The 110,208-nt window shown below is 64.3% G+C and carries 115 protein-coding genes, 1 tRNA gene and 1 pseudogene (2 of these 117 running past the window's edge); 61 read left to right on the forward strand and 56 right to left on the reverse strand.

Going from position 1 to position 110,208, the window contains the following annotated elements:
• On the reverse strand, nt 1-89 hold the 5' portion of the coding sequence (locus MAFF_RS18645) for an ABC transporter ATP-binding protein (RefSeq protein ID WP_010912500.1). It extends 838 nt beyond the left edge of the window; only the first 89 of its 927 coding nucleotides appear in the window; it begins with the start codon at nt 87-89; its stop codon lies beyond the left edge, outside the window.
• Between the two features lie 241 nt (nt 90-330).
• Here MAFF_RS18645 and MAFF_RS18650 point away from each other — a divergent pair, with 241 nt between their 5' ends.
• Both MAFF_RS18650 and MAFF_RS18655 read left to right on the forward strand, forming a co-directional pair.
• Entirely contained in the window at nt 331-1,692 is a 1,362-nt protein-coding gene (locus MAFF_RS18650) for a cytochrome ubiquinol oxidase subunit I (RefSeq protein WP_010912501.1), read from the forward strand.
• Nucleotides 1,693-1,702: 10 nt separating this feature from the next.
• Complete coding sequence (locus MAFF_RS18655) at nt 1,703-2,707, forward strand: cytochrome d ubiquinol oxidase subunit II (protein ID WP_010912502.1); 1,005 nt, start codon at nt 1,703-1,705, stop codon at nt 2,705-2,707.
• A gap of 30 nt (nt 2,708-2,737) precedes the next feature.
• Here MAFF_RS18655 and MAFF_RS18660 read toward each other — a convergent pair whose 3' ends face one another.
• The gene (locus tag MAFF_RS18660; protein ID WP_010912503.1) at nt 2,738-5,326 is read right to left on the reverse strand and encodes an ATP-binding protein; all 2,589 of its coding nucleotides are present in this window, start codon (nt 5,324-5,326) and stop codon (nt 2,738-2,740) included.
• 246 nt (nt 5,327-5,572) lie between these two features.
• Here MAFF_RS18660 and MAFF_RS18665 point away from each other — a divergent pair, with 246 nt between their 5' ends.
• Both MAFF_RS18665 and MAFF_RS18670 read left to right on the forward strand, forming a co-directional pair.
• On the forward strand, nt 5,573-5,845 hold the full coding sequence (locus tag MAFF_RS18665) for a DUF4242 domain-containing protein (protein ID WP_032932362.1): 273 nt from the start codon (nt 5,573-5,575) through the stop codon (nt 5,843-5,845).
• A 340-nt stretch (nt 5,846-6,185) separates the two neighbouring features.
• Nucleotides 6,186-6,689 (forward strand): hypothetical protein, encoded by a 504-nt coding sequence (locus MAFF_RS18670; protein WP_010912505.1) that lies wholly within the window; start codon nt 6,186-6,188, stop codon nt 6,687-6,689.
• A 236-nt stretch (nt 6,690-6,925) separates the two neighbouring features.
• On the opposite strand, the gene msrA is transcribed toward MAFF_RS18670, so the two are convergent.
• The 5 genes from msrA to MAFF_RS18695 form a co-directional block, all read right to left on the reverse strand.
• A complete protein-coding gene (gene msrA / locus MAFF_RS18675; protein WP_080511884.1) occupies nt 6,926-7,654 on the reverse strand; it encodes a peptide-methionine (S)-S-oxide reductase MsrA in 729 nt (242 codons plus the stop codon).
• Nucleotides 7,655-7,907: 253 nt separating this feature from the next.
• On the reverse strand, nt 7,908-8,249 hold the full coding sequence (locus MAFF_RS18680; protein WP_010912507.1) for a hypothetical protein: 342 nt from the start codon (nt 8,247-8,249) through the stop codon (nt 7,908-7,910).
• A gap of 86 nt (nt 8,250-8,335) precedes the next feature.
• Nucleotides 8,336-9,034, reverse strand: coding sequence for a DUF1223 domain-containing protein (locus MAFF_RS18685; RefSeq protein WP_032932366.1), 699 nt, complete (start codon nt 9,032-9,034; stop codon nt 8,336-8,338).
• A 163-nt stretch (nt 9,035-9,197) separates the two neighbouring features.
• A complete protein-coding gene (locus MAFF_RS18690; RefSeq protein ID WP_010912509.1) occupies nt 9,198-9,524 on the reverse strand; it encodes a hypothetical protein in 327 nt (108 codons plus the stop codon).
• A gap of 128 nt (nt 9,525-9,652) precedes the next feature.
• A complete protein-coding gene (locus MAFF_RS18695) occupies nt 9,653-10,732 on the reverse strand; it encodes a TadE/TadG family type IV pilus assembly protein (RefSeq protein WP_044548531.1) in 1,080 nt (359 codons plus the stop codon).
• 208 nt (nt 10,733-10,940) lie between these two features.
• Here MAFF_RS18695 and lepA point away from each other — a divergent pair, with 208 nt between their 5' ends.
• Complete coding sequence (gene lepA / locus MAFF_RS18700; protein WP_010912511.1) at nt 10,941-12,746, forward strand: translation elongation factor 4; 1,806 nt, start codon at nt 10,941-10,943, stop codon at nt 12,744-12,746.
• Nucleotides 12,747-12,947: 201 nt separating this feature from the next.
• On the opposite strand, the gene MAFF_RS18705 is transcribed toward lepA, so the two are convergent.
• Together MAFF_RS18705 and MAFF_RS39130 are read right to left on the reverse strand one after the other, a co-directional pair.
• Nucleotides 12,948-13,691 (reverse strand): hypothetical protein, encoded by a 744-nt coding sequence (locus MAFF_RS18705; RefSeq protein ID WP_044548533.1) that lies wholly within the window; start codon nt 13,689-13,691, stop codon nt 12,948-12,950.
• Nucleotides 13,688-14,215: a hypothetical protein gene (locus MAFF_RS39130; RefSeq protein WP_157866012.1), complete on the reverse strand. Its 528-nt coding sequence runs from the start codon at nt 14,213-14,215 to the stop codon at nt 13,688-13,690. Before MAFF_RS39130 ends, MAFF_RS18705 begins: the two co-directional genes overlap by 4 nt.
• A 175-nt stretch (nt 14,216-14,390) precedes the next feature.
• On the opposite strand from MAFF_RS39130, the gene MAFF_RS39775 reads away from it, so the two are divergent.
• Nucleotides 14,391-14,903 (forward strand): hypothetical protein, encoded by a 513-nt coding sequence (locus MAFF_RS39775; RefSeq protein ID WP_010912512.1) that lies wholly within the window; start codon nt 14,391-14,393, stop codon nt 14,901-14,903.
• Between the two features lie 177 nt (nt 14,904-15,080).
• Here the strand turns inward: MAFF_RS39775 and MAFF_RS18715 are convergent, their stop codons facing one another.
• The 3 genes from MAFF_RS18715 to MAFF_RS18725 all read right to left on the reverse strand — a co-directional run bounded on the left by MAFF_RS18715 (nt 15,081) and on the right by MAFF_RS18725 (nt 18,554).
• Complete coding sequence (locus MAFF_RS18715; protein ID WP_044548535.1) at nt 15,081-16,721, reverse strand: ABC transporter substrate-binding protein; 1,641 nt, start codon at nt 16,719-16,721, stop codon at nt 15,081-15,083.
• A 494-nt stretch (nt 16,722-17,215) separates the two neighbouring features.
• Nucleotides 17,216-17,719 carry a protein-export chaperone SecB gene (gene secB, locus MAFF_RS18720; RefSeq protein ID WP_010912514.1) on the reverse strand — a complete coding sequence of 168 codons (504 nt, stop codon included), beginning with the start codon at nt 17,717-17,719 and terminating at the stop codon, nt 17,216-17,218.
• A gap of 337 nt (nt 17,720-18,056) precedes the next feature.
• Nucleotides 18,057-18,554 carry an FxsA family protein gene (locus MAFF_RS18725; protein WP_010912515.1) on the reverse strand — a complete coding sequence of 166 codons (498 nt, stop codon included), beginning with the start codon at nt 18,552-18,554 and terminating at the stop codon, nt 18,057-18,059.
• A 205-nt stretch (nt 18,555-18,759) separates the two neighbouring features.
• Between MAFF_RS18725 and MAFF_RS18730 the strand changes: the two genes are divergently transcribed.
• The 4 genes from MAFF_RS18730 to MAFF_RS18745 all read left to right on the forward strand — a co-directional run bounded on the left by MAFF_RS18730 (nt 18,760) and on the right by MAFF_RS18745 (nt 21,603).
• On the forward strand, nt 18,760-19,467 hold the full coding sequence (locus MAFF_RS18730; protein ID WP_044548537.1) for a Tim44/TimA family putative adaptor protein: 708 nt from the start codon (nt 18,760-18,762) through the stop codon (nt 19,465-19,467).
• A gap of 126 nt (nt 19,468-19,593) precedes the next feature.
• A complete protein-coding gene (gene mltA / locus MAFF_RS18735; RefSeq protein ID WP_010912517.1) occupies nt 19,594-20,694 on the forward strand; it encodes a murein transglycosylase A in 1,101 nt (366 codons plus the stop codon).
• On the forward strand, nt 20,691-21,221 hold the full coding sequence (locus tag MAFF_RS18740) for a Smr/MutS family protein (protein ID WP_010912518.1): 531 nt from the start codon (nt 20,691-20,693) through the stop codon (nt 21,219-21,221). The genes mltA and MAFF_RS18740 overlap by 4 nt, the downstream gene beginning before the upstream one ends.
• A gap of 13 nt (nt 21,222-21,234) precedes the next feature.
• Nucleotides 21,235-21,603, forward strand: a complete 369-nt coding sequence (locus tag MAFF_RS18745; protein WP_010912519.1) for a helix-turn-helix domain-containing protein — start codon at nt 21,235-21,237, stop codon at nt 21,601-21,603.
• An 85-nt stretch (nt 21,604-21,688) separates the two neighbouring features.
• Here MAFF_RS18745 and MAFF_RS18750 read toward each other — a convergent pair whose 3' ends face one another.
• The 4 genes from MAFF_RS18750 to MAFF_RS18765 all read right to left on the reverse strand — a co-directional run bounded on the left by MAFF_RS18750 (nt 21,689) and on the right by MAFF_RS18765 (nt 25,012).
• Nucleotides 21,689-21,940, reverse strand: a complete 252-nt coding sequence (locus tag MAFF_RS18750; protein ID WP_010912520.1) for a hypothetical protein — start codon at nt 21,938-21,940, stop codon at nt 21,689-21,691.
• Between the two features lie 349 nt (nt 21,941-22,289).
• Nucleotides 22,290-22,904, reverse strand: coding sequence for a transglutaminase-like cysteine peptidase (locus MAFF_RS18755; RefSeq protein ID WP_010912521.1), 615 nt, complete (start codon nt 22,902-22,904; stop codon nt 22,290-22,292).
• Between the two features lie 159 nt (nt 22,905-23,063).
• The gene (locus MAFF_RS18760; RefSeq protein ID WP_010912523.1) at nt 23,064-24,341 is read right to left on the reverse strand and encodes a polyhydroxyalkanoate depolymerase; all 1,278 of its coding nucleotides are present in this window, start codon (nt 24,339-24,341) and stop codon (nt 23,064-23,066) included.
• A 302-nt stretch (nt 24,342-24,643) separates the two neighbouring features.
• Nucleotides 24,644-25,012, reverse strand: coding sequence for a septal ring lytic transglycosylase RlpA family protein (locus tag MAFF_RS18765; RefSeq protein WP_010912524.1), 369 nt, complete (start codon nt 25,010-25,012; stop codon nt 24,644-24,646).
• A 309-nt stretch (nt 25,013-25,321) separates the two neighbouring features.
• Between MAFF_RS18765 and MAFF_RS40055 the strand changes: the two genes are divergently transcribed.
• Nucleotides 25,322-25,498 (forward strand): hypothetical protein, encoded by a 177-nt coding sequence (locus MAFF_RS40055; protein WP_010912525.1) that lies wholly within the window; start codon nt 25,322-25,324, stop codon nt 25,496-25,498.
• 201 nt (nt 25,499-25,699) lie between these two features.
• Here the strand turns inward: MAFF_RS40055 and MAFF_RS18770 are convergent, their stop codons facing one another.
• The 5 genes from MAFF_RS18770 to MAFF_RS18790 form a co-directional block, all read right to left on the reverse strand.
• Nucleotides 25,700-26,497 (reverse strand): ATP-binding cassette domain-containing protein, encoded by a 798-nt coding sequence (locus MAFF_RS18770; RefSeq protein WP_010912526.1) that lies wholly within the window; start codon nt 26,495-26,497, stop codon nt 25,700-25,702.
• Nucleotides 26,498-26,504: 7 nt separating this feature from the next.
• Complete coding sequence (locus tag MAFF_RS18775; RefSeq protein ID WP_010912527.1) at nt 26,505-27,281, reverse strand: ABC transporter permease subunit; 777 nt, start codon at nt 27,279-27,281, stop codon at nt 26,505-26,507.
• Nucleotides 27,278-28,435, reverse strand: coding sequence for an FMNH2-dependent alkanesulfonate monooxygenase (gene ssuD / locus MAFF_RS18780; RefSeq protein WP_010912528.1), 1,158 nt, complete (start codon nt 28,433-28,435; stop codon nt 27,278-27,280). The genes MAFF_RS18775 and ssuD overlap by 4 nt, the downstream gene beginning before the upstream one ends.
• A 90-nt stretch (nt 28,436-28,525) precedes the next feature.
• Nucleotides 28,526-29,479 carry a sulfonate ABC transporter substrate-binding protein gene (locus tag MAFF_RS18785; protein WP_010912529.1) on the reverse strand — a complete coding sequence of 318 codons (954 nt, stop codon included), beginning with the start codon at nt 29,477-29,479 and terminating at the stop codon, nt 28,526-28,528.
• Between the two features lie 239 nt (nt 29,480-29,718).
• The gene (locus MAFF_RS18790) at nt 29,719-30,756 is read right to left on the reverse strand and encodes a phosphatidylglycerol lysyltransferase domain-containing protein (protein ID WP_010912530.1); all 1,038 of its coding nucleotides are present in this window, start codon (nt 30,754-30,756) and stop codon (nt 29,719-29,721) included.
• 442 nt (nt 30,757-31,198) lie between these two features.
• Here MAFF_RS18790 and MAFF_RS18795 point away from each other — a divergent pair, with 442 nt between their 5' ends.
• Complete coding sequence (locus MAFF_RS18795) at nt 31,199-32,368, forward strand: flavin-containing monooxygenase (protein WP_010912532.1); 1,170 nt, start codon at nt 31,199-31,201, stop codon at nt 32,366-32,368.
• 12 nt (nt 32,369-32,380) lie between these two features.
• Here the strand turns inward: MAFF_RS18795 and MAFF_RS18800 are convergent, their stop codons facing one another.
• Both MAFF_RS18800 and MAFF_RS18805 read right to left on the reverse strand, forming a co-directional pair.
• Complete coding sequence (locus MAFF_RS18800) at nt 32,381-32,605, reverse strand: hypothetical protein (RefSeq protein WP_010912533.1); 225 nt, start codon at nt 32,603-32,605, stop codon at nt 32,381-32,383.
• Between the two features lie 133 nt (nt 32,606-32,738).
• Nucleotides 32,739-34,742 (reverse strand): PhoX family protein, encoded by a 2,004-nt coding sequence (locus MAFF_RS18805; RefSeq protein WP_044548542.1) that lies wholly within the window; start codon nt 34,740-34,742, stop codon nt 32,739-32,741.
• 272 nt (nt 34,743-35,014) lie between these two features.
• Between MAFF_RS18805 and MAFF_RS18810 the strand changes: the two genes are divergently transcribed.
• Nucleotides 35,015-35,713: a hypothetical protein gene (locus MAFF_RS18810; RefSeq protein ID WP_044548544.1), complete on the forward strand. Its 699-nt coding sequence runs from the start codon at nt 35,015-35,017 to the stop codon at nt 35,711-35,713.
• A gap of 87 nt (nt 35,714-35,800) precedes the next feature.
• Here MAFF_RS18810 and MAFF_RS18815 read toward each other — a convergent pair whose 3' ends face one another.
• Together MAFF_RS18815 and MAFF_RS18820 are read right to left on the reverse strand one after the other, a co-directional pair.
• Nucleotides 35,801-36,463, reverse strand: coding sequence for a response regulator (locus MAFF_RS18815; RefSeq protein ID WP_010912536.1), 663 nt, complete (start codon nt 36,461-36,463; stop codon nt 35,801-35,803).
• Entirely contained in the window at nt 36,460-37,851 is a 1,392-nt protein-coding gene (locus MAFF_RS18820) for a sensor histidine kinase (protein WP_044548549.1), read from the reverse strand. Before MAFF_RS18820 ends, MAFF_RS18815 begins: the two co-directional genes overlap by 4 nt.
• Nucleotides 37,852-38,022: 171 nt before the next feature.
• Here MAFF_RS18820 and MAFF_RS18825 point away from each other — a divergent pair, with 171 nt between their 5' ends.
• The 4 genes from MAFF_RS18825 to MAFF_RS18845 all read left to right on the forward strand — a co-directional run bounded on the left by MAFF_RS18825 (nt 38,023) and on the right by MAFF_RS18845 (nt 41,489).
• The gene (locus MAFF_RS18825; RefSeq protein WP_010912538.1) at nt 38,023-38,361 is read left to right on the forward strand and encodes a hypothetical protein; all 339 of its coding nucleotides are present in this window, start codon (nt 38,023-38,025) and stop codon (nt 38,359-38,361) included.
• A gap of 28 nt (nt 38,362-38,389) precedes the next feature.
• Nucleotides 38,390-39,100: a phosphatase PAP2 family protein gene (locus tag MAFF_RS18830; protein ID WP_010912539.1), complete on the forward strand. Its 711-nt coding sequence runs from the start codon at nt 38,390-38,392 to the stop codon at nt 39,098-39,100.
• Nucleotides 39,101-39,395: 295 nt separating this feature from the next.
• Nucleotides 39,396-39,674, forward strand: a complete 279-nt coding sequence (locus MAFF_RS18840) for a helix-turn-helix domain-containing protein (protein ID WP_010912541.1) — start codon at nt 39,396-39,398, stop codon at nt 39,672-39,674.
• 66 nt (nt 39,675-39,740) lie between these two features.
• Nucleotides 39,741-41,489, forward strand: coding sequence for a SulP family inorganic anion transporter (locus tag MAFF_RS18845; protein WP_080511887.1), 1,749 nt, complete (start codon nt 39,741-39,743; stop codon nt 41,487-41,489).
• A 72-nt stretch (nt 41,490-41,561) separates the two neighbouring features.
• On the opposite strand, the gene MAFF_RS18850 is transcribed toward MAFF_RS18845, so the two are convergent.
• Complete coding sequence (locus tag MAFF_RS18850; protein ID WP_010912543.1) at nt 41,562-42,284, reverse strand: haloacid dehalogenase type II; 723 nt, start codon at nt 42,282-42,284, stop codon at nt 41,562-41,564.
• 83 nt (nt 42,285-42,367) lie between these two features.
• On the reverse strand, nt 42,368-43,294 hold the full coding sequence (locus MAFF_RS18855) for a DMT family transporter (RefSeq protein WP_010912544.1): 927 nt from the start codon (nt 43,292-43,294) through the stop codon (nt 42,368-42,370).
• 205 nt (nt 43,295-43,499) lie between these two features.
• On the opposite strand from MAFF_RS18855, the gene MAFF_RS18860 reads away from it, so the two are divergent.
• Nucleotides 43,500-44,390 (forward strand): LysR family transcriptional regulator, encoded by an 891-nt coding sequence (locus MAFF_RS18860; protein ID WP_010912545.1) that lies wholly within the window; start codon nt 43,500-43,502, stop codon nt 44,388-44,390.
• A 31-nt stretch (nt 44,391-44,421) separates the two neighbouring features.
• On the opposite strand, the gene MAFF_RS18865 is transcribed toward MAFF_RS18860, so the two are convergent.
• The 3 genes from MAFF_RS18865 to MAFF_RS18875 form a co-directional block, all read right to left on the reverse strand.
• Complete coding sequence (locus MAFF_RS18865) at nt 44,422-45,048, reverse strand: DNA-3-methyladenine glycosylase (protein ID WP_010912546.1); 627 nt, start codon at nt 45,046-45,048, stop codon at nt 44,422-44,424.
• Complete coding sequence (locus tag MAFF_RS18870; RefSeq protein WP_010912547.1) at nt 45,027-45,407, reverse strand: nuclear transport factor 2 family protein; 381 nt, start codon at nt 45,405-45,407, stop codon at nt 45,027-45,029. Before MAFF_RS18870 ends, MAFF_RS18865 begins: the two co-directional genes overlap by 22 nt.
• A gap of 104 nt (nt 45,408-45,511) precedes the next feature.
• Complete coding sequence (locus tag MAFF_RS18875) at nt 45,512-46,372, reverse strand: SMP-30/gluconolactonase/LRE family protein (protein ID WP_044548554.1); 861 nt, start codon at nt 46,370-46,372, stop codon at nt 45,512-45,514.
• A gap of 114 nt (nt 46,373-46,486) precedes the next feature.
• Between MAFF_RS18875 and MAFF_RS18880 the strand changes: the two genes are divergently transcribed.
• A complete protein-coding gene (locus MAFF_RS18880) occupies nt 46,487-47,281 on the forward strand; it encodes a helix-turn-helix domain-containing protein (RefSeq protein WP_032932396.1) in 795 nt (264 codons plus the stop codon).
• A gap of 249 nt (nt 47,282-47,530) precedes the next feature.
• On the forward strand, nt 47,531-48,907 hold the full coding sequence (locus MAFF_RS18885; RefSeq protein WP_010912550.1) for an adenylate/guanylate cyclase domain-containing protein: 1,377 nt from the start codon (nt 47,531-47,533) through the stop codon (nt 48,905-48,907).
• Between the two features lie 81 nt (nt 48,908-48,988).
• Here MAFF_RS18885 and MAFF_RS18890 read toward each other — a convergent pair whose 3' ends face one another.
• Genes MAFF_RS18890 through MAFF_RS18900 form a run of 3 tightly spaced genes read right to left on the reverse strand, consistent with a single transcriptional unit; the run spans nt 48,989 to nt 51,280 of the window.
• Nucleotides 48,989-49,813, reverse strand: a complete 825-nt coding sequence (locus tag MAFF_RS18890; RefSeq protein WP_010912551.1) for a YiiX/YebB-like N1pC/P60 family cysteine hydrolase — start codon at nt 49,811-49,813, stop codon at nt 48,989-48,991.
• Between the two features lie 55 nt (nt 49,814-49,868).
• A complete protein-coding gene (locus MAFF_RS18895; protein ID WP_010912552.1) occupies nt 49,869-50,810 on the reverse strand; it encodes a CHAD domain-containing protein in 942 nt (313 codons plus the stop codon).
• Nucleotides 50,807-51,280, reverse strand: coding sequence for a CYTH domain-containing protein (locus tag MAFF_RS18900; RefSeq protein ID WP_010912553.1), 474 nt, complete (start codon nt 51,278-51,280; stop codon nt 50,807-50,809). The genes MAFF_RS18895 and MAFF_RS18900 overlap by 4 nt, the downstream gene beginning before the upstream one ends.
• Before the next feature lie 90 nt (nt 51,281-51,370).
• On the opposite strand from MAFF_RS18900, the gene MAFF_RS18905 reads away from it, so the two are divergent.
• From MAFF_RS18905 to MAFF_RS18920, 4 genes are read left to right on the forward strand one after another with little or no spacing between them, the layout of a single operon-like run.
• Nucleotides 51,371-52,111 carry a CerR family C-terminal domain-containing protein gene (locus tag MAFF_RS18905; RefSeq protein WP_010912554.1) on the forward strand — a complete coding sequence of 247 codons (741 nt, stop codon included), beginning with the start codon at nt 51,371-51,373 and terminating at the stop codon, nt 52,109-52,111.
• Nucleotides 52,108-53,061 carry an HlyD family secretion protein gene (locus MAFF_RS18910; protein ID WP_010912555.1) on the forward strand — a complete coding sequence of 318 codons (954 nt, stop codon included), beginning with the start codon at nt 52,108-52,110 and terminating at the stop codon, nt 53,059-53,061. The genes MAFF_RS18905 and MAFF_RS18910 overlap by 4 nt, the downstream gene beginning before the upstream one ends.
• Nucleotides 53,058-53,978 (forward strand): ABC transporter ATP-binding protein, encoded by a 921-nt coding sequence (locus MAFF_RS18915; protein WP_010912556.1) that lies wholly within the window; start codon nt 53,058-53,060, stop codon nt 53,976-53,978. The genes MAFF_RS18910 and MAFF_RS18915 overlap by 4 nt, the downstream gene beginning before the upstream one ends.
• Nucleotides 53,975-55,111 (forward strand): ABC transporter permease, encoded by a 1,137-nt coding sequence (locus tag MAFF_RS18920; RefSeq protein WP_010912557.1) that lies wholly within the window; start codon nt 53,975-53,977, stop codon nt 55,109-55,111. Before MAFF_RS18915 ends, MAFF_RS18920 begins: the two co-directional genes overlap by 4 nt.
• A 93-nt stretch (nt 55,112-55,204) precedes the next feature.
• On the opposite strand, the gene MAFF_RS18925 is transcribed toward MAFF_RS18920, so the two are convergent.
• Together MAFF_RS18925 and MAFF_RS18930 are read right to left on the reverse strand one after the other, a co-directional pair.
• On the reverse strand, nt 55,205-56,188 hold the full coding sequence (locus MAFF_RS18925) for a threonine/serine dehydratase (protein ID WP_010912558.1): 984 nt from the start codon (nt 56,186-56,188) through the stop codon (nt 55,205-55,207).
• A gap of 302 nt (nt 56,189-56,490) precedes the next feature.
• On the reverse strand, nt 56,491-56,811 hold the full coding sequence (locus MAFF_RS18930; RefSeq protein WP_010912559.1) for a hypothetical protein: 321 nt from the start codon (nt 56,809-56,811) through the stop codon (nt 56,491-56,493).
• Nucleotides 56,812-56,986: 175 nt separating this feature from the next.
• Here MAFF_RS18930 and mbfA point away from each other — a divergent pair, with 175 nt between their 5' ends.
• Complete coding sequence (mbfA, locus tag MAFF_RS18935) at nt 56,987-57,970, forward strand: iron exporter MbfA (protein WP_010912560.1); 984 nt, start codon at nt 56,987-56,989, stop codon at nt 57,968-57,970.
• Between the two features lie 39 nt (nt 57,971-58,009).
• On the opposite strand, the gene MAFF_RS18940 is transcribed toward mbfA, so the two are convergent.
• Together MAFF_RS18940 and MAFF_RS18945 are read right to left on the reverse strand one after the other, a co-directional pair.
• Entirely contained in the window at nt 58,010-58,354 is a 345-nt protein-coding gene (locus tag MAFF_RS18940; protein ID WP_010912561.1) for an antibiotic biosynthesis monooxygenase family protein, read from the reverse strand.
• Entirely contained in the window at nt 58,351-58,683 is a 333-nt protein-coding gene (locus MAFF_RS18945) for an NIPSNAP family protein (protein ID WP_010912562.1), read from the reverse strand. Before MAFF_RS18945 ends, MAFF_RS18940 begins: the two co-directional genes overlap by 4 nt.
• 173 nt (nt 58,684-58,856) lie before the next feature.
• Between MAFF_RS18945 and MAFF_RS18950 the strand changes: the two genes are divergently transcribed.
• Nucleotides 58,857-59,531: an ArsR/SmtB family transcription factor gene (locus MAFF_RS18950; protein WP_010912563.1), complete on the forward strand. Its 675-nt coding sequence runs from the start codon at nt 58,857-58,859 to the stop codon at nt 59,529-59,531.
• A gap of 10 nt (nt 59,532-59,541) precedes the next feature.
• Here MAFF_RS18950 and ligD read toward each other — a convergent pair whose 3' ends face one another.
• The 3 genes from ligD to MAFF_RS18965 all read right to left on the reverse strand — a co-directional run bounded on the left by ligD (nt 59,542) and on the right by MAFF_RS18965 (nt 63,530).
• On the reverse strand, nt 59,542-62,031 hold the full coding sequence (gene ligD, locus MAFF_RS18955; protein WP_010912564.1) for a DNA ligase D: 2,490 nt from the start codon (nt 62,029-62,031) through the stop codon (nt 59,542-59,544).
• 11 nt (nt 62,032-62,042) lie between these two features.
• The gene (locus MAFF_RS18960; protein ID WP_010912565.1) at nt 62,043-62,909 is read right to left on the reverse strand and encodes a Ku protein; all 867 of its coding nucleotides are present in this window, start codon (nt 62,907-62,909) and stop codon (nt 62,043-62,045) included.
• 114 nt (nt 62,910-63,023) lie between these two features.
• Nucleotides 63,024-63,530 (reverse strand): ferritin-like domain-containing protein, encoded by a 507-nt coding sequence (locus tag MAFF_RS18965; RefSeq protein ID WP_010912566.1) that lies wholly within the window; start codon nt 63,528-63,530, stop codon nt 63,024-63,026.
• A 398-nt stretch (nt 63,531-63,928) separates the two neighbouring features.
• Here MAFF_RS18965 and MAFF_RS40060 point away from each other — a divergent pair, with 398 nt between their 5' ends.
• Nucleotides 63,929-64,069: a hypothetical protein gene (locus tag MAFF_RS40060; protein WP_080511888.1), complete on the forward strand. Its 141-nt coding sequence runs from the start codon at nt 63,929-63,931 to the stop codon at nt 64,067-64,069.
• A 350-nt stretch (nt 64,070-64,419) separates the two neighbouring features.
• Here the strand turns inward: MAFF_RS40060 and MAFF_RS18970 are convergent, their stop codons facing one another.
• Entirely contained in the window at nt 64,420-64,881 is a 462-nt protein-coding gene (locus tag MAFF_RS18970) for a RidA family protein (protein WP_010912567.1), read from the reverse strand.
• Nucleotides 64,882-65,103: 222 nt separating this feature from the next.
• On the opposite strand from MAFF_RS18970, the gene MAFF_RS18975 reads away from it, so the two are divergent.
• Both MAFF_RS18975 and MAFF_RS18980 read left to right on the forward strand, forming a co-directional pair.
• Complete coding sequence (locus MAFF_RS18975) at nt 65,104-65,472, forward strand: YciI family protein (protein WP_010912568.1); 369 nt, start codon at nt 65,104-65,106, stop codon at nt 65,470-65,472.
• Nucleotides 65,473-65,497: 25 nt separating this feature from the next.
• On the forward strand, nt 65,498-66,742 hold the full coding sequence (locus tag MAFF_RS18980; protein ID WP_010912569.1) for an RNA polymerase sigma factor: 1,245 nt from the start codon (nt 65,498-65,500) through the stop codon (nt 66,740-66,742).
• A 36-nt stretch (nt 66,743-66,778) separates the two neighbouring features.
• Here MAFF_RS18980 and MAFF_RS18985 read toward each other — a convergent pair whose 3' ends face one another.
• The 6 genes from MAFF_RS18985 to hrcA all read right to left on the reverse strand — a co-directional run bounded on the left by MAFF_RS18985 (nt 66,779) and on the right by hrcA (nt 72,484).
• The gene (locus MAFF_RS18985) at nt 66,779-67,405 is read right to left on the reverse strand and encodes a glutathione S-transferase family protein (RefSeq protein WP_010912570.1); all 627 of its coding nucleotides are present in this window, start codon (nt 67,403-67,405) and stop codon (nt 66,779-66,781) included.
• 412 nt (nt 67,406-67,817) lie between these two features.
• Complete coding sequence (cysK, locus tag MAFF_RS18990; protein ID WP_010912571.1) at nt 67,818-68,798, reverse strand: cysteine synthase A; 981 nt, start codon at nt 68,796-68,798, stop codon at nt 67,818-67,820.
• Nucleotides 68,799-68,978: 180 nt separating this feature from the next.
• Nucleotides 68,979-69,596, reverse strand: a complete 618-nt coding sequence (locus tag MAFF_RS18995) for a LysE family translocator (protein WP_010912572.1) — start codon at nt 69,594-69,596, stop codon at nt 68,979-68,981.
• Nucleotides 69,597-69,707: 111 nt separating this feature from the next.
• A complete protein-coding gene (locus MAFF_RS19000) occupies nt 69,708-71,075 on the reverse strand; it encodes a PQQ-dependent sugar dehydrogenase (RefSeq protein ID WP_080512083.1) in 1,368 nt (455 codons plus the stop codon).
• 88 nt (nt 71,076-71,163) lie between these two features.
• A complete protein-coding gene (locus tag MAFF_RS19005; protein ID WP_010912574.1) occupies nt 71,164-71,361 on the reverse strand; it encodes a hypothetical protein in 198 nt (65 codons plus the stop codon).
• 40 nt (nt 71,362-71,401) lie between these two features.
• Nucleotides 71,402-72,484 (reverse strand): heat-inducible transcriptional repressor HrcA, encoded by a 1,083-nt coding sequence (gene hrcA, locus MAFF_RS19010; RefSeq protein WP_010912575.1) that lies wholly within the window; start codon nt 72,482-72,484, stop codon nt 71,402-71,404.
• Between the two features lie 157 nt (nt 72,485-72,641).
• Between hrcA and rph the strand changes: the two genes are divergently transcribed.
• From rph to MAFF_RS19035, 5 genes are read left to right on the forward strand one after another with little or no spacing between them, the layout of a single operon-like run.
• Nucleotides 72,642-73,358, forward strand: a complete 717-nt coding sequence (gene rph, locus MAFF_RS19015; protein ID WP_010912576.1) for a ribonuclease PH — start codon at nt 72,642-72,644, stop codon at nt 73,356-73,358.
• A 15-nt stretch (nt 73,359-73,373) separates the two neighbouring features.
• Entirely contained in the window at nt 73,374-73,784 is a 411-nt protein-coding gene (locus MAFF_RS19020; RefSeq protein ID WP_010912577.1) for a VOC family protein, read from the forward strand.
• A complete protein-coding gene (gene rdgB / locus MAFF_RS19025) occupies nt 73,784-74,446 on the forward strand; it encodes an RdgB/HAM1 family non-canonical purine NTP pyrophosphatase (protein ID WP_010912578.1) in 663 nt (220 codons plus the stop codon). Before MAFF_RS19020 ends, rdgB begins: the two co-directional genes overlap by 1 nt.
• A complete protein-coding gene (gene hemW, locus MAFF_RS19030) occupies nt 74,443-75,621 on the forward strand; it encodes a radical SAM family heme chaperone HemW (RefSeq protein ID WP_010912579.1) in 1,179 nt (392 codons plus the stop codon). The genes rdgB and hemW overlap by 4 nt, the downstream gene beginning before the upstream one ends.
• 3 nt (nt 75,622-75,624) lie before the next feature.
• On the forward strand, nt 75,625-75,948 hold the full coding sequence (locus tag MAFF_RS19035) for a low molecular weight protein tyrosine phosphatase family protein (RefSeq protein ID WP_044548559.1): 324 nt from the start codon (nt 75,625-75,627) through the stop codon (nt 75,946-75,948).
• Nucleotides 75,949-75,987: 39 nt separating this feature from the next.
• Here the strand turns inward: MAFF_RS19035 and MAFF_RS19040 are convergent, their stop codons facing one another.
• Together MAFF_RS19040 and MAFF_RS19045 are read right to left on the reverse strand one after the other, a co-directional pair.
• The gene (locus tag MAFF_RS19040) at nt 75,988-76,176 is read right to left on the reverse strand and encodes a hypothetical protein (RefSeq protein WP_010912581.1); all 189 of its coding nucleotides are present in this window, start codon (nt 76,174-76,176) and stop codon (nt 75,988-75,990) included.
• 7 nt (nt 76,177-76,183) lie between these two features.
• The gene (locus MAFF_RS19045; protein ID WP_010912582.1) at nt 76,184-76,369 is read right to left on the reverse strand and encodes a hypothetical protein; all 186 of its coding nucleotides are present in this window, start codon (nt 76,367-76,369) and stop codon (nt 76,184-76,186) included.
• Nucleotides 76,370-76,538: 169 nt separating this feature from the next.
• Between MAFF_RS19045 and rsmI the strand changes: the two genes are divergently transcribed.
• Both rsmI and MAFF_RS19055 read left to right on the forward strand, forming a co-directional pair.
• The gene (gene rsmI / locus MAFF_RS19050) at nt 76,539-77,453 is read left to right on the forward strand and encodes a 16S rRNA (cytidine(1402)-2'-O)-methyltransferase (protein ID WP_044548561.1); all 915 of its coding nucleotides are present in this window, start codon (nt 76,539-76,541) and stop codon (nt 77,451-77,453) included.
• Nucleotides 77,446-77,823, forward strand: coding sequence for a YraN family protein (locus tag MAFF_RS19055; RefSeq protein WP_010912584.1), 378 nt, complete (start codon nt 77,446-77,448; stop codon nt 77,821-77,823). The genes rsmI and MAFF_RS19055 overlap by 8 nt, the downstream gene beginning before the upstream one ends.
• Nucleotides 77,824-77,905: 82 nt before the next feature.
• Here the strand turns inward: MAFF_RS19055 and MAFF_RS19060 are convergent, their stop codons facing one another.
• A complete protein-coding gene (locus tag MAFF_RS19060) occupies nt 77,906-78,712 on the reverse strand; it encodes an undecaprenyl-diphosphate phosphatase (protein WP_010912585.1) in 807 nt (268 codons plus the stop codon).
• A gap of 159 nt (nt 78,713-78,871) precedes the next feature.
• Between MAFF_RS19060 and MAFF_RS19065 the strand changes: the two genes are divergently transcribed.
• The 13 genes from MAFF_RS19065 (at nt 78,872) to MAFF_RS19125 (ending at nt 91,550) form a co-directional block, all read left to right on the forward strand.
• Entirely contained in the window at nt 78,872-79,564 is a 693-nt protein-coding gene (locus MAFF_RS19065; protein WP_010912586.1) for a glutathione S-transferase family protein, read from the forward strand.
• Nucleotides 79,545-80,699, forward strand: a complete 1,155-nt coding sequence (queG, locus tag MAFF_RS19070; RefSeq protein WP_010912587.1) for a tRNA epoxyqueuosine(34) reductase QueG — start codon at nt 79,545-79,547, stop codon at nt 80,697-80,699. Before MAFF_RS19065 ends, queG begins: the two co-directional genes overlap by 20 nt.
• Nucleotides 80,696-81,595, forward strand: coding sequence for an SDR family oxidoreductase (locus MAFF_RS19075; RefSeq protein WP_010912588.1), 900 nt, complete (start codon nt 80,696-80,698; stop codon nt 81,593-81,595). Before queG ends, MAFF_RS19075 begins: the two co-directional genes overlap by 4 nt.
• A 61-nt stretch (nt 81,596-81,656) precedes the next feature.
• A complete protein-coding gene (mepA, locus tag MAFF_RS19080; protein ID WP_010912589.1) occupies nt 81,657-82,844 on the forward strand; it encodes a penicillin-insensitive murein endopeptidase in 1,188 nt (395 codons plus the stop codon).
• A gap of 187 nt (nt 82,845-83,031) precedes the next feature.
• On the forward strand, nt 83,032-84,057 hold the full coding sequence (locus MAFF_RS19085) for a glucokinase (protein WP_010912590.1): 1,026 nt from the start codon (nt 83,032-83,034) through the stop codon (nt 84,055-84,057).
• Between the two features lie 134 nt (nt 84,058-84,191).
• Nucleotides 84,192-86,051, forward strand: coding sequence for an ABC transporter ATP-binding protein (locus MAFF_RS19090; protein ID WP_080511890.1), 1,860 nt, complete (start codon nt 84,192-84,194; stop codon nt 86,049-86,051).
• Entirely contained in the window at nt 86,048-86,869 is an 822-nt protein-coding gene (dapB, locus tag MAFF_RS19095) for a 4-hydroxy-tetrahydrodipicolinate reductase (RefSeq protein WP_010912592.1), read from the forward strand. The genes MAFF_RS19090 and dapB overlap by 4 nt, the downstream gene beginning before the upstream one ends.
• Nucleotides 86,870-86,911: 42 nt before the next feature.
• A complete protein-coding gene (locus MAFF_RS19100) occupies nt 86,912-87,532 on the forward strand; it encodes a 2,3-bisphosphoglycerate-dependent phosphoglycerate mutase (RefSeq protein WP_010912593.1) in 621 nt (206 codons plus the stop codon).
• 139 nt (nt 87,533-87,671) lie between these two features.
• Nucleotides 87,672-87,756: transfer RNA gene (locus MAFF_RS19105), tRNA-Leu, on the forward strand.
• 263 nt (nt 87,757-88,019) lie between these two features.
• Nucleotides 88,020-88,202 (forward strand): hypothetical protein, encoded by a 183-nt coding sequence (locus MAFF_RS19110; RefSeq protein ID WP_157866014.1) that lies wholly within the window; start codon nt 88,020-88,022, stop codon nt 88,200-88,202.
• Between the two features lie 458 nt (nt 88,203-88,660).
• Nucleotides 88,661-90,400, forward strand: a complete 1,740-nt coding sequence (locus MAFF_RS19115; protein WP_044548569.1) for an FAD-dependent oxidoreductase — start codon at nt 88,661-88,663, stop codon at nt 90,398-90,400.
• 14 nt (nt 90,401-90,414) lie between these two features.
• Nucleotides 90,415-90,723: a UBP-type zinc finger domain-containing protein gene (locus MAFF_RS19120; protein WP_032932427.1), complete on the forward strand. Its 309-nt coding sequence runs from the start codon at nt 90,415-90,417 to the stop codon at nt 90,721-90,723.
• Between the two features lie 287 nt (nt 90,724-91,010).
• On the forward strand, nt 91,011-91,550 hold the full coding sequence (locus MAFF_RS19125; RefSeq protein WP_010912596.1) for a cytochrome b: 540 nt from the start codon (nt 91,011-91,013) through the stop codon (nt 91,548-91,550).
• A 24-nt stretch (nt 91,551-91,574) separates the two neighbouring features.
• On the opposite strand, the gene MAFF_RS39150 is transcribed toward MAFF_RS19125, so the two are convergent.
• The 3 genes from MAFF_RS39150 to MAFF_RS19135 all read right to left on the reverse strand — a co-directional run bounded on the left by MAFF_RS39150 (nt 91,575) and on the right by MAFF_RS19135 (nt 94,151).
• Nucleotides 91,575-91,751 (reverse strand): hypothetical protein, encoded by a 177-nt coding sequence (locus tag MAFF_RS39150; RefSeq protein WP_010912597.1) that lies wholly within the window; start codon nt 91,749-91,751, stop codon nt 91,575-91,577.
• A 94-nt stretch (nt 91,752-91,845) separates the two neighbouring features.
• On the reverse strand, nt 91,846-92,025 hold the full coding sequence (locus MAFF_RS19130) for a hypothetical protein (protein ID WP_032933917.1): 180 nt from the start codon (nt 92,023-92,025) through the stop codon (nt 91,846-91,848).
• A 98-nt stretch (nt 92,026-92,123) separates the two neighbouring features.
• On the reverse strand, nt 92,124-94,151 hold the full coding sequence (locus MAFF_RS19135; protein ID WP_162034358.1) for a BTAD domain-containing putative transcriptional regulator: 2,028 nt from the start codon (nt 94,149-94,151) through the stop codon (nt 92,124-92,126).
• 202 nt (nt 94,152-94,353) lie between these two features.
• Here MAFF_RS19135 and MAFF_RS19140 point away from each other — a divergent pair, with 202 nt between their 5' ends.
• The 3 genes from MAFF_RS19140 (at nt 94,354) to MAFF_RS19150 (ending at nt 97,361) form a co-directional block, all read left to right on the forward strand.
• Nucleotides 94,354-95,442: a PLP-dependent cysteine synthase family protein gene (locus MAFF_RS19140; protein ID WP_010912600.1), complete on the forward strand. Its 1,089-nt coding sequence runs from the start codon at nt 94,354-94,356 to the stop codon at nt 95,440-95,442.
• Nucleotides 95,443-95,455: 13 nt separating this feature from the next.
• Nucleotides 95,456-96,937, forward strand: coding sequence for a pyridoxal phosphate-dependent decarboxylase family protein (locus tag MAFF_RS19145; RefSeq protein ID WP_044548571.1), 1,482 nt, complete (start codon nt 95,456-95,458; stop codon nt 96,935-96,937).
• 67 nt (nt 96,938-97,004) lie between these two features.
• Nucleotides 97,005-97,361 carry a hypothetical protein gene (locus MAFF_RS19150; protein WP_044551057.1) on the forward strand — a complete coding sequence of 119 codons (357 nt, stop codon included), beginning with the start codon at nt 97,005-97,007 and terminating at the stop codon, nt 97,359-97,361.
• 26 nt (nt 97,362-97,387) lie between these two features.
• Here the strand turns inward: MAFF_RS19150 and MAFF_RS19155 are convergent, their stop codons facing one another.
• Nucleotides 97,388-98,896, reverse strand: a complete 1,509-nt coding sequence (locus tag MAFF_RS19155; RefSeq protein WP_010912603.1) for a winged helix-turn-helix domain-containing tetratricopeptide repeat protein — start codon at nt 98,894-98,896, stop codon at nt 97,388-97,390.
• Nucleotides 98,897-99,134: 238 nt separating this feature from the next.
• Between MAFF_RS19155 and MAFF_RS19160 the strand changes: the two genes are divergently transcribed.
• From MAFF_RS19160 to MAFF_RS19185, 6 genes are all read left to right on the forward strand, one after another.
• The gene (locus MAFF_RS19160; RefSeq protein WP_044551059.1) at nt 99,135-99,383 is read left to right on the forward strand and encodes a DUF1127 domain-containing protein; all 249 of its coding nucleotides are present in this window, start codon (nt 99,135-99,137) and stop codon (nt 99,381-99,383) included.
• A gap of 144 nt (nt 99,384-99,527) precedes the next feature.
• Nucleotides 99,528-99,899: a hypothetical protein gene (locus MAFF_RS19165; RefSeq protein ID WP_019862338.1), complete on the forward strand. Its 372-nt coding sequence runs from the start codon at nt 99,528-99,530 to the stop codon at nt 99,897-99,899.
• A 109-nt stretch (nt 99,900-100,008) separates the two neighbouring features.
• Nucleotides 100,009-100,635, forward strand: a complete 627-nt coding sequence (locus MAFF_RS19170; RefSeq protein ID WP_010912606.1) for a CDGSH iron-sulfur domain-containing protein — start codon at nt 100,009-100,011, stop codon at nt 100,633-100,635.
• A 58-nt stretch (nt 100,636-100,693) separates the two neighbouring features.
• The gene (locus MAFF_RS19175; RefSeq protein WP_010912607.1) at nt 100,694-100,996 is read left to right on the forward strand and encodes a cupredoxin domain-containing protein; all 303 of its coding nucleotides are present in this window, start codon (nt 100,694-100,696) and stop codon (nt 100,994-100,996) included.
• 177 nt (nt 100,997-101,173) lie between these two features.
• A complete protein-coding gene (locus MAFF_RS19180) occupies nt 101,174-103,216 on the forward strand; it encodes a hydantoinase/oxoprolinase family protein (RefSeq protein ID WP_010912608.1) in 2,043 nt (680 codons plus the stop codon).
• Nucleotides 103,217-103,604: 388 nt separating this feature from the next.
• Complete coding sequence (locus MAFF_RS19185; protein ID WP_010912609.1) at nt 103,605-105,770, forward strand: malate synthase G; 2,166 nt, start codon at nt 103,605-103,607, stop codon at nt 105,768-105,770.
• Between the two features lie 427 nt (nt 105,771-106,197).
• On the opposite strand, the gene MAFF_RS39155 is transcribed toward MAFF_RS19185, so the two are convergent.
• Nucleotides 106,198-106,716 carry a hypothetical protein gene (locus MAFF_RS39155; RefSeq protein ID WP_129468781.1) on the reverse strand — a complete coding sequence of 173 codons (519 nt, stop codon included), beginning with the start codon at nt 106,714-106,716 and terminating at the stop codon, nt 106,198-106,200.
• Between the two features lie 940 nt (nt 106,717-107,656).
• Between MAFF_RS39155 and MAFF_RS19195 the strand changes: the two genes are divergently transcribed.
• The gene (locus MAFF_RS19195) at nt 107,657-108,241 is read left to right on the forward strand and encodes a DUF308 domain-containing protein (RefSeq protein WP_010912610.1); all 585 of its coding nucleotides are present in this window, start codon (nt 107,657-107,659) and stop codon (nt 108,239-108,241) included.
• A 153-nt stretch (nt 108,242-108,394) separates the two neighbouring features.
• On the forward strand, nt 108,395-108,982 hold the full coding sequence (locus MAFF_RS19200; RefSeq protein ID WP_010912611.1) for a TetR/AcrR family transcriptional regulator: 588 nt from the start codon (nt 108,395-108,397) through the stop codon (nt 108,980-108,982).
• A gap of 164 nt (nt 108,983-109,146) precedes the next feature.
• Here MAFF_RS19200 and MAFF_RS19205 read toward each other — a convergent pair.
• A pseudogene (locus tag MAFF_RS19205) lies at nt 109,147-110,049 on the reverse strand (YifB family Mg chelatase-like AAA ATPase); the annotation flags it as partial.
• A 117-nt stretch (nt 110,050-110,166) separates the two neighbouring features.
• Here MAFF_RS19205 and MAFF_RS36660 point away from each other — a divergent pair.
• Nucleotides 110,167-110,208: the start of a recombinase family protein gene (locus tag MAFF_RS36660; protein ID WP_280113152.1), read on the forward strand. The gene runs 1,728 nt beyond the window's last position; only the first 42 of its 1,770 coding nucleotides appear in the window; it begins with the start codon at nt 110,167-110,169; its stop codon lies off the right edge, out of view.

Genomic DNA, 110,208 nt, shown 5'->3' on the forward strand with positions numbered 1-110,208 from the left:
CGCTGGATGTCGAGATTGACTTCCTTGAGCGCGGTGAAGCCGGTGGCGTAGGTCTTGGAGACCCCGGAAATGGACAAAATGGAGGGCATGGCTGGAAAACGGCTGCCTGAAAGAGGTCCCCTGATATAGGCCGAATGTCGTCGCGTGCAACCGCAAGTCAATGGCGCTGCTGCCAGTTCTGGACAGCCAGTGTGTGGGAATGGCCGGAGATGTGGCGCATGAATCGGTAAAATTGTCCTGTGGCGTTCAGCCTCGCGGCAGGACGCCGCTTTGACCTGAACCGGCTTCGGGCCTATCCTTCGCCAGTACTTCCAGCAGCCGGAGCCCGCCATGGACCCGCTCATACTGTCGCGCATCCAGTTCGGCGCGAATATTTCGTTTCATATTCTGTTTCCGACGATCACCATTGCACTTGGCTGGGTGCTGCTGTTCTTCAAGCTGCGCTACAACGCGACCAACGATTCCGCCTGGATGCGTGCCTATTTCACCTGGGTGAAGGTGTTCGCGCTGTCCTTCGCCATGGGCGTGGTCTCCGGCGTCACCATGAGCTTCCAGTTCGGCACCAACTGGCCGCGCTATATGGAAACGGTCGGCAACATCGCCGGGCCGCTGCTGGCCTATGAAGTGCTGACCGCCTTCTTCCTTGAGGCGGCCTTCCTCGGCATCATGCTGTTCGGCTTCCGCCGCGTCTCCAACCGCGTCCACACGCTGGCGACTGTGCTGGTCGCCGGCGGCACAACCTTGTCCGCCTTCTGGATCATCGCGCTGAATTCCTGGATGCAGACGCCGGCCGGCTTCGAGATGATTGACGGCAAGGCGCATGCCGTCGACTGGTGGGCCATCGTCTTCAACCCGTCCATGCCTTACCGCCTCGTCCACATGCTGCTTGCGTCGGGTCTCACGGTCTCGTTCCTGATATCGGGCCTGTCGGCGCTGCGTTACCTTAACGGCGACCGCTCGGAATCGATGCGGAAGGCGCTGCGCACCGGCGTCTTCACCGCCGCGATCCTGATCCCGATCCAGATCTTTGCCGGCGACCAGCATGGGCTGAACACGCTGGAGCACCAGCCGCAGAAGATCGCCGCCATGGAGGCCAACTGGAACACCGGCCCCAACGTGCCGCTGGTGCTGTTCGCGCTGCCCGACGAGGCGGCCAGGGAAAACCGGTTCGAGATCACCATTCCCGACGGCGCCAGCCTGGTGCTGCGGCACTCGACCAGCGGCGTCGTGCCGGGGCTGGACGCCTTTCCCGGCAACCATCCGCCGGTCTTCCCGGTGTTCTGGGGTTTTCGCATCATGGTCGGCACCGGCCTTTTGATGCTTGCCGTCTCCTGGTCGGCCGCCTTCTTCCTCAAGCGCCGGCACAGCCTGCCCAAGCCGCTCGCCATGCTGATGGTGCCGATGGCGCTGTCGGGCTGGCTGGCGACGCTGGCCGGCTGGTACACGACCGAGATAGGCCGCCAGCCCTGGCTGGTCACCGGCGTGCTGAAAACCGCCGATGCCGTCGGCCCGGTGGCCGGCAGCCATGTCGCGCTGACGCTGGCCGTCTATCTCATCCTCTACGTGCTGTTGCTGATCGCCTATCTCGGCGTGCTGGTGCATCTGGCGCTGAAAGCGGCGAAGGACGGCGATTCATCGCCGCTGCCGGGAGTGATGAAAGCAGCCATGTCGCAGCCGGCCGCGGGCGAGTAGGAGAAGAAAAATGACCTTCGACTGGCCAACCGCTCTGCCGCTGATCTTCGCCGGCCTGATGGGCCTGGCCATCCTGATCTATGTCATTCTCGACGGCTTCGATCTCGGCATCGGCATCCTGTTCGCCTTGGCCGAGGACAGCGAACAGGACACGATGATCGCGGCGATCGGTCCGTTCTGGGACGCCAACGAGACCTGGCTGGTGCTGGCCGTCGGCCTGCTGCTGGTGGCGTTCCCGATGGCGCATGGCGTCATCCTCAGCGCGCTGTACATTCCCGTCTTCGTGCTTTTGGTCGGGCTGATCCTGCGCGGCGTCGCCTTCGATTTTCGCGCCAAGGTGCCGAGCGGCAAAAAGCATCGCTGGAACCGCATTTTCTTCCTGGGTTCCGTCATCGCCTCGCTGGCGCAGGGCTATATGCTGGGCGTCTATGTGCTTGGCCTCGATGTCGGCCTGGGCGGCAAGGCCTTCGGCGTTCTGGTGGCGTTCTGCCTGGCCGCCGCCTATGCGGCGATGGGCGCCGCCTGGGTGATCTACAAGACCGAGGGCGAGCTGCAGAAGAAGGCGGTGCGCTGGCTGCGCACCGCGCTGGTGCTGACGGCGCTCGGCATGGCGGCGGTGTCGCTGGCGACACCTTTCGCCAGCCCGCGCATCTTCGACAAATGGTTCGTCTGGCCGCAGATGCTCTATCTTTCGCCGCTGCCGATCCTGTCGGCGCTGTTGTTCCTGTGGCTGTGGCGGCAGACCTTCCATCTGCCGAGGCCCGACGACCGCCATGCGCTGACGCCGTTCCTGACGCTGGCCGCCATCTTCGCGCTCGGCTTCGCCGGCCTCGCCTGGTCATTCTACCCGTTCGTCGTGCCCGATAAATTGACGATCTGGCAGGCGGCGTCAGCGACCGAAAGCCTGGCCATCATCCTGGTCGGCACTGTTGTGGTGCTGCCGATCATCATCTTCTATTCCTTCTATGCCTATCGCGTGTTCGGCGGTAAGGCGACGGATCTGACGTATGATTGAGCCGGAGCGGTTCGAACTCGCCCTTTGGCTTCAGATCAGCCCGCTGGCGCGCGCGGCAGCGGAGGCCTCGCCGCGTGAGACGGCATCCAGTTTGCCCAGCACCGCCGAGACGTGGTGATCGACCGTCTTGGGCGAAATGGCGAGATGCTCGGCTATGCGCTTGTTGGAGAGACCCCGCTCGATCAGCTGCAGCACTTCCATCTGGCGCTGGGTCAGGCCGGCGCTGTTGGCGCGCGTGGTGCGGCGTGGTCCACGCGCGATGCGGATGACGCCGTTTCGACGCATGATGTCGCGCACATGGCTCGCGACCGGCCGGGCGCCGAGCTGCTCAAGGACCTCCAGCGCCGCCCGCTGTGCCGCCTCATCGCCCTGCGCGAGCGCCAGGGCGCGTTCGTAAGGCGCGTCGAGTTCGGCCCACGCCGCGGCCGCCGCCCGCCAGTCGCCGGCCAGGAGCATCCGGTAGGGCGCGGCCATGGCGGATGTGTCGCCCGGATCTGCATCGGGTGCCAGCATCTGCCGCCAGCTTGCCAGTTCGGCGAAGACCGCCCGGGTCGGCGACATGCCCTCGGCAAGGTCGATCAGCCGCAGCGCCTCGTCCTTGTCCGCCTCCCCAAGCCAGGCCAGTTCGGCCATCACAGCCGCGTAAGGTAACAGCCGCTGCAGTTCGGCGCCCTTCTCCAGAAACCGCTTCATCTCCGCCAGGAGCGGCTCTGCCGAGGGGTCGCCGCGGCGGACCCTCAGCCGCGACAGCGCTACGAGGGCGGGATAGCGCACCAGCGCCGTCGCCCGGTCGTTGGCAATCACATCCAGCGCCTCGGCAGCCGCGTCATCCCAGAGTCCGTTGCGCACCAACAACTGGGCCCGCACGCCACGCATGTAATCGCGCCAGGTCGCCAGATCGTTCTCGACGCAATAGTCGATGCCGCGATCAAGGAAGGATTGGGCCTGGCTGTAGCCCAACTGGTTCATCTCGCCACAAGCGCAGTTGGTGAAGGCGCGCGCGGCATGTTCCTGAAAATTCTGTTCGAGCGCGATCTCGAGGCTGCGGGCAAGATGCAGCCTGCTGCTGCCGAGGTCCAGCCACTGCTCGGCGGCGCCGACATTGTTGAGAGCATGGCAAACGACTTCCGGCCTGTTCAACCGTTCGGCGAGTTCGATCGCCCTGGCGCCGAGCGACAAAGTCTCGTCCAGCCTTTCAGCCAGCATCGCAAGCTGCGAAAGATTCGAATAGGCCATGGCGAGTTCGGCGCTGGCCGGAACGGTTTCCAGCAATGCGACCGCCTGGGCGCCGAACATGTCTGCTGCCCGTCGGTCCCCCAGAAGATAGGCGAAGCGCGACAGCCATCTGAGGCTGTCGCCTTCCTTCAGCCTGTTGCCAAGCGCCTGTTGCAACTCACGTGCCCGTTCCTGTGCCTTGATGGCTTCGTCTATGCGAGCGATCAAATGGCACTCGAACGCATAGTGCTCGTAAAGGCCGGCGCGCTCATCTTGAGGCAAGGTGTCTGCCTGCCGCAGGGCAACCTCGTAGTAGCCGGCGGCGTCGCGATGGGCGCCGACGCGCGAGGCCTCCCGCGCCGCAATCGGTGCGAACTCACGCACCGCCTGCAGATTGTGCGCCTCGACCGCATGGTGGACGAGGCGCGCAGTGGCGACACCGCCATTCTCGAGCAGCGCCGACAGCGCACGCTGATTGAACAATCTCCTGGAACTCGTCGTCAGCATCATCTCGATGGCGCGGCGCGCGATCTCATGTCGGAAGGCGTAGCCGTCGCCGAGATCGTCGAGCAGGCCGTTCGACACACATTCCGCGAGCTGGCCGGCAGCTGCGACGCCGCACAGGCCCTGCAAGGCCCACGCGTCGGCGCGTCTGGGAAAGACCGAAACTGCATCGAGCATCGAGCGGGCGCCGGCCGACAGCCGTTCGGCCCGTGCGACGACGGCGTCGCGCACGCTGGCAGGTGGCGTCATCTCATTGTCCGCGCACAAAAGCTCGGTGACGAAGAAAGCATTGCCCGCCGTCGCGCGGTAGATGGCATCGCCATCACGGCCGGCGGCATTGGCAAGCAAAAGCACCGCCGCCTCGCTCAGCAGCGGCACATCGATGCGCACGACGTTGCCGGCGGGAATTTCGCCGAGCGCGCGGCGCACGCGCATCTGCCCTTCGCTGCGGTCGGTGCGCGCCGTCAGAGCGAGCAGGATGTGGGTGTTGGCGATGCGGCGCCCGAGGAAGCGAACGAAATCCAGTGTCGCGTCGTCGGCCCAGTGCAGGTCCTCGATTACCAGGAGCGTTGGCTGGGTCCTTGCCTCGAAGACTCCCAGCGCGTCGGAAAACAGCGGCACCCTCTGCCCCTGCCGCGCGTCGATCGCCTGCGGCATGGCCCATTGCGCCTCGCGGGCAAGATCGTAGAGCGGGCCAAGCGGATCGGGGATCGACAAATCCTCGCAGGCGCTGCGGAAGATGCGCGTGCCATCGGCAACTCCGCCGACGAAAGCCTCGACAAGCGCCGACTTGCCGGCGCCTGCCTCGCCCGATAGCGCCACCACGCGGCCGCGTCCATTCGCGGCCTCTGCGAGAAGCTCATCCAGCTGCGCCAGCTGTGTCTGCCGTTCCAGAAGCATCATCATACGCCCAGAAAGGATTGTGTTTTCGGCGGTTCCCTCGACGCCCGCCAGAAACGTCGAGGACCATGACCGACAATGTGACCCTCCACACATTTCGGTGCGACCTCACACATAACGTCGCCACTATAGGGAATCTTCCCACAAAACATAGGGAAAGGCTCCGATGCGCGTCCATGGCGAGCGTGGTCAATGTCCAGGCGCGCTCAAATCGAGCGTGAAAACCGTGGAAAAGGGAAAACCAATATGCCTCGCTATGTGGTTGAACGCACATTTCCCGATGGCCTCAGCGTGCCGATGAACGATGTCGGCGCCGAAGCGCTTGGCGGCGTCATCATGCGCAACGCCGAGAAGGGCGTGACCTGGGTGCAGTCCTTCGTCTCGCCGGACAAGAAGCAGAGCTTCTGCATTTATGATGCGCCCTCGCCGGAAGCGATCCGCAGCACTGCCCAGAAAAACGCGCTCCCGGTCGACAAGATCACGGAGGTGCGGGTTCTTGACCCTTACTTTTACCGTTGATCGCGGCAATGCGCATCCAACTGCCCTTCGCGGCGATGGCGGCTTGCCTGACCACTCGTCCGGCGAGGTGTTGGCGGCTTCGAGACCAGTCGCACGAGGCCCGTTACTGGGCCGGCTTTTCCGGGGGCTTGCCGCCTTGCTGTTCGCACCATTGCGCTCGAGCAGGCGCAGATTGCCACCGCAGGACGATTATCTGAGACGCGACATCGGCTTGCCGGAGCTCGTGGAGCTGCCGCAATACTGGGACTTCACCCGGTCAGACAGATGATGCGCCCAGCCCAGGCCCGACTTCGCGGCGGGGCGGCTGTCCCCGCGCGCAATCAACAAACCAGGAGAGAAAATGAACATTCATCTGTGGACCAGGCACCTCATCAACCTGTCGATCCTGTCGATCGCGGCATCGGCGGCGAATGCCAATGACGCGGGCAGGCTGGATGAGAAGGTGCGGGCAGCCGACAGCCGTTTCGAGAATGTGGCGACGGCCACTGCCGAAGGCTATGCACCCATCCCTTGCGCCAGTGGACTCACCGGCGGCGCCATGGGCATTCACTATGTCAACGCTGCCTATCTGAAGGACGATGCGGTCGATCTCGCGAAGCCGGAAGCCGTCATGTACGAGCCGATGGCGGACGGTACGCGAAAGCTGGTGGCGGTCGAGTATATCACCTCGAAAGGGCCGGCTTCGCTGGAGGGACAGCTGTTCAACTTCAACAGCGCGCCCAACCGGTATGGCCTGGGGCCCTTCTATGAGCTGCATGTCTGGGCCTGGAAGAAAAACCCGACAGGCACCTTCGCCGACATGAACCCCGACGTGTCGTGCGACGCGATGAAGATGGGCGACTGAGCGGAGCGTGCCGGCATGACGGCCACGCTCTTTCCTCGAATTGCTTCATCTGCGGACCGTGACGATCCCGAGCCCACCCACACCGGATCAAGAGCCAATCGGCATCAGTCCATATTCCGGCTGGGGCGGGTGGAATGCCGGTTGGTTCCAGCAGCGCGGGGAGCTTTGGCTCCCCGCGCATTTCCCCTGGTTCCATGCTGTGCCCGAAAACGCTGCAAGCCATTGGGTGGTATGGATCAATTGCTCGCCGACAGCACCAGCACCGGCTTCTCGCTGTACAGCGCCGGGAACAGCTGCTTCAGGTTCGCCACCTTGGGCAGGTCGTTATAGACGATGTAGGGATAGGTCGGGTTCAGCGTCAGAAAGTCCTGGTGGTAGTTCTCGGCCGGGTAGAAGGTCTTGCCGGTCTCGATCGTGGTAACGATCGGCGCCGGGTAGAGCTTGGCCTTGTCAAGCTGGTCGATATAGCTCTGCGCGATCTGCTTTTGCGTGTCGTTCTCGGCGAAGATCGTCGAGCGGTACTGGGTGCCGGAATCCGGTCCCTGGAAATTCAGCTGCGTCGGATTGTGGGCGACCGAGAAATAGACCTGCAGCAGCTGGCCGTAGGTCACCTTGGACGGATCGTAGGTGATCTCGACGGATTCGGCGTGGCCGGTGCGGCCGGTGCCGACAGTCTCGTAGACGGCGTCATCCTTGGCGCCGCCAGTATAGCCGGAGACGGCCTTGCTGACGCCCTTGACGTGCTGGAACACGCCCTGCACGCCCCAGAAGCAGCCGCCGGCGAAGATCGCCGTCTCGCTGCCCGGGGCCGCCTTCTCGTCCATTGCCGGCGGCGGGATCACCACCGCGTCCTCGGCCGAGCGCGCCGGGGTCTGCCAGAATGCGGCCGCCGCCACCGCCGCGAAACCGAGCACGGCCAGCGCGCCGCGGGTAAAGAACGGCCGTGTCTTTTCGATACCGGTCATGTTCTGATCTCCTGTTGTTGTTCCAATATATACGACGCAAGCCGCCAAGAGCTTCTCAATTTGCCGTGCGGCGGCTCCCCCTCATCCGGCCCTCCGGGCCACCTTCTCCCCCGAGGGGGAGAAGAAAAGTTGGCGCCGGCCTGACGATCTCCTCTCCCAGCGGGAGGTGCGAAGGACGGGCGAGACAAGCGGCTCGCCCCAGAACGGTCGGCCGAGCGAAGCGGAGGCTGGGTGAGGGGCCGTGCAGCCTGGCTTACTGCGCCGGCTTCATCGCATCCGTCGCTGGCTTCATCGCGTCGGTGGCCGGCTTCATGGCATCCGCCGCAGGTTTCATGGCGTCAGCGGCAGGTTTCATCGCGTCCGTTGCAGGCTTCATCGCATTGGTGGCCATCGGGTCGGCGGGCTTCATCGCGTCGGTCGCGGGCTTCATGGCATCCGCCGGCTTCATCGCATCCGTCGCCGGCTTCATGGCGTCGGTGGCCATCGCATTGGCCGGCTTCATCGCGTTGGTCGCGTCGTCGGCACGGGCGCCGGCGACGAAAACGGCGGCCGAAAGCGCGAAGGCGAGCGCCGGCAGGGTCAGGTACTTGGTCACTAGGAGTCTCCTTGGGTTTGGCGCGCGCAAGCGGGCCGGGTGATGCGTTGCCGCTGCATGCGGCCCCGCGCGAAGAGAAAGAAAAATCAGTTGGTGGCGGCGGCCAGGATCGGTCCGCCGCCCGGCGATTGCACCAGCACGGCGGTGCTCAAGCCGCTCGCGGCGGCGGGCAGCGCATAGGAAGTGGCGTCGCCGGTCCAGCTGCCGAGTTTTTCCAGCGCGTGCACGACATTGGCGTGCGGCAGCGTGCGGCCGGTGTTTTCGCCGCGCGCCACCGGCACCTGCACGACGCCCTTGGCATAGCGCACCAGCCAGACATCGGCCTTGCCGCCCGGTGCAGCACCTGCGCCGATCGCGACCTTGCCGCCCTCGAGCGACAGCGAGGGGCCGCCGGTCTTGCCGGTTGCCGAAATCAGCTGCTCGATCTCGCCGGGTGCGGCGCCGACGACATCGGCATGGCCGTTGACCACGACTTGCGGCGTGAACGGCCCGTCATGGCCGAGCGGCGGCTCGTAGGAAACCTGGCGCTGGGTGAATTCCTGCCTGCCGAAAGTGTCCTTCCAGCCGAGATAGTCCCAGTAGGTGACGTTGAAGGACAGCGCCAGCACGCCGGGCTGGTCCTTGACCTTGATGAGATTGGCATTGGCCGGCGGGCAGGACGAGCAGCCCTGGCTGGTGAACAGCTCGACGACGCTGAGCGGCTGCGCGGCGGCGGCACCGAGCGAGGCGGCGAGCGCCAGCGCCCCCAGGCTGGACAGGGCAATGAACTTTGAGGCTCTCGGCATCGGCTGGCTCCGTGTGGGACGGCGCTCAGATGCGCCGGTCATTCCCCCACTTCGCTGCCATTTGCCGCTTCGTTACAGCGCTCACCGGTTTGTGATAAAGGCTGAAGTTCGGCGACACCTTCTCCCACAAGGGGAGAAGGAAGAAGCGCCATGGCCGCCAGGCCTACGCGCGCGGGCCAAACCGCCACAGCGAGGTATAGTGCATGATCGGCCGCTCAAACCTTGCGCCCTCGGCGACAAATCGCTTTCCCGCGTCCAGCATGGGCTGGAAGGTGTCGAGCTGCCTGGCGTGCTCCAGCGTGTCCCAGACACTGGTGTTGATCAACGACAGTGTCGCCTCGTCGGCGCCGGCGTAGAAGGTGAGCAGCCCTGGCATGGCCTCGATGCCGGGCCGAAGATCTGCCTCGGCCTCCAGCATCATCTCCCGCAACAGTGCGAACTTCGTGGCATCGCAGCGCAAGATGGACACACGCAGCACGGAATCAGGCATCGGCTTTTTCTCCAGGAGTTGACGTGCCCCACGCTAGGCCACGCCGACCCGGACCGCCAATACCGTGCCCAATCAAGATTGAGTGCGCATTGAGGGCGCGCCATCACCGCCAAGGATCAGCAGTATCCCTACTGCGTCAGCGCTGTGTCTGAGGGCCGCTTGTTGTAGTCGCATTTGCCGGTGACGCTGTAGAAAAAGTCGGCATTTGAGGACGGAGTCGGCACCGTTGTGCCGCCGTCTTCCCAGGCTTGATAGCTGGTGACGCCACAAGGCACGATGCCGAAGATGTCGACCTTCGTCCCGGTCGCGGTCTCGACCAGGGAGTTCGCGTCCACCCCGCTATAGAGTCGGTTGGAGGTGCTCGCATCGTCCGACTTGAGGTATTGCGGGTTGCCCGATGGCACGTACATCTGCAGAGAGAGGCCACCCATCTGGCTGACATCGATCGCTGCGCCAGCGCCGTTGGCCGGATACATGGTGTTGACGCAGGTTGTCGAATATTTCCTGGACCCACTGGTCTGGAGGATCGCATCGGCGGGCAAACCGGTGAAAGTGGTCACGCTGGCGGTGGCGCAAACTTGCGACTGGACGAGCGTCTTGATGTCTGCGCCACCATTGTTGGTGATCGTATACACGTTCGTGGTGCCGTACCCCTTCGGATCCCCGAAGCCGTTATAGGTATACTCGATGGACATCAGCGGCTTGGCCGCCGTCGCTCCGAATTGGGTGCCATAGAGCGTCATCGTCTTGTTCCACCAGCCCGACACCTTGGCGATCTTGAAGGTCGCATTGACCAGCGCCGGCGGCTTGCTGACCGCCGAAGCGACGGCAATCGGCACGGAGTCGATCCTGGCGATCTTCATGAAAATGGTCGGCATGGAGAAACTTGCCGAGGCCTGACCGGTGGCGGGGGTGGTGGTGGTACCAGCCACAAAACTGTTCAGCGTGGCGGTGCCCAGGCCACCATTGGCGATGAAGGAATCCTGCAGCGCCGTCTGGCGCTGCGCCAGCGTCGAGGTGGTGTCCATGGTGGTGATCGACAGCAGCGCGGCATCCAGCGCCTGCTGCTGGTTGGACCGGGTCTGGATCGCGCTGGTATAGTCGACCGAGAAGCCGACCGCGGATATAATCGGCACCAGCATGAGAAAAAACAGCGGCATCATCGACCCGCTGCGGGAACGGGCGAAGCCGCCTGCAATTCTCAACATTCCTTTACCCCCAACGAACATTAGTCTCCGTGCAGATACCACGTGCCGGCAAAGCAAGGTCTAAGGATATCGATCAAAGTTTAAGCATCTCTGTCCGCCAGGCCGGTATTGTCGATTTTTTGGCGCCGCTCATCGCTTTGTGATCGACGGCGCCGCCCTTGCGCCGCAAGCCTTGCCGCCGCAGGCCGCCCCTGCTAAAGCGCGCGACATGAGCACGCCCCTCGACCATATCAGAAATTTCTCCATCGTCGCCCATATCGACCATGGCAAATCCACGCTCGCCGACCGCCTGATCCAGTCCACCGGCGGGCTGGAGCTGCGCGACATGAAGGAGCAGGTGCTGGACTCGATGGACATCGAGCGCGAGCGCGGCATCACCATCAAGGCGCAGACCGTGCGGCTGAAATACCGCGCCAACAATGGCGAGGACTATATCCTCAACCTCATCGACACGCCCGGACACGTCGACTTCGCCTATGAAGTGTCGCGTTCGCTGGCCGCCTGCGAGGGCTCGCTGCTGGTCGTCGACGCCTCGCAGGGCGTCGAGGCGCAGACGCTCGCCAATGTCTACCAGGCCATCGACAACAACCACGAGATCGTCGTGGTGCTGAACAAGGTCGACCTGCCGGCCGCCGAGCCCGAGCGCATCCGCGAGCAGGTCGAGGAGGTGATCGGCATCGACGCTTCCGGCGCCGTGCTGATCTCGGCCAAGACCGGCCTTGGCATTCCGGATGTCTTGGAGGCCATCGTCCACCAATTGCCGCCGCCGCGCGAGGGCGATGCGACAGCGCCGCTGAAGGCGATGCTGGTCGACAGCTGGTACGACGCCTATCTCGGCGTCATCGTGCTGGTGCGCATCATCGACGGCGTGCTGAAGAAGGGCCAGACCATCCGCATGATGGGCACCGGCGCCAAATACCTGGTCGAGCGCACCGGCGTGTTCACGCCCGCCCGCATCAATGTCGACGAGCTCGGCCCCGGCGAGTTCGGCTTCTTCACCGGCTCGATCAAGGAAGTCGCCGACACGCGCGTCGGCGACACCATCACCGAGGACAAGCGCCCCACCGCGCAGGCGCTGCCCGGCTTCAAGCCGGCGCAGCCGGTGGTGTTCTGCGGCCTGTTCCCGGTCGACGCCGCCGATTTCGAGGATCTGCGCGCCGCCGTCGGCAAGCTGCGCCTCAACGACGCGTCCTTCTCCTATGAGATGGAAACCAGTGCTGCGCTCGGCTTCGGCTACCGCTGCGGCTTCCTCGGCTTGCTTCATCTGGAGATCATCCAGGAGCGGCTGGAGCGCGAGTTCAACCTCGACCTGATCGCCACCGCGCCGTCCGTCGTCTACCGGCTGCTGCTCAATGACGGCTCGGTGAAGGAACTCCACAACCCGGCCGACATGCCCGACGTGGTGAAGATCTCCGCCATCGAGGAACCATGGATCCGCGCCACCATCCTCACCCCCGACGACTATCTCGGCGGCATCCTGAAGCTTTGCCAGGACCGGCGCGGCATCCAGGCCGACCTGTCCTATGTGGGAAAACGCGCCATGCTGACCTACGATCTGCCGCTCAACGAAGTCGTCTTCGACTTCTACGACCGGCTGAAGTCGATCTCCAAGGGCTACGCCTCGTTCGACTATCACCTGACCGACTACCGCGAGGGCGATCTGGTGAAGATGTCGATCCTGGTCAATGAGGAACCGGTCGACGCGCTGTCCATGCTGGTGCACCGCACGGCGGCGGAGAAGCGCGGCCGGCAGATGTGCGAGAAGTTGAAGGAGTTGATCCCGCACCACCTCTTCAAGATCCCGATCCAGGCCGCCATCGGCGGCAAGGTCATCGCCCGCGAAACCATCTCCGCCCTGCGCAAGGACGTGACCGCCAAATGCTACGGCGGCGACGTCTCGCGCAAACGCAAGCTGCTGGACAAGCAGAAAGAAGGCAAGAAGCGGATGCGCCAGTTCGGGAAGGTCGATATCCCGCAGGAGGCGTTTATCCAGGCGCTTAAGATGGGGGATTGAGGAGCCGGTTGGCGCGCGGAGCGCGCCAAGTCATCGATCCAGTGGATCGATGACAGGCTTCGAAAGCGGGGGAGCTGCCGGAGGCAGCGGGCCCCCCCGCCAGCGCGGCGGTGGAATGTACGAGCGCTTCCTTGAGCGCACTCTTCTGTTGGCCTCCATAGGCGTTGTTAGTGGCTGGCGCCCATGTGCTCGGGCATCCTTTTAATGTTGGATGCGGTGCTGAAAAATATCGTCAACTCGTCCCACCGGGATCATTTGCGCCAGCGACTGTAGGAAACCTATGTCGGCGGTATTCCACTTTGCGGCCTTGTCATAGACCAAATAGTGCGATGGACCGTCATCTCTACGGCCAACATCCATGTGCGCTGCTGCCTTGGCGTTTATCGAACTAGGGTGCGGGTTCACATGATCGAACAGGATTCGATCGCGTTCAACTCCGACCTGAAAATCGAAGTGATAGATACGATTGCTGGCGCCGGCAACCTCCACTTCCCTTGCGATATTACGGCGTCCAAATGTCACGATGAGAGAGTCGTAAAGCAACTCTATGAGCTTTACGCCGACCTCGTTGGAATATTTTTCCAGTGCGTAACGCGCTGCAATCGACGCGGTATTGGCTACTAGTGAGACCAATGTTGGAACATGGGCGACGTCAATCGCGGGCGACGTGATTTGGTTTCCCTCAAGCCGCAAGCCGTTCTGCTTACAGAAAGGGCCAAGCCAACGAGCAACGTCAGGGACCTTGATACCGTGAGCTTCCACAGTCTGAGCCGTCGCGCCTCTATCCGATACGACGCAGAGGTCCACACCGCCTGAGACATAAACCGTCACAGATCCATTAGAAGGGTACAGACACCCGGTTGCGACGGCGATCTCGTTGTCAACGAGAAACGTCTTAAAACAATTCTGGTCGACCAGAGCTTTTAGAGCCTCAATCTTGCTCATAGCAATCGTCCACGCGATGGGCGGTCAACGAAGACACCGTTGTGAAAGATGATGTTGACACTCTGACAAAACCAAAACAGCGCTGACTGGTAAGACATTATAGCAGGGTCAAGCGGCCGAGCGTAGGAAAGTTCCTTGGGTAGCGCACTTGCCTCACAAAAGCAGGCGTTGTCAGGCCAAGCATGGCAGTGCGGTCCATAAATCCTGCTATGAAACTCTGAAAAATCCCCTACCGGGTTATCATGAAATTTCTCAGGTGGATCGAAATCCAACCTCGCAATGCAAGGAGGCACATTCAACGTGATGGTAAAACCATTATTGCTGCTCATAGGAAAGGACATAATGTCCAGTGACGCCCTCACAGGAATCCCATCAATTGCTAGGAGGTATTTCAGACGGCATTCTCCGGTATGGGGGTCGCAAGACCAGCCATTGGTTCCTTCAACCGTCTTTGTAGCAGCAAGAAACTCTGCCACCGTCTCGGCAGCGTGTTTGTCTGATTTGATGTCTAGCCATTGGGTCATCGATTCCCCCAAGCTGGGATAAGACCGCCAAAACAACGAGAGAATCAACAGATACTTTTGCCATGTACGTCCCTCTAAGCTTAGCAATCTTGATCTGATCAAGATCGGCACAAACGAAAGTCTTTCAGGTCTCCCAACACCGGCGTATGCTCCCCCCAGCTTGGGGACCCACCACATGCGCACCACCTCGGACACCGTCGCCTCTCTCGGCCTCGCCATCGGCGGCGCCTTCGGGCTCGCCGGCACCTTCGTCGCCAGCGCGCCGCTGCGCGAAACGCTCTGGACGATCGACGGCGTGGCGCTCGTCGTCGCCACTGCGCTGCTCACCATGAAATACCAGCGGCTGGGCAACGACTGCGTCGCGGCGGGCTTCCTGACCTTCCTGGCCGGCGAGAGCCTGCTGCTGGCCGGCAATGCGGCGGGGTTGGAGGCCAGCGTGCCTTCCTATGTCGGCGGCATTTCGCTGTGGGCGGCGGGGTTGGTCATGGTCAGCGCGCGGAACACGTTCGCGCTGTGGATGCGGCTTACCGCGCTCGTGGCCGCCGTGCTGTTTGTCGTCTCGGCCGGCATGATCCTGTGGGGCGCGCCCTTGCTGCCGACCTCGGCGCCGCTGCCGGCGGCCGGCTATCCGTTCCTGGTGCTGACGTTTATCGGGTGGATCTGGACGCTGGTGAGGGAGGGGCGGTGAGGGGGTGCGCGCCTTTCCTTCCCCCCTTGTGGGGGAAGGTGGATCGGCGCGCCCGCGCCCCCGGCCCTTCGCAGGCTCAGGGCGTTCGAGGCTCGGAAAGCCAAGCAGTTGGCTTTCCGTCCGCTGACGCGGACCGCCCCTCACCCCACAAGGGGAGAAGGTAAGAAGCGCCGCGCCTCAGCTTTCGATCCAAACCTTCTCAAAGTGCTGCTCCAGTGCCTGGTGCTGTTCGCAGCCCTCGACGCCCTTGCGGTAGGTCCGATACACCGAGCGCCAGTAGGGTTGGATGATGATGCCGCTGTCGCGCAAATTCTTCTCGATGCCGGCCATGATCTCCTTGCGCGCCTTGGCGTCGGGCGTCGCCAGCGCCTTGTCGAGCAGGTCGTCGAACTCCTTGCTGGCATAGGCGCTTTCGTTCCAGGCGGCGCCCGATTTATACGCCAGCGCCAGCACCTGGACGCCGAGCGAGCGGCCGAGCCATTCGGTGCAGGAGAAGGGATATTTGCTCCAGTCGTTCCAGAAGGTGGCGGCGGGCAGCACGGTGCGCTTGATCTTGAGGCCGGCCTCGCGCATCTGCGCTGATATCGCGTCGCCGGTGCTCTTCTGCCATTCGACGTCGACCGAGATCAGCTCATATTCATGGTCCGGCTTGGCGGAGGCGGCGAGCAGGTTCTTGGCTTCCTCCACGTCGCGCTTGGCTGGGCCGATATCGGCATATTCGGGGTGCATGGGGCCGACATGGTGGTTGTCGGCGGGCTTGCCGCGGCCTCCGAGGCCGAGCGCGAGCACGGCGGCATTGTCGACGGCGAGCTGGGCGGCACGGCGGACCTTGACGTCGTCATAGGGCGCATTGCCGATGTTGAAGCGGGCGACGATGGTCGAGCCGGTGGCGATCTCGGAATTTTTAAGCCCCATCTTGTCGGTCTGCGAGACGGCGTCGGAGGCGGTTTCGTGGTCAGTGTCGATCTCGCCGGATTCGAAGGCCGACAGCATGGCGTTGGGGTCGGAGCCGTAGTCGATCCACTGGATGCCATCCAGATGGAATTCGCCCTTCCACCAGGGCTTGTCCTTGCGCTTCACCTGCGCGCCCGTCTCGGCGTCCCATTTCACCAGTTCGCAGGGGCCGGTGGTGATGGCCAGCGCCTTCATGGGGTCGCCGTCGCCGGCATAGGAGCGGTGCATGATCAGCGCGGGATAGTCGGCCATGCCGGCGATCAGCGAAATGTCGGGCTTCGGCAGGTTGAGCTTGATCGTGTAGTCGTCGACCTTCTCGATGCCGCCATCGACCGCCTTCTTGGTGTCGGCATTGACCAGCGCGCCCATGCGCGCGGCGACCGAATTGCCGGCCACGCCGGCCTCGCACCAGCGGGTGAGGTTGTGGACGACATCGTCGGCGTTGAAGGCGTCGCCGTTCGACCAGGTGACGCCTTTGCGCACATGCAGCGTCAGCGTCTTGGCGTCATCGCTCATCTCCCATTTTTCCAGCAGCCAGGGCTCGAAGGAAAAATCGGTGTTCCAGCGCACCAGATATTCGTTGCAGTGGCGGGCGACGTTGGACATTTCGACGCCGTCGAAGGTGCGTGGGTCCTTGAAACCCTTGACGTTCATGGCGACGCGCAAGGTGCCGCCCTTCTTCGGCTCGGCCGCGCGGGCCGGGGTCGGGGCGAGGCCGCCGAGCGCAAACGCGCCGGCGGCGCTGACGCCGAGGCCGGCCATCAGCGCCAGATATTCGCGGCGGCTGATGGCGCCGGTTTTGAAATCCTCGGCGACGGGCTTGGCCCGCGGGTGCAGTTTGCGGTCGGTCAGCATGAATTTCATCGTCGTTCCCTCTTTTGTTGGTGCAGGCCGCCCAAAAGCGCTTTGGGACATGCACGGAATCAGACTCGTCCCGGCGAATCGCCTACGCGAGGGGCGGCTGCGACCGCCGGGACGCCTCTGCCTGAGGCGGCGATGATAGGGCGGGGTGACGTTGCGGAGTGTTCTGGAATCCGCAGGAGTTGTGCGCTGCTCCGCAGGGGGGTGAGCGCCTCCGGCCTCGTCATCCTAGGGCGTAGCAAGGAGCGAAGCGACGCGGCGCAGACCCTAGGATCCATGCCGGGACTCCAAAGCGTCGCCACGGTCCAGAATTCTGCTCCGCCGCACCCGTCGGCACGGTCGCGGCAGGGATCCCTTGGGCTGCGGGGCAGCTCCAGGGGTCTCCGCGACGCCGCTGCGCGGCTGCTACGCCCTAGGATGACGAAGGGAGGGGCGGTGCCCTAATAAAAAGCCCGGCGCGAGGCCGGGCTTTTCAGCGAAATCCTGTAGGCCGAGCCTTAGCTCACCTTGACCTTCGACGCGGCCTGGTCCTCGGCGATCTTCTGCTGGAACATCTGCGCGAAATCGATCGGGTCGAGCATCAGCGGCGGGAAGCCGCCATTGCGGGTCGCCTCGGCGATGATCTGGCGGGCGAAGGGAAACAGAAGCCGCGGGCATTCGATGAAAAGGATCGGCAGCATGTGCTCCTGCGGGAAGCCGGAGATGGCGAAGACGCCGCCATAGACCAGCTCGACATTGAACAGCACTTCCTGGTCGAAGGAGGCCTTGGCGTTCAGCGTCAAATTGACGTCGAACTGCTTGTCGGACAGCGGGTTGGCGTTGACATTGACGTTGATGGCGATGCCGGGCGCCTTGTCGCGGCCGCGCAGCGAGTTCGGCGCGCCGGGGCTTTCGAAGGACAGGTCCTTCACATACTGGGCGAGCACGTTGAGCGACGGCTGCGCTCCCGTGTTGCCGTTTCCGTTGGCTGCGCCGACCGGCGCGTCATCATTGCTGGCCATGAGCCTTATATCCTTTTCCCCTGGGCAGCCTTGCTGACCGAATTGAAATCGGGCGTTCGCTACCATGGTCGGCATGACAAGACAAGGTTTGCCGCCTTGGGGCTCCTCACCTCGTCATCCCAGGGCGAAGCAGCCGCGCAGCGGCGTCGCGGAGACCCTGGGATCCATGCCGTGACCTTGGCCGAAGAATGCGGCGGCTCAGTACATGGCGGCGCGGCAGGGGTGAATATCCTCCACCGCAGCGTCGTTCAGAGGTCGCGGCATGGATCCTGGGGTCTGCGCGCGTCGCTTCGCTCCTTGCTCCGCCCCAGGATGACGAAGCGTCGGATGGGCCGCCTCAATCGTCCTTCAGCCGCCGCCACGGCGAATTGTGATCCGGGCCGCGCTTGAAATCATCCTCGCGCGAATAGTCGCCGTCGTCGAGGTCGATGACCTTGTCGCGCGACCGGCGAAAACCGCCTGTCGAAAAATCGGTGGCGACGACGATGCGGCCCTTGAACCGGCGCCAGGCCAGGTCGCGCACCGGCGGCAGGAACAAGAGCAGGCCGATAATGTCCGTGATGAAGCCGGGGATGATCAGAAGGATCGCGGCGACCACGATCATGGCGCCGTGGGCGAGATGGCGGCTGGGATCATGGCCGGCATCCATCTCGGCGCGCACCCGCGCCATGACGCCGAAACCCTGGTGTCTCAGCAGCAGCACGCCGGCGATGCTCGACGCCAGCACCAGGCCGACCGTCGCCAGCGCGCCGACCTCACGGCCGACGATGACGAAACCGGCGATTTCCAGCAGCGGCAAAGCGAGAAGAAACAGGGGAAGCAGCGAAATGCGCAAGTCTTGCCAACCTTCCGGTCGTTTCGATTGTTTTGGCCCTGGCGGCCAATCGCCGCTGGCACTGAGGCCGTTAGATAGGTATGCCTGCCTTTGATTTGAATGATTGCGCCTTGCGTTCTATATGCTTTGAATGTTGAACGCTATGCGACCGCGGCCTGTTGGCCGGATGGTCCGGCCTCGAGGCAGGGATTGATTGGCGGAAGATATGGGCTTCTTCGACTTCGGCACGATTTTCTTCCTGATCGCGGCGGTGGTGATCTTCTTCCAGCTGCGCAACGTGCTGGGCCGTCGGACCGGGAGCGAGCGGCCGCCCTTCGATCCCTACTCGGCGGCGCGCACCGACAAGGACGCCACGCAGAAACCCGAAAATGTCGTTTCGCTGCCGCGCAAGCGACTGCCGGGCGAGCCGGCGCCGGCCGACGCCTATACGGCGATCGACGCCTTCGCCAAGCCCGACACCGATCTCAACAAGGGCCTGCGCGCGATCAAGGACAATGACCCGTCCTTCGATCCGAAGGGTTTCGTCGACGGCGCCAAGATGGCCTATGAGATGATCGTCATGGCCTATGCCGATGGCGACCGCAAAACGCTGAAGAACCTGCTGTCGCGCGAAGTGTTCGATGGCTTCGTCGCGGCAATCGGCGAGCGCGAGGCGAAGTCGGAAAAGATCCAGTCCTCCTTCGTCGGCATCGACAAGGCCGATATCGTCTCGGCCGAGATGAAGGGCGGCGAGGCGCATGTCACGCTGCGCATCATCAGCGAGCTGATTTCGGCGACGCGCGACAAGGCCGGCACGGTGATCGACGGCGATCCGGAAACCGTGGCCGAGGTCAAGGATGTCTGGACCTTCGCCCGCGACACGCGCTCGCGCGATCCGAACTGGAAGCTCATCGCCACCGAAGAAGAAGACTGAGCCCCGATGCATGTCGCCCAAAAGTGCGAAGCGGTTTTGGGACAGCGACTTGCATCAAAATCAAAACCCGAAGCGCGTCGCATGACTCTCTTCAAACACGACGCGCTTTAAAGCGACGGGGCTCCGGTGTCGCTATCGCCTCTCTTCATCGAAAAATCCTTTGACGATCTGCCCGGCTGGGGCGATGACGATCCTCTGCCGGCCTTCGCCGCGTTTCGGCGCTGCGCCTTCCATGTGCCGGTAAAACCCTATCGCAGCGGCGCGCTCGGTGTCGATTTCGGCGCCTTCACGGTGGCCTACGCCGAAGCGCGCACTGCGGCGCCCGCCAGCCGGCCGGAAGCCCGCACCTTCTTCGAGCGCCATTTTGTCCCCATGCTGGTCCGGCCCGAGAGCGGCGCCGGCCTCGTCACCGGCTTCTACGAGCCGCAGGTCGAGGCCTCGCCGGTGCGCACGGAGCGCTTTGTCGTGCCGCTGCTGTCGCGGCCGGCCGATCTCGTCGATGTCGACGACGCCAACCGGCCCGACGGGATGGATCCTTACCTGGCCTTCGCGCGCCGGACGGCGGATGGACTGGCCGAATATTTCGACCGTGGCGCTATCGAGCGCGGCGCGCTTGAAGGCCAGGGGCTGGAGATCGCCTGGCTGGCCGACAAGGTCGACGCCTTCTTCATCCATGTGCAAGGCGCCGCACGGCTCGCCATGACCGATGGCCGGCTGCGCCGCGTCACCTATGCGGCCAAGTCCGGCCAGCGTTTCACCGGACCCGGCAAGGTGCTGAGCGAGCTCGGCGAGATCCCGCTGGCGCAGGTGACGATGCAGTCGATCCGCGCCTGGTTCAAGGCGCATCCGCAGCGCATCGACGAGATCCTGTGGCAGAACCGCTCCTACATCTTCTTCCGCGAGGCCGATGTCGAGGACGCCGCGCTCGGCCCGATCGCCGCCGCCAAGGTGCCGCTGACGCCGGGCCGCTCGGTCGCCGTCGACCGGCTGCTGCACACATTCGGCACGCCTTTCTACATCGACGCCCCGACGCTGACCGCTTTCGAGAAAAGACCGTTCCGCCGGCTGATGATCGCGCAGGACACCGGCTCGGCCATCACCGGGCCGGCGCGCGGCGATCTCTTCGCCGGTTCGGGCGATGCCGCCGGCGAGATCGCCGGCGTCGTGCGCAACGCCGCCGACTTCTATGCGCTGGTGCCGCGCGCGCTGGCCAGGGGCGCCAAATGAGCAAGCGTCCGGACCGGCTGAGCGAAGACGACCGGGTGCTGTGGAACCTGGTGGCGCGCACGGCCAAGCCGCTCAAGGGCAGGGCCTCGGTCGACATTCCCGAAATGGCCATCGAGGCCAAGCCGACGGCGCCGCAACCGGCCCAGCCCGCCGCCAATGCGCCGGGAGCGGCAAAGCCGAAGGTGCAGCATGTCACGCACCGGCTCGACGAGCCGACGCTGGACAAACTGTCGAAGGGCCGGCTGCCGATCGAAGGCCGCGTCGACCTGCACGGCATGACGCAGGACGAGGCCTATTCACTGCTGTTCTCGTTCCTGCACCGGGCGCATGCCGGCGGCGTCCGCTATGTGCTTGTCATCACCGGCAAGGGGTCGTCCTCCGGCGGCGACGGCGTGCTGCGGCGCGCCGTGCCCGCCTGGCTGTCGACGCCGGCCTTCCGGCCGCTGGTCTCCAGCCACGACCATGCCGCCCGCAACCATGGCGGCGCGGGCGCGCTCTATATCAGGCTGCGGCGGGCACGCTCATGAGGATCGGAGGCGCATGACGCCGTTCGGTGAGAGGCTGCGGGCGCTGCGGCACGAGCGCGGCGTCAGCCAGAAGGACATGGCGGCGGCGATCGGTGTCAGCGCCGCCTATCTGTCGGCGCTCGAGCATGGCAGGCGCGGCGCGCCGACCTGGACGCTGATCCAGAAGATCATCGGCTATTTCAACATCATCTGGGACGATGCCGAGGAGCTGGCGCGGCTGGCAGAAGCTTCACACCCGCGTGTAAAACTCGATACGTCGGGCCTCAATCCCGCCGCCACCGAACTCGCCAATCTCCTGGCCGAGAACATCGAGAAGCTCGACGAAGCGGAGCTGCGCCGCATCACCGCATCGATCCGCGCCGCGCTTGGCCGGCTGAAGTAGCTGGGTTTACCGGGGTTTCGCGACGGTCTGCCGGAGCGCAACACAGTCCCCGCCGGCAAAACGCCGGCGGGCAGCTGTGGCGGGATCAGGGCTTGCCGGCCGTGCTGCCATTGGGGTTGCCGCCCTTGGTGCCCGGGTTGCCTTTGTCGTGGTGGTCACGGCCATTGCCGCCGCCGCCCAGGCAGTCCGACGCGCCGGCAGTGCCGCAACAGCGGCCGGCCCAGAGATCATTGAGGTTGGTGTGGACGCAGCTGACCGTCTGGTCGGCCATTGCGGATCCGCCCAGGGCCGACACGGCAGCGAAGGCGAGGAGGGTGTTACGCAGAAAAGCAGTCATTTGAAGTCTCCATGGTTGGGTTTTCGTCGTTCACGGCTGTCTGTCGCCGGGTGGACGGAAACGGTTCACGGAGAGGCGCGGAAATTTTTCGGAGAGTCTCAAAGGGCACGGTGCCTCGAAGGCAGTGCAGCCGCTGCAGAGTTCTAAGAGATTGGCGGAAGCCTCCTCGCCTTCGTCATCCACGGGCGGAGCGGGAGCGAAGCGGACGCGTAGACCCCTGGAGCTGCTCCGCAGCCCAAGGGATCCATGCCGCGACCCGCGAGCGCGGCAGCGGTGCAGAATCTGACGATGGCAGCATGAATGAAGACGGCCGGCGCCTGCTACTGCGCAGTTGCGGCAGCCGCAGTCCCTACTCCACCGACCCGACCAGCACCTGCTGGCCGCCGCGGATGGAGACCCAGCGGCCGGTGTTGTCGATCGCTTGCCGCTTGAGGAAGCGGTAGCCGGTCTGGTCCCAGGCCTTGACCTTGTCAGTCAGATTGTCGAGCACGTAGTCGCCCTTGTCGGTGCGCACCGTCAGCACGGAATGGCCTTCGCCATCGGTCTTGCGCACCACGGTGATGAGCAGGTCGGCCAGCGAGATGCCCATGTGGGACAGCCGGCGGCGCTTTTCCAGCACGTAGTCCTCGCAATCGCCGACGCCCTTGTCGGGATAGGCCCAGACCTCGTCCTTGCCGTAGATGTCCATGTCGCTCATCGGCTTGACGGCGGCGTTGACCCTGGCGGAGACGCCGGCAAGCTTGCGCATCAGCCCATTGGTCATTTTTGCCGGCGCCAGATTGCTCGGACGGATCGAGCATTCGCCGGGGTGCAGCTTGCAGAAATCATAGTGGCCGATCGGCTGCGAGGTGATGCCCCCGGTCGCCATCGCTCCGGCCGCCATTGCCGGCCAGCTTCCCGTGGCTGCCAGACCGGCCGCAGCCACGCACAAACGCAGCCTTCTCGCCATTGTTGAGGAATTCATTGTCCCCGCTCACCCTGTTGTTAACGAAACGTTAAGGGCGATTGACAGTCCGTGTCAATTACGACGACGGACTGATTTGCAGCATGGTTACCCGCGGGGGAGGGGCAGCCTCTATTGTGCAACAGAATCGGCCCTGCTGCCGATCTGTCCCGGAACGGCTTACCGTTTGGCGGTGCGGACCAGTTTCGGCTTCACAGCGACGCGGTTCTGACGGCCATAGCTGGTGATGAAGTCGACGATGCGCGGCACGATCTCGGAGCGGAAGCGCGAGCCGTTGAAGACGCCGTAATGGCCGACCGCCGGCTGCATGTAATGCGCCTTCTTGTCGGCCGGAATGTTGATGCACAGATCCTGCGCCGCCTTGGTCTGGCCAAGGCCGGAAATATCGTCGTTCTCGCCTTCGACCGTGAACAAGGCGACGTTGCGGATAGCTGATGTATCGATGGCGGCGCCGCGATGCTTCATCTCGCCCTTGGGCAAGGCATGGCGCACGAAGACGGTGTCGACGGTCTGCAGGTAGAACTCCGCCGTCAGATCCATGACGGCCATATATTCGTCGTAGAAGTCGCGGTGCTTCTCGGCATTGTCACCGTCATTCTTCACAAGGTGCATGAAGAAGTCCTTGTGGGCGATGATGTGGCGGTCGAGGTTCATGCTCATGAAGCCGGACAGCTGCAGGAAGCCCGGATAGACCTCGCGGCCGAAGCCGGGCACCGGCCAGGGCGCGCGCATGACGACATTGTCGCGGAACCAGTCGATGCCCTTTTCCTCGGCCAGGAGATTGACCGCGGTCGGGTTGCGGCGCGTGTCGATCGGGCCGCCCATCAGGGTCATGGTCGAGGGCACGAAGGGGTCGCCCTTCGCCTCCATCAGCGCCACCGCCGCCAGGACCGGCACGGAAGGCTGGCACACGGCCATCACATGGGTGTCGGGCCCCAGCGCGTGGAACATCTCGATGATATAGTCGATATAATCGTCGAGATCGAAGCTGCCGTCCACCAGCGGCACCATGCGGGCGTCGACCCAGTCGGTGATGTGGACATCGGCGTAGGGCAGCATGGCTTCCACCGTGCCGCGCAGCAGCGTCGCATAGTGGCCCGACATCGGCGCCACGATCAGCAGTTTCGGATCCGGCTTGCGGCCGGCGGGCATGGCGCGCTCGAAGCGGACGAGATTGCAGAACGGCTTCGACCAGACGGTCTTTTCGGTGACCTCGACGCTCTTCCAGTCGACGACGGTCTTGTCGAGGCCGAAGGCGGGCTTGCCGTAGCGGCGCGTGGTGCGTTCGAACAGTTCGGCACCCGCCGCGACCGAACGGCCCCAGTGCGTGTGCGCGATCGGATTGAGCGGGTTGGAATAGAACATCCGCACCGCATCGGCATAGAGCCGGGCCGGCTGCAACGCTGCATGGTTCAATTCGTAGAGCTGGTAGAACATCGACAACCCCGCTGCTGCTGCGACCGAAGGGACGACGAGCAGCGCCGAGCCTCAAATGTCTCGTGGCGAGGTTAACAACTAATTGCTGCGATGCAATACGTCACGTGGCGTGACGAATGGTTCTTTCGTTCAAGGCTTTGGAAATCGGGCTTGAACGGCCGAGCCGGCTCAATGTGCAGTGCCGAAATGTGTAGGAAATGTGTCCGCTGCTGGGACACCAGACCATGATCCCGAAAAGTGGTTCCGGTTTTTCCTTCGCTGACCTGCGGTTCGGCAGAGATCATGGTCCAGGGAAAATAATATCAAACCCGCGCCATGCAGACCGAGGTATGGCCGGAACCGATGAAGCCGAGCTGGCCGGCGGCGCCCTTCGACAGGTCGAGCACGCGACCCCGGATGAACGGGCCGCGATCGTTGATGCGCACGATGACGCTGCGGCCATTGTTCTGGTTGGTGACCCGCAATTTGGTGCCGAACGGCAGCGTGCGGTGGGCGGCGGTCAACGCCGACGGGTTCATGCGCTCGCCCGATGCGGTGCGCGAGTGCAGTGCGTACCAGGAAGCACGGCCACACTGGCCAGCGGCGGCGGTTGCCGAAGTGGCGGAAGCGCCGACCATCAGGCCAGCAGCGATCGTTACCGCGACAAGCGCGGTCTGGTTTAGGGTCTTCATATTTGACGGGTGGCTCCGTTTTTGACAGACCCCAGCCGTTAGGTGCCGAATAAGGCAGGAAATGCGGCAAGCATCTGTCCGTTCCGTGGCGAGATCACACGTTTGGAGTCAGAAGGTAACAGTCTGTCAGGGATTTTCCGGCGCGATTTGATTCATTTTCGATGATATTCGAGCCGATATACGAGCTCGCTTTGACAAGATATCGGATTAATATCCAAGTAGAATCTGGCGTGATTGGGTGCCTTCCTTTGGCTCTTTCATCACGGTCATGGCGCCGCGAACGATCGACTTCAAAAGTGAGATCCGTCAATGAGACTGACAAAAAATCTGCTGGCCTTGATTGTGCTGGCTGTCGGCGCGGTGTGGGCGCTGCAAGGCATCGGCGTGATCGGCGGCAGCTTCATGACCGGCCAGTCGCAATGGCTTTACATCGGCCTCGTCGCCATGCTGCTCGGCCTGGCCGGGCTGGTATGGGCGAACCGGTAGGGGGCTTCGAGGGTCGACAGGGTTGGCTCCCTTCCTCTCCCTCCGGGGGGAGAGGTGGCGCTGCGAAGCAGCGACGGAGTGGGGGAAGGCGCTCGTCAATCACACTGTCGCCGCAAGATAGGCACCGCCCGACGTGCAAGAGAACAGTCGGTCCATTCTGTTATCTATCCGGTTCAGACGGAATGCCTTGCCCCGACAGCCCTAGCCGAACAGCCGGTCCAGGATCGTGCCTTCGAGGCGGGCGAGCTCGGCGGAGCCGCGCCGGCGCGGCCGGGCCACCGGCACCTCCAGGTCGAGCGCGATCCTGCCGGCGCTGATCACCACCACCCGGTCGGCAAGCGTGACCGCCTCGGCGACATCATGCGTGACCAGAACGGCGGTGAATTTCTGGGCGAGCCAGATGCGCTCCAGCAATTGCTGCATCTCGATGCGGGTGAGCGCGTCGAGCGCGCCGAGCGGCTCGTCGAGCGCCAGGATCTGCGGGTGGCCGACCAGGGCGCGGGCCAGCGCCACGCGCTGCTTCTGGCCGCCTGACAGCACAGAGGGCCATTCGTCGGCGCGGTCGGCGAGGCCAACCTCGCCCAGAATGTCGAGCGCGCGCTGCCTTGCGTCCTGGCCGGCGGCGATGCCGGTCAGCCCGATTTCGACATTTTTCACCACGCTGGCCCAAGGCAGCAGGCGCGGCTCCTGGAACATGAAGCGCGTGCGGCTGTGGCCCTCTTCCTCGGCGCCCAGCGTCAGCGATCCCGATGTCGGCCGGTCGAGCCCGGCCAGCAGCCTGAGCAGCGTGCTCTTGCCGCAGCCGCTCTTGCCGATGACGGCGACGAACTGCCCGGCCGGCACGTCAAGGTCGATGCCGTCGAGCACGATCTTGTCGCCGAAGCGCTTTTCCACACCCTTGAAGGCGAAGGCGCGGCGGCCTTCGACAGAAATCGCCGGGCGCGTCGGCACTGGTGCTGCGACAAAGGAACGGACGGAAGTCAGGCTGGCGGCCGGCATCGGAACCTCATCCGTTCTGGAAAGCGGGATGCCAGCCGAGCGACAGCCGCTCGAGCAGGCGGGCGAGGCTGTCGGCGAGCTTGCCGAGCAGCGCATAGATCAGGATCGACAGCACGACGACATCGATCAGCAGGAATTCGCGCGCCTGCATGGCCATGTAGCCGAGGCCGGAACTGGCCGAGATGGTCTCGGCGACGATCAGCGTCAGCCACATGATGCCCAAGGCATAGCGCAGGCCGACGAAGATCGCCGGCAGCGCACCTGGCAGGATGACGCGGAAGAACAGGGCGCGCCGGTCCATGCCGTAGACGCGGCCCATCTCGACCAGCTGCGGATCGACGCTCTGTATGCCGAGCAGCGTGTTGACGTAGATCGGAAAGAACACGCCGAGCGCCACCAGGAACAGTTTTGCTTCCTCGTCGATGCCGAACCACAGGATGACGAGCGGGATCAGCGCCAGATGCGGGATGTTGCGGACCATCTGCAGCGTGGTGTCGGTCAGGCCGCGGCTGAGCCGCGACAGCCCGTTGGCGAGGCCGAGCGCGAAGCCGATCGAGCCGCCTATGCCAAAGCCGGCGAGCGCGCGCGCCGTCGAAACGCCGATGTTGCGGATCAGCTCCCCCGACAGCGTCAGCCGCCAGAACGCCTCGGCGACGGCGCTTGGCGCCGGCAGCACATTGGCCGGCACAAGGCCCGCGCGCGATGCGGCTTCCCAGCCGGCGATCACCAGCACCGGCAGCACCCAGCCGATGGCGTTTGCGTGGAGGCGCGCGGAGAAGCTCATGAGGAGGCCTGCAGGCGGGCGGCGCCGTGGAAGCCGACCGAGAATTCGTTGGCGATGTCGCGATGCGCCTGCTGCCGCCTGGTGCCGAGCCCGAGGCGCGGGAACAAAAGCTCGGCGACGCGGTAGGCTTCCTCGAGATGCGGGTAGCCGGAGCCGATGATGGTGTCGATGCCGATCGCCTGGTATTCGCGGATGCGCTCCGTGACCTGCTCCGGCGTGCCGACCAGCGCGGTGCCGGCGCCGCCGCGCACCAGGCCGACGCCGGCCCACAGATTGGGCGAAACGACAAGCCTGTCGCGACGGCCGCCATGCAGCTCGGCCATGCGGCGCTGGCCGACCGAATCCATCTGGTTGAGGAAGCGCGCCTGCGCATTCTCGATCTGGGCGTCGGTGACATGGCTGATCAGCCGATCGGCGGCGCGCCAGGCCTCGTCCTCGGTTTCGCGCACGATGAAATGCAGCCGGATGCCGAAGCGCAGTTTCCTGCCGCGCAACGCCGCTTTTTTGCGCGCCGAAGCGAGCTTTTCGGCCACCAGCGCCGGCGGCTCGCCCCAGGTCAGGTACATGTCGACGAGGTCGGCGGCGAGATCCTGCCCGGCGTCGGATGATCCGCCGAAATAGAGCGGCGGCCGCTCTTGGCTCGGCAAAAGGTCGAGGCGGCCATTTTCGACGCGATAATATTTGCCGTCGAAATTGACGCGCTCGCCCGAGACCAGGCCGCGCCAGATGGTCAGGAATTCATGCGCCTGGGCATAGCGTTCGTCATGCGGCAGGAAGACGCCGTCGCCGGCGAGCTCGGTCGGATTGCCGCCGACCACGACATTGAGCAGCAGGCGGCCATTGCTCAGCCGGTCGAGTGCCGCGGTCTGCCGCGCGGCGAAGGTCGGCAGCGTCACGCCGGGCCGCAGCGCCACCAGGAATTTGAGTTTTTCGGTCAGCGTCGCAAGGCCCGTCGCGGTGATCCAGGAATCCTCGCAATTCTGCCCGGTCGGCAGCAGCACGCCGGGGAAGCCGAGCCGGTCGACCGCCTGCGCGATCTGCTTGAAATAACCGAACTCCGGCGGCCGCTGCTGCTCCTCGGAACCGAGATAGGAGCCGTCGCCATGCGTCGGGATGAACCAGAAGAAATCGAGCGGGCTGGGTGGAGAGGTCATGTCTGACGCTGTCACGTGCGGATCTCCCTGGATACAGGCACAAACGGCAGCGGCGCCGGGCGGTCTCACCCGGCGCCGCGAGACAAAAGATCAATTGCCTGGGGCGGTCCACACGGCGTCTGAGATGCGAACCGCCTTCGGGATCAGGCCGAGCTTGTAGAAACGGTCGGCGGTCGCCTGCTGGCTGGCGACGATCTCGTCGGTGATCGGAAAGATGCCGAATTTGCTGCGGTTGGCGGCGAGGGTCTGGGCGTCGAGGGGCACACCGGTCACCTCATGCAGCGCCTCGGCCACCTTGTCGCGGTTCTGGTCCGCCCATTTCGCCGCTTCGCCGAGAGCGGCGATGGTGGTGGTGATGATTTCGGGATGCGCCTTGGCGAAATCCTTGTTGGCGAGGAAATAGGTGTTGACCTTGAGCACCTCGCTGGATCGGGCCAGCACGCGCGGCTGGTAGCGTGTTTCGGCAATGGCGAAGAACGGATCCCAGACCGCCCAGGCGTCGATCTGGTCGCTGGCGAAGGCGGCCGCCGCATCGGCGGGGCTGAGATAGACCGGCGTGACCTGGTCGAAGGGGACGCCGGCCTTTTCCAGCGCTGCGACGAGAAGATTATGCGCGGAGGTGCCCTTGCCGACGCCGACGCGCTTGCCCTTGAGGTCGGCGACCGACTGCACCGGCGAGGCCGGCTTGACGAAGATCGCCTCGCCATCGCCATTGGACGGCAATGCCGCCGCATAGACGATGTTGGCGCCGGCGGACTGGCCGAAGATCGGCGGTGCGTCGCCGGTCCAGCCTGCGTCGATGGCGCCGACATTCAGCGCCTCGACCAGTGGCGGGCCGGCGGTGAATTCCACCCACTTGACGGCGACGCCCTTGTCGCTGAGCGCCTTCTCGATCACCTGCTGCTGCCGGGCGATCACCGGCAGGCCGGTCTTCTGATAGCCGATGTTGAGCTGCTTCAGCTCCTGCGCGGCGGCGCCGAACGACAGGCCGATGCTCGCGGCGAGCAGGCCGATACCGAAAACGCGTCTCGTCAGATTGAACATGATCCCTCTCCTTCGCTGCGGATCGGCGCCGGGAAAACGGCCTCGCCGGTTGGATGAGGGACAAGGCTAGGTAGTTCTATAAATTTAGTAGAGGAATGATTTTGCGAGTTGGCGCCATGGTGCGGAAATATCTTCCATGGCAACCCGGCGTCCGTCATCCCAGCGCGAGGCAAGGAGCGGAGCGACGCGGCGAGAAGGATGACGAATGAAAGGCTTGACCAGGACCGCGCCGGGGCCTCCTAGATCGCTTTCACCAGCCGCAGCAGGCCCAGCATCTCGACATAGGTTCCCTTGCGGAAAGCAATGTACACCGGCTCTTCCTTGCCATGGAAGCGGCGCTTGAATGCCGCCTGGCCCTGCAGGTTGAACCTGCGGCGGTTGACCCATGGCGAAGCGTAGGCGCGCTGAAAAGTGTTGCGCCAGAAATCGCTCTCGGCAAATCCGCTGGGGGTGACGTCGACGAGCGGCGACAGGCCCAGCGTGACCACCGAGATGCCCTCTTCGCGAAACCGGTCGACGGCGAATTTGGTCAGGCCGATCTCGGCATGCGGCGAGGCATCGATGTGCTTGCGCTTGAAGGCGGTGGTGTAGCCGATGACCTTGCCGTCGCGAAACAGCGGATCGAAATCGAGCAGCGCGATCAGCTCGCCATCGGGACCATGCAGGACGAAGCGGCGCATGTCGGTGCCGAGCTGATCGTAGAACGGGCGGTTGAGAAAGCCCATCTCCCAGCGCTTGACGATGCGGTCGCCGCGCCAGTTCTCGGACAGCCGGGCGATTTCGTCGAGGAATACCGTCCGCTTGTCTTCCTCGAAAGAAAAGCCCTTCTTCAAGAGCCAGCGTTCGGAATAGCGCACGGTCTCGTTGCGCTTGCCGGAAAAGTCATGCTCGGACAGGACGAGGCTTGTGTCGATGCCCAGCCGGTTGACCTTGTAGCCGAGCCCGGCCAGCACGCGCGCGGTCTCCTCGCTGATCTGCACGAACCAAGGGTCGCCGGCGGTCTCGACGAAGCGCTTGATAAAGTCGGGCCGCCGGGCCGGTGCCGCCACCGGGTCGCCAAGCGCGAAATGATGCTTCATCTTGGTGCCGAAGGCGATGTAGCCGTCGGCGTCGCCAAAATAGGAAAGCTTCTGCTGTACGGCAGTCGAATAGGCGAGCGAGAAGTCGCCATGGCGGCGAACCATTGCCAGGCGTTCGACATGCGTTAGCGCCTGGCGCTCGACCTTGGGCGAGGCACGCTCGAGGATTTTGTCGAAATAGATCCGCAAGGAGGGCATGGTCGAGATTCCGCGTGCCGTCTGTGGCGCGACATGCCGTTCGGCACGCCGGACGCGCCATGGCGCCTTGATTTTTCACGGGAAGCCGAAATCGCCGCGGTTTCGAATTCCTGCGTCGGCAACGAGATCCGCCAACCCCCGGAACTCGAATCAATCACATTGCCGCGACCTGATTATCGCCGATGCCGCCGATATGCCATATAGGGCTGCATGGTTTCGGACGGAAGCGCGGCATTCCGCACCATGTCGTGGCTTTGGCCGCATTTCCGCGACGGGAATTGTTTACACCTGGCGGTGCGATGTTCTGGTGTGCAACCGCGGCCCGTGCAAGGCCTCGGCAATCAGCACCGATCTGCTGTATGGTTTTGCGCGCGATCAAACGGTTACAGCGTCCTGCGAGCTTGTCGGGATGCCGTGGCGGTGGAATGGGTTTTGAGAGTGAATGGCTGATACGACAACCAGACCGGGGGTGGAGCAGGTGGCGGCGGTCGAGCCGGCGATCGTCATTGGCGCCGGCGCCGCCGGACTGGCTGTCGCGCAGGCCCTGATCAAGGCCGGCGTGCCGGTGGCGATCCTGGAAAAGGAGAGCCGGCTCGCCGAGCCCTGGCATCGGCGGCATCAGCAGCTGCATCTCAACACCCACCGCGATCTCTCGGCGCTGCCCGGCCTTTCCTATCCCGGGGGTACGCCAGCCTTTCCACCCAAGAGCGTCGTCATCCGCCATATGAACGATTTCCGCGAGGCGAACCAGCTGCCGGTGGAGTTCGGCGTCGCCGTCGAGACCCTCGTGTTCAGGGGCGATCATTGGGCGGTGCGCACCAGCGCCGGCTCGCGCCTGGCGCGTCACGTCGTCGTCGCCACCGGCCGCGACAAGGAGCCCTTCACGCCGCAATGGCAAGGCATGCAGGCCTTCACGGGTCGGATCATCCACTCGGCGGATTTTGGCGACGCCCAGTCCTATGCCGGCAAGAAGGTGCTGGTCGTCGGCGCCGGCAATTCGGGCTTCGATGCCCTCAATCATCTGGCCGGCGTCGATACGGCTTCTCTCTGGCTGTCGGCCCGCAATGGCCCCGCGCTCCTGCCCAAGCGGATTGGCAAGATCGCCGTGCACCGGCTTTCGCCGCTCATGGCGCGTTTGCCGCTGCGCGTTGCCGATGCGGTGATGGCCGCGACGCAGCGCCTGGTTTTCGGCGATCTCACCAAATTCGGCATGCCGCCCGCGCCGTCGGGCGGCGCCAGCCGCCTGACCTCCGACTACACCGCGATCGCCGCGGACGACGGCGCCGTCGACGCCATCAAATCGGGCAAGATCACCGTGGTGCCGGCGATACGGGAATTCACCCGCGACGGCGTGATCCTGGCCAATGGCAGCCTGGTCGATCCCGATATCGTCATTGCCGCGACGGGCTATCGCACCGGGCTGGAGCGCATGGTCGGCAATCTCGGCGTGCTCGACGGCAAGGGTGTCCCGCTCTTCAACGGCGGGCAAGCCGACCCGAAACTGCCCGGTCTTTGGTTCACCGGCATGCGGCCGAGCATTCGCGGCTGCTTCGCCAATGCCGCCATACTGGGCAAGGCGATCGCCAGGCGGATCGCCGGAGCCGGCCGCTAGCGACTTCGCTTCTCACGCTGATTTCGGCTCCAGCCGACGGAAACCGACGGCTTCCATCAGCATCTCCTCGTCGACCATGCCGGCATTGTGGAGCGCGAGCAGGTTGAGGGCGATCTCGCGCGCTTCCGGCGATTCGGGCCGTGCTTCGCGCCGCAGGCAGGCTTCGTCAAAGACGCGCTGCAGCCTGGCGATGTCGGCGGGCTTCAGCAGGCCGCGGTCATAGACTGACTTCGACATAGCGGTGGTCTCCTGGGAACGACCTAGGGCGCTACCAGTAAATTGCCAATCTTTCCCGGAGCTTGAATAGATTCACGCCGAAGGAGGGGCGGTGGCAAACCGAAGCCCTCCCTCGATATTTGCGGACCCGATATCAGACCGCGATCTTGCCGCCGCCCTGCTTGGTGATGGCGACGACCGACGGCCGCACCGGCATTTCGGGCTTGAAGTCCGGCCAGCGCGTTGACAGGTCTTCATAGTAGGACGGGCGGCCAAAGCCTTCCCAATCCTCGCCGCCATCGCCCGGATGCTGGACCGCGACGAAGGCGGTCTGGTCGTCGGGCGCAAACAGCGGGCCGCACATTTCGGCGCCGATCGGCACGCGGAAGAACAGTTTTGATGTCGCCCGCGCAGCCCCCTCCGTGTCGACCGCCCACAGGCCGTCGGTGCGGCCGGTGGCCTTCGGGCCCTGGCCGTCGGTGGCGACCCACAGGCGCCCGGCCGAATCGACCGCGCAATTGTCGGGCATGCCGAACCAGCCATTGGCCGTCGTCGCCGTCGAGAAGGTGGCGCCGACATCGGCAACCGCCGGATCGCCGCATTTCAAAAGCACTTCCCATTTGCCTTTGGTGGCCGTGAAATCGCCGTTGGTCTCGGTGATCTCGATGATGTGGCCGAAGGCATTTTCGGCGCGCGGGTTGGCGGCATCGACCTGGTCGGCCTTGCGCTTCGAATTGTTGGTCAGCATGACATAGACCTTGCCGTTGACACCATTGGGCTGGATGTCCTCGGGCCGGTCCATCTTGGTGGCGCCGAGCAGATCGGCGGCGCGCCGCGTCTCGATCAGCACGTCGGCCTGGCTGCCAAAGCCGTTTTCCGCCGTCAGCGGTCCCTGGCCGAAGACGATCGGAAGCCAGTCGACCGTGCCGTCCTCGGCGAATTTGGCGACATGCAGCGTGCCTTCGTCGAGCAGGTCCTTGTTGGCGGCATGGTCATTGGCGTTGAAGGCGCCCTTGGTGACGAATTTGTAGACATAGTCGAAGCGCTCGTCGTCGCCGAGATAGAAGACGACGCGGCCGTCCTTGGCGACGATCGATTCGGCGCCCTCATGCTTGAAGCGGCCCATGGCGGTGCGCTTCCTCGGCGTCGAATTCGGATCGTTGACGTCGACCTCGACAATCCAGCCAAAGCGATTGGGCTCGTTAGGTTCCTTGGCGAGGTTGAAGCGGTCGTAATGCGCGCCCCATTCATAGGCGCCTTCCGGAATGCCGAGCCGCTTGTAATTGGCGGCTTCCTTGTGGCCTTCCGGCAGTTCGCCGGAGAAATAGCCGTGGATGTTCTCCTCGGCCATCACATACGTGCCCCACGGCGTGACGCCGCCGGCGCAATTGTTGAACGTGCCGAACACTTTCGTGCCGGACGGATCGGCATTGGTCTTGACGCGGTCATGGCCGGCGACCGGCCCCGACAGCGCCATCTCGGTGGTCGAGGTGATGCGGCGGTTGCGCTTGCCGTCGCGCACCACCTGCCATTTGCCTCCCTCCTTGCGGATCTCGACAATGGTGCCGCCATGCGCCGCCATCTCGACATCGACCTGCTCCTTCGAGAGCGGTGCGACCTCGGCCTTCTTCTTCCCGTCCTTCTCGACGATCGAAACGATGCCCGGGAACATCAGATGCGGGTTGGTGTATTCGTGGTTGACCACGAGCAGGCCGTGCTCGGCCGAGCCGTCGATCGCGATATAGCCGACATAGTCGTTGTTGTAGCCGAACTGCCTGGCCTGCGCCTCAGCCGACTGTTTCGTCGGGTCGAATTCCGGCGAATCGGCAAACAGCGGATCGCCCCAGCGCAACAGCACGTCGGCGTCGTAGCCCGGCGCGACATGATGCTTGTCGTCGATGCCGGCCTCGAGCTCGTCGAATTTGAAGGCCGAGCCTTCCGCGGCGCGTGCATCGTCGGCGGCGATCATGGCCAGCGGGCCGACCGTCGCGGCGATCGCCGAGACGGCGAGCGATCCCTTCAGGAATCCCCGGCGCGAGAACCGCGCGGCGATGATGTCGCCCATGGTGCGGTTGTCGGTGGGGTTGATGGCCGGACTGTCGTTTTCCTCGAGCAGGCTGGTGCGGAATCGGGTGTCGGGGGAGCGATGGTCGGTCACGGAGGGCCTCTGGCTTTGGAGTGGCTGGAGCTTGTTGCCTGTTCGACCCCTTACGTCAGACCGATCACATTTTCGTGACATCATAGCGGCTCCGCAGCTCCGCGCGAGGCGGTTGTCACCGTGACATCGGACTTTGGTCCAATCTTGCGCTGGCAAAAGTCCTGGAGGACAAACGCAACGGTCGGAGGTCGCTTCCGGCCAACACATCTTTCGGCGATGTTGCTGGTTGCAACGTTGGGGTGGGCGCGCCGGCTCAATCGACGGAGATCAGGATGCACGGATCGATCACGGCCCGGTGTCGCCGGCTGACGCTCGTTTCGGCGGCTGCTCTGGCGCTGACCATCATTCCCTATCGAATTTCCCTGCACGGATCCGCTCCCGGAATCGACGCCGCATCGGCACAGGCCGCCAAGGGCGGCAATGGCGGCGGTAACGGCGGCGGCAATGGCGGTGGCAACGGCGGCGGCAATGGCGGCGGCAATGGCGGTGGCAACGGCGGCGGCAATGGCGGCGGCAATGGCGGTGGCAACGGCGGCGGCAACGGCGGCGGCAATGGCGGTGGCAATAGCGGCGGCAACGGCGGCGGCGATAGCGGCGGCAACAGCGGTGGCAACGGCGGCGGCAATGGCGGCGGCAACAGTGATGGCAATGGCGGCGGCGATAGCGGCGGCAACAGCGGTGGCAACGGCGGCGGCAACAGTGGCAACAGCGGTGGCGGCAATTCCGGTACCGAAGGCGGTGGTGAAACCTCGGGGTTGGGCAAGGGTCAGGTCGACAAAGGCGTCAGCCATGTCAACGGCACGACCGGTGACAAGGTCGAGGTGAGCGACAACAAGATTACAGTCACACACCCCGACGGCATCACCGAAAAGATCGAGAACGGCCGTTTCAAAATGAAGGATGCGCTGGGTCGCACGATCATCGATCGCCGGGCCACGCCGGCCGATGTCAGCCGTCTAAAAGCCTTGTGAAACTGGTTTAGTTTTGACGCAATTCCCAAGGGAAAACGCTACGCGTTTTTCCCGGGAAGGCCGTTCCACACTTTTCCTGGAATTGCTCTAAGGGCGGTTTCTGTCCCGCTCGCGGAATTCGCGCATCATGAGAGCCGCTTCGGTGCGGTTTCGCACATTGAGTTTCGACAGCACCCCGGTCATGTGGTGCTTGACCGTTTTCTCCTGCAGCTCCAGGCGCAAGGCGACCTCCTTGTTTGAGAGCCCCTCCGCCACCAGCCGCAGGATTTCAGTTTGCCGTTCGGTCAGTTGCCGCAACCGGTCCGCCGCGCCGTTGGCAGATTGCGGGGACTGGAGATCGGAAAGCAGCCGCGCCGACAGCGTCGGCGAAAGATAGCTCTCGCCGGCCGCCACATTGCGCAGGATTTCGGCAAGCGCGCGCGATCCGACACCCTTGAGGATATAGCCCTGCACGCCTGCGTTCAGCGCCGTGGTTACGTCGGCATTGGTCTCCGACACGGTCAGCATGACGATCCTCTGGGCGGGATGGACGGCAAGGATGCTTGCAACCGCGGACAGGCCGCCGCCCGGCATGGAGATATCGAGCAGCAATATGTCAGGCTGCATCGTCGAGGCGATGCGTTCGGCATCTTGCGCTGTCGCGCCTTCGCCGACGATCTCGAAACCTCCGATCTCCGACAGGCTGCGCGTCACGCCTTCGCGAAACAGCGGATGATCGTCGACAATAGCGATGCGGATAGTGCCAATCATGCTTGCTCCTCGACCGAAAGACTGATCACCAATCGCGTGCCTTGCGCTCCGGTCACGGTCTCGAACTGGCCGCCAATGCTTTCGACCCGCTCCCTGAGGCCGGCGAGCCCCAATCCGTCGACCCGCGCCGGATCGAAACCCGGCCCGCCATCCGACACTTCGACAAAAAGCCTGCCATTCTTCATCCCGGCCCGCACCGCCTGATCCTTGGCCCGCCCGTGGCGATAGGCATTGTTCAGCCCTTCCTGCACGAAACGATAGATGCTGATCTTCTCGGAAGGGCCAAGTTCAGGCAAATGCCTGGGCAGTGTGAGCGTCACCGACGTTCCCGTCCGGCGCTCATGTTCGTCGACGGCCAGCCGCAATATGTCCGTTGCCGCAGCCGTTTCTATCTGCGGCAGGACGAGACCGGTGCAGATACCGCGTATTTCGCGCATCGCATCCTCCAGCGTCTTGCGGATCATCGCGACCTCGGTCGAGCGGTTTTCGCCCCAATGGCCCTCGCCGGAGAATACCGGGCTGTCCATGCGCAGCGCCGCCAGGGCCACGAGCTGTGCCGGTCCATCATGCAGGTCGGCGCCGATCCGGCGCAAATATCGTTCGTTGAGTGCGGTGGCGCGGCGGGACGCCCGCTGCACACGCTGCCGCAAGGCGCTGTTTTGCGTCACCAGCCCCTGCAGCTCCGACACTTGGCGGCGCAGCGCCCCGCGCTGATCGTCGATGGTGCGGCTGGCGCGCAGCACGATGCTCGACAGGAGCAGAAAGGCCGTCAGGGTGGTGCCGGCCACGATCAGCCAGCTCGACAGCAGGGCAGAGGCCAGCGTGGCTTTGAAATCAGTGGCGATCTCGAAGAATTCGGTGACGGCCACCACCTCGCCGGACCAGGGTTCGCGCACGGGATTATAGATCTCCAGCAACGGCACGCCGACGGTCTGCTCCTTGCCTTCGGTTTCGTCGAACGTATCGAATTGAGCGGTGACGTTGCCCTGGAAGGCGGACCGCAGATCGTCGGTCAGTTCGAAGCGGCGGCCGATCAACGTCGGGTCCTTGGCATAGAGCACGGTGCCGTCGCGGCGCCAGAGCCTGAACGAGGCCAGGCGCTTGCCGAGCGCGCCCTGGCCGAGCGTCTCGTCGAGCGCCTGCTTGACGGACTCGCTGAGCGTCTCGCTCTTGCGCAGGTCTGGCAGCAGCGGCGCGATCACGCTGTCGACATAGAGCGCCGTCGTGGCGGCCGAATTGCGGATGACGCCGTCCCGGATCTGCGACGTCACCCAGGCGCCCACCACCAGCATGACGGCCAGAAGGCCAAAGCCTCCCGCAACGAGGAATTGCAGGGCAAGCGAAAGCTCGCTCCAGCGCCGCGCCAAATTCTGCAGAATACGAATCATGATCCCCTGACCGCCCTTCCATCGAACAGCTGGGCGATATCGGCACATTGAGCCTCAGCCTTGCCGTTGCCAAGGCCTTCGTTAGAAAGGAGGTCGCTTGACGTCTCAAGGCGCTTCGGAAACAAGGTCGGCGGGACATGCGGCGGCAGCCGCTTCGAGGGGGATGGGACGGTGAGTTTTTCGGGACTGCTGCAGCTTGGCTTTTCGACGGTGATCTTCCTTTTGGCGGCAACCGCCGCCAAGCAATGGGGACTGGCGCCGAGCCTGGGCAAGATCCTGTTGACGCTCGCGCTTTATTCGCTGGGCAATCTGATCATGCTGCGGCTGATCCGCGAATTCGGCATGTCGGTGTCGTTCAGCCTCTCGGCGGTCATCCAGCTGGTCTCGGTCAACGTCGTGGCGCTGGTGTTCTTCGGCGAGCGCGTCAACGCGCTGCAGGCCACAGGCATCATGCTGGCGATCGCCGCCGTGGCGCTGATCACGCTCGGGCCCTATCTACAGGGGCGTTGATCGAGATGAAGATTGCGACACCGGCCCGATGAGAGACACCGCAAGCACCCTGCTCAACCGCATCGAATTCCCGGTGTTGCTGGCCGGCCTGGTCATCGCCGGCGGCCTGTGGGGCTTCGTCGAGCTGACGGAGGTGGCGCGGGCAACCGCGCCGCACGCCTTCGACACCGAAATCCTGCTTGCCTTCCGCCAGGTTGGTCAGCCGGGAATCCCGATCGGCCCATCGTGGCTGGAAGGAGCGATGCGCGACATCACCAGCCTCGGCAGCGCCAGCGTGCTGGTGCTGATCACGACGGCAACGATCCTCTATTTGCTGTTGATCCGCCGGCCGGGGACGGCACTTCTCATCTTCGTCGCCGTGGCCGGCGGCCAGGTGCTGTCGAGCTTGCTGAAGGTCGGCGTCGACCGGCCGCGGCCCGAGCTCGTTTCGCATCTGGTCGGCGTGACCTCGCTTTCCTTCCCGAGCGGCCACGCCATGCTGTCGGCGGTGACCTATCTCACGCTCGGTTCGCTCGCGGCGCGCTTCCTGCATGGCAGGGCCACGAAGATCTACGTCTTGTCGCTGGCCGTGCTGACGACGGTGCTGGTCGGCGTCAGCCGCATCTATCTCGGCGTCCACTGGCCGTCGGATGTGCTGGCCGGCTGGTGCGCGGGCTTCGCCTGGGCGATGCTGTGCTGGCTGGTGGCGCGGCTGCTGCAGCGCCGCAAGGTGGTGAGCGACGATGCTGATGGCGCCTGACTGCACCCTCGGGCTTGCGCTCAGATCAATCTGTTGATGAGGTGTCCACCACAGCCTGCCAGCGCCAGAACCATCGACAGCAGGCATGCCGATGTCATCAAGGTCTTGAAAATATTCAACCGCGTTGCCCCCGCCCAGATGGACGACACCCTAGCCTGCAATCCTCGGGAAGTATCGGAAAAAATGGACAATCAGGTGAAGGCGCTTACGCCTCAGACATTCATACTGATGCTTGAAACATCATGACAATGGTATTATACCTTATTACTGCAGACTCAGACATGGGGTCCGGCCGATGATCACTGCCGCGCAGATGCGTGCCGCAAGGGCCTTGGCCGGCATCGACCAGAAGACGCTCGCCGAGCGCGCAGGCGTTTCGCTTCCGACCATCCAGCGCATGGAAGCGAGCGATGGCGTGGTCCGGGGCGTGGTCGATACGCTGATGAAGGTCATCCAGGCGCTCGACGAGGCCGGGGTGGAGTTGATCGGCGAGAACCAGGCCAGCGAGCGCGGCGGCAGGGGCGTGCGCCTCAAACCCGCCGTGCCGCCAGATCCCAGGGCTGAGCCGGCATAAGTCGCGACGGCGACCGCCGACACTCCTGCCGACGATCCCGCCGCCTTCATGTGCGGAAGGCAGTCCATGGATCAGACACGGCAGGCAGTGCATCAATCGACCCGAAAGTCGGCCCATGGGTCGGCCCAAGGGTCGGCCCACGGGTCGGCAAAGCCGACATTTTCCGAATTGTTCATGCCCAAGCTGGTGACGGTCTGGCGCGAAGGCTACCACCTGCCGCAGTTCAAGGCCGACGTCATGGCCGGGCTGACCGTCGCCATCGTCGCGCTGCCGCTGTCGATGGCGATCGCGATCGCCTCCGGCGTCTCGCCGGAGCGCGGACTTTACACCTCCATCGTCGGCGGCTTCATCATCTCGGCGTTCGGCGGCAGCCGCTTCCAGATCGGTGGCCCGGCCGGCGCCTTCATCGTGCTGGTGGCGGCGACGGTGGCGCGCGTCGGTGTCGATGGCCTGCTCCTGGCGACGATGATGTCCGGCGTGTTCCTGCTTGCCATCGGCTATCTCAGGCTCGGCACCTACATCAAGTTCATCCCCTATCCGGTCACCGTCGGCTTCACCGCCGGCATTGCCGTCATCATCTTCTCCGGCCAGATTGTCGAACTGTTCGGCCTGACTTTGCCGGGCAAGGAGCCCGGACCGTTCGTGCCGAAGCTGATCGCACTTGGCGAGGCGGCCGGCACGATCAACCCGGCGGCGACCTTCGTGGCGGCCCTGACCATCGCTACCATCGCCTTTCTGAAGCGCTGGCGGCCGAAATGGCCGGCCATGCTGGTCGCCATCGGGCTGGCCTCGCTCGTCGTGGCGCTGTTTGCGCTGCCGGCCGAGACGATCGGAACGCGCTATGGCGGCATTCCGCGCAGCCTGCAATGGCCTGCGCTTCCGCCGGTCAGTCTCGACAGGATGATCGAGGTCCTGCCGGACGCCGTCGCCTTCGCGCTGCTCGGCGCCATCGAATCGCTGCTGTCCGCCGTCGTCGCCGACGGCATGACGGGCCGGCGGCACCGCTCCAATTGCGAACTGGTGGCGCAGGGCTTCGCCAACATCGCATCCGCCTTGTTCGGCGGCCTCTGCGCCACCGGCACCATCGCCCGCACCGCCACCAATGTGCGGGCCGGCGCGCACGGGCCGGTCTCGGGCATGGTCCATTCGGTCATCCTGCTCGTGCTGATGCTGGCGGCCGCGCCGCTGGCCAGCTACATCCCGCTCGCCGCCCTGGCCGGCGTCTTGGCGGTGGTCTGCTGGAATATGTTCGAGAAGCAGGCCTTCGCGACGCTGCTGCGCGCTTCGCGCGGCGACGCGCTGGTGCTGATGGCGACTTTCCTGATCGTCGTCTTCCGCGACCTGACTGAAGGCATCGTCGTCGGCTTCGCGCTGGGCTCGATCCTGTTCATCGACCGCATGGCGAAATCCGTCGCGGTCGAGGCGGATCTGGTGCAGGACGATATCGCCGACACCGTCAACGCCGCCGGCGCCTATGATCCCAGCGAGGCCAGCGACGCCGACACCATCGTCTATCGCATCTCCGGCGCCTTCTTCTTCGGTGCCGCCTCCACTGTCGGCAGCGTGCTCGACCGCATCGCCGACCAGCGCAAGAACTTCATCCTCGATTGTTCCGCCGTGCCGCTCTTCGATTCGACGGCCGCCAATGTCATCGAAAGTGCTGCCCACAAGGCCAGGCGCGCCGGTGTCCGCTTCATCATAGCGGGTGCAGCGCCGCCAATACGGCGCATGCTGATCAACCACGGTGTCAAGCGCCCGCTGGTGACCTACGCCGCCTCGATCAGCGATGCACGGGCGCAGCTGGTAGGGAAGTGAGGCACGGTGGCGACCGGGATATGCCTGGCCGGCGCGTGCTGTCACGCGATAAGCTGCCTGGCGGCTCGGATGTCAGCCCCGCAATTCTTCGGCGTGCGCCTTCACCAGGTCAGCCATGCTGTCGAAGCGGAAATCCACCGCTGGTACCTCGCCTGGGTTCATCGTGGCGCCGAAGCCCTGATCCGCATGCCGGCGATAGATCCAGCACGATGTCAGGCCCAAGCGGTTGGCGGGAGCGTGATCGTGGAACATGCTTTCCGCGGTGTGTAGGATTTCTCGCTTCTCTATCCCGATTGTACCGAGCTTTTCGAGCATATAGTCGAAGTTCCGGTCGGAAGGCTTGTAGGAGCCGATATCTTCCGCCGTATAGATCGCGTCGAAGTCCACGCCGAGCTTCTTGTTGCTGAACGAGAAGCTTTTGTTATCGACGTTGGAGAGGATGATCAGCTTGTAGTGCTTTTTGAGATACTGCAAGGCTTCCGCGGAGTCGGCAAAAGCCGGCCAATCCTTCACGCTTTCGCCATACGCCACGCATTCCTCAGGGGTGACGATGACACTCCACTCCTCGGCAAGTCGCTTGTAAACGATCGCCAGAAGGTCGCGGTAGTGTTTCCCCGGCGTCCAGTTCTGCTGGCTGGATTCGTGGCGGGCGTGCGCTTCCAGAATGTCGTTCCGGCCCAATGTGCGAGCGGCCCGTCCGGTCAGCGGCTTCAGCCCGTCGATCATGCCGGATTCCCAATCGATCAGGGTGCCGTAGCAGTCGAAGGTCAGGGCTTTGAAATCTGTGAGCTTCATGGGTTTACCTCCTTTGGTGTCCGTGGACGAAGCGACGCCAGCGTGGATCGCGACCAATCATGAGGCCGATTTCGCCTCGGTGATTAGCCGATCTGCTGCTGACTGAGCTGAAAGTCCTTCGACGCTGCGCTGCCCGGCGAGGTGAACCAGACGCCGAACAAGGTCACCGCAAGGCCAGCCAGCATCGCCTTCGAAAGCGGCTCGCCGAACATCGACCAGCCCCAGAGCATCGTCACCGGTGGGCTGAGATAGATCACGCTGCTGACCTGTGAGGCGGTGTAGAGGCGCAGGCTTGCGTAGTACGTGCTGTAGCAGAAGAAGGTCGAAAACAGCACCAGCCAGGCGATGCCGAATCCGAACCGGGCATCGAGGGGCGGCATCAGCCCGCCATTCCATTCGGCGCAAGCGGCGAAAAGGACTGCTGCCGTCAGGCATTGAATGCACAGGCTCTGATAGATGGGCATATTGATCGTCCCCATCCGCTTCTGCACCAGGGTTGCCAGCGCCAGAACCATCATGGAAGCGACTGTCAACAAATATGCCCAGGCCGGGGCCGTCCCGAGGCTCAGGCTGTCCAGCGAGACGATGAGAACGCCCGTCACTCCGAGGGCCGTTCCGATCCATTGTCTCCCGGTCAGTCGGTGTCCCAGAACCGGCTGCGACAAGGCCGCGATGGCGAGCGGGACAAGATCGGAAATCAGCGCGACAAGGCCGGTCGGCACGCGCTGGCCGATGGCAAGCGCGAATCCGCCGAGATAGAGGAACATCATCGCCACGCCGAAGACCATCTGCTGGACCAAGGCACGGGCGCTTATGCGCGGTCCAATCAGGAGAGCAAATGGCAAGAGGATCAATCCGGACATCAGTGTCCGCCAGAACAGCACCTGCATGACATCGGCATTCTCGCTGGCGTAGCGGATGCCGACGAAGCCGGAACTCCAGCTTACGACCAGCGCGGTCGCCATCATTGGCCACACGAGGCGATGGGCTTTGGCGTGTAGGAGCGTCATGGCATCTCTTTGGTCAGGCGTCCGTAACCCGGAAGCGGATCATGGCCAATTTTGGCGCGGACTATTGACGACACGCATGCGCCTTTGCACATGACAAATTTCGATATGATCATGAAGTGGTCCGAAAACCGGCATATCAACTTGCTTGGCGGACATCAGAGGATCAGAAATTGACGCATCTGGTTGGTTTCGAGCGAGGATTGTCATGGCCGGAGTGATGAGCCGCCGACTGGATGTCGACGCCTTGCGCGCACTGGTCGCGATCGAGAGGCACGGCGGCGTCACGCGCGCGGCCGAGATTCTCGGCCTGTCGCAGTCGGCCGTCAGCCACAAGATCAGGAGGCTTGAAACGAGTCTCGACTGCGAAATCCTCACCCGGAAAGCAAATGCGCCGATGTTCACCACGGCCGGACAGGATCTGCTTGGCTATGCGCGGCGCATTCTCGGCATCCATGACGAGGCGGTCCTGAGCCTGTCGAAAAGCCCTTTGCAAGGCAAGATCGCGCTGGGGATGACCGAGGATACGACGTGCACGGACCTTTCGCGCATTCTCGGCCGCTTTCGCCGGCTCTACCCGGAGGTGAGCGTCCGCACGCAGGTGCGCATGAGCCTCGTGTTGCAGGAACAGCTCAGCCAGGGAGCCCTTGATGCCGCCATCATCCAGGTCTTCCAGCACGAGGTCCGCCCCGCCGATATCCTCCTGTTCCGCGAGACGCTGCATTGGGTGAAATCGCGCGATCTGGTCCTGTCGGCCGGGAAGCCGGTCCCGTTTCTTTCCTTCGATGAAAATTGCTTCTATAGGCGCTGGGGCATCGACGTCGGGCAGGATGAGGATACGGTGTTGGAGACCGTGTTCGAATGCTCCAGCGCAGCCGGGATCATTGCAGGCGTGACCGCGGGGCTCGGCGTCGCACTTTTGAGTCAGCGCTACCTGCAGCCCGCCATGGAAATCGTCGACGACAAATTCCCCAAGCCTCCAGACCTGGCCTATGTCATCAGGCGCGCGCGGGTCCCCAGAAACCCCGCGCTCGAGACTTTGGTCAGGGAGATCGAAGCCGAGGTAAAGCGCTACGGAACGCTGCAAATCGCAGTCTGAGGGGGTCGTGCTGCGAAAGCCGGCTGGTCTCTTATTCCTGAAGCGATCTCGGACCGCTGACGAACAGGCTGCCCCTGACATAGAACCGCAGCAGCCGGGCGGCATCTTTGGTGATGCCGATCCTTGTGCTCTGCCCGATCTCGCCGGGTTTTTGGTTATCCTTCGCCAGCCATAGAGGGCCTTTCCGGCAGAGGTCGAGCCCGTCGAGCGACCGGTCGATCCGCAGCGCCGCCGCCAGCCTTCCCGGCCCGCGCGCCAGGTCGCGCAGGCGCTCGACGCCGCGATTGCGCCGCATGATTTCAATACCGTCGAGCGGCTCGAGCGCCCGGATCAGCACGCCGGTGCCGATCCCCGGTACCTCGCTTGAGACATTCAGCATCATGGAGACGCCATAGGCGAGATAGACATAGGCGTGGCCGCGCTCGAGGAACAGCGAACGGTTGCGCGGGGTCATCCCCCTGAAACCATGCCCGGCGGCATCGCCGACGACATAGGCCTCGGTCTCGACGATGCGGCCGCTGACCATGCCTTCGGGCAAGTCGCGCACCACCAGCTTGCCGATGAGGTAACGGGCGAGAGCGGCCGTATCATCAGGCAGCTCCGAACGAGCGATCGGCGGATGATCCTCACCACGGCTCACGGTATGCGCTCGACCCATTGCGCGCGCGATGGTCCCGGCTCGAACGCCTCGCTGAAATACTGGGTCTCGCGGGCCACCTTGCCGTCGAGGAACTCCATGATGCTGACCGTATAGGAGGGCCGCCCGTCATAGGTCAGGACATATTCGGTGACCCAGAGGTTATTCGTGCCGGTGATCCGCCGCACGGCAAAACGCTTGCGGTTGGGCTGCGCGGCGCGCGAGGACTGGATGTTGCGCTGGCCGTGGATGCGCTCGCCCGATTGTGGATAGTCGAGCACCGCATCGTCTCGGTAGATCTCATGTTCCGCCTCGAGGTCGCCGGCATCGGAGGCCGCCCAGTGGCGATCCAGAGCCGCCCGGATCTCCCGATCGTCCATGGCAATCCTCCTTGACCATCATCGTTGGATGGACCGTCGTAGCACGGTCCATCCAACGGTTGTTAGCCAGAGGTTGCGCGGATCGACCCCAAGAGCACCGGGTCTCAATCGAGCTTCAATGCCGCCACCTCGCCCTCGTTCATCAGCGGCACGTAGAGGATCGACTTGCCGTCGGTGCCGATATCGGCGCTGCCCGGCTTGAAATGCGCCACCGCCTCCGGCGCACCGCCGGCCTTGTAGCGGTAGAGCGTACCGGTCATGTAGGCGGTGGCATAGATGGTGTCGCCGATAGCGATGACGCCATCGAGGTCGGCGAATTTCTGCGCGCCGGGCAGCGGCGAAACCGCCTTGCTGGCGAGATCGACGGCGAGCAGCCCGCCCGGCTCCGCCGTGCTGAAGTCGGGCTTGATGCCCTTGCCCCAGGAGGCGACGATCAGCCTGTCGCCGTCGGCGAAGACGCCGTTGGGCGAGGCGAGCAGCGCATCCCTGACGAACAGCTCCGGCCGGTCGCCGTCGATGCGGTAGATCGTGTCGGCCAGCATGTCGCTGACATAGACCTTGCCCGTATGGTCCGAGGTCATGTCGTTGAGAAACACGGCATTCGGCACCACGATGCTGGCGATCAGCTTGCCGCTGGCGAGATCGACGACGCGGACCTTGGTGATGTCGGCGACATAGAGCTTGCCGCCCGATATCGCCATGCCCTTGGGCGCGTCCATGCCGTCGGTCCAGTGCTGGGTGATCGTCTTGCCGTCGAGGGACAGCACCGAGAGATAGCCATTGCCGTCGGCCTCGCCAGGATTGCCGACGATATTGGAGACGATGATGCGGTTGTTGGCGGCGTCGAACAGCGCCGATTCCGGCTGTTCGAGGCCCGTGGCGCGCCAGAGCTCGCCGGCCTGGGCGACGGGTGCGGCGGCGATACCGATGGCGGCGGCAAGGGCAAAGGCTGAGAGGCGGTTCATGGCTGTTCTCCTGTGATGACAGGCGAGAGCTTGGGGTTTTCGATACTTTTCCGGAAGCCCGATTACCGCTAGTATCAAATATCGATACGAAACTGCCTGCAAGAGGTGCATGCCATGAACGGTCTGATCTTCGAAGCGCTGAAGCGGACGCTGAAGGCCAAGGGCGTCACCTATCGCCAGCTTGCCGAACGCATGGGCGTTTCCGAGCCGACGGTGAAGCGCATCTTCCACGAGCGCAATTGCAAGCTCGACCGGCTGGTGGAGATCTGCGCGGCCGCCGGTGTAGAGTTGGAAAACGTGCTCGGCTCTATGAACCGCGGGCCGGGGCCGCTCAACCACATCGCGCCCGAGATCGAGCGCCGGCTCGCCGGCCGGCCGGCGCTGCTGTTCATTTTCGTCATGCTGTCGGAAAAGTTCACGCCCGAAGGCATCATGCGCTCGCAAGGCCTGAGCGAGGCCTCGATGTTCCTCTATCTGCGCGACCTCGAGGAGCTCGGCCTAATCGCGCTCGGCCGGGGTCTTTCGGCAAGACTGCTGGTCGAAACACCGATCCAGTGGAATTTCGAAGGACCGCTGAGGCCGCTGTTCGAGATGACCAACAAGAATTTCATCGGCTGGGCCATCACCCATATCGACAAGGAGGCGACTTTCGTCAGTTTCTCCAGGCGGATGCGGCCGGAGACGGCGGAGATGGTGCGGCGTGAGGCCGAGGAACTGGCCGAGCGCGTCAAGCTGCTCGCCCATCATGACCAGCACACGACGCCGGAGGATGGGCTGACCGGCTACAAATTCACGTTTGCCTTTGGCGCGACGCCGTTCCCTGCGATCATGCCGATCGGCCCGCACCCGCGCGATGCCGGCGCCCAGCCCGCCGCTCCTGCAAAGGGACGCCGTCCTTTGCCGGCCTGACCAATCATCCCAAGCAGGATTGCATCTGGCGGCTGAGCATGTCGCGCCCGCTCCGGCGGCGCCGACTGCCACCATCGCCACCAGCTTGCCGCCGGGACCAGCCATGCGACCAGTGATGCCGACCCCGCCCGTAGGCGCGTTGGGATAGAACACCAACATTCATGATAGGATTCGCGCACTGATTTGCCAGGCTGTAGAGAGCGGGTTTGCCGAATGCGTGACACGTCCCCGTGAAATCGAAGAGATCCTATGCCGACCGCACCAACACTTGAACTTCGCCGCTATTCGCGCCTGAAAAATTTGCGGGCGCGCGCTGAACGCCAGGGTGCTGCATTGCAGTTCTGGGCGCGTACGGCATCGCTCGCCGCGATCTCCTGCTTCTTTTCATTGATCAGCCGCTGGGATGCTTCGCTGCTCTTCGTGCTGGCGGGCCTCGTGCTGTTCCAACTCGTCGGCCTGATCCAGTTTCTCTTTGCGCGCCGTCGCACTGCGCCATGGTGGATCGGTTACCTCGTCGGTACGCTGGACATCATTCTGTTGACCATTCTGCTGGTAACGCCCAACCCGTTTTCCCAGGAGGTCGCGCCGGCCGCGATGCAACTGCGCGAGGGCAGCTTCAAATTCCTGCTGATTTTCATATGCCTTGGCGCGCTGACGCTTTCGACACGATTGGCGCTCTATCTCGGCGCGCTCGCGGCCTTGACGTGGGCGATCGGGGTGGGATGGGTGATTTCTCATCCGGGAACCGTCATTCCGGCGACGAACCTCTATTCGCTGCCGGTGACAGAGCGACTGAACCTCTATCTCAACCCCAATTTCGTCGATACATTCGCGCAGGCGACCAACGTGTTGGTCGTGCTGATTATCGGCGCGATCATGGCGCTGGTCGTCTCTCGTTCCCGACGTCTGTCGGAAGACTATGTCAAGGCAGAGCGCGCCCGCGCCAATCTCGCCCGGCATTTTTCGCCCAATGTCGTCGACCAGCTCGCCACCGATGACGAGCCCTTCGGCCCGGTCCGCCGGCAGGATATCGCGGTGCTGTTCGCCGACATCGTCGGCTTCACACACTATTCCGAGGATCATCCGGCCGAAGCAGTGTTCGAACTTCTGCGTCAGTTCCACCGTCGCATGGAACAGGTCGTTTTCGACCACCATGGCACGGTCGATAACTATATCGGCGATTGCATCATGGCGACATTCGGGGTTCCGCAAGCCAGCCATGACGACGCCACTCGGGCCATCCAATGCGCTGAAGCGATGGTCGCCGCTCTCGAAGACTGGAATGTACAGCGGGTGTCCAGGGGATATCCGCCGCTGGACGTTCGGATCGGTGCTCAATATGGCGCAGTCGTCATCGGCGCGGTCGGCAGCGAGCGCAATCTGTCCTTCGCCGTGGTGGGCGACACCGTCAACGTCGCCAGCCGTTTGCAGTCGCTCTGCCGTGAGCTTCAGGCGAATATTTGCTTTGGGTCACGACTGATCGAGGCCGCGAAGGCGGAATCGCCCACGACACGGTTGAATGCGCGCGATCATGGACCGGTGAGCATCCGCGGCCGGGACGAACCGGTCCATGTCTGGGTCGAACGCAGAGCCGAAAGCCAGGGCGCTGTTGCGGTTTCGGCATGATGCGGGCCGCCATGTGAAACCCCTGCACCTCGGCCGCATAGGCCGCGCCATAGGGGCATGTCCTGACCCAGGCCGAAGCCATCACGTGTCTGAGGCGATAGCTCCAGCCTTTGCGGCTTCGGCGTCTGTGCTTGCCTTGTCGTCCCAGACCATCTGCCGGTAGTCGAAACCATATTCCAGCGTCGGCTTGACGATGCGGAAAAACGGCGACAGGTCGAAGTCGCGCGGCGTGTAGAGCGAGTGGTGGCGAATGTGCAGGATTTCCTTGCGCATATAAGTCGACTGCGCCGAAGCACGGCCGGGGGCATGGGTGATCTCGGGCAGGATCGGGTAGTGGATCTGGCCATAGGCCTCGGCGATGAGCGAGGAGCAGATGGCCCGCGTCGGGTCACCGGAGCCGAAGGCGAGCATCCGGCGGCGCCAGCGCACCGGCACCGGCGGCGTCGGCAGGAAATAGCGCAACATGTCGAAAATGTTCTTGAGGTCGTATTTCAGGCCAAGCTTGCCGATCATGAAGGCGACGACGTGATCGCGGTCCTCCGGTGTCAGCCCGCTCGCCCGGCAGATGCGGGTGTTGTAGGTGCGATAGCGCGACAAGGGTACCGCCACGCAGCCTTCGGCGAGCGTCACCTCGATCAGCCGCCGCCTCTCGGTTCCGTCCTCCGGTTCGGCCAGCGCGTCGCCGACATAGAAGGCCGCATGCGACCAGGTCGACTGTGTGAGGTATTTGATCGCCGCCGAAATCTTTTGGTTGCCCTCGATCAGCAGGATGTCGCCTGGCTCCAGCGTGCGGCGCAGCGTCTCGGCGTCGGACGGGGTATAGGGCTCATAGCCGGAGGATTCTTCCTGCAGCCGGCCGGCAAGCCAGTGGCCAAGTCGATCCAGAAGCGTGTCGGGCTCGGTCATGATGGAGTGTGACTAGCACGGGCCGGCGGGGAAGTGCCAGCGCGCCGGCGCTTCGTCAGCCGGCGGCAGCGCCCGTCTCGTCGTGCGCCGGGCTGGCCAGGTCGTCGCGCGCCTTGCGGGCGAGCTTCTTCGTCGAGCGCTTGGGACTGTCGCCGAACAATTCGGCGGCCTCGGCAAGACAGGATTTCCGCAGGCTCTTTTCCGAGCGCTTCAAGAGCTTGCCGAGAAGCTTCGTGTCCTCGCACGGCCCCAGCGTCTCGTCGTCCGCCTCGAGCAGCGCGCGCATGACGAACAGGTCATGCAGTTCGCCGAGCCGCTCGCCCAGTTCATCGACCGCCTTGCGCCGCGCCTTGATCGGCGTCGGCCACAGTCTGCCCAGCAGCGACAGGTGCATGCCATGCGTCTTGGCCGCCTTGCGCAAATCGTGGAAATCATCGGCCGCGCCGCGCGCGCCGGCCTTGTCGAGCGCCTTCCTGGCACGGCGTAAGGTGACGCGGGCGCCTTCGGCAAGCACGTCGGCCGCCTGTTCCGGCTGGTCGGGCAAGGCAAGGCTTTCGATCCGCTTCATGCCGTCGGCGCAGGCCGCGGTCGCCGCGCCGATCGCTGCTTCGAGGCCGGCGCCCTCATGCAGATCGTGCTGGCGCGCGACCAGCCTGTCGCGCACGGCATCGAGCCCGCCATCGGCGCTCTCCTTGGGAAAAGCTGCTGCCAGCCGGTCGACGGTCTCGATCAGCGCCGTCGCCTCGCGCGGGCCGGCAAGCAGCGCCGCCACGTTGCGATAGCATTGGTTCTCTGTGGTGCAGAATGTTTCGTCACCGGAATGAACCAGGCGCAACAAGGCACGCGCGCTCTTCAGCCGCTTGCGGCATTTGTGCAGTCCCTGTTCTGGCCGGCTGCGCGCTGCATCCAGATGCTGAAGTGCCTTGCCGATTTCCTCGGCGAGGATGCGCCTGACCTCATCGGTCAACGGCAGGCGCGGGTCGATGCGAAAACTCATGCGGCGATCTCCGGTATCCCCCCGAGGGCGAGCGACGCGTTGTAGAATTTCTGCTCGCCGGTCACTTCACGGCCAAGCCAGTCAGGCAGCATTTCGTCCGGCACATCTTCCGGAGTCTCGAGTTCGGCCACCACAAGTCCCGCTAGCGCACCGCCGAAGACATCGACTTCATAGAGATAGCCGCGATGCCTAACATGGTGACGTGTCTTCTCGATGACACGTCCAATGGCGAAGTCCAGCATCTCCAGGGCATCGGCAAGCGGGATCGGATATTCGAACTCGTCGCGCTCGCGCACGCCGCTGCCGAATTTGAGCGTCAGCTCCGCGGAAGCGCCGTCGCTGATGCGGATGCGGACGGTTCGCCCGGGCGCCGTGGCGAGATAGAACTGGAGAATGCGGATATCCGCCTCGACCAGGCCCCGCCATGCGGTGCTGGAGACCAGGAACTTGCGCTCGACTTCCTTGCCCATGGCAGCGCACTAAAGCGTTTGGCGCGGGCGATGGCAAGACGGCTCTGAACACAAGTTGACTTTAATCAATCGATTGATTAAAGTCTGCCCATGATCAAATTGCCCGACGCTAAAAGTTCACGCCGCGAGACATCACCGGAGCTGACGCGTGCCGTACTCGTGCAGGCGGCGCTGAAACTGTTCGGCCGGCAGGGTTTCGACGGCACCTCGACCCGTGAGATCGCGGCCGAGGCGCAGGCCAATATCGGCTCGATCGCCTATCATTTCGGCGGTAAGGAAGGCCTCCGCGCCGCCGTCGCCGACTATATCGTCGAGACCGTTCAGGCGGTTGCCGGCCGGGCACTGGCCGCCGGCCAGGCGCCAGGCAGTGGCCAGGCCGCGCCTGCGGGCGATCCCGAGGCGGCGCGCGCGCAGCTTTTCGCCGCGATAGAGGGGATCGTCGGCTTCGTCGTGGCGCAGCCGCACGCCGGCGAGATCGTGCAGTTCTTGCTGCGCGAACTGCAGCATCCTACCGCTGCGCTCGACCGCATCTATGACGGTGTGTTCGAGCCGACGCATCGCCGGCTGTGCCATCTCTGGGAGCAGGCGACCGGCGAGCCGGCCGAAAGCGAGCGGACCCGGCTCACCGTGTTCACGCTGATCGGCCAGGTCGTCTATTTCCGCATCGGTCGCGAGGCGGTGAAGCGCCGCATGGGCTGGCACGACATCGGCGCCGCCGAGGCCGCCAAGGTCGTGGCGGTCACCACGGACAATCTCAGCGCCATACTGGCCGCCCGAATGGGATCAAAACCCAAAATGGGATCAAAACCCCCAATTGGATCAAAACAATGAGTTTCCTCTGCTCCTTGCCGCTTGCCGCGAAGCTCCTCAGTGCCTGTGCGCCCGCCGCGCCACTCGCCGTCGGCTATGTCGAGGGCGACTATGTGCTGCTGGCGCCGATCGAGGTGGCGCAGGTCGAGACCGTCGCCGTCAAGCGCGGCGATCGCGTCATGCCGGGCACGACGGTGGTGACGCTGGAAAGCGCCGACGCCAAGATCGCGGTGGCCCAGGCCGAGGCAAGCCTCGCCCAGGCGCAGGCGCAGCTCGCCGATCTGCAGGTCGGCAAGCGGCCGGAAGAGATCGCCGCACTCAAGGCGCAGGTCGACATGGCCAAGGCGCAGGCCGACGACGCCAAGCGCAAATACGATCGCGCCGCCGACCTGTTCAAGCGCGGCACCGGCACGCAGGCCGATTACGACACCGCCTCGGCGACGCTGGAGACGGCCAACGCCCAGGTCGGCCAGGCGCAGGCCAATCTCGCCGTCGGCGGCCTGCCGGCGCGGCCCGAGACGATCAAGGCCGCCGACAATCAGGTCAAGCAGGCACAGGCAGCCCTGCAGCAGGCTCAGTGGCGGCTGTCCAAGCGCACGCTCGCCGCACCTTCGCCCGGCCGCGTCAACGATGTCATCCGCAATCCCGGCGACACGGCCGGTCCGACCGCGCCGGTCATTTCGATGCTGCCCGACGGCGCGGTGAAACTCAGCGTCTACATACCGGAGGCTGCCTTCTCTTCGGTCAGGATCGGCAGCCTGCTCAGCGTTCATTGCGACGGCTGTGGCGAGGGCGTGAAGGCGCGCGTCAGCTATGTCTCGCCCGATCCCGAATTCACTCCGCCGGTGATCTATTCGCTCGAGAACCGGCAGAAGCTGGTCTATCTGGTCGAGGCGCGGCCGGAGGGCGATGCCGGCCCGCTGCAGCCAGGCCAGATCGTCGATGTCGAGCTTGCGGAAACGGCAAAATGAACGCCATCGACGTTCACGGCCTGGTCAAGCGGTTCGGCGACAAGACCGTCGTCGACCAAGTGACGATGTCGGTCGCCGAAGGCGAGATCGTCGGTTTCCTCGGCCCCAACGGTTCGGGCAAGACCACCACCATCCGCATCATGTGCGGCCTGCTGACGCCGGACGAAGGCGAAGGCACCGTGCTGGGGTTCAACATCCGCACCGACTCGCTCAGCATCAAGCGCGAAGTCGGCTACATGACGCAGAAATTCTCGTTCTACGAGGATCTGACCATCGGCGAGAATCTCGAATTCGTGGCGCGGCTCTACCAGCTGAGACCGGTCGAGGAGTATGTCGCCAGGACACTGGAGGAACTCGGCCTCACCACGCGCCGCGACCAGCTGGCCGGCACGCTGTCCGGCGGCTGGAAACAGCGGCTGGCGCTCGCCGCGTGCATCATGCACAAGCCGAAATTGCTGCTGCTCGACGAGCCGACGGCCGGCGTCGACCCGAAGGCGCGGCGCGAATTCTGGGACGAGATCCATCGCCTCGCCAGCGGCGGGCTGACCGTCCTGGTCTCGACCCACTACATGGACGAAGCCGAGCGCTGCCACCGCATCAGCTACATCTCCTACGGCAAGATGCTGGCCACCGGCACCGTTGAGGAGGTGGTGAAAAACGCCGGCCTGACGACGTTCGTGGTGCAGGGTCCGCGGCTCGCCAAGGTGGCCGAAGCGCTGCAGGGCCGCCCCGGCGTCGACCAGGTGGCGCCGTTCGGCGCCACGCTGCATGTCGTCGGTTCCGACAGCAAGAAGCTCGAAGCAGCGCTTGCCGATATCGAGAAGGAGCATAAGGGCGTGACGGTGGCGCCGGGCGAAACCAGCCTGGAGGATGTCTTCATCCAGTTCATGTCGGGGTCGAAGGACAATATGGCATGAACAGCGTCTTCTCCTTCGCCCGGCTCGGCGCGCTGCTGATCAAGGAATTCATCCAGATGCGGCGCGACCGCATCACCTTCGCCATGATGCTCGGCGTGCCGCTGCTGCAGCTCATTCTGTTCGGCTTCGCCATCAACAACGATCCCAAGGGCTTGCCGACGGCGCTGGTGGCGATGAGCAACGACCAGTACACGCGCGCCATGGTCTCGGCGCTGCAGGTGACGGGCTACTATCATTTCGACCATGTCACCGAGAGCGCCGAAGAGGCGGAGTTCCTGATGGCGCGCGGCGACGTTTCCTTCGTCGTCACCATCCCGGCCGACTTCGCCAGCCGAGTCGAGCGCGGCGACAATCCGCAGATCCTGATCGAGGCCGACGCGACCGATCCCTCGGCCGCGAGCGGCGCCATTTCCACGCTGAGCACGGTGGCGAGCCAGGCGCTGCTGCGCGCCCAAGGCATGCAGGCGGCCGCCGCCGAGAATGCCAGGCAGCAGCTGCAGGTGGTGGTGCACCATCGCTACAATCCTGAAGGCATTTCGCAATACAACATCGTGCCCGGCCTGCTCGGCGTCATCCTGCAGATGACCATGGTGATGATGACGGCCATGGCGCTGACCCGCGAAACCGAGCGCGGCACGATGGAAAACCTGCTCGCCATGCCGTCCAGTCCGGCCGAGATCATGCTGGGCAAGGTGCTGCCCTTCCTTGTCGTCGGCGCGGTGCAGGTCGCGGTGGTGCTGGTGGCGGCCAAGCTTCTGTTCGATATCCCGTTCGTTGGCAGCCTGACGCTGCTGTTGTCGTCGGTGCTTGTCTTCGTGCTGTCGCTGGTGCTGCTCGGCTACACCATCTCGACCATGGCCCGCTCGCAGATGCAGGCGATGCAGCTCACCTTCTTTTTCTTCCTGCCGTCGCTGCTGTTGTCCGGCTTCATGTTCCCCTATCGCGGCATGCCGGGCTGGGCCCAGGCGCTGGGCGAAATCTTCCCGCTGACGCATTTCCTGCGCATCACCCGATCGGTGATGCTGAAGGGCGCCGACTTCCACGCCATCGCTACCGAGGTCGGCTGGCTGGCCGTGTTCGTGCTGGTCTTCGCGGGCACCGCGCTGCTGCGGTTCAGGCGCACGCTGGACTGACCGCAAACGGACGCCTCAGCCCGGCCGCTGTGAGCGGCCGAGGCAGCCCGCCGGGCTGCGCCAATAGCAGGCATGGCGCACAGGACAAAGCGCTCAGGCGGCCGCCATGATCCCGGCATAGGTGCCGAAATCGACATTGCCGCCGGACAGCACCACGGCGACGCATTTGCCGGACAGTTCGATCTCGCCCGACGACAGCGCCGCCAGCGCCACGCAGCCGCCCGGCTCGACCACCAGCTTCAGATAGGCCATGGCATCGCGCATCGCCTGTGCGGTCGCCTTGTCGGAGACGGCAATGGCCCCAGTGAGGTTCCTGCGGTTGATTTCGAAGGTGATGGCGCCCGGCTCGGCGGTCAGGATCGCGTCGCAGATCGAGCTGTGGCCGGGCTCGTTCGAAACCCGCGCGCCTGCGGCGAGCGAGCGGCGCGTGTCGTCGAAATGCTCGGGCTCTACCGCCCAGACCGCCGTGCCCGGCGAGGCATCCTTGACCGCCACCGAAATGCCGCTCGACAGGCCGCCGCCCCCGCAGGGGATGACGACGGTGTCGAGGCTGACGCCGAGCGCCCTGCCCTGCCGCATCAGTTCAAGGCCGATCGTGCCTTGCCCGGCAATGATGGCCGGATCGTCGAAGGGCGGCACCAGCACCATGCCCTTGTCGATATAGGGGCGAACCACGGTCATGCGGTCATCGCGAAAGCGGTCGAACGGCACCACCTCCGCGCCCATCTTGCGGACATTGCCGATCTTCATCGCCGGCGCGTCCGCCGGCATGGCGATGACCGCCTTGACGCCGAACATGGCGGCCGAAGCGGCAACCCCTTGCGCATGATTGCCGGAGGAGAAGGCGACGACGCCACGGCTGCGCTCTTCCTCGCTCAGCGACGACAGCTTGTTGTAGGCGCCGCGGAACTTGAACGAGCCGGTGCGCTGCAACGTCTCCGGCTTGAACAGGATACGGCCGCCGAAGCGCTTGTTCAGCTCGGCCGATTCGATCAATGGCGTTTCGACGATCAGGCCGGAGAGGCGGGCGGCGGCGGCACGGATGTCGGCGATGCCGGGAGGGGTGGTGGCGGTCATGCGAGGTCCAACAAGAGAGGCAGTCTCTTCTCATGATGCCCGCAAAGGCACATGGCGCACCATTGAAAAAATGTGACCGTTACAAAGTTGGCGGTGGCGCTGCCGCCGAAGCTGCCAATCTCCCCCTCGTGGGGAATGTCCGGCAGGACGGAGGGGGGCGCTGTCCCGCCAGCCTATCTCAAGGTTTTTTGCCCAATTACAGAGCGCTCAGCCGGAGGCCCGCTGCCTGCGGCAGCTCTCCGGTTCGAACCCGTTGAAAGGTCCACCGGACCCTTTCAATTCGCCTGCGGCGAACCGGGTTCTCACCCCAGCAATGTCCGTTGCCTCTTCGTCCCACCCAGCTTGCGCCAATTGTTGAAGCGATGCGTGGCGGCGGCGAACGAGATCTTCATCTGCTGGGCGACCGAATAGCGCGATTTGCCTTCGTCGAACATGCGGTAGCAGCACTCGACCCCTTCCTCGGTCAGCTTGCCGTCGGGGGCCTTGTTGTGCGGGTTGGCGGGGTCGAATTTCTCTATCTGCTGCTCGACCAGGCCCTTCAGGCGCTGCAGATCGGCCTCGATGCTGGCGATGAGATCGAGAACGGGTTTCGGGTCGAAATGCTGTGCGTGCGGCTTCGTCATGCGGGAATCCTCGTTCTTGTCTTAGGTTCAGCTATATAGGTGAATCTTTGCCAATAAGGAAGGGGCGGCCCTGTTCAAGCGCTTCAACAATTCTTGAACCCGCGGCCTCAGCGCGATTGACCCCGAGCACGCTAAACCCTAGTTTAGAACAATTCTAAACTAGGGTCCTTTCCTCATGCTTTCCCGTGTTTTCGGCTTTGGCCGCCGCCCCTTCGAATCGCTCTCCGAACAAGAAATCCTGGCGCTGGCCATTTCATCCGAGGAAGATGACGGGCGCATCTACCGGGCCTATGCCGACGGGCTGGCGGAAAGTTTTCCGCAATCGGCGAAAGTGTTCGAGGAGATGGCCGAGGAAGAGGACGGCCATCGCGACTCGCTGATCGAGCTCTTCCGCAAGCGTTTCGGCGAGCGCATCCCGCTGATCCGGCGCGAACATGTGAGGGGCTATTATGAGCGCAAGCCCGACTGGCTGGTGAGGCCGCTCGGCATCGAGCATGTGCGCCGCCAGGCCGAGGCGATGGAGCAACAGGCCTACCGTTTCTATGTCGAAGCGGCCAAGCGAACATCAGATGCCTCGACCCGGAAACTGCTCGACGACCTGGCGGCGGCCGAGCAGGGGCACGAGAACTCGGCGCAGCGGCTGGAGCAGAAGCATGTGCCTGGCGATGTGAAGGATGAAGAGGCCAGCGCCGAACAGCGCCAGTTCATCCTCACCTATGTGCAGCCGGGCCTGGCCGGGCTGATGGATGGATCGGTGTCGACGCTGGCACCGATCTTCGCCGCCGCCTTTGCCACCCATGACACCTGGCAGACGCTGCTGGTCGGCCTTGCCGCCTCGATCGGCGCCGGCATTTCGATGGGCTTCACCGAGGTCGCGTCCGACGACGGCAAATTGTCGGGCCGCGGCTCGCCGATAAAGCGCGGCCTCACCGTCGGTATCATGACGACGCTGGGCGGTCTCGGCCACGCGCTGCCCTATCTCATCCCGCATTTCTGGACGGCGACGGCCGTTGCCGCCGTCGTGGTGTTCTTCGAACTGTGGGCCATCGCCTTCGTCCAGAACCGCTACATGCAGACCCCGTTCCTGCGCGCCGCCTTCCAGGTGGTGCTGGGCGGCGCGCTGGTGTTCGCCGCAGGTGTGTTGATCGGGAATGCTTAGCTTCTTTCCTTCTCCCACAAGGGGAGAAGGAAAGAAGCGCTACCCATTCACCGCCCGGCTGTCCGCCGGCGCCTCGTCCCGTTCCATCAGCCCATAATCCCTCACCACATGCGCAATCCGCAGCCGGTAGCCGGCAAAGATACCGCCGCGGCCGGCCTGCTGCGCCTGCCTGTGTTCTTCGGTGTTGCGCCAGGCCTTTACCGCTTCCTCGTCGCGCCAGAATGACAGCGACAGGATGCGGTTCGGGTCGGCGAGACTCTGAAAGCGTTCGATCGAAATGAAGCCGTCAATGCCGTCGAGCAAGGGACGCAGATTGGCGGCGATGGCGAGATAGGCATCGCGCCGGCCCTCCGCGGGCTGTACCTCGAAGATGACGGCGATCACGGCTGCACCAGCTTGGCGTGCGGTCCGGAGACGTGTTTCAGGAACATGCGGTCCTCCTTGAGGATGAATCGTTCTCGCTTGGCGAACTCATAGTTTGCCTTGCCGGCGGGATCGGCGGCAAGCCGGGCGCGATAGGCTTCATAGGCCGCCAGGTTCTCGATGTTGTAGGCGGCGTAGGCCGTTGTCGCCGAGCCTTCATGCGGGGCATAATAGCCGATCAGGTCGGCGCCGCAGCGCGGAATGGCCTGGCCCCAGTTGCGGGCATATTCCTCGAAGGCGGCCTTGCCGAACGGGTCGATCTCATAGCGGATGAAGCAGGTGATGGTCATGGTCGTCTCCTCTGGGTTCCCGCATCGACGCTTCGAGCGCGGTCGAAACATCGTGCGCATTGGTGTGCTAGGCAGTTTCATGTCAGGAGCCATCGTCGCTTGCGTCGCCGGCTCCTTGATCTGACCGAAGAATAATGGCTATCTGGCAAGAATGCTTCGACAAGGAACGAACTATGCGTGAAGGACCCGACATCGCCCGCATCGCCAGCCTGGTCGGCGACCCCGCCCGTGCCAACATGCTGAATGCCTTGATGGGCGGCACGGCGCTGACGGCGAGTGAACTCGCGCTGGAGGCCGGCGTGTCGTTGCCGACCGCCTCGTCGCATCTGTCGAAACTGATGGAAGGCGGACTGCTGACTTTGGCCAGCCAGGGCCGCCATCGCTATTACGGCCTCGCCGGCCCGCAGGTGGCGGGTATGATCGAGGCCATCACCGGTGTCGCCGAGGCGGTCGGCCCCAAGCGCGTGCGGCCGGGTCCGCGCGACGGCGCCATGCGCATCGCCCGCGTCTGCTACGACCATCTCGCCGGCGAGCAGGCGGTGGCGATGCTCGACCGTCTGGTCGAAAAGGACATATTGCTGCGCGACGACAGGGAGATCCGGCTCGGCCCTTCGGCGTCGTCGCATTTTGCCGCCATGGGCATCGATGTCGACGCCAAACCGCGCCGCCCGGTCTGCCGCGCCTGCCTCGACTGGAGCGTGCGCCGCTCGCACCTCGCCGGCACGCTGGGCGCCGCCATCCTCGACAAGATCCTTCTGGAAAAATGGGCGCGCCGCGAAAAGGACAGCCGCGCGGTGATTTTCTCGCCACCGGGCAAGCAGGCCTTCGAGAAGGTGTTTTTGAGCTGAGCGCGGAGAACTACCCCCGCTTCAACACCTTGCCCTGCTTGAAGAAATCCATCCACGGGTCGGCTTCCGCCAACTTCGCAAGCGTCGTCTTGTCGCCTATAGGGAAAGCATTCGGCGCCAGGCCGGCCTCGATCTCGGCCCAGGTCACCGGCATCGACACGGTGGCCCCTTTCTTGGCGCGCGAGGAATAGGGCGCGACCGTCGTCGAGCCGCGGCCATTGCGCAGATAGTCGACGAAGATTTTCCCGGTCCGCGCCTTCTTCGACAGCGTCGCCGTGTAGCGGTCGGGGGCACCCTGCTCGAGCGCCTTGGCGAAATCATGCGCGAAGGTCTTCACCGCCTCCCAATCCGCCGACGGTTTCAGCGGCACCAGCACATGATAGCCCTTGCCGCCCGATGTCTTGACGAAGTTCGGCAGCGACAGCTCGTCGAGCTTCCCCCTTATATCGAGCGCCGCCTCGCGCACCGCTTTGACGTCGACGCCTTCATCGGGATCGAGATCGAAGATGATCTGGTCCGGCTGTTCAAGCTTGTCGATCGTGCAGCCCCAGATGTGGATCTCGACCACGCCATACTGGACGAGTGCCGCCACACCGTCGAAATCCCGCACGAACAGGATCTCCTCGCCATCCGTTGGGTCCTTCATCCGGGCTATTCTGTCGCTCATGCCGGCCGAGGCATGTTTCTGGAAGAAGCGCGGGCCGCCGATGCCGTCCGGCGCCCGCACCAGGCTGAGCGGCCGGTTGACGACGAACTGCTCCATGCGGGGCCAGACCTCGGCGTAATGGTCGAGCAGGCCCTGCTTGGAGATCTTTTCGTCGGGCCAGAGCAGCTTGTCGGGATGCGAGAGTTTTACGCTGGTCGTCATCGTCCCGGCGCCGCTCGAGGCCGGCTTGGCCTTGCCTGTCGCTGCCTTGGGCTTTTCCTGCACAACGTCCTCCGCCGGCTTGTCCTCGCGCAGCCCCTGGAACGAGGCATGACGCACTATACGGTCCGACGTCCAGCTGCGAAACTCCACTTCGCCGACCAATTCCGGCTTGACCCAGACCAGGCCCTTGCCTTTCGGCACGGCCTTGTCGAAGGGCGAAGCCTTCGCCTGCAGCGCGTCGAGCCTGGTCTTCAGCTCCGTCGCGCCCTTGACGGAGAAACCGGTGCCGACACGACCGGCGTACTGCAGTTTGCCGCCCTCGTAGTAGCCGACCAGCAGCGACCGCAGCCCGCGCCCGGTCTTGTCGGACGGCAGATAGCCGCCGATGACGAATTCTTGCCGTGCCGTGCATTTCGACTTCACCCAGGTCGGGCCGCGCCCGCTGCGATAGGGCGCATCGGCGCGTTTGGACACGACGCCTTCCAGCCCCATCCTGCAGGCATGCTCCAGCATGATCTTGCCGGGCTCGAAAAAATGGTCGGAGAAACGCACCGCCGGGTTCTCGGCCTGCTTGCCGAGCAGCTCCTGCAAGGCCTGCTTGCGCTCGACCAGCGGCTCGGCGCGCAAATCCTTGCCGTCGAGACGCATCAGGTCGAACACGTAATAGAGGAAGCGGTTTGCCCGCTTCGCCGACAAATCCTGCTGCAGCAGCGCGAAGGACGAGACGCCGCTGTCGGCCAGCACGACAATCTCGCCGTCGATGATGGCGTCGCTGCACTTCAGCCCGGCGAGCTCGGCAATGATCTCGCCGCCGAATTTTTCCGTCCAGTCGAGGCCGGTGCGGGTCAAGAGCCGCACATCCGTGCCGGCGATATGCGCCTGCATGCGATAGCCGTCGAATTTGACTTCATGCAGCCAGTCCTTGCCCGGCGGTGCATCCCGCTCCAGCGTCGCCAGCTGCGGTTCGATGAAGTCGAGTTTGCGCGCCGCGGCCTTCGCCTTGCCGGCGGCCGGCTTGTTCGAATGCCAGACCTCGGGCTTTCGGCCCTTGGCCGCCTTGCCCTCGCCGACCTCTTCGATCGTCAGGCCCGACTTCACCGATTCCGGCCTCTCCTTCAAAATGTCCTCGCCCGGGCGCGCCGCGGCATCGTCGGACTTGATCAAGAGCCAGTTGTCGCGCTTTTCGCCCGCCCGCGGCTTCAGCCGCACCAGATGCCACAGCCCATGCAATTTGTGGCCGTTGAGCTCGAAACTGATGTGGCCCTTCTTCATCGCCTTGGCCGGGTCGGTCTCAGGCATCCATGTCCCCTCGTCCCAGACGATGACCGAGCCGCCGCCATACTCGCCCTTCGGGATCGTGCCTTCGAACGGCGCATAGTCGATCGGGTGGTCCTCGACATGGACGGCCAGCCGCTTCTCGTGCGGATCGAGGCTGGGCCCCCGCGTCACCGCCCAGCTCCACAGCACGCCGTCATGCTCGAGCCGAAGGTCGTAGTGCAGCCTGGTCGCCGCGTGCTTGTGGATGACGAAGATGCCCCCGGCTTCGTTTTTCCCGGTGCGTGCGACCTTGCCCGCCGGCTCCGATGTCTTCTTGAAATCGCGCTTGGTATGATACTGTTCGAGGCCGGCCATCCTTGGTCTCCTCAGGCCGATTTGCGCTTCGGCGCGGCCGCTTTCGGCTTGGCGCGTTTGGCCGCCGGCCTGGCTGCGGATGATGATTTAGGTGAGCCGGAATCCGATGACAGGCTCTTCTTCAGCGCGTCGAACAGATTGACGACGTTGGAGGGTTTTGGCGCCGCCTTCGCCTTGGGCGCCTTGTGCCCCGCCTTCTTGGCCCGGATCAGTTCGAGCAGCGCGTCCTCGTATTTGTCGTCGAATTTAGACGGATCGAACTTCGCCTTCTTCTTGTCGATGATCAGTTCGGCGAGATCGGTCATCTCCTGGTCGGTCTTCACCGCCTTGATCTCGCCGAACACGCTGTCGGGCTGGCGCACCGTATTGTCGTAGCGCAGCGTCGTCAGCACCATGCCCTTGCCGAGCGGCTCGATGACGACGGGGCGTTCGCGTTGATAAAGCACGATCCGCGCCAGCCCGGCCATCTTCTTGCCTGCCATGGCATCGCGGATGACGGCGAACGCTTCCTCCGACACCTTGTCGGCCGGCGCGACATAATAGGGCGTGTCGAGATAGATCTGCTGGATCGAGGCCTTGTCGACGAAACCGTCGAGGCTCATCGTGTGCGAGGATTCGATCTGCACCGCCTCGATCTCGTCTTCCTCGATACGGACGAAATCGCCGTCGTCCAATTCATAGCCCTTGATCTCGTCGCCGTCGTCCAAGGGCTTGCCGGTTTCGGCATCGACATAGATGCGCTTCACCGTGTTGCCCGTCTTGCGGTTGAGAATGCGGAACGACACCCTTTCGGTATGGGTGACGACATTGGTCAGTTCGACCGCGCAGGTGACCAGCGAAAGCTTCAGGTAGCCCTTCCAGGCTGGACGCGGCGCCATGACAAACTCCTTGCAATGGGTTCAATCCAGAACGGGGCAAAGCCCATTCCGGTTCCGACCGCGCGACAAGGCGAGTCGGCGCCGTTGCCGCGCCGATCTTGCCTGCCATCTCACCTATTCGGCAGCCTGGAGATTGATCTTGCTTTCCGCCATCTCGGTGAGCTTGCGATCGGTCGCCTGCTCTTCCTTGAGATTCTTCGCGAGTACATTGGCGCAATCGCTGCGGCCGAGTTGCTTGGCCCATGCAATCAGCGTGCCGTAGCGGGTCATTTCGTAATGCTCGACTGCTTGCGCAGACGCGATCAGGGCGGCGTCCAGGACCTCCTTGTCGGCGATGTCGCCGCTCACCTCGTCGGCTTCCTCGAGGATGCCGTCAATGGCCGGGCAGTCGATGGCCTTGGCCTTGACGCCATGCAACTCGAACACCTCTTCCACGCGTTCGATATGGCCCTTGGTCTGTTCAAGATGTTTTTCGAAGCCTGCTTTGAGCTGCGCGTTGGTGGCCTTGTCGATCATCTTCGGCAACGCCTTCTCGATCTGCTTTTCCGCGTAATAGATGTCGCGCAATGTGTGCACGAACAGGTCGTCCAGCGTTTTGATGTCCTTCGAAAAGAAGCCCATGGTTCTAGCCTTTCCATTTGCTCTTGCGGTGTTGGTGCGCGTGCCTGCGCCTTGCAGGCAATCGCGGGCCGGCCACGCCAGTCCCGACGGTCAACGTCCGCCCTATATGCCGGTTCCTTCCTTTCCTGCCTGAGCAAGGAAATTCCATCAGCCAGCCGGAAGTTGAAACAGAACCGCGCCCAGGCGACATTCAAACGAAACATATGTGATGCAAAAGTCACACTGGCCGGAATGGCGACAAAAGGCGCGGAAACACCCCGAATCAGCCGCATTCCGGCCACGAAGCAACGGGTTTTCGACCAGATATTAACATCGTGTTCACCGACTATTCACGCCTCGATGCTATCCTTTGCGCAATTCGGAAGGGACATCCGAAAATCGGGACAGGGACAGGGTAAATGAACTTCTTCACGCACCTCATCGGCTACGCCGCCGCCATCCGTGAATTCGTCGCGCCGACCTATCGGCCGGAGCGCTACTACATGCGCGGCCCCGGTCCGGCTTGCGCCCGTCGCGGCACGTCGCTGGGAGCGCACTGACCATGACGTTCGAGAGCCGCCACAACAGCCGCATCTGCAGGCCGGGTGCCACGACCCGCGCCACCACCTATCGTTCCGAGCGCCCGGCTCTGAGCGACAGGCGTCGTGCGACATCGCCACGTCTTTGATCCCGCCCTCGGCTGGCCTGGTGTCCCAGGACACGAGCAGCCGAGGCCCCGCGAGACCGACCTTCCTCAGTCCAGTCCGCCCCAATCACGTCTGGCCAAGCCCAGTCCTCCCGCTGAACCATCTTTCGATACCAGCCATCCGCTGATCGTCTTCGATGGCGTCTGCGTACTGCGCTCCGGGCTCGTGCGCATGGGGGTGAGGGAGGCACGCCAAGGCCCGGCTCAATCCGGCAGGGCCGCGATCGCGACAATTTCAATGACGATGTCGGCTTGAGCGAGCGCGGCAACGCCAATCACCTCCGAGGGCGGCGGGTTGTTGTAACTGCAGTGCTTCGGGCAATGCTCGGCAAAGAACGCGTCTAGAACGTCCAGGCGAAAATTGGGAGAGCTGAGAACGCCGCCGTCGGGAAACGGTCCTCTGACGAAGAAGGTCAGTTTGACGAGGTTTTCAAGCGCGGCGCCCAGCTCCTCCAGATCGGCTTTGATGTTGCCCAGAACCTCGAGCCACTGGGCCGCCGCATCGCCAGCGAAACGACCGCCTTGCTTGCCGGCCGGATCGTAGTCGGCGGCGGTCGCCGTGTTTCCACAAAGGTAGACAAATCCCTTCGCGCCGGTAACGACTGTCCCCTTGCCCCACGGCATCAACCGGCCGCTTTTGAATTTCTTGTGGGTCACGAGTTCCATTGCTCATCTCCCATCTCTGGCGTGACGTGCCTGGATCACAAAGGATAGCGCGGCGAGGCGTCATGGCCAGCGCCGCCGGCCGCTTGGCGAAACCTGGTCCTTGCGAAACCGCGTGACGAAGCCGAAAGTTTTTTCTTGGCGCCCTGTCGAAATCGGTCGACACCGCGCGACATACGTCTGGCCCCGCAAGGACGCGGCCTTCGAAACCACGGGAGAAGACCCATGCGATACATGCTGATGATCAACAACGATGAATCCGCACTGGCGGCCATGCCGGTCGAGAAAACCCAGCAGATGAGCGCGGCCTATGGCGCCTATACCGAAGCGTTGAAGAAATCCGGCGCCTGGCTGGCCGGCGAAAGGCTGCGCCCGACCCAGGCGACCACCTCGGTGCGGATCGCCGACGGCAAGACCAACGTGATCGACGGCCCCTATGCCGACACCAAGGAGCAGCTTGCCGGTTTCTACATGATCGAAGCGGCCGACATCGACACCGCCATCGAATGGGCGGCGCGCTGTCCGGCGGCCAGCACCGGCACGGTCGAGTTGCGGCCGATCTGGGAACTGGCCGACTACATGCCGCAGAAATGACGACGTGCCAAGAAATGACCATGTGATGGACAGTCGCCCGGAGATCGCCCGGGCGGCCGCCGAGGCCGCCGCCCGGCAGAGCTATGGCAAGCTGGTCGCCTGGCTCGCGGCGCGCACCCGCGACGTGACCGCAGCCGAGGATGCGCTGGCCGACGCCTTTGCCGCCGCGCTCGAGCGCTGGCCGAAATCAGGCGTGCCTGAAAAGCCGGAAGCCTGGCTTCTGGCTGTCGCGCGGCGGCGGCGGGTCGATGCGGTTCGCCGGCGGCTCACCCGGGAGGCGGCCCGCGATCATCTCAAGCTGATTGCCGAGGAGATGGAGGCGCGCATGACTGACGAAGAGCTGCCCGACGAACGGCTGCGGCTGATGTTCGCCTGCGCGCATCCGGCGATCGAGCCGGGCGTGCGGGCGCCGCTGATCCTGCAGACCGTGCTGGGCTTCGATGCCGCGACCATCGCTTCGGCCTTCCTGGTCTCGCCGGCAACGATGGGCCAGCGCCTGGTGCGCGCCAAGACGCGCATCCGCGAAACCGGCATTCCGTTCCGTGTGCCGGAGCGGGCCGAACTCGGCGAACGGCTGGGCGCGGTGCTGGAGGCGATCTACGCCGCCTTCGCCGAAGGCTGGTCCGATCCGGCCGGCACCGAAACGCAGCGCCGCAACCTCGCCACCGAAGGCATCTGGCTCGGCCGCCTGGTGGCGACGCTGATGCCGCAAGAGCCGGAAGCGCTTGGCCTGCTTGCGCTGATGCTGTTTGCCGAGGCCCGCCGCGCCGCGCGACGCAGTGTCGAAGGCGACTTCGTGCCGCTGGCCGAACAGGATTGCGACCTGTGGGACCGAGCCCTCATCGACGAGGCGGAGGCGCTTCTGTCCCATGCCGCGGCGAGCGGTGTGGTCGGCCGCTACCAGCTCGAGGCGGCCGTCCAGTCCGCCCACGCGGCGCGGCGGCTGACTGGCCGCACCGACTGGCCGGCGATCCGCGCGCTTTACGACGCGCTGTTTTCGATCGCCGGATCGCCGGTGGTGGCGATCAACCGCGCGGTGGCGCTCGCCGAGACGGAGGGCGCGATGGCAGGGCTGGCGGCGCTTTACGTGCTGGGCGACGACAAGCGGCTCAATGAGTATCAGCCCTATTGGGCGGCGCGGGCCGGCCTCCTGGCCAGGCTTGGCCAGGTTCCGCAGGCAACCGAGGCCTATGACAGGGCAATCGGCCTCGAACGCGACCCGGCGGTGCGCCGCTTCCTGCAAGGCAAAAGGGCGGCGCTCAGACACTAACCAAGCGTCGCAGGACGCCGCCTTACACGCAGGCGTTCAGGTCGGCCACATCTCGTGTGACGTGTTGAGCGTCTTCAGCAGCGGATGGTCGCGCAGCCTGGCCCAGAGACGTTCAATATCAGGCCATGCCGCCCGCGCCGTGCCGATGTCGGGATGCCAGGCCACAAGCATGACGAGATAGATGTCGGCCAGCGACATCTGGTCACCAACCAGCCAGTCACGACCCTTCAGTGCGGCATCGAGGACGGCGAAGCCACGGTCCATCTCGGCGATTGCCGCCTGCTTGACGGCTTTCGTGCCGTCGGCGTCGGCCGTGTAGCGATGGGCGTAGTAGAACCGCAGCACCGCCGGGTAGAGCACCGACGACATGAAGGCCATCCAGCGCAGGAAATCGGCGCGGGCAGGCGCATTGACCGCTGGCGCGAGGCCTGCATCGGGATGGCGCTCGGCGAGCAGGATGCAGATCGCGGCCGATTCGGTCATCGAGCTGCCGTCCGGCAAGGTCAGCACTGGCACCTGGTTCAGCGGGCTGATGTCGAGGAAGGCCGGATCGGGGCGGTCGGATTTCGGCACGTCGATCTGCTGGAATGGTGCGTTGGCCAGCGCCAGCGCCGCCTCGACGACGAAGCCGCCGCTGCCGGGACGGGTATAGAGCTTGTACATGAAATTCTCCCCTGGTCCGCGCAAAGCGGACCGGGGCGATATGATCCGGAAGCAGGGTTCTGCTCAAGCCGGGTCACAGGCGCCACGGGAGGATTTTTCAGCGGGCCAGGAAAGACACCACCAACTTCGTCATTCTAGGGCGGAGCAAGGAGCGAAGCGACGCGCGCAGACCCTAGAATCCATGCCGTGACGTCTCCACGTCACGACGTTGCAGATATTGTCTCGAAGAACACTAGCTCCGCTAATTTCGACGAGACGCAGCGGCGGAAGACAAGCATTCTGGACCGTGGCATTCCTCGGCCCCGGTCACGGCATGGATCCCAGGGTTCTACGCGACGGAGCTTCGCTCCTGCTTCGCCCTGGGATGACGACCGGGAGGGGCCGCTGAGGCCAATCTTCGAGGTACGAACGCCTAAGCCCCCAGCCCCTCGAACAAGATCGTCGACAGGTAGCGCTCGGCGAAGTCGGGGATGACCACGACCAGGGTCTTGCCCTTGTTCTCCGGCCGCGAGCCGACGACGATTGCCGCCTGCAGCGCCGCACCCGACGAGATGCCGACCGGCACCCCTTCGAGACGGGCGACGAGGCGGGCATTGGCGACGGAATCCTCGTTGGAAACCTTGATGATCTCGTCATAGATCGTGGTGTCGAGGATTTTTGGTGCGAAGCCGGCGCCGATGCCCTGGATCTTGTGCGGGCCGGGCTGGCCGCCCGACAGCACCGGCGAGGCTTCCGGCTCGACGGCGACGACATGCAGCGAGGGCTTGAGCTTCTTCAGCACCTGGCCGACGCCGGTGATGGTGCCGCCCGTGCCGATGCCGGCGACGAAGATGTCGACCTCGCCCTGCGTGTCGTTCCAGATCTCCTGCGCTGTCGTCTTGCGGTGGATTTCCGGGTTGGCGGGGTTTTCGAACTGCTGCGGGATAACGGCATTGGGGATTGTCGCGGCCAGCTCGTCGGCCTTGGCGATGGCGCCCTTCATGCCTTTCGGCCCTTCGGTCAGCACCAGTTCGGCGCCGAGCAGCGCCAGCATCTTGCGGCGCTCGACCGACATCGTTTCGGGCATGGTCAGGATGAGCTTGTAGCCCTTGGCGGCGGCGGCGAAGGCAAGCGCGATGCCGGTGTTGCCCGAGGTCGGTTCGATCAGCGTCGTCTTGCCGGGCGAGATCTTGCCGGCCGCCTCCAGCGCCTCGATCATCGCCACGCCGATGCGGTCCTTGACCGAGGCGATCGGGTTGAAGAATTCGAGCTTGGCCACGAGATTGGCGACAACCCCCTTCTCCTTGGCGAATTTGTCGAGCCGGACCAGGGGCGTGTCGCCGATCGTGTCGGTGATGGAACTGTAGATGCGGCCGCGGCCGGGGACGCGGGCGGAGGTGACGGGCTTGTTCATTGGTTTCGCTCCCAGGATTTCAGGCAAGTGGCATTGCAGCCGGCAAGATAGGGCTTTCAGCCGCGCAACATAAGCTGTCGGCCGGAAATATCCGAGTGGGGCCTGTGTCTAAAACGCCCTTGTCCCGGAAAAGCATTTCACGGGAAAGCCTGGCCCCGGAATGTTTTGGCTGAAAGCGTGCTACTGACGGGCCGCGATCGCTGCCGCGGCGCCCACCATGAAGCCGGCGGCGGTGCGGTTCAGCAGCTTCAGCGCGCGCGGCGATTTCAGGAACCAGCGCGCCTTGGCGGCGAGCGCCAGGTAGGGAACCAGTACGACGAACAGCACGACCACCGTCAGCGCGGCGAGAATGCCGTAATCGGCCAGCGTGATCGTCTTCAGGTCGACGATGGTCGGGGTGATCGCCAGGTAGAAGATCATCGTCTTCGGATTGCCGAGCGTGACGGTGAGGCCGGCGACAAAGCTCGACACCAGTCCGCCCTTGCCCTTCCTGGCTTCGACCGTCTCGGGCGTGATGCCGGCGGTCCAGAAACGCCAGCCCAGAAACGCCAGATAGGCGACGCCGGCCCATTTGATGGCGAGGAACACCATGCCGAAGGTCTGCGCGACGAAGGCGAGGCCGAGCACCACGGCGGTCAGGTAGGTGAGGTCGCCCAGCATCAGGCCAAAGGACATGGCCAGCGACGAGCGGAAGCCGGAGCCGAGCGCCCGCGCGACAAGCGCTGTGACGCCGGGGCCAGGAATGGCGGCGGCGATGCCGAGTGCGGCACTGTAGGCGAGGAAGCCGGTGAGGGTCATGGCGAGTGGTCCTGGATCAGGCGATCCTTTTCGCATGGAACGGGCCAGGGTTGAATTCCCTGGCAGCCGGATTCTATTGCACCAGATACCGCGCCATCCGAGTAAGATCCCTCAGGACCGGCCGCCATCATAGGTCACGCGCCAGATCGAGCCGTTGCCATCCTCGGTCATGATCAGCGCGCCGTCATGGGCCACCGCCACGCCCACCGGCCGGCCCCAGACCTCGCCGTTGGAGACGACGAAGCCGGTCATGAAGTCCTCATACTCGCCGGTCGGCTTGCCGTCCTTGAACAGCAGGCGGACGATTTTGTAGCCGGTCCTGTTGCCGCGATTCCACGAACCGTGCAGGGCGACGAAGGCATCGCCCCGGTATTCCTTGGGAAAACCGCTGTCGGCGGGCAAATCCTTGCGGTCGTAGAATGCGATGTTGAGCGGCGCCGAATGCGCCTGCATCAGCACGTCGGGAATGGTTGCCTTGCCGGCGAGATCGGGGCGCGCGCCCTTATGGCGCGGGTCCTCGTGATTGCCGATATAGTACCAGGGCCAGCCATAGTACGCGCCGTCCTTGACTGAGGTGGCGTATTCGAACGGCACATTGTCGCCCAGCGCGTCGCGCTCGTTGACGACGCACCACAGCGCGCCGGTCGCCGGCTGGATGGTCATGCCCGAGCAGTTGCGCAGGCCGGTGGCAACGATGCGGCCGTTCTTGCCGTCCGGATCGAAGGCCTGCACGTCGGCGCGCCCCTCTTCGGAGCCCCAGGTCGCGCCCAGCGGCTTCGATTTCACCCACACGTCGAGGCCGCCTTCCGGCGCCTTGCCCATGTCTTCGGCGACGTTCGAACCGGAGCCGACCGACAGATAGAGCGTCTTGCCATCCGGCGAGAAAACAATGTCGCGGGTCCAGTGATGGTTCGACGGAATATTGGCGACGATGATTTCGGGTTCGCCCGATGCCTTCAGGTCGCCACTGCGGTAGGCGAAGCGCACGATGCTGTCGCTGTTGGCGACATAGACCCATTGCGGATCATCGCCCGGCGGATAGAAGGCAATGCCATAGGGCTGGTTGAGATTGCCGGCGAAGATGCCGTCCTCGGCGGGCTTGGCGCTGTCCTTGGCCAGGCGATAGACGCGGACCTGGTTGGCTTCGCTGTCGGCGACGAACAGGTCGCCATTGGGTGCGACACGCACGACACGCGGATTGTCGATGCCGGATGCGATCAGCTCGGCCGAAAAGCCCGGCGGCAATTGCGGCTTCGCGCCCGCCGGCATGTCGGCAAGCCCGGCACTGTTCGACACCGACTTGGTGACATAGGGCTTTGGCAGGTCTTCCGGCTTGATCAGGCGAAGCACGCCAGGCCTGTCGGCTCGCCAGTCGCCGAAGGCGGCAGCGCCCTTCAGCACCGGCTGGTCCGCCTGCTGGGCGAACCCCGCTGTTGTGAGAAAGAGGGCGGGGATCACCAGCCCGGCCAATCGGATCATCTTGTCCTCCATTTGGTCGCGAAGGAACGGCCGATTTGCCCCCGGGGTTCCGCCTCACACGACGAGTTGAGGGAGGCGATTTGCCTGTTTATGTCCCGGCAGCGTAAAAATCGTCGTCGAGGCGTTTTTCAAGCGCGACGAGATCGGCCGGCAGCGGCAGGCCCATGGCGCGCATTTCCCGCAGTTTTTCGCGCAGCTGTTCCTGGATTTCGTGCTGGTCTTCCGGCTGGTTGACCATCTCCTCGAGCAGCAGGCTGATCCGGGCCTTGAGTTCTTCGAGCGCCATTGTTTTTCTCCTCGCTGCCCGTCTCTTGCCGTTCGGGGTCCTACCTTAACATGCGCGATATCAGCTGCGCGGTATAATCGACCATCGGCACGATGCGGGCGTAGTTCAGCCGGGTCGGGCCGATGACGCCGAGCGCGCCGACGACGCGGGCATCCTTGTCGCGATAGGGCGCGACCACCAGCGACGAGCCCGACAGGGAGAAAAGCTTGTTTTCCGAACCGATGAAGATGCGCACGCCCGATCCCTGCTCGGCGAGGTCGAGCAGCTGGATCAGCCCGTCCTGCGTCTCCATGTCCTCGAACAGATGGCGCAGCAATTCGATATCGGCCTGGGCGGTGACGTTTTCGAGCAGATTGGCGCGGCCGCGCACGATGAGCCGTGCCGGCAGGCCGCTTTCGGCGCCCGCCCACACAGCCAGCCCCTTCTCGACGAGGTCCTGCGACAGCGTGTCGAGGGCCGCTCTCGTCTCTTCCTTGATGCGCGCGATTTCGGTGCGCGCCTCGGCCAGTGTACGGCCGCGAATATGGGCGTTGAGGAAATTCGAGGCCTCGTGCAGCTGCGAGACGGTGATGCCCGCCGGCAGCTCGACGACGCGGTTCTCGACGTCGCCATTCTGCGACACCAGCACGGCAAGCGCCTTGGTCGGCTCCAGCTGGATGAATTCGATATGCTTCAGCGCCACCTCGTTCTTGGCGGCTAGCACCAGGCCGGCGCCGCGCGACATGCCCGACAGCATCTGGCTGGCCTCGGTCAGCATGTGCTCCAGCGTCGCGCCCGAGCCTGAGGCCCGCACCTGCGCCTCGATGGTGCGGCGCTCCTCGTCGGAGAGGTCGCCAAGCTCCATGAAGGCATCGACGAAGAAGCGCAGGCCCGCTTGCGTCGGCAGCCGGCCGGCGGAGATGTGCGGCGCGTAAATCAGCCCGAGATGCTCGAGGTCGCTCATTACATTGCGGATGGTGGCCGGCGACAGCGAGGACGGCAGGATGCGCGACAGGCTGCGCGAGCCCACGGGTTCGCCGTCCCTCAGATAGGAATCGACGATGCGCCGGAAGATGTCGCGAGAGCGCATGTCGAGTGATTGAAGTGCCAGCGGCTGCGAACCCGGATCGATTGCCTTGGTCATTCGGCCAAAAACCTCCTGGTTCAGGATATAGACTTCGGCACGGTGGGCGCAACCGGTCTCTGTATCGGATCGCACGGTCCGTTTTCCTTTGCGCGCTGCCCCCCATGCGGCTAAAAGCCGGCCACGATTCCGAAAAATGACTGGGAAAGAAGCCTGAATGCGCCCCTCCAAACGCCAATTCGACGAAATGCGCGCCATCTCCTTCGAGCGCGGCGTCTCCAAGCACGCCGAAGGCTCGTGCCTGGTGAAGTTCGGCGACACCCATGTCCTGTGCACGGCGAGCCTCGAGGAAAAGGTGCCGGGCTGGATGCGCAATTCCGGCAAGGGCTGGGTGACGGCCGAATATGGCATGCTGCCACGCTCGACCGGCGAGCGCATGCGCCGCGAGGCCTCCGCCGGCAAGCAGGGCGGCCGCACGCTGGAAATCCAGCGCCTGATCGGCCGTTCGCTGCGCGCCGTCGTCGATTTGCAGGCGCTGGGCGAACAGCAGATCACCGTCGATTGCGACGTCATCCAGGCCGACGGCGGCACCCGCACCGCCTCGATCACCGGCGGCTGGGTGGCGCTGTACGACTGCCTGCGCTGGATGGAAGCCCGGCAGATGGCCAGTGTTTCGAAGGTGCTGAAGGACCATGTCGCGGCGATTTCCTGCGGCATCCATGACGGCCAGCCGGTCATCGACCTTGATTATCTCGAGGATTCCGCGGCCGGCACCGACGCCAATTTCGTCATGACCGGCAAGGGCGGCATCGTCGAGATCCAGGGCACAGCCGAGGGCGAGCCTTTCTCGGAAGACCAGTTCGCCGAGTTGATGGGCCTGGCCAAGAAAGGCATCCAGCGCCTGGTCAGCCTGCAACAGATGGCGGTGGCGTAAGCCATCGATTTTCTGGTGACCCCCTCCGCCATCCTTGAATCAGCCCTGTACGTCACCGATCTGGCGGCGGCGGAACAATTCTATGTCGGCGTGCTCGGCCTCGACCTCCTCGGCAAGGTCGACGGCAGGCATCTTTTCTTTCGCTGCGGGCCGGGCGTGCTGCTGGTCTTCAACGCCGAGGCGACCAGAATACCGCCAGCGCCGGACGCCCGGCTGCCGGTGCCGCCGCACGGCGCGGTCGGCGAAGGTCATCTCTGCTTTGCGGCCAGCGCGGATGAAATCGTCGGCTGGAAGGCGCATCTCGAAGCGAAGAAGATCGCCATCGAAAGCGAATTCGAATGGCCGCAAGGCGGCCGTTCGCTCTATATACGCGACCCCTCGGGCAATTCGATCGAGTTCGCCGAGCCGAGAATTTGGGGCCTTTGATGCATACACTTGATGGCAAGAAGATCGTCGTCGCCAGCCACAATGCCGGCAAGCTGCGCGAATTCGCCGACCTGATGGGGCCGTTTGGCTTCGAGGCGAAGTCGGCCAAGGACTACGGTCTGCCTGAACCGGACGAGACCGGCACGACCTTCGAGGAAAACGCCTACATCAAGGCGCTGGCCGCCGCGAAGGCGACCGGCCTGCCGGCGCTGTCGGACGATTCCGGCCTGTGCGTCGATGCGCTCGACGGCGCGCCCGGCGTCTACACCGCCAACTGGGCCGAAACGCCTGACGGCAGCAGAGATTTCGCCATGGCCATGCAGCGTACAGAAGTGGCTTTGCAGGAAGTCGGCGCCGCCTCGGCCGAACAGCGCAAGGGCCGCTTCGTCGCCGTCATTTGTCTCGCCTTTCCCGACGGGGCGGCCGAATATTATCGCGGCGAGGCCGAAGGCACGCTGGTCTGGCCGCCGCGTGGCGAGCTCGGCTTCGGTTATGATCCGGTGTTCTTGCCCAATGGTTTCGACAAGACGTTTGGCGAGATGAGCGCTGAGGAAAAGCACGGCTGGAAACCCGGCCAGGCCGCGGCGCTCTCACATCGCGCCCGTGCTTTCCAGAAATTCGCGCAAGCACGGTTGGATCTGCCGAGATTGGGCTCGGCATGACTGGACCTGGCATGACCATGCCGCTCGACCGCAGCCCCGGCTTTGGCGTCTACATCCATTGGCCGTTCTGCGCGGCCAAGTGCCCCTATTGCGACTTCAACAGCCATGTCCGCCACCAGCCGGTGGACCAGGAGCGCTTTGCCGCCGCCTTCGAGGCGGAACTGGCGACGATGCGTGAGCGCACCGGGCCGCGCGAGGTGACCAGCATTTTCCTCGGCGGCGGCACGCCGTCGCTGATGAAGCCGGAAACCGTGGCCAGGGTCCTGGACGCCGTGGCGAAGAACTGGACGGTACCGGACGGCATCGAGGTGACGCTTGAAGCTAACCCGTCCTCGGTCGAAGCCGAACGCTTTCGCGGCTATCGGGCGGCGGGCGTCAACCGCGTCTCGCTCGGCGTGCAGGCGCTCAACGACAAGGATTTGCGCTTCCTCGGCCGCCTGCACAATGTCGAAGAGGCGCTGCACGCCATCGGGCTCGCGCGCGAAATCTTTCCGCGCCTGTCCTTCGACCTGATCTACGCCCGGCCCGGCCAGACGCCGGAGGCCTGGGCAGCCGAGCTCGAACAGGCGATCGGCCACGCTGCCGACCATCTCTCGCTCTACCAGCTGACCATCGAGGAAGGCACGCCCTTCCACGCGCTGCATGCGGCGAAGAAATTCATCATCCCTGACAACGACCACGCCGCCGACCTCTATGCGTTGACGCAGGAGACTACGTCCGCGCATGGCCTGCCGGCCTATGAGATTTCCAACCACGCCAGGCCTGGCGCCGAAAGCCGGCACAATCTGACCTACTGGCGCTATGGCGAATATGTCGGCGTCGGCCCCGGCGCGCATGGGCGCTTCGTCGAGCATGGCCGCCGCACGGTGACGATCGCCGAAAGGATGCCGGAAACCTGGGCCAACCTCGTCGAGGCCAAGGGCCATGGTGTCACCGGGGGCGAGATCCTGACGCGCTCGGAAGAGGCCGACGAATTCCTGCTGATGGGGCTGAGGCTGGCCGAGGGCATCGACCTTGCGCGCTACGAGGCCTTTTCCGGCCGCGGCCTGTCGAGCGCCCGGCTGTCGGTGCTGCAGGGCGAGGGTCTGGTGGCGCCGATCGGCAATGCGCGGCTGCGCGCCACACCGGCCGGCATGATCGTTCTCGACGCCGTGGTGGCGGATCTGGCGCGCTAACCTTTGAAAAACGTTCTCTTCGTCTGCAGTCAGAACCGCTTGCGCAGCCCGACCGCCGAGCAGGTGTTTTCAACGCGCCGGGATATCGAGGTCGCCTCGGCCGGGACCAACCACGATGCCGATACGCCGCTGACGCGTGAGCTGGTCGCCTGGGCCGATATTATCTTCGTCATGGAAAAGGTGCATCGCACCAAGCTGCAGAAGAAATTCAAGGCCAGCCTGAAGAAGGCCCGGGTCATCTGCCTCGATATACCGGACAACTATGAATTCATGGATCTGGAGCTGATCGACCTTCTGAAGGCGCGCGTTTCACGCTATCTGGCGTGACCCAGACGATGGCAGAACGGTCTCTGCCAGTCGCGGTCGTCAGGCGTCGTGCTTGAAACGGCGCTTGCCGCGATCCTTCTCGGCATGCCTCTCTCCGTTGCGGGCCGGTTTGGCGTCGGCCTTTTCGCGGCGAACGCTGTGCTGGTCGTTCATCGGATGTGGCGGCACGCCTTCCCTGGCGCTTTTCGTTTCAAGACGGGTGATGAAGATATCGAAGCGATTGGGCATCGTTCGGTCAGTGCTCCGTCGTGCTGTCTGGTTTGTTGTCGGAAAGCCTGACATTCGTCGGCAAGGCGGTTGTCGCCCGCTTGGCCAGGCTGGTGTCGGTCTTGGCAGGCAGGCGCTTGTCCCTGGGGGCGGCAACGCGCTTGCGGCCGGCATAGTAAGGCTCGAAAGCGTCCTGTATCTTCAGGCTGTCCATCCTGTCCTCCTCCGGAATCAGGGGCTTAATCTGCCAATGCCGGTTTGGTTCCCCACTGTGGCGAAGGAATGGCGGTCACCTTACATCGGCGTGAGCTTTTGCAAGCCTGCGCCAGCCATGCCAAACAAGATCTGGCAGGCTAAACAGGGGCTGAACGGAGACGGCATCAGTGACCGATGAGACGGGCAGACGCAGCTATGTGGTCGGGCAGACCGAAATCCCCGCCCGTCCGCTCGAGCCGGCGCTCTATCTGGTGGCGACGCCGATCGGCAATCTCGCCGACATCACTTTGCGCGCGCTGGAGACGCTGGCCGCCGCCGACATCGTCGCTTGCGAGGACACCAGGGTGTCGCGCGTGCTGCTCGACCGCTACGGCATTCGCCGCCGCACGACGGCCTATCATGAGCACAATGCCGGTGAGGCCGGGCCGAAGCTGATCGCGGCGCTTCAAGGCGGCCAGAGCGTGGCGCTGATTTCCGATGCCGGCACGCCGCTGGTTTCCGATCCCGGCTACCGGCTGGTCGGGGAAGCGATCGACCACGGCATACGCGTCGTGCCGATTCCCGGTCCGTCGGCACCGCTGGCCGCGCTCACCGCGTCCGGCCTGCCGTCCGACGCCTTCCTGTTCGCCGGATTTTTGCCGGTCAAGGTTGGCCAGCGGCTGACGCGGCTGGAGGCGCTGAAGGCGGTACCGGCGACGCTGATCTTCTTCGAATCGCCGCGCCGGCTGGCCGAATCGCTCGGCGCCATGGTCGAGGCGCTCGGTGGCGAGCGCAAAGCCGCGATCGGCCGCGAATTGACCAAGACCTTCGAGGAGATGCGCACGGGCACGCTGCGGGCGCTGGCCGACCACTATGCGGCGGCCGACACGCCGAAGGGCGAGATCGTCGTCTGCGTCGGCCCGGCCGAGGCCAAGGCGGACGAGCCCGCCGATATCGACCGCCTGCTTTTGTCGCTCGCCGCCGAAATGCCGGCCTCCAAGGCGGCCTCGGAGGCCGCGAAGATGACCGGCGGCCAGAAACAGGCGCTTTACCGGCGGCTGCTGGAGCTCAAGGACACCTCAGGAGAAGGCGACGGTGGCTGAGCGCCCGAGCGCCAGCCGCCAGAAAGCCTATCGGCGCGGCCATCGCGGCGAGTGGCTGGCGGCCGCCGCGCTGATGCTGAAGGGCTACCGCATCCTCGCGCGCCGCCATCGCACCCGCTTCGGCGAAATCGACCTGATCGCGCGGCGTGGCGACCTGGTGGTGTTCGTCGAGGTCAAGGCGCGGCGTTCGCTGATGGAAGCGATGGAAGCGATCGGCCACGAATCGGAGCGCCGCATCGAGGCTGCCGCCGACATCTGGCTGTCACGGCAGGCGGATTATGGCAGGCTGTCGATGCGCTTCGACATGGTCGCGGTGCTGCCCTGGCGCTGGCCGGTGCATGTCGAGAACGCGTTTTATGGGCGGAATTAGAGGGCTTTGCCGAAGGCGAACCTGCGAGACGTCGGCGGGTCAGCGAAGGAACTCGGCGGCGCAGTAAGGGAACGACCTACGCTCACCCCCAGATCATCAACGCCACCAGCCCGACAATACCCACCACCAGCCGCCACCAGCCGAACAGCGAGTAGCCGTTGCGCGAGACGTAATCGAGCAGGTAGCGCACCACGAACAGCGCGGTGACGAAGGCGGCGACGAAGCCGATGGCGATGATCGGCAGGTCGGCCGAGGTCAGCACGTTGCGGTTCTTGAACAGGTCGAAGGCGAAGGCGCCGACCATGGTCGGGATCGCCAGGAAGAAGGAGAATTCCGCCGCCGCCCGCTTGTCGACGCCCAGAAGCAGCGCGCCGACGATGGTCGAACCCGAGCGCGACGTGCCGGGGATCAGCGACAGGCACTGGAACAGGCCGATCTGCAGGTAGAGCCTGGTTGGGAAGCGCTCGACATCGCGATAGACCGGCTTCAGGTTCATGCGGTCGACCGCCAGTAGGATAACACCGCCGATGATCAGCATGGTGCAGATCAGCCTCGGCGATTCGAACAGCACCGTCTTGATGAAATCATGCGCCAGCGCGCCGATGATCGCAGCCGGCAGAAAGGCAATCAGGATGCCGATGACGAAATGCCGCGTCAGCCGGTCATGCGGCAGGTCGAGCAGCATCTGCCACAAGCGGCGGAAGTAGACGCTCAGGATCGCCAGGATGGCGCCGAGCTGGATCAGGATCTCGAAGGCCTTGCCCGTCGAATTGAAGCCGAGGAAATGGCCGGCGAGCAGGATATGGCCGGTCGAGGACACCGGTATGAACTCGGTCAGGCCCTCCAGCAGGCCGAGCAGCAGGGCTTCGACGATGGTCTGGCTTTCCATGGCTACCTCGGCTTTGCGCGACGGCTAACTGAACGGCTTGCTTGTCATGGCGTTGAAGTCCCCCTATAGGTCGCAACACCCTGACGGCCCGCTAACCGGGCGGCCAAGACTTACCGGTGCGCCCGGCGATTCGCCAGTGCGCTTTATCATCGCGGAACCATGCTGACGCTTTTCCACCATCCCATGTTCGCCACCTGCCGCTTCGTCCGCCTTGCTTTCGGCGAGTATGGCGAGGAGCTGGCGCTGATCGAGGAAAAGCCGTGGACGCGGCGCAAGGAGTTTTTGGCGCTGAACCCGGCCGGCACGCTGCCGATCCTGCTCGCCGAAGGCGACGTGCCGATCGTCGGCGCGACGGTTATCTCGGAGTATCTCGACGAGACCCGCGGTGTGCTCAAGCGCGACAAGCGGCTGTTCGCCGAGGACCCGATGCAGCGCGCCGAAATCCGCCGGCTGATCGACTGGTACCTCAACAAGGCCGAAAGCGAAGTCACCCGCCATCTGGTGCGTGAACGCGTGCTGAAGCCGATCATGCCCGAAACCGCCGGCGGTGGCTCACCCGATTCGGGCGCGATCCGTGCCGCGCGCGCCAACATCCGCCAGCATATGAAATACACCAACTGGCTGGCCGGCACCCGCCATTGGCTGGCCGGCGGCAGGGTCACCTATGCCGATCTCGCCGCCGCCGCGACGCTGTCGGTGCTCGACTATCTCGGCGAGATCGACTGGCGCGAACACGCCGCGGCGCGCGAATGGTATACGCGGGTGAAGTCGCGGCCCTCCTTCCGGCCGCTCTTGACCGACCGCGTGCGCGGCCTGTCGCCGGTGTCGCATTATGCGGACCTCGACTTCTGACGCCGCAAAACTGCGCGCGCTGATCGACGCGGAGGCGCATCGCGCCGGCTTCGATGCCATTGCCGTCACCACCCCCGATGCGATCCCGCTGGCACCGGCGCGCCTGGCCGAATTCGTCGCCGACGGCTTTCACGGCTCGATGGACTGGATCGCCGAGACGATTGCAAGGCGAAGCGAGCCTTCCACGCTTTGGCCTGACGTGCGCTCGATCGTCGTGCTGGCAATGAACTATGGGCCGGACCATGATCCGCGTGTGCTGCAGGCCAGGCATGACCGGGGCGCCATCTCCGTCTATGCGCAGAACCGCGATTATCACGATGTGATGAAAGGCCGGCTGAAGGAAATCGCCGGCAAGATCGTCGCGCGCGCCGGCGGCGACGTGAAGGTGTTCGTCGACACCGCGCCGGTGATGGAAAAGCCGCTGGCGCAAGCCGCGGGTCTCGGCTGGCAGGGAAAACACACCAATCTGGTCAGCCGCGAGCACGGCTCCTGGCTGTTCCTCGGCACCATCTTCACCACGGCAGAACTCGCGCCCGACCGGGCCGAGATCGACCATTGCGGTTCCTGCCGCGCCTGCCTCGACGCCTGCCCGACCGATGCCTTCCCGGCGCCTTACCGGCTCGATGCGCGGCGCTGCATTTCCTACCTCACCATCGAGAACAAGGGGCCGATCCCGCATGAATTCCGCGAAAAGATCGGCAACCGCATCTATGGCTGCGACGATTGCCTGGCCGCCTGCCCGTGGAACAAGTTCGCCCGGGCGGCGTCCGAGGCAAAGCTCGCGGCGCGCGACGATCTGCGCGCGCCGCCGCTCGCCGACCTGCTCGAACTGGACGATGCGGCCTTCCGCGTCTTCTTCTCCGGCTCGCCGATCAAGCGCATCGGCCGCGACCGCTTCATCCGCAACGTGCTGATCGCCGCCGGCAATTCCGGCGATGTCGTCCTGGCCGTCCCGGTGCGTGCGCTGGTTGGCGATCCCTCGCCGCTGGTGCGGGGCGCGGCAATATGGGCGCTGGCGCGGCTGGTGCCTGACGCCGAATATTCCGAGCGGGCCGCGACCGGTCTGAAAGCCGAGAACGATGCGGCGGTGCGCGAGGAATGGCGCCTGGCGCGGCCAGACAGGGCGCACGCATGAGCGAAAAGCAGATCTTGATCTTCGGCGCCGGTTATTCCGGCAAGGCCTTTGCCCGCGCCAACAGGGATGCCGCCACGATCCTTGGCACCACACGGTCCAGGGAAAAATTCGCGGCGCTGCGCCAGGCCGGCATCACCCCGCTGCTGTTCGATGGCGCGTTGACCGGCGAAATCGGCGAGGCGCTGCAAAAAACAACCCATCTGGTGATTTCGGTCGCCCCGGAAGAGGCCGGCGACCCCGTCTTGAATGCCGCCCGGGAGGCAATCGCGGGGATGCCGGCGCTGGAATGGATCGGCTATCTCTCGACCGTCGGCGTCTATGGCGACCACGGCGGCGCCTGGGTCGATGAGACAGCCGCGTGCCGGCCGGTGTCGAAGCGCTCCGTCATGCGGGTCGAGGCTGAGCAGGCGTGGCTGAAGCTCGGCAAGGAAATCGGCAAGCCGGTGGCAATCCTGCGCCTGTCCGGTATTTATGGGCCTGGCCGCAATGCGCTGGTCAATCTGGAAAACGGCACCGCAAGGCGGCTGGTCAAGCCGGACCAGGTGTTCAACCGTATCCATTGCGACGACATTGCCGGAGCGTTGTGGCAGCTCATCGACGGCAATACAGGCGGCATCTTCAACGTCACCGACGACGAGCCGGCGCCGCCGCAGGACGTCGTCGCCTATGCCGCGTCGCTGATGGGCGTGGAGCCGCCGCCGGAAATTCCTTTCGACACCGCCCAACTTTCGCCCATGGCGCGGTCCTTCTATGGTGAGAACAAGCGTGTCGCCAATGCGGCGATCAAGGCGGCGGGCTATTCCCTGCGTTTCCCGGACTACCGCGCCGCCTTCGACCATATGTGGGCAAGCGGCGACTGGCGCGACGGCGAGGCGCGCAGCCCGATGAAACGCTGATTGCGCGAAGGAGTAGGGCAATCGAAGCAGGCTGCGTTGCGTGCTATGATTCGGCCTTGGGATGCGGTGGGGATCCGGTTTCATGAAGACAGCGATGCGGCCATCATGTTGTTTTGGCGCAATTCCCAAGGGAAAGCGCTACGCGCTTTTCCCGGGAAAACCGCTTCACACTTTTCCTGGAATTGCTTTGGGCAAGAAATCACTGCTGGCAGCAGTGCTCGGTTTGCTTGGCCTCGCCGCCCAGCCGGCGCTCTCCGAGGAACGGGCAAAAGACCTGTTCGGCGCTGAGAAACTGCCGACCGCGACCGCCCCGCAATCCTTCGGCTTCTATTCCAAGGGCTGCTTCGCCGGCGGTGTCGCCATCCCCATGGACGGCCCGACCTGGCAGGTCATGCGGCCCTCGCGCAACCGCCGCTGGGGCCACCCGGCGATGATCGCGCTGATCGAGAAACTGTCGCGCGACGCCGACGCCGACGGCTGGCCTGGCCTGTTGATCGGCGACATTTCGCAGCCGCGCGGCGGCCCGATGATGACAGGCCATGCCTCGCACCAGATCGGGCTCGATGCCGACATCTGGCTGACGCCGATGCCTGACCGCACCATGACCAGGGCGCAGCGCGAATCGATGAGCGCCACCTTGATGGTCGACGAGAAGACACATCTGGTGAAGGACGCGCTGTGGACGCCGCAGCACACGGCGCTCTTGAAGCGGGCGGCGAGCTACCCCGAGGTGGAACGCATCCTGGTCAATCCCGGCATCAAGAAAAAGCTCTGCGACACCGTCAAGGGCGATCGTAGCTGGCTGCGCAAGATCCGGCCCTTCTGGGGCCACGACTATCATTTCCACATGCGCATCGGCTGCCAGCGGGGCTCGCCCGACTGCAAGGGGCAGGAGGCGACGCCGGATGATGACGGCTGCGGCAAGCCGCTGGCCTGGTGGTTCACGCAGGAGCCCTGGCGGCCCAACAAGAACCCCGACGCGCCGAAGGCCCGCGACCTGATGACGATGGCCAACCTGCCCAAGGAATGCCGCGCCGTGCTCGACGCGCCGGGCCCGGCCTCGGCGGAGGCGGCGACCTATCACGGCGGCGCCGTGCCGGTCGCGGTCGCGGCGCCCGAGCCGGAAGCGTCGCCGCAGCCCGCCACCACGGCCAGCGGTGGCGGCGATTTGCCGAGCGCGGCAAATGCATTCGCCGCGACCCCCAGAATGGGCGCGCCGGTGCCACGGCCACGACCGCCCGCGAAGTGATTGCCGCTGCGCCACCGGTCGGCTCAATCGGTTTAGCGAGCTGTTTTCGGGAAATAGTGGCCGTTTGGCCGCAGAAGCTCTCTCGGCGCGCGGAGGGGTTCGAAAACCGTTTCCCTTTTCAAACTCATGCGCTAGTCAACGGAGGAACAGCGAGACGCCGTCAGGGGCGCCGGGGACGGACGAGAGCATGCCAAGCGTAAGCGATACCGACACGTCGTTGCGGTTTCCGATCCTGATCGGCGACATTGGCGGCACCAATGCGCGCTTTTCGATCGTGCTCGACGCCAATTCCGAGCCGACCGAGCCGCAGATCGTCCAGACCGCCAATTTCAACACGATCGACGAGGCGATCCAGGCGGCGGTGCTCGACCGCTCGTCGGTCCGTCCCAATTCGGCGGTGCTGGCGGTGGCCGGTCCGGTCGACGGCGACGAGATCGAACTCACCAATTGCCCGTGGGTCGTCAAGCCCAGGCAGATGTTTGCCAATCTCGGCTTGAGCGACATTGTCGTGCTCAACGATTTCGAGGCGCAGGCGCTGGCCGTCGTGGCGCTTGGCGAAGAGCATATGGAAAAGATCGGCGGCGGCACGCCGGAGCCCAATGCAGGCCGCGTCGTGCTCGGCCCCGGAACCGGGCTCGGCGTCGCCGGGCTGGTCTATGCCTTGCGCCACTGGATACCGGTGCCCGGCGAAGGCGGCCATATGGACATCGGTCCGCGCACGCCGCGCGATTTCGAGGTGTTTCCGCATATCGAGAAGCTCGAGGGCCGCATTTCCGGCGAACAGATCCTGTGCGGGCGCGGCCTCGTCAACGTCTACCGGGCTGTCGCCAAGGCGGACGGCAAGCCGGCGCCTTTCACCACGCCGGCCGAGATCACCGGCGCGGCGCTGGCCAAGACCGATCCGGTGGCTGAGGAAGCGCTGGAGACTTTCGTCACCTGCCTCGGGCGCACCGCCGGCGATCTTGCCCTGGTGTTCATGAGCCGTGGCGGCGTCTTCTTGACCGGCGGGATCGCCCAAAAAATCGTGCCGGCGCTGAAGGAGGGCAATTTCCGCGCCGCCTTCGAGGACAAGGCGCCGCACAGCGCGCTGATGCGCACCATGCCCGTCTATGTCATCACCCATCCGCTGGCGGCCCTTCTCGGCCTTGCCGCCTATGCCAGGAACCCGTCGCTGTTCGGCGTCCAGACGGCCGGCCGGCGCTGGCAGGCCTGAACTCCCAGCGCGAAGCGTGGGGCGCCCGCGACGAAGTTAATCAGCCGCGGGCATAGGCAAGCCGGCCGCATGGCGCTAAGAGGAGTGCCGAATTGCAGCCCGGCCCCAGGCGGAAAACCCACGAAGCTCCCGATTTGACACTTCAAGCTCCAAACAAGCAGAAAGCCAGCGTTGGCGAAGTCAACGCGGTGCTGCGCCGCATTCTCTCCGAAAACGGCCGCGATCATCGCTGGTCCTACGTCGTCGCCATCTCCTGCATGCTGCTGGTGTCGGGCACGACCGCCTTCACGGCCTGGATCATGAGTCCGATCGTCAACCAGATCTTCTACGAACGGCGCGGCGACCTGGTGGTGTGGATTTGCGCCGGGATCATGGGGGCCTTCCTGGTGCGCGGTTTCGCCGGCTACGGCCAGGCGGTGGCGCTGGCCACGATCGGCAACAATCTGGTGGCGCGCTACCAGAAACGCATCTTCGACCATCTGATGAAGCTCGGCGTCGGCTTCTTCAACGATACGCGCTCCGGCCGGCTGGCGGCGCAGGTCAACGAGAATGTCGGCGGCATCCGCGACCTCTTGTCGATCACGCTGACATCCATCACCCGCGACGCGGTGACCCTGGTCGGCCTTGTCGGCATCATGATCTACCAGGATCCGGTTTTATCGCTGAGTTCGCTGCTGATTGGACCGCCGCTGATCTGGGCGGTTGTCTACCTGACGCGTCGGGTGCGGCGCATCACGCGGGAATCCGTGCTGATCAATTCTCGCCTCATCGGCGCCGTCCAGGAGGCCACGCAAGGCATCGCCATCGTCAAGGCCTTCACCATGGAGGACCAGTTGGCGAGCCGCATCGGCGCCTTGGCCGACACGGCGGAACAGCGCTCTAACAAGATCGCCCGCGTCTCGGAGCGGCTGGCGCCGATTTCCGACATGCTGGCCGGCCTCGCCGTCACCTCCGTCATCGCCTATTCCGGCTATCGGGCGCTGGTTCTCGGCCAGCCGCCGGGTGCGGTGTTTTCGTTCATCACCGCGCTGATCCTGGCTTACGATCCGGCCCGGCGCCTGGCGCGCATGCAGGTCGGCATGGAGCGGGCGCTGGTCAACGCCCGCATGATCTACGAACTGCTCGACCTCAAGCCGCAACAGGGCGACGCGCCGGATGCCGTCGAGGCACAATTCACGTCGGGCGAAGTGCGCTTCCACAACGTGTCCTTCCGCTATGTCGAGGAGACGCCGGTGCTGCAGGAGCTGAGCTTCGTCGCCGCCGCCGGCAAGATGACCGCTATCGTCGGCGCCTCGGGCGCCGGCAAGACCACGCTGGTGGCGCTGCTGCAGCGCTTCTACGACGTCGAGTCCGGCACCATCGAGGTCGACGGCCAGGACATTTCCAAGGTGACGAAGCAGTCGCTGCGCGGCTCGATCGCCTATGTCTCGCAATCGCCCTATCTGTTCGAAGGCACGATCCGCGACAACATCCGCTATGGCCGCATGTCGGCCACCGACGCCGAGATCGAGCGTGCGGCGCAACAGGCGGCCGCCGACGGGTTCATCCGCCAGCAGCCGCAGGGCTACGACACGCCGGTCGGCGAGAACGGCGCCACGCTGTCCGGCGGCCAGCGCCAGCGCGTCTCGATCGCCCGTGCCATCGTGCGCCAGGCGCCGATCCTGCTTCTCGACGAGGCGACCTCGGCACTCGACAACGAGGCGGAGGCCCGTGTCCAGGAAGCGCTTACCCATGTCATGGAAGGGCGCACGACGATCGTCATCGCGCATCGGCTGTCGACGGTGGTCAATGCCGACCACATCGTCGTCATGGAACAGGGCCGGGTGGTCGAGGAAGGCACGCATGCCGCGCTGATGGCCGACCCGCACAGTGTCTATGCACGGTTCCACCGGGTGCAGGGCAAGAAGGGGCTGGGGCTTGTCGACGACAGCAAGCCGATCCAAACTCCGGTCCGGGCCACGCGTGCGAAAAAGACGGCGGTGAGGAGCACATGAGCGAAGCAGGCGATATGGGCCTTGTGGTGGTGGGGGCAGCCGGCCGCATGGGCCAGACGCTGATCCGCGCCATCCACACCATTCCGGGCGCCCGTGTCATCGGCGCGGTCGAACGCGCGGATTCGCCGCATCTGGGCAAGGATGCCGGCGAGCTCGCAGGCATCGGCATCATCAATGTGCCGATCGGTGACGATCCGCTGCCGGTCTTCGCCAAGGCCGACGGCGTGCTCGACTTCACCACGCCGGCCTCGTCGGTCGAATTCGCCGGCTACGCGGCGCAGGCCCGCATCGTCCATGTCATCGGCACGACCGGCTGTTCGGCCGACGACAATGCCAGGATCGCCGCGGCGGCGCGCCACGCCACCATCGTCAAATCAGGCAATATGAGCCTCGGCGTCAATCTGCTTGCGGTGCTGGTCGAACAGGCGGCGCGCGCGCTCGACGCCGATGATTTCGACATCGAGATTTTGGAAATGCACCACAAGCACAAGGTCGACGCGCCGTCGGGCACGGCATTGTTGCTGGGTGAAGCCGCCGCCGCCGGGCGCGGCATTGCGCTCGCCGGCAATGACGTGCGTTCACGCGACGGCCATACCGGTGTGCGAAAAACCGGGTCGATCGGCTTCGCCACGCTGCGCGGCGGCTCGGTCGTCGGCGACCACAGCGTCATCCTTGCCGGCACTGGCGAGCGCATCACGCTGTCCCATCATGCCGAGGACCGCGCCATCTTCGCCCGCGGCGCTGTCAAGGCGGCTCTGTGGGCCCGTGGCAAGAAGCCAGGACTCTATTCGATGCGGGACGTGCTCGGCCTGAGCTGAAACGGCCAATCTGCCCATTTTGCCAATCTGAAGGGAGCAAACATGTCGAGAACCCTTGTGCTCGTGCGCCATGGCCAGAGCGAATGGAATTTGAAAAACCTGTTCACCGGTTGGCGTGACGTTGACCTGACCGAGCAGGGTCATGCCGAGGCCAAGGCCGCCGGGCAGAAACTCAAGGCGCGCGGCCTGAAGTTCGACATCGCCTTCACCTCGGCGCTGAGCCGCGCGCAAAAGACCTGCCAGCATATTCTCGACGCCGTCGGCCAGAGCGATCTCAAGACCATCCGCGACCAGGCACTCAACGAGCGCGACTATGGCGACCTTTCCGGCCTCAACAAGGACGACGCCCGCAAGAAATGGGGCGAGGAGCAGGTGCATGTCTGGCGCCGCTCCTACGACGTGTCGCCGCCCGGCGGCGAAAGCCTGAAGGACACCGGCGCCCGCGTCTGGCCTTACTACCTGCACGACCTGCAGCCGCACGTGCTGCGCGGCGGCACCGTGCTGGTCGCCGCCCACGGCAATTCGCTGCGCGCGCTGATCATGGCGCTGGACGGCAAGTCGGGCGAGGAGATCGTCAAGCTGGAGCTCGGCACCGGCGTGCCGGTCATCTACCAGCTCAACGCCGATTCGACCGTGGCGTCGAAGGAAGTGCTGGAGGGCTGAAGGTCCTGAGCCGGCAAGCGGAGCCCGAGGCTCTGGCTGGACCAAGCTCTTCTGCCCTAGCTGCGTTCCAGCTTTCGGCGTTATGGTCCAAAAAGCGCGTTGACAGCCATCGCTTGCCCGCTTACATGAGCCCGCACCAGCCCAGATGGCGGAATTGGTAGACGCGCACGGTTCAGGTCCGTGTTCCGCAAGGAGTGGAGGTTCGAGTCCTCTTCTGGGCACCAAATTCCCGTTTCGAACCTTTCGACGGTTCAGAAACCCAAAGAAAAAGCCCGGTTCGTCCGGGCTTTTTCTTTGCCGCCAACCTCTCCTTCCGGCCAGGCACAGAACAAACCGCTTCAAACTGCGCGGCCGCGAAATTCCGATGAGCCGGAGCAGTGCGCCTCGCAGCATATTGTCCTCTGGGTTGCGCAAGCGAACGCTAATGCAAGGCTTGTTTCGGCGCGATAAAGCTGCTGCAATAGCGCGACTGGCCGTAGGGGATACGATGCTCAAGTGGGGAGCGATCTTAGGGGCTATCGGGTTTCTTGGCGGCTTCGTCGGGCCGATTATCATCACGCCCGAAGCGAACCAGGGACCGCTGCTCGGAATATTTATAACCGGCCCACTCGGCTTCCTAATCGGTCTGGTTGTCGGTCTTGTGTTGAAGCTGTGGCCGCATCGTTACTAGCCTTCATGCCCCAGCTTCCGCGACCACGTAACTACGCCATTTGCCGGCCTTTGCATGTTTCCGGGACCCACCCGTCCTGGCCGGTGCCTCAGGTTATGGTAGCGGCCATCATGCGGTCATGGCACAAGGCGTCCAACCACGGCCAAGGCCTTTCCCTCTCAGTGCTCGCTTAGGAACTCGGCAAGCTCGAAGGGGCTCCAGATGGTCCAGTGGCGGCGGTCGGCAGTGCGTCAGCGGTCATTGCGCAAGCTCCTCTGTTGGCGTTGCGCTCCCCGGTATGGGTTACGCCTCGCCTCTTCTGGGCACCAAATTCCCGTTTCGGACCGCTCGATGGCTCAGAAACCCAAAGAAAAAGCCCGGTTCGTCCGGGCTTTTTCTTTGCCGCCAACCTCTCCTCCTGGCTAGTCCCCCAAACAAACCGCTTCAAACCGCGCGGCCTCTTCGCTACGCTTGCAGCCATGTCTCAATCCTCCACAGCAATCTTCGGTGCCCGTCGCGACCAGGCGTTTCCCACGCTGAGCGAGGCTGACATCGACCACATGCGCCGCTTCGGCGAGGCCAGCGCCTATGCCGCCGGCGAGCACATCATCAAGGCCGGCGACGTCGCGCCCGGCCTGATCGTCGTGCTGTCGGGCAAGGTCGACATCACCCAGGATGGTCTCGGCCGGCGTCAGACGATCGTCACCCACGGCCCCGGCAGCTTCGTCGGCGAGCTGGCGCAGCTTTCGGCCCGCCCCTCGCTGGTCAATGCCGAGGCCGCCGAGCCGGTCGAGGCCTTCGTCATCCCTTCGCAACGCGTGCGCGACCTGATGGTGCAGGAGGCCAATCTCGGCGAGCGCATCATGCGGGCGCTGATCCTGCGCCGTGTCGGACTGCTGGAAAGCGCCACCAGCGGGCCGATCATCATCGGACCGCTCGGCAATGCCGACGTGCTGCGGCTGCAAGGGTTCCTGGCCCGCAGCGGGCAGCCGCACCGCACGCTCGATTCCGGCAGCGACCCCTGCGCCAAAACTCTGGTCGAACGCTTCGAGGTCGACCCGCACCATCTGCCGGTCGTGCTGTGTCCGAACGGCAGGCTGCTGATGAATCCAGGCGAGAAGGACCTCGCCCGCTGCATCGGCCTGCTGCGGCCGATCGACGCCGATACGCTGTATGATGTCGCCATTGTCGGCGCCGGGCCTGCGGGGCTGGCGGCGGCGGTCTATGCGGCGTCAGAAGGGCTGTCGACCATCGTGCTCGATTGCCGGGCCTTCGGCGGCCAGGCCGGCGCCTCCTCGCGCATCGAGAACTATCTCGGCTTCCCCACCGGCATCACCGGCATGGCGCTGATGGCGCGCGCCTACAACCAGGCGCAGAAATTCGGCGTCGAGATGGTGATCCCCGACGAGGCCAAGCTTTTGAGCGCGGCGGCCGACAATACAGGCGCCCGTTACCTGCTCGATGTCGGCGATGGCGAGACGGTGCGCACGCGCAGCGTGGTGATCGCCAGCGGCGCGCGCTACCGTCGTCTCGAGGTCGCCAATTTGTCGCAGTTCGAGGGCACCTCGGTGCATTATTGGGCCTCGCCCATCGAAGGCCGGCTTTGCGCCGGGCAGGAGGTGGCGCTGGTCGGCGCCGGCAATTCGGCCGGGCAGGCGGCGGTCTATCTGGCCAGCCATGCGCGCAAGGTGGCGCTGCTGGCGCGCGGCGGCAGCCTCGATGCCTCGATGTCGCGCTATCTGGTCGAGCGCATCCAGGCGCAGCCGAACATCGAGGTGCTGACCGAGACCGAAATCGAGGCGCTGGAGGGCGAGGAGGGCAATCTAGCCACTGTCCGCTGGCGCAACCGCGTCAGCGGCGAAGTGACGACGCGCCCGATCAGCCACCTCTTCCTGTTCATCGGCGCCGACCCGAACACCGACTGGCTGGCGCAATGCAATGTGGCGCTGGACGCCAAGGGTTTCATCCGCACCGGATCGGAACTCGGACCGGAGCATGGCCTGATGGAGACCAGCCGCAGCGGCGTGTTTGCCATCGGCGACGTCCGTTGCGGTTCGGTCAAGCGCGTCGCGGCGGCCGTCGGTGAGGGTGCCCAGGTGGTCGCGGCCTTGCATGCCTATCTTGCGCGAGACAGCAGCGCTGCCGTTACGCCTCAAAGCATGATCCCGAAAAGCGGGGACCGGTTTTCGGAAAAAGACCATGCTTCAACGAAGAGATAGTTCAGGAGAGTGTGATGGCGGACGAATGCAGACATGCGGCTGGGATCAAGGATGTGACGCCGAGCGCGCTGGGCTGCGAGGAATGCCTGAAGAGCGGCTCGTGGTGGGTGCATCTCCGGCTCTGCCGCACCTGCGGCCATGTCGGCTGTTGCGACGACTCGCCCAACCGCCATGCGACAAAGCATTTCCACGCCACCAGCCATCCCGTCATCGAGGGCTACGATCCCCCGGAGGGCTGGGGCTGGTGTTATGTCGATGAGGTCTTTCTCGACCTCGGCGACCGCACGACGCCGCAGAGCGGCCCGATCCCAAGGTTTTATTGAGCCCGCATCGGGCGGAAAGCAGAACTCGAACCGCGCCAATCTAGAATCCAAAAAGCCCGGTTCGTCCGGGCTTTTTGTCGTCGAGGGCATGGGTTGCGGCCCGATGCCTTGTTGTCAGCGAACTGACAGCTTGGCCGTTCCACTGTCCGCCAGATCACGATCGCCAGAGCCGGCCCCAGGCGTGGATCGCCACCGCGTTCTCGGGGTGAGGCCAATGGAATCGTCGCCGGACAAAGCTTTGACATGATCGCCGCTAGCTTAGAAATCTTCAAAACTGGAAGGCTCGCATGCACCCCACCTACACAAGCACGCAGAAGGCCATTCACTGGGCGGTGTTTCTGCTGGTCGTCGGCCTTTATGGCTTGACCTATGTGGAGGAGCTTTTTCCGCGCGGCGATCCCGGCCGCGCGCTCGTCTGGTGGCTGCATATTTCGTTCGGGCTCCTGCTTTTTGCGCTGGTCGTCATCCGTGTCGGCATGCGCCTGGCGCTGGGAGCGCCCGGCCTGGCGCAGGAAATGTCGCCGCTCGAACGATGGGCGGCCAAGGCCGCGCATCTTGTGCTTTACGCGCTGCTGGTGGCCATTCCGGTTCTCGGCATCTTGCTGACCTGGTACAGGGGCGATTCCTTGAGCTTCTTCGGTCTTTTCACCATCCCGGCCCAGGTTTCACCGGATCGCGACACGGCCCGGTTCATTAGGGAGCTGCACAGCCTCTGCGCCAATTCGATCCTCATCCTTGCCGGCGTGCATGCGGCGGCGGCGCTGTGGCACCATTTCATCCGCAAGGACGACGTGCTCAAGCGAATGCTGCCGGAAAGCACGCCCTGACAGGCACGCGCCATCTTCCGTCGATCAGTCCCGCTTTGGCGCCGCCGGCGCGGGTGCCGGATTGTCGACGCTGTTCTCGTTCACCTGGAAGGCCTTTCCTTCGACCTTCTTTTTCTTGAGGTGGTCGCCGGTCTGCGGTCGCGGCGGACGCTCGGGATTTTCCTCGGTGTTGTCGTTGACGTCGAGGGCTCTGGTCATCATGTCCTCCAGGTTCTGTCCTGGAAGACAATGTTCGGCGGGTGCATGGGTTCCGGTGAGGGGCTCGACCTCTGGTGCCGAGCACCGCCCGACTGACCTATCGCACGGACCCGGTGACCGTCCGGTCGACATCGGGAGCCGATTTGCGTTCGTTGCCGGCAAGTGCGGCTATGAGCAGCAGGCTGGCGACGACAGGAACGAACAGCACGGCGACGCGGGCCTGTACATGGAGAATGGCGCGCCATTCGGTGCTGCGCTTGTCGGGGCTGTCGCTCATCATACTCACTTTGCCATGGACCCCCCGACGGGTCACATAGAGGTGAACCGTTAAGCAACTCCTTCCGACTTCGTTAACGCTGGGCTTCAAGCGCGAAATCAGCTGAACCCGATCCGCCTTGCGCCTTGCCGGAACAGCGCCTCGGCATCGGGGTCGAAGCGGAAGGTACCGATGAAATCGTCGGCGCGATAATCAGGCAATGTCTTGCGGATGGCGGCGGCAAAGCCGCGCGCCTCGTCGAGCCGGCCGGCCAGCGCCAGGCAATGCGCGGCGATCGCCAGGATGATGGTGTGCGCGTTGGGCCGCGCCGCCGCCTTGAGCGCCCATTCGGCCGCCTCCTCGAACTGGCCGAGCCGGACATGCGACATGGCGCGCGACCCCAGCATGCCGAACAGCAGCGGGTCGAAGGGGCTCAAATGCCGCGAATGGTCGGACGAGCCTATCGCCGCCTGCGGGTCGCCCGACTGCGAGTGGACGAAGGACAGCGCGTAATGGCCAAGCGCGAAATTCGGGCTGAGATCCACGGCCCGTTCCAGTTCGGCGAGTGATCCGTCCTGCTCGCCGCGCAGCCACAGCGCCCGGCCCATCGCCCAGTGCGCGGCCGGATTGTGGTCGTCGACCAGCAGGCTGTGGCCGGCGCTCTCATAGGCCAGCGCGCTTTCGCGGTCGCGGTCGCCCCAGCGCTGGAAGGCATTCTGCCAGTGGGTGAAGGACAGGCCGGCATAGGCGCGGGCAAAGGTCGGGTCGAGCTGCAAGGCCTTGTCGAAAAAATGCCGCGCCTGCTCGTTCTCGGCCTGGGTGAAGCGGTACATGTGCCAGAGGCCGCGATGATAGGCCTCCCAGGCATTGAGCGAGTTGGGCGCCTTCAGCATGGCGCGGTTGCGCTCGACCGTTTCGATCTCGGCCGAGATCGACGACACGATGCTGTCGCCGATATCGTCGAGCACGGCGAAGAGGTCATGGGGCCGGCGCTCGAAGGTCTCCGCCCAGACGATCCTGGCGGTGCGCACCTCGACCAGCTCGACGCTGACGATCAGGCGGCCGGTCAGGCTGCGCACGGTGCCGCTGGCGACATAGTCGACGCCAAGTTTTCTGCCGGCCTCCTCCGGCGCGATGGCTTTCTCGGCCAGTGCGAACACCGATCCGCGCGCGATGACGAAGAAATCCCTAAGCTTGGCGAGACGGGTGATGATGTCGTGGGTGAAACCGTCGGCCAGCCCGCCGCGCGCGCCGCTTTCGTCGACAAACGGCATCACCGCCAGCGAAGCGTGGCTGGGTTCGACCGGGCCGGTATCACCAGAGGCGGCGACCAAGTGCGATGGTGTGGGCAGGCCGGCCGGTTGCGCCTGGTGCGAGGCGCGCTGGTCGCGGATCGACCGCCAGGCCTGGCGAAGCGGGGCGAAATCCAGGTCCTCTGACTGAAACAACCGCTCCGCCGAAGCCAGATGCTGCTCGGCCGCGCCGATCTCGCCGCGCCGGGCAAGACTGGCCAGCAGCGCTGCGTGTGCACGCGTGTCGAACGGCGCCAGCTCTATCCATCGATCGAGACGGCTGACCGTTTCGTCGCAATCCGCCGGCAGGCTCGCGGCAAGCTGTTCCAGCACGGCGGCGTGGTAGGCGTCAAAACGCCGTCGCTGGGCGACCAGCCAGCTGTCGAAATGCGGGCTCCGCTCCAGCTCCAGCCCATCGAGCAGATCGCCGGCGAACAGTCCTGCCAGTCCCTGCAGCCGCTCCACATCAAGCGTGGCGATCCCTTGCGCGGCGGCCTGGCTGATCTCCAGCGCGTCGACAAGGCAGCCGTCGAGATCGAGCGCGACCGCATCACCTTGTGTGGTGACCCGGCGCCGGTCCGGCGTGTCGAGAGCGGCTCGCAGCTTGCTCAGGCACCAGCGCAACTCGCCACGGGGATCATTGGGCACATCCCACAACAGCTCGCACAGGCGGCCGCGGCCCACGGCGTGCGGCGCCAGCGCCAGATAGGCCAGGAGCGCGCGCAGCTTGCGCGACGCCGGCAGCGCCAAGGGCACGCCATCGCGCAGGATCTCCAGCGGTCCGAGCAGGCGCACCGACAGGCGCGGCCTATCGCCGTCCAGCCTCGATGGTGCGGATTCCACGTGCGTTTCCACGCCTGCTCCCACGCTGGCCCGTCGGCCCCTGCTGTATCACCAAACGTGACACGGCGCATCCGGGGCGAATTTCGCGCCGGGTACCGTCATTGCCGCATCGTCGGCATGTCAGTCCTAGCGCGGCCATGTCTCGAAACCTCGCCGCCCAAGCCGCCGGTTTGTAACCGGCCTGTGAAGACGAACACGATCGAGGAGATCAAACATGTTGAATCGACAGAAAATCAGGACCACCGCCGGGCGCGGCCGCCTGTTCGACAGCATTCTCGACACCGTCGGCGACACGCCGGTGATCCGCGTCAACAATCTCGGGCCGGCCCATGCGACGGTCTACGTCAAGGCCGAGTTCTTCAACCCCGCCGCCTCGGTCAAGGACCGGCTGGCGCTCAACATCATCGAGGAGGGCGAGCGCAGCGGTGCGTTGAAGCCCGGCCAGACGGTGGTCGAGGCCACCAGTGGCAACACCGGCATTGGGCTGGCCATGGTCTGCGCGCAAAAGGGCTATCCGCTGGTCGTCACCATGGCCGACAGCTTTTCCGTCGAGCGCCGCAAGCTGATGCGCATGCTGGGCGCCAAGGTGGTGCTGACGCCGCGCGCCGAAAAGGGTTTTGGCATGTACAAGAAGGCGGTGGAGCTGGCCGAGGCCAATGGCTGGTTCCTCGCCCGCCAGTTCGAGACCGCCGCCAACGCCGCCATCCACGAGGCGACCACGGCGCGCGAGATCATCAATGATTTCGCCGGCTCGCGGCTCGACTGCTTCGTCACCGGCTACGGCACCGGCGGCACCGTCGTCGGCGTGGCGCGTGTGCTGCGCCGCGAGCGGCCGGACACCCGCATCGTGCTCTCCGAACCGGCCAATGCGCAGCTCATTGGCAGCGGCAAGGCACAGCAGCGCGGTGCCCATGGCGCCCCTGCCGCCAGCCATCCGGCCTTCGAGCCGCATCCGATCCAGGGCTGGACGCCGGACTTCATCCCCAATGTGCTGCAAGAGGCGATCGACGCCAGCCTCTATGACGAGGTGATGCCGATTGCCGGGCCCGAAGGCATCAAATGGGCCAAGGCACTGGCTCAGAAGGAGGGCATCTTTACCGGAATTTCCGGCGGCGCCACCTTCGCCGTGGCACGGCAGGTCGCGGAAAAGGCGCCGGCCGGATCGGTGATCCTGTGCATGCTGCCCGACACCGGCGAGCGCTACATGTCGACGCCGCTGTTCGACGGCATCGAGGCCGAGATGGATGCCGAGGAGATGGCGCTGTCGCGCTCGACGCCCGGCGGCCAGTTCCCGGCGGCTTGACGGGAGCCCGGTCATGGACATCGCGCAGGAAACCGTCGGCACCGAGGAAACGCTCGACCCCGCCGACTGGGCCGCAGTGCAAGCCCTGTCGCACCAGGTCATCGACGATGCCGTCGACTATCTCAGCGACATCAGGGACCGCCCGGCCTGGCGCGAGATGCCGGCGGAGGTGCGAGAAGCCTTCGCGGCACCTCTGCCGCGATCGCCGGTGCCGCTGGCCGCCGTCTATGACGAGGTCTCGCGCACGGTGATGTCCTATCCGATGGGCAACATCCATCCGCGATTCTGGGCCTGGTATATGGGGTCGAGCAACTTCACCGGCGCGCTCGGCGACTTCCTGGCGGCAATCCAGGGTTCCAACCTCGGCGGCGGCAACCACGCCGCCGGGCTGATGGACAGCCAGGTGGTCAACTGGTGCAAGCAGATGCTGGGCTTTCCGGCTTCCGCCTCCGGCACGCTGGTCAGCGGCGGCTCGATGGCCAACGTGATCGGCCTGACCGTGGCGCGCAACGCCAAGGCCGGCATCGACGTGCGCGAGCACGGCGTCGCGGCGATCGAAAAGCCGCTGCGCTTCTATGGCTCGGACCAGATCCATTCCTGCCACCGCAAGGCAATGGAAGCACTTGGCCTCGGCAACCGGGCGCTGCGGCGCATCCCGACGGATGCCGACCTGCGCATCGACATACCGGCCTTGCGCGCGGCGATCGTTGAGGACCGCGAAGCCGGTTTCAAGCCGGCCTGCGTCATCGGCAATGCCGGCACGGTCAACACCGGCGCGATCGACGATTTGCGGGCGCTTGCCAAACTCGCGCATGAGGAAGGCCTATGGTTCCATGTCGATGGCTGCATCGGCGCGCTGATCGCGATCGCCCCCGACAATGCGCATCGCGTTGCCGGCATCGAATGGGCGGATTCCGTCGCGCTCGATCCGCACAAATGGCTGCATGCCCCGTTCGAGGTCGGCTGCGCCCTGGTCAGGGATGCCGTCGCCCACCGCCGGACCTTCGCGGTGACGCCGGAATATCTGGAATCGACGCCGCGCGGCCTTGCCTCCGGCGAATGGCTGCACGATTACGGCCTGCAGACGTCGCGCGGCTTTCGCGCGCTGAAAGTCTGGATGGCGCTGAAGGAACATGGTGTCGACAAATTCGGCCGCCTGATCGACCAGAACATCGCGCAAGCCTCCTATCTCGCCGGGGTGGTCGAGGCCGAGCCGCTGATGGAGCTGGCGACGTCGCCGACCATCAACATCGTCTGCTTCCGCTACCAGCCCGGCGTCACCGGCGAGGCGCTGAAGGTGCTCAACACCGAGATCATGCTGCGGCTGCAGGAACAGGGCATCGCCGTCCTTTCCGACACTACCGTGCATGGCGAACACTGGCTGCGCGTGGCGATCGCCAACCACCGCACAAGGCGCGAGGACCTCGACCTTCTGGTCGAGGAAACGGTGCGGTTGGGACGTGAGATCGCAGCAGAAGGCTCCCCCCGGAAATAGTTCCAAAAGCGAGCGACAGGCATGGGCGGCCATGCGATTCTGCGGCGGTGATTCGGGAGGTCCGACCGTGACGCTGTTTCGTATGGCCGTGCTCGCGGCGCTGGTCTGCACGACCTCGGCCGAGGCCGCCGACATGGCCTTCTTCGTCAAGAACCTGCGCAAGGAAGGGGTTGCGGTCGAGCTGTTCAGCCGCGACCGCGAGACGGTCTGGCCGGGCAACGGCAAGGTGTTCCTGATCGACCCGAATTCCCAGAAATCGGTGCCGCTTTCCTGCAATTCGGGCGAGCGCATCTGCTATGGCGCCTGGGTCGACGGCAATGACCGGATTTCGGCCGGCGTCGGGCCTGACAACGACCAGCCTTGCGACAATTGCTGCTTCATCTGCGTGGAACACACCACCGAGACGATCGATCTGGTGCCGTGATTGGCGCTTCCGCATAGGAGGTCACGTCAGTCCGGAAGACCAGCCTTGCGAAAACCGTCGACGAAATGATCGCGCATCGCGTCGTCGCGGAATGGCTCCGTCCAGACCCAGTAACTGGTCGTGAAATGCGGGTTGCCGATGAGGAACATTTCGACCTCGGCGCGCGCCTCGTCGAGCCGGCCGAGTTGCGCCAGGCTCGCCGCCAGGAAGCGGCGTGAGCTCGTCCGGTAGGTCTCCTCCCGGCGCAAGGTCTCGACGGCGGCTTCGTAATCGCGCGCCGCATATTGCGCCTCGCCGAGCGTCAGATAGTACCAGCTTGCCGGATAGGGATTGAGCCGGAACGCCTTGCGGATGTGCTCGAGGCCTTCCTCGACCCGTCCGGCCAGCACCGCTATGTCGGACAATGTCGCCCAGGCGTCGGCCTCGTTCGGGTCGAGTTCGAACGCTTTGGCGAATTCGGCTTCCGACTCTTCGAAACTGTGCTCATAGGCAAGCAGGTTGCCGAGCACCCAACGGCAGCCGGCATCGTTGGGGTCGATCGCCACGGCCTTGCGCGCCAGTTCCAGAGCGATGCGACGGTTGGGGTCGACCGGCTCGCCCCAATGCACCCATCCCATCCAATGGTTCATGGCAAGCCAGCGATGAGCCTCGGCGTACTCCGGATCGAGGGACACCGCGCGCGTCAGCAACAGATGCGCTTCGCGTGCCGTCTGCGGGGATTCTTCGATCAGCTTGCGCGCCCGCACGCACAGATCGTAGGCCTCGAGATTTGTCGGCCGGTTGCGTGGCGGCGGCGCCCGCAGCCGGCCGAGCAGCGCCTCCACGATCTTGGCCGTGGCCTCGTCCTGAACGGCAAAGATATCGTCCAGGCCGCGATCGAAGCGTTCGGCCCACAGATGCTCGCCGCTCTTGGCGTCGACCAGCTGTGCGTTGATGCGCACGCGCCCCGCGGCGCGCCTGGCACTGCCCTCCAGGAGATAGCGCACGCCAAGCTCCTCGGCGATCGCGCGCACGTCCATCGCCTTGCCCTTGTAGGCAAAGGTCGAGTTGCGCGCGATGACGAACAGGCCCGGGGCCCTGGACAGGTCGGTGATCAAATCTTCGGTCAACCCGTCGGCGAAGGCCTCCTGCTCGGGGTCGTTGCTGAGATTGACGAAAGGCAGCACCGCTATCGATGGTTTGTCGGGCAGCGGCAAGGGTTTACGCTTCGCCCGGTCGAGCTGTTCGATGGCGCCCGTGAAGCGGTAGCCGACGCGCGGAACCGTCGATATCCATTCGCCACCGTCGGCGGGCGGACCAAGCAGCTTGCGCAACTGCGCGATCTGGACGGTGAGGTTGCCTTCCTCGACCGCCGTCCCCGGCCATGCCGCGTCCATCAGCTCGGCTTTCTCCAGGATTTCGCCGGGTCGTCCGACGAGCGCGGCAAGCAGCTTCAGCCCGCGATAGCCGACGGCAACGGGATCGTCGTTCCGAAGCAGCGTTCCCGCACCCGGATCAAGCACGAACGGACCAAAGGCAAAGCGCGATCCCTGCATAGGCGCATCTATAGAGCAATTCCGGGAAAAGTGTGAGGCGGGTTCACCGGGAAAAGCGCGTAGCGTCTCCCCCAGGGAATGACGCCAAAACAACGCGTTAGGGCCTGTTTGGAACTTTTGAGAACTATTTGGCAGGGCTTAATTACGGCGCCCTCCATATCCGGCAGAATTCAACCTCGTTCAGATCAAAGGCAGCCCATTCCCAAGCCTGTGGGCGCCAAACCATATGGAGGTTGTCATGACCAATATCTTTGCATCGGCCCCGCATCAGGCAGTGCGGCGGGGAATGTGTGTGGGGCAGACATCGCGCCGGCGCTACAGCCTTGCGAGCCTGCGGAACACCATCGCAGCCTGGCGTCAACAGACACGCAATCGCTGGGACCTCAAGCGGATCTCGGAAGTCAATCCGCATCTGATCGACGATATAGGTTTGACCAGGCGGCAGGTCGATGAAGAGATCGCCAAGCTGCCGTTCTGGCAACGATAGGGCGAAGCCCGCAATGACGCCGGTTCGTCGTTTAGCTCCTGCGATTATATCAGGGATTGTCGCCATCATCCCTTTAGCATCGGCCCCCGTCATGGCATGATAACCCGATCGGCCGTGGGGGCCGATTCTTCATCGGGGGTTTCCATGTCTTTCATACCAGCGCGCCGGCTTGCCGCCGCGTTTTCTCTCGCCATCCTGTTTGCACCAGCCGCTCATGCCGGCGACGTCACCTTTGCCATCAAGAACAGCCATCCCAACGCCATGCGCCTTGAGCTCTACAGCCAGGACCGCGACTATGTCTGGCCGGGCAACGGCAAGGATTTCTATCTCGATGACGGCGAGACCAAGTCCTTGCCGATCTCCTGCAATGAGGGCGAATCGATCTGCTACGGCGCCTGGGTCGATGGCGACGAGGGCACCTATTGGGGCGTCGGCCCCGGCAACAAGGAAAAATGCGAAGATTGCTGCTACACCTGCAGCGGCGGCGAGACCGAGGAGATCAATCTCGTCCCCTGACCGGTTTGCCAGCTTGACGGTCTCCCCCATGGGAGCGATAGCCTGTGCCGATACCCAAAGCGCGCCGCGTCTCTAGCCGCGACGCGCCCCAGGCAAGAGGAGCACGGCAATGGCAGGCACGGTCGAGGGCGAGAAGATCGACGTCGGTTTTGCCGGCAAGCGCTGCATCCACTCGCGCAATTGCGTGCTCGGTGACCCGCATGTCTTCGTGCCCAACGCGCCGGGGCAATGGATCCATCCCGACGCGGCCAGTGTCGAGAAGATCGTTGCCATCGCCGAAAGCTGTCCGTCCGGCGCCATCACCTATGTCAGGAAGGATGGCGGGCCGCAGGAACAGCCGCCGGTGGTCAACACCGTGCGGCTGCGCGAAAACGGCCCGCTCGCCGTGCACGCCGAGATCGTGCTCGACGGCGAAACCTTCTATCGCGCCACGCTGTGCCGCTGCGGCGCGTCGGAAAACAAGCCGTTCTGCGACGGCAGCCACGGCAAGGCCGGCTTCACCGCCACCGGCGAACCGGCGCTGAAGGACGCGCCGGCGCTAGAAGCGCGCAATGGCCCATTGAAAGTGACGCCGACCACCAACGGCCCGCTCAAGCTCGAAGGCAATGTCGAGATCGTCACCGGCACCGGCCACACGATCGACCGCACGCAACGCACCTTCCTCTGCCGCTGCGGTCACTCGGCCAACAAGCCGTTTTGCGATGGGTCGCATAAGAAGATCGGCTTCGTGGCATAAAAGGCCGTTCGCCAGCGTTAGTGTAGGATGAGGGTTCGCGCTCAGGAGGAAATCCATCATGCGCACCATGCTCGTTCTTGCTCTGCTTGCCTTTGCCATGCCCGCCTATGCCGCCAATCATGCCGTCCAGATCAAGGGCATGAAATTTAACCCGTCGAAAATCTCGGTCGCCGTTGGCGATACCATCACTTTCACCAATGCCGACTCGATGACGCACACCGCCACCGCGCTCGATGGCTCCTTCGACACCGGCCATCTCGCCACTGGCAAGAGCGCCAAGGTCAAGGTATCGGCTGCCGGCGCACATCCATTCCATTGTGCGATCCACAGCTCGATGAAGGGCATTGTCACGGCCAAATAGCGGCATCCTCGCCAGAGGGTCCCTGCCGTTGCGGTCAAAGCCGCCGATCTCCTCCCAGGGGGAGGATCGGGGCTCTTATTGCGGTCATCGCGTGTTGGCCCAGCGCTCGCGGCTTTATCGGCTGGCCGCGATAGGCTAAGGGCGGGGAAGCAAAATTCCCCACCGCCCGGACCGCCAATGACCGCCAAGACCAAGCCAAAACCCCTGTTCCTCGGCATCGACACCGGTGGCACCTACACCGATGCCGTGCTGTGGTCCGAGACGGAAGGCCCGCAGCACGGGCCGAACAAGGGCAAGGTGCTGGCCAAGGCCAAGGCGCTGACGACACGGCATGATCTCGCCGTCGGCATTTCCGGCGCGGTCGACGCGGTGCTGGAAAAATCCGGCACCGATCCGGCCGCGATCAAGCTGGTCTCGATGTCGACGACGCTCGCCACCAATGCGCTGGTCGAGGGCCAGGGTGGCCGTGTCGCGCTCGTCATGATCGGCTTTTCCGAAGTCGACCTCGCCCGCGACGGGTTGAAGACCGCGCTCGGCACCGATCCGGTGGTGTTTTGCCCGGGCGGCCACGATGTCCACGGCAATGCCGCCAGGCTTGATTTGTCAGGGCTGGAAGCGGCCCTGCCGGAACTCGGCGCCTCGGTGTCCGGCTTTGCCGTCTGCGCCTATTTCGCCACCCGCAACCCGGCGCATGAGATCGCCGCCCGCGAACTGATCCGTGACAGAACCGGCCTGCCGGTCACCGCGAGCCACGAACTGTCAGCCAAGCTCGGCGGCCCGCGCCGGGCGCTGACCACGCTGCTCAATGCCCGGCTGATTTCGATGATCGACCGGCTGGTGGCCGCGACAGAAGGGTTTTTGCAAGCCCGCAACATCGCCGCCCCCCTGATGGTGGTGCGCGGCGACGGCGCGCTGGTCTCGGCGGCGTTCGCTCGCCAGCGGCCGATCGAGACCATCCTCTCCGGTCCGGCGGCCAGCCTGGTCGGCGCCCGTCACATGACCGGGCTCGAGAATGCCGTGGTCTCCGACATTGGCGGCACCACCACCGACGTCGCCGTGCTCGACCAGGGCCGGCCGCGGCTTGATCCCGAGGGCGCCACCGTCGGCGGCTTCCGCACCATGGTCGAGGCCGTCGCCATGCGCACTTTCGGCCTCGGCGGCGATTCCGAAGTGGCGCTGGAAGATGGCGCGCTCAACCCAAAAATCCTGCTTGGGCCACGCCGCCTGGTGCCGCTGGCGCTGGCCGGCATGGCGCATGGCGAGGCCGTCAAATCGGAACTCGAACGCCAGCTGCGTTCGCCCAATCCCGGCCGCATGGATGGCCGCTTCGCCGTGCGCACCGGCGTGCCGGACAGGCTCGCCGCCGGGCTGACCGCGCCGGAAGCGCGGCTCTACGAGGCGATCGGCGCGACGCCGCTCACCCTCGACAGGCTGCTGACGTCGAATGCCCAGAACGCCACCTTGAACCGGCTGGTCTCGCGCGGGCTGGTGCATATCTGCGGCTTCACCCCGTCGGACGCGGCACACGTGCTGGGCAAGCAGGCCAATTGGGATGCCGCCACCGCCCGCCTCGGCGCCGAGCTGTTCGCCCGCAAGCGCGATGGCCGTGGCCAGCCCATCGCCGCGTCGCCGGAGGTGATCTCGGAGCGCGTGCTGGTGACGCTGACGCGCTGGTCGGCCGAATACATCCTCGAAACCGCCTTCGCCGAGGACGGGCTCGATGGCGCCGCGACGGTGGCGCACGCGCTGGTGCAGCGCGCCGTCGATGCCCATCCCGGCATCGCCCGGCTGAGCGTCGCGCTCGACCGCCCGGTCATCGGCCTCGGCGCCTCGGCGCCGCTGCACTATGCCGGCCTGGCGCCTTTGGTCGGCAATGGCTGCGTGGTGCCCGAGGACACCGATGTCGCCAACGCGCTCGGCGCCGTCGTCGGCCAGGTCAGGGTCTCGGCCGAGGCGCGGGTCAGCCAGCCCAGGGAAGGGTTGTTCCGCCTTGCTTCCGGAGGAACAGTGCGCGATTTCCTCGACGAGGCTGCGGCGATCGCCGCCGCCGAGGCCGATGTGCGGGCCATCGTCGCCGAGCGCGCCCGGGACGCCGGCACCGACAGCGCCGAAATCGACGTCGCGACCGAATTCAAGGTTTCCACGGTCGAAGCCCAGCGCATGTTCATCGAGGCGCATGTGGTGGCGGTGGCCTCGGGACGGCCAAGGATCGCGGTGTAGATTCAGGTGAGGCCGGCCTGCAAATGGCGGCGTCCTGGGCTTCCCCGTTCTACTGCGTCGCAGTAGAACTGAGCTCACGTACCCAAAAGTACGCTCCGCTCCGGTTGTCGGACGCCACCATTTCGACTCGGCCTGACCTGAATCCTGCGCCCTCGTCATCCTAGGGCGGAGCAGGAGCGAAGCGACGTCGCGAAGACCCTAGGATCCATGCCGTGACGTTGGAAGTAGAATGCAACGGTTCAGAACGCGTGCGAAAACAGCACATAGGACGACGAACACTCGGTGCTTCGAACGAGGCCAAAATGCCCGACCTTCACCCTAAGCTGAATTGACCCTGCAACCTCAACATGCCAAACGCCCCGCAAAGCTTTTCATCTGGAGTAGCCTGATGACCGATCGCATCGAGATCGCCGGATTGCGGATTGCCGGCGAGCTGCATGATTTTGTGGCTGGCGAGGCCTTGCCCGGCACCGGCATCGCCGCCGATGCGTTCTGGAGCGGTTTTTCGGCCATCGTCCACGATCTCGCGCCGAAGAACCGGGCGCTGCTCAAAAAACGTGACGCCATGCAGGAAAGGCTCGACGGCTGGTATCGCGACAATGGCGCGCCGGTCGACATGGAGGTCTACAAGAGCTTCCTGAAAGAGATCGGCTATCTCGTTCCCGAAGGGCCGGCCTTCAGCGTGTCGACGGACAATGTCGATCCCGAAATCGCCGTCGTTGCCGGGCCGCAGCTCGTCGTGCCGGTGATGAATGCGCGCTATGCGCTCAATGCCGCCAATGCGCGCTGGGGCTCGCTCTACGACGCCCTCTATGGCACCGATGCCATTCCCGAGACCGGCGGCGCGGAAAAGGGCAAGGGCTTCAACCCGGCGCGCGGCGCCAAGGTCATCGCCTGGGCCAAGGATTTTCTCGACCAGTCGGTGCCGCTCACCTCGGGCAAATGGGCTGGGGTGAACGGCCTGTCAGTGGCGCATGGCGCGCTGAAGCTTGGCGCCGGCGCCGGCGGCACCACGCTGGCCGACCCCAGGCAATTCGCCGGCTATCGCGGCGATGCCGCCAACCCCGATGCCGTGCTGCTGGTGAAGAACGGGTTGCACATCGAGATCGTCGTCGACCGCAACAACCAGATCGGCCGCACCGACCCCGCCGGCATTGCCGACGTCATCCTGGAATCGGCGCTGACCACCATCCAGGACTGCGAGGATTCGGTCGCGGCGGTGGATGCGCAGGACAAGGTCGTCGTCTACCGCAACTGGCTCGGCCTGATGAAAGGCGACCTCGCCGAAGAGATCTCCAAGGCTGGCCGGAGTTTCGTCCGCAAGCTCAACGCCGACCGCGCCTACACGGCGCCCGCCGGCGGCCAGATCACCGTTCCCGGCCGCTCGCTGATGCTGGTCAGGAATGTCGGCCACCTGATGACCAATCCGGCAATCCTGGACCGCGACGGCAACGAAGTGCCGGAAGGCATCATGGATGCCGCGCTGACGGCGCTGATCGCGCTGCACGATGTCGGGCCGGAGGGCCGCCGCGCCAATTCCCGCGCCGGCTCGATGTATGTGGTGAAGCCCAAGATGCACGGGCCGGAGGAAGTCGCCTTCGCCGTCGAGATCTTCGACCGCGTCGAGGCGCTGCTCGGGATGCCCAGGAATACCATCAAGATGGGCATCATGGACGAGGAGCGGCGCACCACCGTCAACCTCAAGGAAGCGATCCGTGCCGCGCGCGAGCGCGTGGTGTTCATCAACACCGGCTTCCTCGACCGCACCGGCGACGAGATCCACACCTCGATGGAAGCCGGCCCGATGATCCGCAAGGGCGACATGAAGCAGGCCGCCTGGATTTCCGCCTATGAGGCGTGGAATGTCGACACCGGGCTTGAATGCGGGCTGGCCGGCCACGCCCAGATCGGCAAGGGCATGTGGGCGATGCCGGATCTGATGGCGGCGATGCTGGAACAGAAGATCGCCCACCCCAAGGCCGGCGCCAACACCGCCTGGGTGCCGTCGCCGACGGCGGCGACGCTGCACGCCACGCACTATCACAAGGTCGACGTGCATGCCGTGCAGGCGGCGCTGAAGAGCCGGCCGAAGGCGAAACTCGACGACATCTTGTCGGTGCCGGTCGCCGTGCGGCCGAACTGGACGCCCGACGAGATCCAACGCGAACTCGACAACAACGCGCAAGGCATTCTCGGCTATGTCGTGCGCTGGATCGACCAGGGCGTCGGCTGCTCGAAAGTGCCCGACATCAACGATGTCGGCCTGATGGAAGACCGCGCCACGCTGCGCATCTCCTCGCAGCACATCGCCAACTGGCTTCGCCACAAAGTGTGTTCGGAGATCCAGGTGCGCGATTCCCTGCAGCGCATGGCGGCAATCGTCGACCGCCAGAATGTCGGCGATCCGCTCTACCGGCCGATGGCGCCGGATTTCGACAAATCCATCGCCTTCCAGGCCGCCTGCGACCTGGTGTTCAAGGGAACCAGCCAGCCCAACGGCTATACGGAGCCGGTGCTGCACGCGCGGCGGCTGGAGCTGAAGGCGCAGAGATAGGAGATCGGGTAGCCAGCTAAGCATCTGCCGCGTCGAACCGCAGAAAGGAGAATTTCCTTAACGATGCGAAATAGCTGTTGATAGTTGATCGCTGACAAATATCCGTGGATGGAGTAGGCCTACTTTGGTTTACAAATAACTACAAAAAGCTCATAGCCGCACCGGTTCCCAGCGCTAGAACTGTTGCGTATTATAATATAATCTTGGCCTTCGATTGGCTCGGGACGATCAACGCGAGAGCAGATAGTATTTGCGAATTGTTTCGGAGTCGCCCCGCACCCGGCGAATAGATCGTGCTCTCGGCACTCGCTCTCATATTGGCCTATACAAAGCCTTACTGTTTGTGCCCAGGCAGGTAAGCACAGCGGCGCCGTGAAAAAAGCCGCCACAACCACTGTCAAAATTGTCGCTTGGCGAAGCATGGTCGCTACCTCAGAAAATCTAGGGGGCGAAAATCCTTGCAATCTTTTTTTATAGGCTGGGGCTTTGGTTCGACGTTATCACTAACATCTATAATTAATTCACAAAGACCGGTCACATCCGTAACATGATAACTCCGCAAATCATCGCGGACGTCGATTTTATACCTGAGATTTCCCGTATGATCAGCTTCAATCATAGGGTCATAGCCATCCGCCAGCGAGCCATCATACGAGAAATCTCTGTCCTTGATACGAAACTTGATCTTAACTCCTGTTATCGTGCCAGTCCTATCGCCAAGGTTGGTCGCTGTCAGGAAAAGCCCCCCTTGATCGTCGTCTCTAGCAAATGCAACGTCCAGCCGAGCGTTGCCTGATTCCCACCAGCGCCAAAGACCCGGGACGACAGACCCAGTTACGGTAATAAGCGATATCAAAAGAGCCAAAACAGTTGAGCTGACAGAGACCCGATCGTACCAGTTCTGATAGGTGTCACATTTGGTGCATTTTATTGCTACTTTGGGCATTGTCGCGCCACAAGTGGCACAAGGCTTTGTCAGTGTTTGTCTGGGGAAGTCACCAACTGGCATGGCGCAAGACCGAGGCCGAACTGTGGGTTCACATCCCACTTCTATTGCCACAACAGCCTCCAGATTGTAAACTGTTTAAGATTTGTTTGGGGGCTCAAAGGGTGGATAACCGGTACTCTACGCCGTCGATACCGTTGTTTTTGGTGGTGTCGCTGCTGATGCCATTCGGTTGCAGCGACGCCAGAGGTGATGACCATGTAATCTGCATCGGAAAGTATAGAAAAAATTGCCCGTCCCCTCCACAATTGGACGGCTTCTATACTTGCGGCCTTACGAGGGACGAGGTAGCGGCCAAAATATGTACAGAAACGTTGCCTGATGGAACAAAAAAGCAGCACGGTTTTTCAACGATTGACGTAAATAGTGAGTCGGGGTCCCCCTGTAATTACGATGTATTTAGAGTGATTTGCTCGAATTAAATTTCAGTGGGTCGTAGGCCGCGAGGGCGGAAGTGAGCGATGATGACGCACCAAGTCGCTAGTCGAGGCCGTCTGTCAGTAGGTATGGCATAGCTCGCCACGCAGGCAGCAATCTCAATTCAGCCCAGCGTGCCCACGGCGGTCTTCCTCGCCCGAAATCTTGCTGGACGCTACCTCCTCGAGGCCCTCGCGGAACATGATCAGGAGTGGTACCAGCATTGTCTGTCTAGCCGCGCCGGGAGAGGCCTGCAAAGGCCGCGCCCGCGTGAAGGCGCCGCTCAAGGCAGACCGAAAACCCGTGGAAAGCAGTCACCTTTTGTCTTGGCGCCTGCGCACGCACAAGCCAGCCCCGATCACGTAAATGGAATGTCAAGGTGACCGGCAATCGGTCTTAGGCGCCTTGACGGTCGAGTAGCTACCTACTAGTTGGTAGGAAGTTGAAACGAGAGGTCCCCATCATGCCCGGACAAATGAATGATCAGAGCCCGTCATCAAACGGTTGGCTCAAAAGCTATTATTACCTGCGGTTTGCCGTATCGGCCGCCTGGGTGGCGGCGGCTTTCACCGTCGCGAAAAGCAGCCCGCCGCTCGCTGCCGCCATGCTGGTTGCCTACCCTGCATGGGACGCGCTCGCGAATTACATCGACGCCCGGCGTACCGGCGGGCTCGGCCGCAACAAGTCGCAATTGCTGAACTTCGCCGTCAGCATCGCCGCCACGATCGCGGTCGCCATCGCGCTTGGTCACAGCATGAACGCGGTGCTCTCGGTCTACGGCGTCTGGGCCGTTGTCTCCGGCGTGTTTCAGCTCCTCACCGCGGCGCGGCGCTGGAAAACCAACGGTGCGCAATGGCCGATGATCCTGAGCGGCGCCCAATCGGCGCTGGCAGGTCTCTTCTTCGTCAAGATGGCCGGCGGCACCGAGAACATTGGCATCGCCAATGTCGCGCCCTATGCCGCGTTCGGCGCCTTCTACTTCCTCGTGTCCGCTTTATGGCTATCGGTCAGCGACATCCTTCGCAAGTCACCACGGGTCGCAAGCTAGGGCAACGCTGGGGAAAATATGAACGGTTGGGCTCGGCGACTTCGCAGTAGCCTCCGTCCGGAATTGCATCAAAACAAAGAGTTGGAGCGGGTCAACGTTTGCGTGGAAACGGTGACCCGCTAAGGACAGAGGAGCCCTCCGCCGGAGCAAGTCATGAGCAAGCCTTCGAACACCGCCGATGAGATCCTGGCCGCCGCGCGAACCTTCATCGTCGCCGGCGGCTACAATGGCTTCAGCTACGCCGATATCGCCGAGGTGGTTGGCATCCGCAAAGCCAGCATCCATCACCATTTCCCCAGCAAGGTCGACCTGGTGCAGACCCTTCTCAAGCGCTACCTCGAGGATGCCGTCATCGGCTTGGCAGGGCTCGAGCGCGATGTCCCCGGGCCGCCGGAGTTGCTTCGCACCTATGCCGGCATCTGGGCCCGATGCATCGAGGATGCGAGCATGCCGTTCTGCGTCTGCGCGCTGCTTGCCAGCGAGCTGCCGGCCCTTCCGCCGCAGCTTGCCGTGGAAGTCCGGGCGTATTTCCAGTTTCTCTCGGGATGGCTGACTGGCGTCATCGAGCGCGGCGCCGAAAAAGGCACGCTGGTAATTTCCGCATCACCACGCATTGAGGCCGAGGCTTTCATGGCGACCGTGCATGGCGCGATGCTTTCCGCGCGAGCCTATGGCGATGTCTTGACCTTCGGCATGATCCTGACGCCGACGCTGCAGAAGTTGATCCCCGCGACCGACTGATCCGGGCAAAGACGGATCGGTCGGAGAAACGGACCTGGCGTAGCTGCAGATGCCCTTCGACTAAAGCGCGTCACATCGAAACGGATTCATGCGACGCGCTTTAGATCCTCGTTTTTATGCATGTCGTCTTCCCAAAGCCGAGATCACTTTTTGGGCGACATGCATTAGGCCGCCTGCGCCACGCGCTCCGAACTCATGCGATAGGAAATCGCCTCGGCCAGGTGGATGCGGCCGACGGTTTCGCTGGCCTCGAGGTCGGCCAGTGTTCTCGCAACTTTCAAGACGCGGTGATAGGCCCGCGCCGAGAAAGCGAGCTTTTCGCTGGCGTCCTTGAGCAGCGACAGGCCTGACGCGTCGGGCATCGCGATGTTTTCGATGACAGCCGGCGCGCAGTGCGCGTTGGTGGTGGCGCTGGTTACGCCGAGCCGTTCAAAACGCTCGCGCTGCAGGGTGCGGGCGCGTGCGACGCGCAGCGCCACATCAGCACTCTTCTCCGCCCGGTCGGGCCGGATCAGGTCGCTGGCCGAGACCGCCGGCACTTCGATCCGCAGGTCAATGCGGTCGAGCAGCGGACCGGAAATGCGTGCCTGGTAGTCGGTGCGGCAGCGCTCGCCGCGCACGCAGCGATAGCCCGGCTCACCGGCCATGCCGCACCGGCACGGGTTCATCGCCGCCACCAGCTGGATGCGCGCCGGATAGGTGACGCGGTGGTTGGCGCGCGCGATCATGCAGTCGCCCGTCTCCAGCGGCTGGCGCAGCGCATCGAGCGTCTGCGGCGTGAATTCGGGAAACTCGTCGAGGAACAGCACGCCGTGATGCGCGAGCGACACCTCGCCCGGTCGCGCGCGCAACCCGCCGCCGACCATCGCCGCCATCGAGGCCGAATGGTGCGGGGCGCGGAACGGCCGCCGGTCGGTCAGCTTGCCTTCGCCGAGTTCGCCCGCCACCGAGGCGATCATCGAGACTTCGAGCAATTCCTTCGGCGCCAGCGGCGGCAGGATCGACGGCAGCCGCTGCGCCAGCATCGATTTTCCCGATCCGGGCGGCCCGACCATCAGGACATTGTGCCGTATTAAAATATTTAATACTGCACATTCTCAAGATAATGAGCCTATTAAATTAGGACATGGTGGTTGAAACTTAACGTCATTGTGGGATATTAATTCTCCGATCCGGAGGTTTCCCTGACAAAGCCGCTCGCCTATTCCTACGTCCGAATGTCGACC

The sequence above is a fragment of the Mesorhizobium japonicum MAFF 303099 genome (genome assembly GCF_000009625.1).
Lineage (GTDB): Bacteria > Pseudomonadota > Alphaproteobacteria > Rhizobiales > Rhizobiaceae > Mesorhizobium > Mesorhizobium japonicum.

Bases quoted from the DNA above. Each gene is read 5' to 3' on its own strand.
- MAFF_RS18650 (WP_010912501.1), top strand. From the start codon at position 331: ATGGACCCGCTCATACTGTCGCGCATCCAGTTCGGCGCGAATATTTCG.
- MAFF_RS18655 (WP_010912502.1), top strand. From the start codon at position 1,703: ATGACCTTCGACTGGCCAACCGCTCTGCCGCTGATCTTCGCCGGCCTG.
- MAFF_RS18660 (WP_010912503.1), bottom strand. From the start codon at position 5,326: ATGCTTCTGGAACGGCAGACACAGCTGGCGCAGCTGGATGAGCTTCTC.
- MAFF_RS18665 (WP_032932362.1), top strand. From the start codon at position 5,573: ATGCCTCGCTATGTGGTTGAACGCACATTTCCCGATGGCCTCAGCGTG.
- MAFF_RS18670 (WP_010912505.1), top strand. From the start codon at position 6,186: ATGAACATTCATCTGTGGACCAGGCACCTCATCAACCTGTCGATCCTG.
- msrA (WP_080511884.1), bottom strand. From the start codon at position 7,654: ATGACCGGTATCGAAAAGACACGGCCGTTCTTTACCCGCGGCGCGCTG.
- MAFF_RS18685 (WP_032932366.1), bottom strand. From the start codon at position 9,034: ATGCCGAGAGCCTCAAAGTTCATTGCCCTGTCCAGCCTGGGGGCGCTG.
- MAFF_RS18690 (WP_010912509.1), bottom strand. From the start codon at position 9,524: ATGCCTGATTCCGTGCTGCGTGTGTCCATCTTGCGCTGCGATGCCACG.
- MAFF_RS18695 (WP_044548531.1), bottom strand. From the start codon at position 10,732: ATGTTGAGAATTGCAGGCGGCTTCGCCCGTTCCCGCAGCGGGTCGATG.
- lepA (WP_010912511.1), top strand. From the start codon at position 10,941: ATGAGCACGCCCCTCGACCATATCAGAAATTTCTCCATCGTCGCCCAT.
- MAFF_RS18705 (WP_044548533.1), bottom strand. From the start codon at position 13,691: ATGAGCAAGATTGAGGCTCTAAAAGCTCTGGTCGACCAGAATTGTTTT.
- MAFF_RS39130 (WP_157866012.1), bottom strand. From the start codon at position 14,215: ATGACCCAATGGCTAGACATCAAATCAGACAAACACGCTGCCGAGACG.
- MAFF_RS39775 (WP_010912512.1), top strand. From the start codon at position 14,391: ATGCGCACCACCTCGGACACCGTCGCCTCTCTCGGCCTCGCCATCGGC.
- MAFF_RS18715 (WP_044548535.1), bottom strand. From the start codon at position 16,721: ATGAAATTCATGCTGACCGACCGCAAACTGCACCCGCGGGCCAAGCCC.
- secB (WP_010912514.1), bottom strand. From the start codon at position 17,719: ATGGCCAGCAATGATGACGCGCCGGTCGGCGCAGCCAACGGAAACGGC.
- MAFF_RS18730 (WP_044548537.1), top strand. From the start codon at position 18,760: ATGGGCTTCTTCGACTTCGGCACGATTTTCTTCCTGATCGCGGCGGTG.
- MAFF_RS18740 (WP_010912518.1), top strand. From the start codon at position 20,691: ATGAGCAAGCGTCCGGACCGGCTGAGCGAAGACGACCGGGTGCTGTGG.
- MAFF_RS18745 (WP_010912519.1), top strand. From the start codon at position 21,235: ATGACGCCGTTCGGTGAGAGGCTGCGGGCGCTGCGGCACGAGCGCGGC.
- MAFF_RS18750 (WP_010912520.1), bottom strand. From the start codon at position 21,940: ATGACTGCTTTTCTGCGTAACACCCTCCTCGCCTTCGCTGCCGTGTCG.
- MAFF_RS18755 (WP_010912521.1), bottom strand. From the start codon at position 22,904: ATGAATTCCTCAACAATGGCGAGAAGGCTGCGTTTGTGCGTGGCTGCG.
- MAFF_RS18760 (WP_010912523.1), bottom strand. From the start codon at position 24,341: ATGTTCTACCAGCTCTACGAATTGAACCATGCAGCGTTGCAGCCGGCC.
- MAFF_RS18765 (WP_010912524.1), bottom strand. From the start codon at position 25,012: ATGAAGACCCTAAACCAGACCGCGCTTGTCGCGGTAACGATCGCTGCT.
- MAFF_RS40055 (WP_010912525.1), top strand. From the start codon at position 25,322: ATGAGACTGACAAAAAATCTGCTGGCCTTGATTGTGCTGGCTGTCGGC.
- MAFF_RS18770 (WP_010912526.1), bottom strand. From the start codon at position 26,497: ATGCCGGCCGCCAGCCTGACTTCCGTCCGTTCCTTTGTCGCAGCACCA.
- MAFF_RS18775 (WP_010912527.1), bottom strand. From the start codon at position 27,281: ATGAGCTTCTCCGCGCGCCTCCACGCAAACGCCATCGGCTGGGTGCTG.
- ssuD (WP_010912528.1), bottom strand. From the start codon at position 28,435: ATGACCTCTCCACCCAGCCCGCTCGATTTCTTCTGGTTCATCCCGACG.
- MAFF_RS18785 (WP_010912529.1), bottom strand. From the start codon at position 29,479: ATGTTCAATCTGACGAGACGCGTTTTCGGTATCGGCCTGCTCGCCGCG.
- MAFF_RS18790 (WP_010912530.1), bottom strand. From the start codon at position 30,756: ATGCCCTCCTTGCGGATCTATTTCGACAAAATCCTCGAGCGTGCCTCG.
- MAFF_RS18795 (WP_010912532.1), top strand. From the start codon at position 31,199: ATGGCTGATACGACAACCAGACCGGGGGTGGAGCAGGTGGCGGCGGTC.
- MAFF_RS18800 (WP_010912533.1), bottom strand. From the start codon at position 32,605: ATGTCGAAGTCAGTCTATGACCGCGGCCTGCTGAAGCCCGCCGACATC.
- MAFF_RS18810 (WP_044548544.1), top strand. From the start codon at position 35,015: ATGCACGGATCGATCACGGCCCGGTGTCGCCGGCTGACGCTCGTTTCG.
- MAFF_RS18815 (WP_010912536.1), bottom strand. From the start codon at position 36,463: ATGATTGGCACTATCCGCATCGCTATTGTCGACGATCATCCGCTGTTT.
- MAFF_RS18820 (WP_044548549.1), bottom strand. From the start codon at position 37,851: ATGATTCGTATTCTGCAGAATTTGGCGCGGCGCTGGAGCGAGCTTTCG.
- MAFF_RS18830 (WP_010912539.1), top strand. From the start codon at position 38,390: ATGAGAGACACCGCAAGCACCCTGCTCAACCGCATCGAATTCCCGGTG.
- MAFF_RS18840 (WP_010912541.1), top strand. From the start codon at position 39,396: ATGATCACTGCCGCGCAGATGCGTGCCGCAAGGGCCTTGGCCGGCATC.
- MAFF_RS18845 (WP_080511887.1), top strand. From the start codon at position 39,741: ATGGATCAGACACGGCAGGCAGTGCATCAATCGACCCGAAAGTCGGCC.
- MAFF_RS18850 (WP_010912543.1), bottom strand. From the start codon at position 42,284: ATGAAGCTCACAGATTTCAAAGCCCTGACCTTCGACTGCTACGGCACC.
- MAFF_RS18855 (WP_010912544.1), bottom strand. From the start codon at position 43,294: ATGACGCTCCTACACGCCAAAGCCCATCGCCTCGTGTGGCCAATGATG.
- MAFF_RS18860 (WP_010912545.1), top strand. From the start codon at position 43,500: ATGGCCGGAGTGATGAGCCGCCGACTGGATGTCGACGCCTTGCGCGCA.
- MAFF_RS18865 (WP_010912546.1), bottom strand. From the start codon at position 45,048: ATGGGTCGAGCGCATACCGTGAGCCGTGGTGAGGATCATCCGCCGATC.
- MAFF_RS18870 (WP_010912547.1), bottom strand. From the start codon at position 45,407: ATGGACGATCGGGAGATCCGGGCGGCTCTGGATCGCCACTGGGCGGCC.
- MAFF_RS18875 (WP_044548554.1), bottom strand. From the start codon at position 46,372: ATGAACCGCCTCTCAGCCTTTGCCCTTGCCGCCGCCATCGGTATCGCC.
- MAFF_RS18880 (WP_032932396.1), top strand. From the start codon at position 46,487: ATGAACGGTCTGATCTTCGAAGCGCTGAAGCGGACGCTGAAGGCCAAG.
- MAFF_RS18885 (WP_010912550.1), top strand. From the start codon at position 47,531: ATGCCGACCGCACCAACACTTGAACTTCGCCGCTATTCGCGCCTGAAA.
- MAFF_RS18890 (WP_010912551.1), bottom strand. From the start codon at position 49,813: ATGACCGAGCCCGACACGCTTCTGGATCGACTTGGCCACTGGCTTGCC.
- MAFF_RS18895 (WP_010912552.1), bottom strand. From the start codon at position 50,810: ATGAGTTTTCGCATCGACCCGCGCCTGCCGTTGACCGATGAGGTCAGG.
- MAFF_RS18900 (WP_010912553.1), bottom strand. From the start codon at position 51,280: ATGGGCAAGGAAGTCGAGCGCAAGTTCCTGGTCTCCAGCACCGCATGG.
- MAFF_RS18905 (WP_010912554.1), top strand. From the start codon at position 51,371: ATGATCAAATTGCCCGACGCTAAAAGTTCACGCCGCGAGACATCACCG.
- MAFF_RS18910 (WP_010912555.1), top strand. From the start codon at position 52,108: ATGAGTTTCCTCTGCTCCTTGCCGCTTGCCGCGAAGCTCCTCAGTGCC.
- MAFF_RS18915 (WP_010912556.1), top strand. From the start codon at position 53,058: ATGAACGCCATCGACGTTCACGGCCTGGTCAAGCGGTTCGGCGACAAG.
- MAFF_RS18920 (WP_010912557.1), top strand. From the start codon at position 53,975: ATGAACAGCGTCTTCTCCTTCGCCCGGCTCGGCGCGCTGCTGATCAAG.
- MAFF_RS18925 (WP_010912558.1), bottom strand. From the start codon at position 56,188: ATGACCGCCACCACCCCTCCCGGCATCGCCGACATCCGTGCCGCCGCC.
- MAFF_RS18930 (WP_010912559.1), bottom strand. From the start codon at position 56,811: ATGACGAAGCCGCACGCACAGCATTTCGACCCGAAACCCGTTCTCGAT.
- mbfA (WP_010912560.1), top strand. From the start codon at position 56,987: ATGCTTTCCCGTGTTTTCGGCTTTGGCCGCCGCCCCTTCGAATCGCTC.
- MAFF_RS18945 (WP_010912562.1), bottom strand. From the start codon at position 58,683: ATGACCATCACCTGCTTCATCCGCTATGAGATCGACCCGTTCGGCAAG.
- MAFF_RS18950 (WP_010912563.1), top strand. From the start codon at position 58,857: ATGCGTGAAGGACCCGACATCGCCCGCATCGCCAGCCTGGTCGGCGAC.
- ligD (WP_010912564.1), bottom strand. From the start codon at position 62,031: ATGGCCGGCCTCGAACAGTATCATACCAAGCGCGATTTCAAGAAGACA.
- MAFF_RS18960 (WP_010912565.1), bottom strand. From the start codon at position 62,909: ATGGCGCCGCGTCCAGCCTGGAAGGGCTACCTGAAGCTTTCGCTGGTC.
- MAFF_RS18965 (WP_010912566.1), bottom strand. From the start codon at position 63,530: ATGGGCTTCTTTTCGAAGGACATCAAAACGCTGGACGACCTGTTCGTG.
- MAFF_RS40060 (WP_080511888.1), top strand. From the start codon at position 63,929: ATGAACTTCTTCACGCACCTCATCGGCTACGCCGCCGCCATCCGTGAA.
- MAFF_RS18970 (WP_010912567.1), bottom strand. From the start codon at position 64,881: ATGGAACTCGTGACCCACAAGAAATTCAAAAGCGGCCGGTTGATGCCG.
- MAFF_RS18975 (WP_010912568.1), top strand. From the start codon at position 65,104: ATGCGATACATGCTGATGATCAACAACGATGAATCCGCACTGGCGGCC.
- MAFF_RS18980 (WP_010912569.1), top strand. From the start codon at position 65,498: ATGGACAGTCGCCCGGAGATCGCCCGGGCGGCCGCCGAGGCCGCCGCC.
- MAFF_RS18985 (WP_010912570.1), bottom strand. From the start codon at position 67,405: ATGTACAAGCTCTATACCCGTCCCGGCAGCGGCGGCTTCGTCGTCGAG.
- cysK (WP_010912571.1), bottom strand. From the start codon at position 68,798: ATGAACAAGCCCGTCACCTCCGCCCGCGTCCCCGGCCGCGGCCGCATC.
- MAFF_RS18995 (WP_010912572.1), bottom strand. From the start codon at position 69,596: ATGACCCTCACCGGCTTCCTCGCCTACAGTGCCGCACTCGGCATCGCC.
- MAFF_RS19000 (WP_080512083.1), bottom strand. From the start codon at position 71,075: ATGATCCGATTGGCCGGGCTGGTGATCCCCGCCCTCTTTCTCACAACA.
- MAFF_RS19005 (WP_010912574.1), bottom strand. From the start codon at position 71,361: ATGGCGCTCGAAGAACTCAAGGCCCGGATCAGCCTGCTGCTCGAGGAG.
- hrcA (WP_010912575.1), bottom strand. From the start codon at position 72,484: ATGACCAAGGCAATCGATCCGGGTTCGCAGCCGCTGGCACTTCAATCA.
- rph (WP_010912576.1), top strand. From the start codon at position 72,642: ATGCGCCCCTCCAAACGCCAATTCGACGAAATGCGCGCCATCTCCTTC.
- rdgB (WP_010912578.1), top strand. From the start codon at position 73,784: ATGCATACACTTGATGGCAAGAAGATCGTCGTCGCCAGCCACAATGCC.
- hemW (WP_010912579.1), top strand. From the start codon at position 74,443: ATGACTGGACCTGGCATGACCATGCCGCTCGACCGCAGCCCCGGCTTT.
- MAFF_RS19040 (WP_010912581.1), bottom strand. From the start codon at position 76,176: ATGCCCAATCGCTTCGATATCTTCATCACCCGTCTTGAAACGAAAAGC.
- MAFF_RS19045 (WP_010912582.1), bottom strand. From the start codon at position 76,369: ATGGACAGCCTGAAGATACAGGACGCTTTCGAGCCTTACTATGCCGGC.
- MAFF_RS19060 (WP_010912585.1), bottom strand. From the start codon at position 78,712: ATGGAAAGCCAGACCATCGTCGAAGCCCTGCTGCTCGGCCTGCTGGAG.
- MAFF_RS19065 (WP_010912586.1), top strand. From the start codon at position 78,872: ATGCTGACGCTTTTCCACCATCCCATGTTCGCCACCTGCCGCTTCGTC.
- queG (WP_010912587.1), top strand. From the start codon at position 79,545: ATGCGGACCTCGACTTCTGACGCCGCAAAACTGCGCGCGCTGATCGAC.
- MAFF_RS19075 (WP_010912588.1), top strand. From the start codon at position 80,696: ATGAGCGAAAAGCAGATCTTGATCTTCGGCGCCGGTTATTCCGGCAAG.
- mepA (WP_010912589.1), top strand. From the start codon at position 81,657: ATGCGGTGGGGATCCGGTTTCATGAAGACAGCGATGCGGCCATCATGT.
- MAFF_RS19085 (WP_010912590.1), top strand. From the start codon at position 83,032: ATGCCAAGCGTAAGCGATACCGACACGTCGTTGCGGTTTCCGATCCTG.
- dapB (WP_010912592.1), top strand. From the start codon at position 86,048: ATGAGCGAAGCAGGCGATATGGGCCTTGTGGTGGTGGGGGCAGCCGGC.
- MAFF_RS19100 (WP_010912593.1), top strand. From the start codon at position 86,912: ATGTCGAGAACCCTTGTGCTCGTGCGCCATGGCCAGAGCGAATGGAAT.
- MAFF_RS19110 (WP_157866014.1), top strand. From the start codon at position 88,020: ATGCTCAAGTGGGGAGCGATCTTAGGGGCTATCGGGTTTCTTGGCGGC.
- MAFF_RS19115 (WP_044548569.1), top strand. From the start codon at position 88,661: ATGTCTCAATCCTCCACAGCAATCTTCGGTGCCCGTCGCGACCAGGCG.
- MAFF_RS19120 (WP_032932427.1), top strand. From the start codon at position 90,415: ATGGCGGACGAATGCAGACATGCGGCTGGGATCAAGGATGTGACGCCG.
- MAFF_RS19125 (WP_010912596.1), top strand. From the start codon at position 91,011: ATGCACCCCACCTACACAAGCACGCAGAAGGCCATTCACTGGGCGGTG.
- MAFF_RS39150 (WP_010912597.1), bottom strand. From the start codon at position 91,751: ATGATGACCAGAGCCCTCGACGTCAACGACAACACCGAGGAAAATCCC.
- MAFF_RS19130 (WP_032933917.1), bottom strand. From the start codon at position 92,025: ATGAGCGACAGCCCCGACAAGCGCAGCACCGAATGGCGCGCCATTCTC.
- MAFF_RS19140 (WP_010912600.1), top strand. From the start codon at position 94,354: ATGTTGAATCGACAGAAAATCAGGACCACCGCCGGGCGCGGCCGCCTG.
- MAFF_RS19145 (WP_044548571.1), top strand. From the start codon at position 95,456: ATGGACATCGCGCAGGAAACCGTCGGCACCGAGGAAACGCTCGACCCC.
- MAFF_RS19155 (WP_010912603.1), bottom strand. From the start codon at position 98,896: ATGCAGGGATCGCGCTTTGCCTTTGGTCCGTTCGTGCTTGATCCGGGT.
- MAFF_RS19160 (WP_044551059.1), top strand. From the start codon at position 99,135: ATGACCAATATCTTTGCATCGGCCCCGCATCAGGCAGTGCGGCGGGGA.
- MAFF_RS19165 (WP_019862338.1), top strand. From the start codon at position 99,528: ATGTCTTTCATACCAGCGCGCCGGCTTGCCGCCGCGTTTTCTCTCGCC.
- MAFF_RS19170 (WP_010912606.1), top strand. From the start codon at position 100,009: ATGGCAGGCACGGTCGAGGGCGAGAAGATCGACGTCGGTTTTGCCGGC.
- MAFF_RS19175 (WP_010912607.1), top strand. From the start codon at position 100,694: ATGCGCACCATGCTCGTTCTTGCTCTGCTTGCCTTTGCCATGCCCGCC.
- MAFF_RS19180 (WP_010912608.1), top strand. From the start codon at position 101,174: ATGACCGCCAAGACCAAGCCAAAACCCCTGTTCCTCGGCATCGACACC.
- MAFF_RS19185 (WP_010912609.1), top strand. From the start codon at position 103,605: ATGACCGATCGCATCGAGATCGCCGGATTGCGGATTGCCGGCGAGCTG.
- MAFF_RS39155 (WP_129468781.1), bottom strand. From the start codon at position 106,716: ATGCCCAAAGTAGCAATAAAATGCACCAAATGTGACACCTATCAGAAC.
- MAFF_RS19195 (WP_010912610.1), top strand. From the start codon at position 107,657: ATGCCCGGACAAATGAATGATCAGAGCCCGTCATCAAACGGTTGGCTC.
- MAFF_RS19200 (WP_010912611.1), top strand. From the start codon at position 108,395: ATGAGCAAGCCTTCGAACACCGCCGATGAGATCCTGGCCGCCGCGCGA.